The sequence below is a fragment of the Mycolicibacterium vinylchloridicum genome, from assembly GCF_013404075.1.
In the GTDB taxonomy this organism is placed as follows: Bacteria; Actinomycetota; Actinomycetes; order Mycobacteriales; family Mycobacteriaceae; genus Mycobacterium; species Mycobacterium vinylchloridicum.
In genome coordinates, this window is record NZ_JACBJQ010000016.1 from 1 (window position 1) to 115,343 (window position 115,343).

The following is a 115,343-nucleotide window of genomic DNA, read 5'->3' on the forward strand; positions in this document are numbered from 1 at the left end:
CGTGTCGTCGCCAGGATCAGATCTGCAACCGGCGCCCACCCAGCCCGCCGTCGCCAAGGGCAAGTGGCGTTCCCAGGCGGGCAAGGACCTCCTGGCACCGGTCACATCGCAGTTGATCGTCGCGGGCGTGCTGCAGGCGCTGCTGACTCTGCTTCAGCTGGCCCCGTTCGTGGTGCTGGTCGAGTTGGCACAGCTGTTGCTCAGCGGTGCCGATGACGCCCGGGTGTGGAACACGGTGACGGTGTTCGTGGTGCTGCTCACCACCGGGACCACGCTGGGCGCGGTCCTCGTGCTGTGGCTGCACGTGGTGGACATGCGCTTCAGCGCCGAGATACGACGACGCCTGTTGGACAAACTCGCCCGAATGCCGTTGGGCTGGTTCACCGATCGCGGTTCCGGCTCGGTCAAGAAACTCATCCAGGACGACACCCTGTCACTGCACTACCTGGTCACCCACGCGGTGTGCGATGCGGTCGCCGCCGTGATCGCCCCGGTCGCTGTGCTGGTGTACCTGTTCGCCGTCGACTGGCGCATGGCGCTGATCCTGTTCCTGCCGATCCTCGTCTACATCGGCACCACCGCGACGATGGTGTACCAGAGCGGGCCGAAGATCGCCGAGGCGTCGAAGTGGGCCGAACGGATGAACGGCGAATCGGCCGCGTTTCTGGAGGGTCAGCCCGTGATCCGGGTCTTCGGCGGTGCCGCGGCCTCTTCGTTCCGCCGGCGCCTGGACGACTACATCGCCTTCCTCAACGAGTGGCAGCGCCCGTTCATCGGCAAGAAGACCTTCATGGATCTGGTCACCCGGCCGAGCACATTCCTGTGGCTGATCGCGACGGCGGGCACCGGGTTCGTCGTCGCGGGCTGGATGGCACCGGCGACGTTGCTGCCATTCCTGGTGCTGGGCACCACCTTTGGCAGCCGCCTGCTGGGCATCGCGTACGGGTTGGGTGGTATCAAGGAGGGCACCCAGGCCGCGCGGCGCATCGCCGTGACGCTCGACGAGACCGAGCTGAGCACGCACGATGCTGCGCCGTACCCGACGGCTGCCGGTGTCGTGTTCGACGGGGTGAGTTTCGGCTATCGCCCCGGAGTCCGGGTGATCCACGACGTCACGCTGGCGTTGAGCCCCGGGACCGTCACCGCGCTGGTGGGTCCGTCCGGTTCGGGCAAGTCAACCCTGGCAGCGCTGCTGGCGCGGTTCCACGACATCGACACCGGTGCGATCCGCATCGACGGCCGCGACATCCGGTCCATGACGCCCGACGAGCTCTACGGACGCGTCGGATTCGTCTTTCAGGATGTGCAGCTCGTGGCGGGCACCGTCGGTGACAACATCGCGCTGGCCCGCCCGGATGCCAGCACCGCGGAGATCGAGGCCGCAGCGCGCAGTGCGCAGATCCACGAGCGAATCCTGCGGCTGCCAGACAGATACGACACCGTCCTCGGGGCCGGCAGCCAGCTGTCCGGCGGGGAAAAGCAACGTCTCACGATCGCCCGCGCGCTGCTCGCCGACACCCCGATCCTCATCCTCGACGAGGCCACGGCGTTCGCCGACCCGGAATCGGAATACCTTGTGCAACAGGCTCTGAGTTCACTGATCCAGCACCGCACCGTGCTGGTGATCGCACACCGGCTGCACACCATCACCGGCGCCGACCAGATCGCCGTCCTCGACCACGGGCGGATCGCCGAAATCGGCACCCACACCGACCTGATTGCCGCCGAGGGCCGCTACCGTCGCCTGTGGGACAGCCGCCTGGCCGGCGCCTCGGCCCCCAGCGAGGCCGCCCGATGATCCGCACCCTGGTCCGCTTGATCCCCGCCCAGGCCAGGGGACAGCTCACCATCTACGTTGTGCTGTCACTCATTTCAGTGATGCTGCGAGCGGCAAGCGGCCTACTGCTCGTGCCGCTGCTGGTCGCTCTGTTCGGCCCGCACCCGGCCGACGCCTGGCCGTGGGTCGGCGCTCTCACCGCCGTGACCGTCGGTGGGTGGGTCATCGACATGACCCTGGCGCGGATCGGTTTCGGTATCGGCTTCACGCTCGCCGACACCACCCAGCACGAAATGGCCAACCGGCTCACCGAGACTCCGCTTCGCTGGTTCACCGCTGACAACACCGCGATCGCCCGCCAGGCCATCGCGGCCAGCGCTCCGGATCTCGTCGGCTTCGTCGCCAACCTGCTCAGCCCGTTCATCGGGGCGCTGCTGCTGCCCGCCGCGATCACGATCGGCCTGTTCTTCGTCTCCTGGCCGGTGGGAGTGGCCGCCGCGATCGCGCTTCCGTTCCTGCTCGGCGCACTGGCCGCGAGCCAACGACTGGTACGTAAGGCCGATGCCGCCGACGCGGCCGCGCACAGCGCACTCACCGAACGCCTCGTCGAGTTCGCGCGCACCCAGCAGGCGCTGCGGGCCAGCCGCCGGGTCACCGCGGCACGCAGCCAGACCGGTGAGGCGATCGGCGCCGTGCGTGGGGCGACATTGCGGCTGCTGCTGTTCGCAATCCCGGGCCAGCTGCTGTTCAGCGTGGCCAGCCAGATCGCTCTCATCCTGCTGGCGGGCACGATCACGACGCTTGCGCTGCAGGGTCACCTCGGCGCCCCGGCCGCGGTGGCGCTGGCGATCGTGATGGTCCGGTTCCTCGAACCTTTCACCGTGCTGGCCGATCTATCCGGCGCGATGGAGTCGTCTCGCGGACTGCTGGAGCGGCTGAACACCGTCACCACCGCACCGCTGGAGAACTCGCCCCAGGGCAGCCCGCTGCCGTCGGGCGAATCCCGTGCGCCCAGAATCGAATTCCGTTCGGTGGGCTTCGGCTACCAGGGCACCGAGGTGCTCAAGGACGTCAGCTTCACCCTCGAACCGGCCACCACCACCGCGGTTGTGGGCCCGTCCGGCTCCGGCAAGAGCACGATCCTGTCGCTGATCGCCGGGCTGCACACACCCGAGCGTGGGCAGATCCTCGTCGACGGCACCGACGTCGGCGAGATCGACCCCGACGCACGGCGAGCGCTGGTCAGTGTGGTGTTCCAGCATCCGTACCTGTTCGACGGAACGATCGCCGACAACATCCGGGTCGGCCATCCCGAGGCCGGCGACGAGGCCGTCCGCAGCGCGATGGCGCTGGCCCGCGTCGACGACATCATCGAGCACCTGCCCGACGGTGCGCAGAGCTTGGTCGGTGAGGCAGGCACCGCTCTGTCCGGTGGTGAACGCCAACGCGTCAGCATCGCCAGGGCTCTGGTGAAGCCGGCCGGTGTGCTGCTGATCGACGAGGCGACCAGCGCGCTGGACACCGAGAACGAGGCATCGATCACCCAGGCGATCGGCAACGATCCGCATCAACGCACCCGGGTCATCATCGCGCACCGGCTCGACGCCATTCGCAATGCCGACCAGGTGCTGTTCGTCGACGACGGTGTGATTGTCGAGCGCGGCAGCATCGACGAACTCACCGCGCGCGGTGGACGATTCGCCGAGTTCTGGCGACAGCAAGAGACGACCGCCGGCTGGCAGATCGCCGCGGACGCATCCGGTCGGGTATGAGAGTTCTTTCCGCCGCCAGGCGGGCGTGGATTCCGCTGGTGCTCGTAGTGGTTCTCGCCGCCGGCGCCTTCGCGGTGTCGCGGGTGCGCGGCATCTTCGGCTCCCATCAGCTGCCGACCTACGCCGGCAGCATGTCCGATGAGAAGCGGAAGTCGGATCCCAAACGCGTTGTCTACCAGGTCTTCGGCCCGCCCGGGGCGGTCGCCGACATCAACTATCTCGATGACAGCGGAACCCCGCACCAGGTCAACGGGGCAACGCTGCCGTGGTCGGTGGAGATCGTCACCAACGCACCAGCGATGGCGGGAAATGTTCTGGCGCAGGGCAACAGCGATTCGATCGGGTGCCGCATCACCGCCGATGGAGAGGTCAAGATGGAACGGACCGCTGACGCGGTGAGTGCCTACATTTATTGCTTTGTGAAGTCGGCATGACACCGCCGCCATCGCCAAGGGATCCCCGGCCGCTGGCCCGCTGGATTCGGCGACTGGCCATCCCGATCATCCTCGGCTGGCTGGGCGTCGTCGTCGTGTCCAGCATCGCCATACCGCCGCTGGAAACCGTGGCGAAGATGCGGGCAGTGCCGATGAGCGCACCGGATGCGCCGTCGGTGCAGGCGATGGCGCAGATGGGCCGGGCCTTCGGCGAGTCCGAGTCGGACAGCGTCGCGATGATCGTGCTGGAAGGCGATCAACCGCTGGGGCCCGATGCGCACCGCTACTACGACGGCATCATTGCGAAGCTTCGGGCCGATCCCTCTCACGTCACGAACGTCCAGGACTTCTGGGGCGACCCCCTCACCGAGGCTGCGGCGCAGAGTGCCGACGGCAAGGCGGTGTACGTTCAGCTGAACCTGGCCGGCAACATGGGTACGACCCAGTCCAATGAGTCCGTGGCCGCGGTGCGTAAGGCAGTGAGCGAGACGCCGGCGCCGGCCGGGGTCAAGGCCTATGTGACCGGACCTGCCGCGCTGCAGTCGGATATCGAGGCTGCCGGCGGACACAGCATGGCCAAGATCGCGCTGGTCAGCTTCGCCGTGATCATCGCGATCCTGCTGTTCTTCTACCGGTCGATCGTGACCGTGGTGTTGCTGATCGCGGCGGTGTTGGTCCAGGTCGCGGCGGCGCGCGGCATCGTGTCCGCACTGGCCTATTACAACGTCATCGGATTGTCGACGTTCGCCGTCAATCTACTTGTCTCACTGGCGATCGCGGCCGGCACCGACTACGCGATCTTCCTCGTCGGCCGCTATCAGGAAGCGCGCCAGGCCGGCGCGGACCGCGAAGCGGCGTACTACGAAATGTTCAACGGCACCGCTCCCGTCGTGCTGGGATCCGGCCTCACCATTGCCGGTGCGTCGTTCTGCCTGAGCTTCACCCGCCTGCCCTTCTTCCAGTCACTGGGTCCCCCGTGCGCTGCCGGCATCGTGGCCGGTGTGGCGGTCGCCCTCACACTGGGTCCGGCCATCGTCACCGTCGGCAGCCGGTTCGGGTTGTTGGAGCCCAAGCGCACCATGCGCATTCGCATGTGGCGCAGGATCGGTGCCGCGGTGGTTCGGTGGCCGGGGCCGATCCTCACCGCCTCGCTGGCCATTGTCCTACTCGGCCTGGCCGCGTTGCCCGGATACCGCACCAGCTACAACGACACTCGATACATCCCGAAGGACATCCCGGCCAACGAAGGGTTTCAGGCCGCCGACCGCCACTTCAGCCAGGCTCGGATGAACCCCGAGATCCTGCTGGTCCAGGCCGACCACGATCTGCGCAACCCGGCCGATTTCCTGGTCATCGACAAGATCGCCAAGTCAGTCTTCCGGGTTCCCGGTATCGCGCGGGTGCAGACGATCACCCGCCCCGACGGCATGCCGATCGCCCACACGTCCATTCCCTTCCTGGTCAGCATGCAGAACGTCGGCATGGTCCAGAACATGAAGCTGATGAAGGACCGGATGGCCGACATGAAGCATCAGGCCGACGAGATGGGCACCACCGTCGCAACGATGCAGCGCATGTACGACCTGATGTCACAAATGACCGGCGTGACGCACGATATGGTCGCCCAGACCATCGAACTGCAGGAGACTGTCCACGAATTACGGGACCGGATAGCCGATTTCGACGATTTCTACCGTCCGATTCGCAACTACCTGTATTGGGAACCGCACTGTTACAACATCCCACTGTGTTGGTCGACGCGGTCGATATTCGACACGATGGACGGCGTCGATGAGATGACCGGCACGATGGACAAGGTCATCGCCAACATGGGCAACTTGGACCGGCTGTTGCCGGAGATGCTCACCACGATGCCGCCGATGATCACCACCATGCAGAACATGCAGCAGATGATGCTGACCACGTACAGCACCATGTCGGGCATGTGGAATCAGCTCGATGAGCTGAGCCAGAACTCGACGGCCATGGGCAAGGCCTTCGACGACGCCAAGAACGACGACTCGTTCTATCTTCCGCCGGATGTGTTCGACAACCCGGAGTTCCAACGCGGGATGAAGAGTTTCGTATCGCCGGACGGTAAGTCAGTGCGGTTCATCATCTCTCATCGCGGCGATGCCGCCTCGCCCGAAGGCCTGACGCACGTCGAACCGATCAAGATCGCGGCGATCGAAGCCGTCAAGGCCACCCCGCTGGAGGATGCCACGATCTCGCTCGCGGGTACGGCGGCCACCTTCAAAGACATGGCAGACGGTTCGAAATACGATCTGCTGATTGCCGGAATCGCAGCGCTGTGCCTGATTTTCATGATCATGGTGGTGATGACGCGCAGTCTGGTCGCGGCGCTGGTGATCGTCGGAACGGTCCTGGTGTCGTTGGGCGCGGCCTTCGGGTTGTCAATCATCCTCTGGCAGTACATCTTCGGCATCGAGCTACATTGGCTGGTGCAAGCGATGGTGGTGATCGCTCTGCTCGCAGTCGGCTCGGACTACAACCTTCTCTTGGTCGCCCGCTTCAAGGAGGAACTGCCCGGAGGTATCAAGACCGGCATCATCCGCGCCATGGGCGGCACCGGCAGCGTCGTCACGGTAGCCGGCTTGGTGTTCGCCGCCACGATGTCGTCGATGGTGGTCAGCGATCTGCGCATCATCGGCCAGATCGGCACCACGATCGGCCTCGGGCTGTTGCTCGACACTATTGTGGTGCGGTCGTTCATGACACCGTCGATCGCCGCGCTGCTGGGCCGGTGGTTCTGGTGGCCGATCAACGTGATCCGACCCCGGCCGGCGCGTTCGGCGACAGTCGCGCCCGAGACTTCGGTTCCAGCGCACACCTGAGTTAGATTGCGGGCGTGACCCGCGAGGCGCCGGGCGCGGGCCGGTTCGCCCCCAGTCCGTCAGCCGACCTGCACATCGGCAACCTGCGCACGGCTGTGCTGGCGTGGCTGTTCGCGCGCTCGACCGGGCGACGCTTCCTGATGCGCGTCGAAGATCTCGACGACCGCACCCACGACGATGTGGCGCAGCAGCAGTTGGCTGATCTGGCCGCGATCGGCATCACGTGGGACGACGAGCCGCAGTGGCAGTCGCGGCAACGGGAGCGCTACGACGCGGTCATCACCGAGCTGGCGGCCCGGGGGCTTTCCTACGAATGTTATTGCAGCAGAAAGGATATTCTCGGCGCTCCGCGCGCACCGCACGCCCCGGAAGGGGCCTACCCCGGCACCTGTCGCGACGTGACCGAAGCCGAACGGGCCGCCAAGCGCGAGACCGGCCGCCCGCCCGCACTGCGGCTGCGCGCCGACACCGGCCAATACACGGTCACCGATCTGGTGCACGGCGACTACACCGGTGTGGTGGACGATTTCGTGCTGCGCCGCGGCGACGGTGTGCCGGCCTACAACCTGGCCGTCGTCGTCGACGACGCACTCTCCGGCATCGACCAGGTGGTCCGCGGTGACGACCTGCTGGCGTCCTCGCCCCGGCAGGCCTACCTGGCCGGCCTGCTGGGCTATCCGCAGCCGGTCTACGCCCATGTGCCGCTGGTGCTCAACGGCGAGGGTAAGCGGCTGGCCAAGCGTGACGGCGCGGTGACACTGGCCGAGCTCGGCGTCTCGACGGCCTTCGGATTGATCACCGAATCGTTGGGCTGGCCGGCCTCGAACATGGGCGAACTGCTGGCGCGCTTCGACCCGGCCGACCTCCCCCGTGAACCGTGGATCTATCAACCGGTTTGAGCGCAACAGCACCCGACGCTGTGCCACAGTGTCCATCATGCCGAAGCAGGAGATCGACGCGGACGTCGTCATCGTCGGCGCGGGGCTCTCGGGAATGATCGCCGCGCGCAAGGTTCTGGAGGCCGGACTGACGCCGGTGGTGCTGGAGGCCGACGAACGCGTCGGCGGCCGCATCCTCACCGAGGAGGTCCTGCCAGGGCTGCCCGTCGAACTCGGCGCCCAGTGGATCGGCGACACCCACGAGCGGATGTTCGCGCTGGCGGCCGAGCTCGGGGTCGAGACCTATCCGCAGTTCGAAGACGGGGAGACGTCCTACGACCTCGTCGGCTCCGGTGTGCTGCGGGAGACGGAGTTTCACGCGAGGTTCGCCGGGGAACTGGCCGAACTCGAGCGCGTGCTGCGTCGCCTCGACGAGTTGGCCACCGAAGTTCCGGTGGAGGCGCCCTGGCTGGCACCCCTGGCTGCGGACTGGGACTCCGTCACCGCCGGTGCGTGGTACGACGCCCAGGGCTTGACGCCGGTTGCCCGCACCCTGCTCGAGATCTGCACCGTCGGGATCCTGGCGGTGCCCACCGCCGAGGTGTCCTTCCTGCATCTGCTGTTCACCATCCAGACCTGCGGGGTGACCTCGGAGCTGTTCGCCGAATCGGAGGGCGGCGCGCAAACCACCCGGTTCGTGGGCGGCACCAGTGAGATCCCGCGCCGACTCGCCGCGCTCATCGCCGACCACATCATGCTCAACGTCCCCGTTCAACTCATCGAGCACACCGCCTCCCATGTGACCGTGACGTGTCGCGGTGGGCTGGTCGCCCGTGGCCGCCGGGTCATCGTCGCCATCTCGCCGACGCTGGCCGGCCGAATCATGTACGACCCACCGCTTTCCGGGGTTCGCGATCAACTCACTCAGCGGCTGCCTAACGGTTCGTCGATGAAGGCGTTCTTCGTCTACGACGAACCCTTCTGGCGCGCAGACGGTTTCAATGGTCAGCTCATCTCCGACGTCGGCCCGGCTCGGATGTCCAACGACACCTGCCTGCCCGGCGATGACCATGGTGTGATCCTGATGTTCCTGGAAGGCGAGCAGGCCCGTACCTTCGGACGCCTTCCCGAAGGTGAGCGCCGCGCGGCGCTGACCGCGGAGCTGGTCCGGCACTATGGCAGCAAGGCCGCGAAGCCGGAGTTCTACGTGGACGGCGAGTGGTCGGATCGGCAGTGGACACGCGGCTGCTACAACGCCAATCTCGGACCCCACGTGTGGACCGCGTATGGCCCTGCCCTGAGCGCGCCGATCGGCGTGATCCACTGGGCGTCGACGGATACCGCGACCTATTGGAGTGCCTACATGGAAGGTGCCGTCGACGCCGGCGAGCGGGCCGCTCAGGCGGTGATCGCCGAGCTGGTCGGGTGAGGAGTCAATTCCCATGCGGATCAGCCGCATTCAACGTCGCCACCACCTGGTCGTAATCGCCGCGGGCTTCTCCGTACCGCAAGAATTTCACTCGTTCGACCAGGATCTCGTGTGCGTCGGGTCGGCTTTCCAGCAGCGCCATGACCTCGCTGACGAAATCCTCGAGCGGCATCGCGAAGTCGCTGTCCTCCTGCCCGGGCAGTAGCCCGGTCCGCACCGCCGGCGGAACCAGTTCCAGGATCTTGACACTGGTGTCGGCCAGCTGCAGTCGCACCGACTCGCTGAGCATGTGGATCGCCGCCTTGGCGGCGTTGTAACTGGGCGTGACCCGCAGGGGTGCGAACGCCAGCCCCGATGAGACCGTGACGATCGTCGAATCCGGTTGCCGTTGGAGGTGTTCGACGAATGCCGCGATCAACCGGATCGGCCCGAGCACGTTGGTGGTGATGATCGCCTCGGCGGAGTCGAGGAAGGCGCTCGGACGATGCCAGTCCTCGATCTTCATGATGCCGGCCATCGCGATCACCACGTTGAGCGCAGGATAGTCGGAGAGCAGCCGGTCGGCCGCCTCGTTGATGCTGGCCGGGTCGGTGATGTCGATGCGCACGGCGCCCAATTCCGGGTGCTCGGCGGTGATGGCGTCCAGCTGCTCGGCGCGGCGACCGCCCACGATGACGGTGTTCCCCTTGGCCGCCAGGGCGGTGGCCAAGGCCAGTCCGATACCGCTGGTCGAGCCGGGGATGAAGATGGTGTTGCCCGAGATTTGCATTGCCGATCTCCTTCGCTCAACGAAATGCCATGCCTAGAGTTACCTTTGCGGGGCGGCATGGAATTGTCGTCAGCGCTGACCGCCATGTCCACTACCGGCTAGCGGTAATACCGGCAGGAGGATAGATGTCTGGCACACGCGTGGTCGTGGCCGATGACGATGTGCTGTTGAGGGAGGGACTGGCCAGCCTGCTCAGCCGATCGGGCCTCGAGGTGGTCGGGCAGGCCGGCGATGGCACCGAATTGCTGGACCTGGTTCGCGCCGAACACCCCGATCTGGCGATCGTCGACATCCGGATGCCGCCCACTCACAGCACCGAAGGCCTCGACGCTGCCCGACTGATTCGCGAAGAAGCGCCGAACACCGCGATCCTGGTGTTGTCGGCCCACGTCGACGTCGACCATGCCCTGGAGCTGTTGTCCGGTGGCCAGGCCATCGGCTACCTGCTGAAAAGCCGGGTGACAGACGTCAACGACTTTCTCGATACGCTGAGCCGCATCGTCGGCGGCGCCTCGGTGATCGACCCGGCGTTGGTGACCGAGCTGGTTTCGGCAAGCAGGCGCAACGATCCGCTGGCCGCACTGAGCAGCCGGGAACGCGAAGTGCTGGCACTGATGGCCGAAGGGCTGTCCAACGGCGGGATCGGCCGGCGGATCTTCGTCACCGAAGGCACGGTGGAAAAACACGTCCGCAGCATCTTGACCAAGCTGGACCTGCCGGAGACCACCGACGATCATCGCCGGGTGCGTGCGGTGATCCTGTACCTCGAATCACTGTGAGCGACAATCGATCAGAGTGCGCCGACCAGGTCCCGCACCGCTTTGGTGGAGAACGCGAACTTTGGCAGGAACCCTGATACCGGGCTGATCGCGATCAGGTCGGTGAAGTCGGATTCGGCGTGTGTGGAGATCAGGATCAGCCCTGAGGCCGGCGCCCCGACCTCGTGAAGGGCCTGTACGACGTCGAATCCACTCTCGGCCCCGAGGTCGACGTCGACCAGGGTCACGTCGGGCCGCAATTCCTGATAGCTGCGCACCGCATCGGCGGCGGTCGACACCATACCGACGACGGCTATCCCACCCCGCTGCAGAATCGTGCTGGCCGTCGTGCGGAACTGAGCGCTGTCGTCGACGATCAAGCAACGCATCACGCACCTCCGAGGCCGAACATGTGTTCAGCATGGCAGAACGGGCCGAAGCTTCGCATTACTGCTACCGGTAAAGCTCGCTGTGCACTTACCTGATCCCCCGGCTGCCCTTTACGATCGACTCCACACCATGACACAAGCGCGTGATCGCCTGCTGGCGTTGCTGATACGCCCCACACCACCTCGGCTGTTGTGGGGCGTGCTGACCGCGATCTCGTTCATCGCGGTCGAGATCGCGATCGTCCACCTCCTCAAGCGCGTTGCCCCCGACAATGCCTTCGGTGCGATTTTCCTGCTCGGTGTCCTGGTGGTCTCGGCAGGCTGGGGTGTCGGCCTCGCGGTCGCTACGTCGCTGGCCAGCGCCATGGCCTACGTGTGGTTCCACGTCATGGAAGGCACCGGCAGTGTGGTGCCCGCGGTGGTGGTCTTCTTGACGTTGGCGCTCTTGACCAATGCGCTCGTGGGCCAAGCCCGGCTGCGCGCCGCCGAAGCCATGCAGATGAGTGCCGAGTTGCGAGCGTCCCGTGCCCGCATCGTCACCGCCGCCGATCAGGCCCGCCGCGGATTCGAGCGCGACCTGCACGATGGCGCCCAACAGCGCATCGTGTCCTTGGGCCTGGAGTTGCGGGCGTTGGAGGCCTCGGTGCCCGAAGACCTGACGGACGTCCGCACGCAGCTCACCGGAATCATCGACGGCCTGTCCCATTTGCATACCGACCTGCAGGAACTGTCCCGCGGCATCCACCCCGCGATCCTGTCCAGGGGCGGGTTGGGGCCGGCGATCAAGACGCTGGCGCGGCGCTCCGCCGTCCCGGTCAGCCTCGACCTCGACGTCGACCGGCGGCTGCCCGAAACAGTGGAGGTGGCCGCCTACTACGTGGTCGCCGAGGCCCTCACCAACGCCGCCAAGCACGCGCGGGCCGGCGAGGTCACCGTGTCGGCCCGGCTGACCGACACCGAGCTGAACCTCCGCATCGCCGATGACGGTATCGGCGGGGCCGGTGCGGGCGGCGGGTCGGGGTTGATCGGGCTCAAGGACCGCGTCGAGGCATTGTCCGGACGCCTCGGCATCGTCAGCGAGCCCGGCGCCGGGACGACGCTCAGCGTGACGATCCCGTTGCCCACTGGGGGCTAGCGCTACCACCGAGTGTCCGGCTAGCGCTCTGGTCTGTGCCGTCCCGGTCGAGCACACTTCAACCATGACTTCGCCTGACGTGCAGAACGGTCCACTGACCGACGGGTTTCACCTCGTGGTCGACGCGCTCAAACTCAACGATGTCGCCACCATCTACGGCGTGGTCGGTATCCCGATCACCGACCTCGCCCGGCTGGCTCAGGCCTCCGGTATCCGCTACATCGGGTTTCGCCACGAATCCGCTGCCGGTCACGCCGCTGCCGCCGCGGGGTTTTTGACCGGTAAACCCGGTGTGTGCCTGACCGTTTCGGGTCCGGGCTTCCTCAACGGCCTGGTGGCGCTGGCCAATGCGACGGTGAATTGCTTCCCGATGGTCCACATCGCCGGCTCCAGCACCCGGGCAATCGTCGACCTGCAGCGCGGCGATTACGAAGAGCTCGACCAGATGGCGATCGCCAAATCCCTTGCCAAGGCCAGCTATCGCGTCGACCGGGTGGAGGACATCGGCCGCGGCATCGCCAGGGCGTTCCGCACCGCGGTGTCCGGCCGGCCCGGCGGGGTGTATCTCGACATCCCCGGCGATGTCCTGGCCCAGACCATCGACGCCTCCGCCGGTGCGGCGACGTTGTGGAAGGTCACCAACCCCGCGCCCAGCCAAACCCCTTCCCACGAGGCGGTTTTGCGGGCATTGGAGTTGCTGGCCGGGGCGCAGCGCCCGCTGATCGTACTGGGCAAAGGTGCCGCGTACGCCCAGGCCGACAGGCGGATCCGCTCCTTCGTCGAGACCACCGGGATCCCGTTCCTGCCGATGTCGATGGCCAAGGGCGTGATCCCCGACGACCACCAGCTCTCGGCCGCCGCCGCACGATCGCTGGCCATGGCGCGCGCCGATGTCGTTCTGCTGGTCGGTGCGCGGCTGAACTGGTTGCTACAGCACGGCGAGACACCGCACTGGGCCGGCGACGTCAAGTTCATCCAGATCGACATCGATCCGACCGAGTTCGACAGCAACCAACCGACGGCCGTCCCGCTGGCCGGTGACGTCGAATCGGTCATCCACGCCCTCGCCGCCGGTCTGCAACGGCATCCGGTCATGTGTGCGGACGAGTGGCTGGCCGAGCTGGCCGAGAAGCGCGAACACAACGCCGCGGGCATGGCCCGGCGGCTGGCCGAAGACCCACAGCCGATGCGCTTCTTCAACGCCGTGCGCCCGATCCGGGACTTCATCCGCGACCACCCCGAGGTGTATCTGGTCAACGAGGGAGCCAACACCCTCGACATCACCCGCAACGTCGTCGACATGCGGGTACCGCGGCACCGTCTGGACTGCGGCACCTGGGGTGTGATGGGCATCGGCATGGGTTATGCGATCGCCGCGGCCGTTGAGAGCGGCGAGCCCGTCATCGCCGTCGAAGGCGACAGTGCCTTCGGGTTCAGCGGTATGGAGATCGAAACCATCTGCCGCTACGGCCTTCCCATCACGGTCGTCATCCTCAACAACGGCGGCGTGTATCGGGGCGACGGAGTCGACCCGTATGGGACCGATCCCGAGCCGACCGTGCTGGCGCCGCGTGCGCATCACGAGCGGCTGATCGAAGCGTTCGGCGGGACCGGCTATCACGTCGACACCCCCGATGCACTGACCGCCGCACTGGCCGCCGCCGTCGCCTCCCGACGGCCCGCACTCATCGACTGCGAACTGGATCCCTCGGCCGGCACCGAGAGCGGCCACCTCACCAACCTCAACCCCCGCAGCGCACTGCAGCACAGCCCGGCCTGAGTGGAAGGAAGACCGATGAGTACACAAGCCCCACAGCCGCTTTCCGGTATCAAAGTGATCGACTTCACCGGCGTCCAGGCCGGGCCGGCCTGTACGCAGATGATGGCGTGGTTCGGCGCCGACGTCCTCAAGGTCGAGCGACTCGACGGCGGGGACGTCACCCGCCACCAATTGCGCGATATCCCCGGTCACGACGCCCTGTACTTCACGATGCTCAACAGCAACAAGCGTTCACTGGCCATCAACACCAAAACCCCTGAGGGTCTTGAGGTCATGGAGAAACTGATCCGTGATGCCGACGTGCTGGTGGAGAACTTCGCTCCGGGCGCTCTCGACCGAATGGGCTTGTCCTGGGAGCACATCCACGAATTGAACCCGCGGCTGATCTTCGGTTCGGTGAAGGGCTTCAACGATCAGTCGCCGTGGAAAGACCTCAAGGTCTACGAGAACGTCGCGCAGGCCGCGGGTGGTGCACTGTCGACCACCGGGTTCTGGGACGGGCCACCGACCGTGAGCTCCGCGGCGCTCGGTGACAGCAACACCGGCATGCATCTGCTGATCGGAATCCTGACAGCGCTGCTGGCCCGCGAGAAGACCGGTGTCGGACAGAAGGTTTCGGTGTCCATGCAGGATGCGGTGCTCAACCTGTGCCGGGTGAAGTTGCGCGACCAGGAACGCCTGGAGGCTCTCGGCTACCTCGAGGAATACCCCCAGTACCCCGACACCCCGTTCGGTGACGCGGTACCTCGCGGGGGTAACGCCGGTGGCGGCGGCCAGCCCGGTTGGGTGCTCAAATGCAAAGGCTGGGAGGACGATCCGAACGCCTATATCTACTTCACCATCCAGGAACAGAATTGGGCGAAGACCTGCGAGGCCGTCGGCAAACCGGAATGGGTGGACGATCCGGCCTACCGCACCGCGCAGGCCCGTCAGCCGCACATCTTCGACATCTTCGCCGATGTCGAGAAGTGGCTGGCCGACAAGACGAAGTACGAGGCCGTCGACATTCTGCGCACCTACGACGTGCCGTGCGCGCCGGTGTTGAGCATGAAGGAGATCGCCTACGACCCGGCGTTGCGGGCCAGCGGCACCGTCGTCGAGGTCGAGCAGGAGGAACGCGGCACGTACCTGACGGTCGGCAGCCCGGTGAAGTTCTCGGATTTCACCCCGACAATCACCGGCGCTCCCCTGCTGGGAGAGCACACAATCGATGTGCTCAGCGACCTCGGGTACACCGCTGACCAGATCGAGGACCTGAAGACCGCACACGTCATCTGACCGGAGGCCATCATGTTGCTGGGCGAGTTGGTCGCACATCATGCCGCGACCCACCCCGCGGCGGTTGCGCTGGTCGTCACCGCCGAGAACCGTTCCATCAGCTACCCCATGCTGGCCGATCTCATCGAGCAGGCGGCCACGGCACTGGCCGGCACCGGACTGAACGGCGGTGACGTGGTCGGGCTGCGGGCGCCCAACACCGCCGCATACATCGTGGGACTGCTCGGCGCCGCGCGAGCTGGGCTGGTGGTGGCTCCGCTGGATCCGGCACTGCCCGTCGCCGAGCAGCGGGACCGCATGCACCGGCTGGGTGCGCGAGCGGTCCTGACCGACGCGCCTGCTGCGGCATTGGACGGCGCACCCGAGATCATCGTCGGCATCGACGGATCGCAGTGCACGGTCAGCGGTACCTCCGCCGAGGGCGGCGACCCCTCGGCGATCGGCCTCACCACCGACGATGCCATGGTGATGTTCACCTCGGGGACGACCGGCAGGCCGAAAATGGTTCCGTGGACCCATGATGCGCTTACGGCGGCGATGCACAACGTCGTCTCCGCCTACGGGCTGCGGCCGGAAGACGCCACCGTCGCGGTGATGCCGATGTTCCACGGGCACGGTTTGGTGGCCGGGCTGCTGGCGACACTGTCCGGCGGTGGCACGCTGGGATTGCCTGCGAAGTCTCGTTTTTCGGCTCATACATTCTTCGACGAACTGGCCGCGACGCGGGCCACGTGGGTCACGGCGGTGCCGACGATCTATCAGGTGCTGTTGGACGTCGCGCCGGCCGGCGCCCCGGCCGCAGCGCGGTTGCGGTTCCTGCGCAGCTGCAGTGCGCCGTTGCCGCCCACCGTGGCGGGCCGTCTGGAAGAGGCGTTCGGGGCGCCGGTGCTGCCGGCGTACGGGATGACCGAGGCGACACACCAGGCCTGTGCGGTGACCGCTACCGCCGACACCGGGACCCGCTTGCAGACGGTCGGGGCGCCGGTCGGAGCCGAACTGCGGATCGCCGATACCGGTGAAGTGTGGCTGCGCGGCCCCGCCGTTGCCCGCGGTTACCTCAATGACGCGGCCGCCACCGCCGCCACATTCGGCGATGGGTGGTTGCACACCGGCGACCTCGGATCGGTGAATTCTGCTGGCGTGCTGACACTTCGGGGCCGGATCAAGAACATCATCAACCGGGGTGGGGAGAAGATCTCACCGGAACGGGTCGAGGACGTGCTGCTGGCGCACCCCGACGTGGTGCAGGCGGCGGTGTTTGCGGTGCCCGACGACAAGTACGGCGAGCAGGTCGCCGCGGTGGTCGTCCTGCGAGCCGGCACTTCCTTCGACGATGCAGCGCTGCGCGCGTTCTGCGCATCCCGGCTTGCCAAGTTCGAAGTACCGGAACGAATTTCCCCGGTGGCGGAACTACCGGTGACCGCGAAGGGTTCGGTCGACCGTAACCGGCTGGCCGAGACGTACGGGCACAACACCTGCTGAATGAGGGCATGATCGGTGGCTGTCAGCGGTGTGCCGGGTGGTCCGGCGTGCCGGAGAGGAGTGCTCGTGGGTCGGGAATCGATTCTCAAGGCCGCTTCGGTCATCACGATGAACCCTGCCCAGCCCCGGGCAGAAGCTGTCGCGGTCGACGCAGGGACCATCACCGCGGTGGGTTCACTGGCTGAATGTCGGGCGGCGGCACCGGGCGCCCCGATCGAGGATCTCGGCCCGGCCGTCTTGATGCCCGGGTTCATCCAGGCACACGACCACCCGGTTCCCGCTGCGGTCCTGTGCCAGCAGCCTGCGCATTGGATCGCCCCGTTCGTCGGCTTCCCCACCTGGCCCGAGCTGGAGGAGCTCTTCGACCGGCTGCGCAAACAGACCCCGGCCGGCCAACCTCTGCTGTTCAACGGCCTCGACCGGCTGCTGTTGTCGATCCCGATGCCGGACCGCACAAGCCTCGACCGGTACTTCCCGGACCACCCGGTGCTGATTTTCGACATCACCGGCCATGCTTTGTATTTCAACTCCCGTGCCACCCAACTGTTCGGCTGGAAGAACGCGACACCCCCGGCGGACACCCCGGATGCGCGGTGGACACGCCGGTCCGATGGAACCGCGGGGGGAGTCGGGTTCGAAACCCAGGCGACGTTGATGGCGCTCAGCGCCTTCCTGCCCGGCATCGTCCCGTCGCCTCTGTTCAATCTCGGCGCGTGGTACGCCACGCTGGCGCGCAACGGTTTCACCGCGGTCGGCGATCTGGGATTCATGAGCAGGCTTCGAGCGCCGATGGAGGCGCTGGCGGCACTACCCGGCTGCCCCGTCCGGTACTCGCTGTATCAGACCACCTACGACCCAGCAGCCCACTCGGACATGGACTTCGGTGAGCTGTCCGGGATGATCCGCCGCGTCGGCTACAAGATCTGGATGGACGGCAGCCCGTCCATCGGAACGGCCGCCATCAGTGTGCCCTACCTGGACTCCACCCGCGCCCGCATCGCCGACGTTCCGGTGGGCACCGTTCCCGGCTTGTCCGTACTGAACTACTCCCTGGATCAGTTCCTCGCGCTGGTAGGCCAGTTCGGCGACAAGGACTTTCAGATCGCGACCCACATCAACGGCGACGCGGGCATCGATGTCGTACTCGACGGATATGAACAGGCGCTGCGCCAGCTCGGACTCACCGGCCTCGACCATCGTTGGCGCGTCGAGCATTTCGCCACTCCCAGCAGGGAGCAATGCGCACGGGCCGGCGAGCTGGGTGTCACCGCGTCAATGTCGCCATTCCAGGCGCTCTATTGGGGCGATCTTTATGACGGGGTGATCTTCGAGCCGTCCTACGGAGCCCGCTGGCAGCCCTATCGGGACGCCTACGACGGTGGGGTTCGGCCCACGTTCCACAACGACGGGTACCTGTCGCCGCCGTTGCCCTGGCTCAACATCCAGAACGCCGTCACCCGGCGCAGTGCGTCCGGGACGGTTCACGCACCAGAGCAGTCGCTGACTCTCGACGAGGCGCTCCAGGCGCACACGATCAACGCGGCCTGGCAGCAGAAGCGCGATCACGAGATCGGCTCGATCGAAACCGGCAAGCTTGCCGACTTCGTGCTGCTCAACACGGACCCCTACACCGTCGAGCCGGAGCGGCTCCAGGACACCATCCAGACTCTGGGCACCTGGATTTCCGGGCGTCGCGTCGACCTGGACGCATTCATGGAGTCGGTCAGGGGAATCGCGCCGCGCTACGACCAGGCGCTGATCACAGGAGCGCCACCCCACCAGTGTTGAGCGCTCACACCGTGACGTCGAGGCGGGCCATGCCCCGCAGGGTGACGTGCGGCTTGTAGACCGGTTCGCCGGCCAGCCGGGCATTCGGGAAGCGTTTCGTCACCGCCGACAGAGCCACCGCGGCCTCCATCCGCGCCAGCGGAGCGCCCAGGCAGAAGTGCGGGCCGTGCCCGAACGCGAGGTGCCGGATCGTGCCGCGGGTCGGGTCGAACTCGTCGGGGCGCTCCACGGCGGCGGGATCGCGGTGGGCAGCGGCGAGCAGAATCATGATGATGTCGCCCTTGGGGACTTCGATAATCCCCCGGTCGCTTCGCTCCTGCCCGCCGGCGATGATCCCCCGGTCGCTTCGCTCCTGCCCGCCGGAGCTGGTGCCGATCGTCATGTCGGCGCCGGCGACCCGGCTGGCCAGCTGCACCGGCGGGTCGAAGCGCAACGTCTCCTCGATGATGGCCGGGGCCCGGCCGGGGTCGGCACCCAGCGCCGTCCAGTACTCGCGGTTGCGCAGCATCGCCAGCACCGCGTTGGCGATCAGGTTCACCGTCGTCTCGTGCCCGGCGATCAGGAGCAGGTTGCACGTGGCGACGATTTCTTCCTCGGTGAGCTGGTCGCCTGATTCCTCGACAGAGATCAGGGCCGACATCAGGTCGTCCGCCGGTTTCGAGCGCCGCTGCTCGAGCAGTTCGCGCAGATAGCCCCGCAGCCACAGTCCGGCTTGCAACCGCTCCTCGAGCCCCTGCGTCTCACCGGAGAACGTGACGAACGGATCCAGTCCCTGCGCCAGAAGCGTTGACGCTGAGCTGAATTGGGGTTCGTCCTCGATCGGCACGCCCAGCAGCCGGCAGATCACGGCCACCGGCAGCGGATGGGCCAGGCTCTCGATGACGTCGAACTGGCCGGTGTCGTCCACCTTGCCCAAGAGGCCGTCGACCAAGCCGTTGATGTCGGGTTCCAGCGACTTGACCACTTTGGGCGAGAACGCCTTGCTGACCAGTTTGCGCAGCCGGGTGTGGTCGGGCGGGTCGAGGAAGAGAAATCCGGGGGTGCCGAACGGCCGCGGCTGTTCGCCGGCTTCGATGGCGCGCTGCGCGGCGGTGGACTTCAACCGGTCACTGCACGAGTCGGGGTGGCGCAGTACCTCGTCGCAGTCGGCGAAGCTGGACAGCACGTGCAGCGTGGACTCGGGCATGTGCATGGGCCCGGCGTCGAGGATCTGCCGGTACACCGGGTACGGGTTGGCCCTGATCGCGGGGTCGAGCAGTTTCAGCAGGAGGGCTTGCGGCTCGGCGGGAGCAGTCATCTACCTATTGTGCACGCGTCGAATGGCCGTAGTACTGACCGAGAACGTGATCGCGCAATTCGTCGAACTCGCCGGCAACGATCGAAGCCCGAATCTGGTCGACGAGCCGGATGACGAACCGCTCGTTGTGGATCGTGCACAGGGTCGCCGAGAGGATTTCCTTGGCCTTGAACAGGTGGTGCAGGTAGGCCCGGGTGTAGTTGGCGCAGGTGTAGCAGTCGCAATCGGCGTCGATCGGGGTGAAATCGCGGCGGTAGCGCGCGCCGGTGATGTTGAACCGCCCGGTCGGCGCGTACACCGCCGCGTTGCGCGCCACCCGGGAGGGCGACACACAGTCGAAGGTGTCGGCACCGGCGGCGACCGCCGCAAACAGGTCGTCGGGCTCGCTGATCCCGAGCAGGTGCCGCGGCTTGTCGTCGGGCAGCTCGTCGGTACACCACCCGACGATCGTGGCCAGGTTCTGCTTCTCCAGCGCTCCCCCGATGCCGTACCCGTCGAAGCCGCGCCCCTCCGCGTCGACGATGCCCGCCAAGTCGCGGGAAGCCTGGCGGCGAAGGTCCTCGTACTGCGCGCCCTGCACGACACCGAACAGCGCCTGACTCGGCCGCTCGGGGCGCGCCGCGGTGAGCCGTCGGTGCTCGGTCAGACAGCGCACCGCCCACGCCTGGGTGCGCGCCACCGACTCCTCTTGATAGCCACGGGTATTCACCAACGTCGTCAGCTCGTCGAAGGCGAAGATGATGTCGGCGCCGATCTTGTGCTGAATCTGCATCGACACCTCGGGGGTGAACCGGTGCGTCGACCCGTCGAGGTGCGAGATGAACGTCACCCCGTCGTCGTCGACGTGGGCGAGCCGCTGCTTGCCTTCGGCGATGACGTCGTCGGCCTGAACCCGGTTGGCGTCCATCGACAGCACCTTGCGGAACCCGGCGCCGAGCGAGAGCACCTGGAAGCCGCCGCTGTCGGTGAACGTCGGCCCCGGCCAGTTCATGAACGCACCAAGACCGCCCGCTTCGTCGACGATGTCGGGCCCGGGCTGCAGATAGAGGTGGTAGGCATTGGCGAGCACGGCCTGCGCGCCGAGCTCGCGCATGGTCTCGGGCAGCACCGCCTTGACCGACGCCTTGGTGCCCACCGCGATGAAGGCCGGCGTGTGGATATCGCCGTGTGGGGTGTGGATCACCCCGGTGCGCCCACGGCGACCGGGCAGCTCGGCGTCGACGGTGAAGAACGGCACTCCAGGTATCTAACCAGCGCCATGGATGGCCGGGACGATCGCTCCGGTGCTGGGATCGTCCTGGACAACCAGGAGGGTTCGCCATGTAACAGCGGCACCGGTTCGGCGTCTTCGAGTCCGTCGCCGATCCACGGCACCCGGACGCGACCGCATTCAGGCCCGCCGAGCGTCGAATAGCGTGGTGCATAACGGCAATTCGGGCTTTCAGCACATCACTCGTCAGGTGTTCGCAACGTCTGCAGAGCGGTGAAGACACCGACTTTCCCTGCGCCGTCCGCGATTTGCCCGATACCACGCTTCATTTCCGCGAGTTGGCTGCCAGGCAAATTTTTCTTCCATTCCTGCCACCAGCGGGAATTCGCAAACCATACTTTCCCTCGATGATCCGTCAATGGCGACGGATCACGCCTACATAAGGAGACATCGGTGAAGCGTGGATTGGTGGTGACCGTCGCCGGCGCCGCAGTCTTGGTGGCGGGGCTGTCCGGTTGTTCCAAGGACGAGAAGAAAACTGAGTCGACGACGAGCGCGACGGCGACGACTTCGGCAGCGGCAACAACGAGCGCGGCGGCAGGGGCCCCCAGCGCGACCGCGGGTGCCGGCAGTGCCAAGGTGACGATCGACGGCCAGCCGCAAAACGTCCAGGGTCAGGTTGTCTGCGCCACGGCGGGCGGCAACATGAACATCGCGATCGGCGAGGCGATGACCGGTATCGCGGCAGTCCTGTCCGCGGACGGCTCTACCGTGCAGTCCGTCGGGCTCGGCAACGTCAACGGTGTGACGCTCGGCTACACGCAGGGCGTGCCCGGTGGGGCCAATGCCACCGCGACCAAGGACGGCAACACGTACAAGATCAGCGGAACTGCGACGGGTGTGGACATGGCCAACCCGATGCAGCCGGTGACCAAGCCGTTCGAAATCGAGGTCACCTGCCCGTAGCGGGGGCCAAAACGGAGCGGCGGCGCCCTGAGGGGTCGCCGCCGCTTCTTTGGGTCAGACCCCGACCGCCTTTTCCAGCGCGGCCAGCGAGTCTTCGAGCTGCCCGAGTAGCCGCTGTAGATGCGGGATGCTGCGCCGGCAGCCGACCAGCCCGAAGTCGAGGTTGTCGGCGTTGTTGGACAGCGTGATGTTGAGGGCTTGGCCGTCCAGCGCGATCGACAGCGGGTAGTTGCCGTCGAGCCGCGCGCCGCGCCAGTACAGCGGCTCGCGGGCGCCGGGCACATTGGAGATCACGATGTTGAACGGCGGCGAGGCGGCGGCCGCCAGCGCCGGGATCAGCGTGAGGGCCAGCGGTGCGACGTTGAACGCCGACAGTGCCAGTTGCTGAAGCCTGGGGAGCTGTTGGAAGACTTCCTTGTTCCCGCTGATCGAGTCGCGGATGATCTCGAGCCGCTGGGCGGGATCACTGACGTCGGTGGCCAGGCTGCACAGGATGCTGCCGACTTGGTTGCCGCCGCTGGAGTGATCGTCTTCGGAGCGAAGGTTGACCGGCACCATGGCGATCAGCGGCCGGTCGGGCAGCGCGTCCTGTTCGATCAGGTAGGCGCGCAGGGCGCCCGCGCACATCGCCAGGATGACGTCGTTGACGGTGACGCCGGCCGCGTCCTTGATGGCGACGATGCGTTTGATCGGCCAAGACTGCGCCGCCACCCGGCGGGCCCCGCCGATCGACACGTTGAACATCGTCTTGGGCGCTCCGAACGGCAACGTCAGCTGCTGTTCGAGCAGGCCGGCGCGGGCCACGGTCAACGCCGAGGGGCCGAGGCCGACGATCGATCCGGCCAGTCGCTTCAGCTCACCCACCGGTGTCACGCTGCGCTTTTCCTTGGTGCGTTGACGTGGCGGGAGGCTGTACGGCGCCCGCACCTGGGTATCTTGCGGATCAGTGGACAGCGAGCGACGCATGAGCTTTACCGCAGAGACGCCGTCGAGCAGCGAGTGGTGGACCTTGGTGTAGACGGCGACCCGACCATCGTTGAGCCCTTCGACCAGGTGGGTCTCCCACAGCGGCCGGTGCCGGTCGAGCAGGCTGCCGTGCAGCCGCGAGGTGAGCTCGAGCAGTTCGCGGACCCGTCCGGGCGAGGGGAGTGCCGAGCGGCGCAGGTGGTATTCGAGGTCGATGTCGCGGTCGAAGGACCAGGTGAGGTTGGCGATACCGCCAAGCAGTTCACCAGGGTGCTTGCGGAACGTGGGCTGGACGTCGTTGTCGGCGAGCATCTCGGCGTAGATGTCGGCCAGGAATTCCGGTCCGGCACCTTCGGGGAGCTCGAACAGTTGTAGGCCGCCGACGTGCATCGGATGTTCCCGCGACTCGGCCAGCAGGAACATCGAATCGGTCGGCGACATCAGCTCCATAGAGGACCTCCGCGTTGGTTCTACCCCGTGTGCCCATTACACCGGTTTGTCACACGGCGCGAGCAGTCCTCGTCGGATCAGCGGTGGCCGCCGCCCCCGCCACCGCCGCCGCCACCGGGATGGGCGTTGAAGCCCGGCTCGGCCACCTCGGCTTCGGTGAGTTGATCGCTGGTGTCGGGGATGATGGTCGGGGCGCAGTCCAACGAGAAGCTGTCCTCGGTGTCGGTGTCCTGACACTGGGCGGCCAGGCGCGGCGCGGGCGCAGCGACGCCGGCGAACACCGCGACCGCCGGGGCGGCCGCGATCACCAATCCTATTGCGGCATAAAGCAACCGGCGAGTGCCGATTGAAGCGGTCGTCATGATCACATACCCCCTGGCCTACAGCGTTGCGTCTCCAACCCGCCAGGGTAGGCGAGGTTCCTGGGAATCACGGTGCGTCAGATCCGATTCACAGCAGTCACGCAGGACGCGGGTCCTCCGGCTGCACTCTCATCGCTTCGTCCACCACGCCGAGCGTGGGGAATGAAAAAGCCCTGAGCCCAGATGGGTTCAGGGACTTATGGCGGTGGCGGAGGGATTTGAACCCTCGGACGGGGGTTACCCGTCACACGCTTTCGAGGCGTGCTCCTTAGGCCGCTCGGACACGCCACCGTCGAAGAGCTTACGGGGCGCAGCCGGGCTAACCCAAATCGCGCTGACGGGCGAAAAACCCCTCCATCAGCGCGGCGCACTCGTGCGCCAGCACTCCCCCGCGCACTTCCGGCCGGTGCGTCAGCCGCCGGTCGCGCACCACGTCCCACAGTGAGCCTGCCGCACCGGTTTTGGGCTCCCATGCCCCGAACACCACCCGCGCCACCCGCGCCATCACCAGCGCGCCCGCGCACATCGTGCACGGCTCGACGGTCACCGCCAGCGTCGTCCCCGCCAGCCGCCAGCCGTCGCCGTACACCCGGGCCGCCGCGCGCAACGCCAGGATCTCCGCGTGCGCAGTCGGGTCGCCCAGCTGTTCGCGGGCATTGGCCGCGCGGGCCAGCTCGGTTCCGTCGGGGCCGAACACCACCGCGCCGATCGGCACGTCGTCGTCGCCCGCCAATTCCGCAGCCGAGATCGCCGCGCGAATCAAGGCTTCGTCAGGCCCCGCCCGATGGCGCCGCTCCTCCTCCTTGGCTCCGCCTGCGGCATCGTCGCCGGCGCGACTCACCGCTCGAGGCGGTCGAGCACAGCTGCCAGCTCGTCGGCAAAACCCATCTCCCGCGCGATCCGGCCGAGCTGTTCGTCGGCATAGAGATCGGTTTCGTCCAGGATCACGCTCAGCACCGGTTCCGGCAGCCCGATATCGGCCAGCACGCCCAGATCACCCTCTTCGAAAGGGTCGGCATCCTCGAGGTCTTCGGGCGAGATATCGGCGTCCAACGTCTCCAGCGCCTCGGCCGCAATGTCGTAATCCAGCGCCGCCGTCGCGTCCGACAGCAGCAGCCGAGTGCCCGCCGGTGCGGGTCGCACGATCAAGAAGAACTCGTCGTCGATGTCCAACAGCCCGAACACCGCACCGGCACTGCGCAATTCTCGCAACTCCGTCTCGGCTGCGCTCAAGCTGGTCAGCACCTTCGTGCTCATTGCCGAGCAACGCCACTTGCCGTCCTCGCGAACCACAGCAACCGCAAAGCCATCCGGGGTGTCCGACCCCGGGCTGTTCTGCGCTCGCTGTGCTGCCATGGGCGCATACGCTAGTCGCTGATCAGGCGTTTTGACCAGGTACCCATCGGTTGTGGCGCGTTGATATGCCAACCTGGAGACGTGACGAAGACACCCGTGTGCGTCCTCGGGCTTGGACTGATCGGCGGGTCGCTGTTGCGCGCGGCAGTCGCCGCCGGACGTGAAGCGTTCGGATACAACCGGTCCGTCGAGGGCGCCCAAGGTGCCCGATTCGACGGTTTCGCCGCGACCACCGACCTCACCGAGGCCCTGCAGTGGGCCGCCGATCGCGACGCGCTGATCGTCCTGGCGGTCCCCATGCCCGCGGTGTCCTTGCTACTGGGCCACGTCAAAGACGTCGCCGCCGAATGTCCGCTGACCGACGTCATCAGCGTCAAAGGCGCCGTCCTCGAGCAGGTGCGTCAGGCCGGGCTGCTCGACCGCTACGTCGGCGGTCACCCGATGGCCGGCACCGCACACTCAGGCTGGACCGCGGGCGATGCCAGGCTGTTCGCCGGTGCGCCGTGGGTCCTCAGCGTCGACGAACACGTCGACGCAACGGTATGGGCGCAGGTGATGGACCTGGCCCTGGACTGCCGTGCCGTCGTCGTCCCCGCCAAGTCCGACGAGCACGACGCTGCCGCGGCGAGCATCTCCCACCTGCCGCACCTGTTGGCCGAGGCGCTGGCCGTGACCGCCGCCGAGGTGCCGCTGTCGTTCGCCCTGGCGGCGGGCTCGTTCCGGGACGGCACCCGGGTCGCGGCCACCGCCCCCGACCTCGTCCGCGCGATGTGCGAGGCCAATGCCGACCAGCTGTTGCCGGCCCTGGACCGAGCGCTGGAGCTGTTGAAGCAGTCCCGTGATTCGTTGGCACAGAAGGGCTCGGTGGCCGAGCTGGTCGAGGACGGCCATGCCGCCCGCACCCGCTACGACAGCTTCTCGCGCCCGCAGATCGTGACGATCGCCATCGGCGAAGAGAATTGGCGGGACGAGCTGGCTGCCGCCGGTCGCGCCGGCGGGGTGATCAGATCCGCTCTGCCAATCCTGGGTAGTCGGTGATGAATCCGTCGGTGTCGACGGTGATCGTGGTCTGGGCCACCGGCGAGTGCAGTTTGATGCCGTCGCGGCCGTCCGGGCCGACGCTGCTGTAGCTGATCGTCGCCTGACTGACGGTCAGGTCGGGCAAACTCACGTACACCACCGGCAAGCTCACCGAATCGGCCCGTCGGTACAGGCCGGTGCGGCGGATCGGCAGTGCGTTGAAGAACGGGCTGAAGACGACGTCGACGTCGAGCGCGCCCTCGTAGGAGGCCCTGGTCTGGCCCTGGTGGTCAGTGATGAGCCACATGTTCTCTTCGTCACGGGCGATCGACAGTTGCCGGTCCCGCTCGGCGAGGGTGACGCTCATGGACAACCGCTTGGTGGCCCCCGTCTCGTCGGTCACCAGGTCGTAGGACGCGCTGAAGGCGGGGTTCGTCGCGGCGGCCGCGGCGACGATGCGGCCGTACGCCTTGATCCGGCTGCCCGATAGCTGAACCCGGGCCGATTCCATCCGCGAATCATCATGTGCGCGCCAGGTCAGGATGGCCGGCCAGGCGCTTTCTGTCGCGTCGTTGGCTGCACTCACCCGTCTACCGTATGCGACGGACCACCCAGTTCGTAACCAGGTGGCGAACTGCGGCCCTTCCGTGACGTGGGTGCTTGCGCATCGAAACTCACCTCGTCGTCGAGCAGTGGTTGCGGCATCCGCCGGATTCGCCCGGTGCCCGGCACCGACGCCCACACCGCCAACGCCAGCAGCCCGTCGAGCACCAGGGCCAACACCGTCACCAACAATGCCCCCACCAGGGCGAGGTAGAACTGGCGGACCTTGATGCCGTCGATCAGGTAGCGACCCAGTCCGCCCAGGCTGGCGTACGCGGCCACCGTCGCGGTCGCGACGACCTGCAGCGTGGCGGTGCGCAGCCCACCCAAGATCAACGGCAGTGCGTTGGGCACTTCGACGCGCAGCAAAACCCGCATCTCGGTCATGCCCATCGAGCGGGCGGCATCCTTCACTGCGGGGTCGACGTTGGCGATCCCGGCGTAGGTGCCGGCCAGTAGCGGCGGGATGCCCAGCAACATGAGCGCGACGGTCGGCGGCAGCAGTCCCAGCCCCCACAGCAGCACGCCGAGCAGCAGCACGCCGAGAGTGGGCAGCGCGCGCAGCGCGTTGACCCCGGTGACGACCAGGAACGTGCCGCGCCCGGTGTGCCCGATCGCCATCCCGATCGGGATGGCGATCAGGGCAGAGAAGACGACGGCGACCGCGGTGTATTGCAGGTGCTCGAGGATGCGCATCCCCAGGCCGGCCTTCCCCTCCCAGTTGGCGGCGGTGAAGATGTAGGCAAGCGCCTGATGCAGGAAGTTCATGACGTCGCCTTCACCCGGGCCCAGGGCGTGATCAGCCGGCCGGCCAGCAGGATCAGCACGTCGATGATGATCGCCAGCAGGAAGATCGCGATGATGCCCGCGACGATCTGGTCACTCTTGTCCGCCTGATAACCCTCGGTGAACCAGGTTCCCAGCCCGCCGATCCCGATGACCGAGCCCACCGACACCATCGAGATGTTGGTCACCGCGACCACCCGCAGCCCGGCGATGAGCACCGGAATCGACAGCGGCAGTTCGACTTTGACCATCCTGGATAACCTGGTGTAGCCGACTGCGGTGGCGGCGTCACGCACCTGGGCGGGCACCGCGTCGAGCGCCTCGGGCACGGCCCGCACCAGCAGCGCGGTGGTGTAGAGGGTGAGGGCGACGATGACGTTGGTTTCGTCGAGGATGCGGGTCGGGATGATCAGCGGAAGCACCACGAACAGCGCCAGCGACGGGATGGTGAAGATGATGCTTGCCGTCACGGTGGTCAGGCGCCGCAGTGCGGTGGTCCGCCAGATGTAGGCGCCGAGCGGCACCGCGATGACCAGACCCAAGGCCACCGGAACCAGCGAGAGCCGAAGGTGGATCACCGTCAGCACCCACGCTTTGTCGAGATGGGTGAGCAGATAATTCATACTCAGCCGGTCCGCCGTTGGACTTCCAGCGCCTTCAGAACGTCGTCGGCTTTCACCCCGCCGATCACCTGGCCGTCGTCGTCGACGGCCACCCCCAGCCCGGCGGGCGAGGACAGCGCCGCATCCAGGGCCAGCCGAAGCGTGCCGTCCGGCCCGAACAACGATCCGCCCGCAATGGTGCTGTCGTACAACGAACTTCCACCGCGGTGCAGCTGCACACCTTCAGCGTTGAGCCACGCATACGGCTGGCCGTCGTCCTTGGTCACCAGCCGCCATTGCCCCGGCTGCAAGGAGAGCGCGTCGATCTCGGCCTCTTTGACCGTCTGAATGTCATGCATCGGCAACCCGGCCGCCTGCCGGAACTGCAGGCCCCGGTAGCCGCGGTCAGTGCCGATGAAGCCGGAGACGAATTCGTTTGCGGGATTGGACAACAGCCGCGCCGGGGCATCGTACTGCTGCAGGGTGCCGCCGGGCCCGAACACCGCGACCCGGTCACCGAGCTTGATCGCCTCGTCGATGTCGTGCGTGACGAAAACGATGGTCTTCTGCAATTCGCCCTGCAGGCGCAGGATTTCGGCCTGCAGTTCGTCGCGCACCACCGGATCGACTGCCGAGAACGGTTCGTCCATCAACAACACCGGCGGATCGGCGGCCAAGGCGCGGGCGACGCCGACCCGCTGCTGCTGGCCGCCGGACAACTGCGCCGGATACCGGTCCCCCAGCTTGGGATCCAGACCCACCCGCTCCAACACCTCGTAGGCGGCCTTGCGCGCCGTACGCCGTGACTCACCCTTGAGCACCGGCACCGTCGCGACGTTGTCGATCACCCGCTGGTGCGGCATCAGCCCACCGCTTTGAATGACATAGCCGATGCCGAGTCGCAGCTTCACCGGATTGACGGTGGCGATGTCGCGCCCGGCCACGGTGATCGTGCCGGAGGTGGGGTCGATCATCCGGTTGATCATCCGCATCGAGGTGGTCTTGCCGCAGCCCGACGGGCCGACGAAGACCGTCAGTGTGCCGGTCGGCACCTCCATGCTCAGCTCGTCGACGGCGACGGTGCCATCCGGGTACGTCTTGGTGACCGCTTCGAAGGTGATCATCTACTTCCCGATCGGCTTGTCGAAACCGTTGTCGCGGATCCATTTTCGCGCCGCCTCGTCGGGATCGACCCCGGAGTTCCCGGACACCGCGGTATTGAGTTCGATGAGGCCCTCGGTGCTCAGCTTGGCCGACACCGCATCGAGCACCTGCTTGAGTTCGTCGGATTTCTTCTGCGAACTCACCAGCGGCACAACGTTGGCGGCCAGGAAGTTGTTCTTTGGGTCCTCGAGCACCACCAGCTTGTTCTCCGGGATGGCCGGCGAGGTGCTGAAAATGTCGGCGGCAGTGACGGTGCCGTCCACCAGTGCACGCACCGTCGCGGGACCACCACCATCACTGATCGCGACGAAGTTGTCCGGCTTGATGTCCAGGCCGTACTTGGCTTTCAGCCCGGGCAGCCCCTCGGTGCGGTTGAGGAATTCCGAGGGCGCACCGAACTTGACCTCCGCGGAATGCGCCGCCAAATCCCCGATTGTCTTGAGATTCCACTTCTGCGCGGTGGATTCGGAAACCGCGACAGTGTCGGTGTCGTTGGCCGGCGAGGGGGTCAGGATCGACAGATCGCCGGGAAGCGCCCGGACCAACGCCAGCTCCACCTGGTCGGGTGTGGTCACCGTGGTCTTGGGATCGAAGTACTGCAACAGGTTTCCGGTGTACTCCGGCACCAGGTCGATCGAGTGATCGCGGACGGCGGGGATGTAGGTCTCTCGGCTGCCGATGCCAAATTGCCGCCCCACTGTGAAACCGTTCGCTTCTAAGGCCTGCGCATAGATCTCGGCGATGATCTTCGATTCCGGGAAGTCCGCAGATCCCACGACGAGCGTCTTGAGATCACCCGATGCCGATCCCCCGCCGAGCGGATTAGCACTCCCGCACCCCGCGACTACCAGCATGAACAGCGTCGCTACCAACCACAATCGCTTGCCGCCCCGCGACGCCTTCATGTGCGTCCTTTCACCCGGCCCGTTTCACCGACAGTAACGGCAGTGACCGCCACCCGCCCAGGTTTAAACCCCGGTTGTTTGCTTATCGCCCCGAAGGGGCAAAGATGACGTGATGAGCAGTGAATTGCCGGGACCGCCCAACGAGCCGATGCCACCGGTTGCGCCTGCGCCGACGCCGCCGGAACCGCCGACGCCCGGCCCGGTCGCAAACGTGTCGGAGGTCAAGTTCACCCGGGCTGCGGCATTGTGGTCGTCGGTGATCGCCGGGTTCTTGGTCCTGACGGTCCTGCTGATCTTCATCGCACAGAACACCGAATCGGCATCGTTCGCGTTCTTCGGCTGGCGCTGGTCGCTTCCGTTGGGAGTGGCGATCCTGATGGCGGCGGTGGCCGGCGGCCTGGTGACCGTCCTGGCCGGCGCCGCGCGGATCTTCCAGCTCCGCCGTGCGGCGAAGAAGAACCTCAAAGCCGCCAGAAGGAACTAGGCGAGTGTCTGTAGGCCGCGCGCGATCAGGACGGCGACGGCCTGCCCCGCGCGGTCGTCGTTGTCCGGAGTGTCTGCAGCCATCCGCCTGCGGAAGTCAATGCCGGCCGCGATGATGGCCAGCTTGAAGTATCCCAGCGCCATCTGAAATTCCCAGTGTGCCAGTTCATTTCCCGACATCACCGAATAGCGGTGGGCCAGCTCGTCCGCAGACGGCATCTGCGGTGCGGTCCAGGCCGTCTCCTCGTTGAGGATCAGGTTCAACGCCGGATCGCGGTGCACGCACATCAGCGCCGCATCCGAGAGCGGGTCGCCGAGCGTGGACATCTCCCAATCGAGCACGGCCCGAACAACAGTCGGGTCACCGGAGTCCAGGATCGTGTTGTCGATGCGGTAGTCGCCGTGCACGATCGAGGTGCGGCTCTGCTCGGGCACCGCATCCGCCAGCTCCGCGTGTAGTCGTTCGACATCGCCGTCGCGCGGATCGTCGGCCAGCCGGACGTGTTGCCACTGCGAACCCCACCGCCGCACTTGGCGTTCGAGGTAACCGCTCGGCTTACCGAAATCGCTCAAGCCCACCGCGCTCGGGTCGACCTCGTGCAGGTCGACGAGCACCCGGATCAGACTGTCGACGCACGCGCTGACCACCTCGGGGCCACCGAGGGCGTCCAGCTCGGCACGGCTGCGAACCACATTGCCCGCGACGTATTCGACCATCTGGAACGGCGCACCCAGCACCGAGTCGTCGTCGCGCATCGTGACCGCGCGAGCGACGGGCACAGGGCTGTCGGCCAAAGCGGCCACCACACGGTATTCGCGGCCCATGTCGTGGGCCGACGGGGTGAGGCCGTGCAGCGGCGGGCGGCGCAGCACCCACTTGGAGGCGTCGTCGAACACCAGGAAGGTCAGGTTGGACCGACCGCCGGAGATGAACTCGCCCCGTAGCTCACCGGTGCGCGGGATGCCCGCTGCTCGCAGATGCCGGTCCAGTGCCGCCAGGTCGAGACCGTCCAGTGAAGTCATCAGCTATGTATAGCTAATAGCGCTGGTTGCGCGGCAAGAGGTCCCAAACGTGCTCGGTGGTGTTCACCGCGGCCACGGTGGCGAACCCGTTGCGGGCATAGAGCAGGCGGGTGATCGACACGTAGTCGATCGGGAACGACAGCAGCCGCTTGGTGCCCAACAGCTCGTGCAGGATCACGTTGATCACCCCGCCGTGGCTGAATACGGCCACCGTGTCGTCGTGCCCGGCGGCCTCGACGATGTCGGACAACGCCGCGGCGATCCGGCCGCGGAACTCACCCTCGTCCACACTGCTGGGCAGCCGGCCTTCGGCCATCCGCGCCCACTCCTCGGGCTTCTCCTTGCGCACCTGTTCGATCGGCACGTAGTGAGACAGCCCGCGGTCGTATTCAGCGAGCCGATCGTCGATGTCGAGGGTCAGGTCAAGGGCCTTCGCGACGGGCTCACCAGTCTGGATCGCCCGGCGTTGCGGACTACTGACCAGTCGCGTGATCGGAAATCGGGCCAGCGCCTCAGGCAGCCGGTCGGCCTGCCGCCACCCGTCCTCGGACAGTTCAGGATCGGCCCCTTCGCCCGCCTCGGTCCGGTGCGGCAACGCATGTCTGACGAGCAACAGCTGCATGCGTGCAACGATAAAGCCCATGCGCGCCTTCGTCTGTCCGGTGTGCCACAACTTCGTTCCGTTCGAGGGCAGCACCTGTCAGTCGTGCGGCACCGAGGTGGGCCTGCACCTGGCAAGCAGGTCGATGATCGCTCTGACCCACGGGGCCGCGACGGTCGACGATGTCCGGTGGACGCGCTGCACCCAGTCCGGGCCGCTGGCGTGCAATTGGCTGGCGTCGGAGTCCACCGACATCGCGGCCCGCGGACGGTGCCTCGCTCACTCGCTGATCCGGCGCGAACCCGATCCGGACGACACGATCGCCAGGGAAAAGTTGCCGACGGCCACGCTGGCATTGCGCCGGCTGGTCTACCAGCTCGACGACCTCGGCCTTCCGGTCGACCCGTACTGGCGCCGCGAGGGCGGCCTCGCTTTCGATCTGCTGTCCAGCTTCAGCACCGGCGAGCGGATCACGATCGGCCACGCCGACGGCGTGATCACCATCGATCTGGTGGAATCCCTTGACGCATACCGGGAATCGCTGCGGGTACAACTCGGCGAGCCGTACCGCACGATGCTGGGCCACTTCCGCCACGAAGCCGGTCACTACTACCAGAACGTCCTCGTCGAGACCGGTGCGGGTGCCGCGCGCTACCTCGAGCGCTGCCGCGAACTGTTCGGCGACGAACGGGCCAGCTACACCGAGGCTTTGGCCCGCCACTACGAGCACGGTGCACCGGCCGGCTGGCAGGCGTCGTTCATCTCGGAGTACGCCACCATGCATCCCTGGGAAGATTTCGCCGAGTGCTTCGCGCATTACCTGCACATCACCGACACGATCGACACCAGCCGGGAGGCGGGCATGGTGCTGCACGCGGACCGGGTGCGCTTCGCCGCGCCGCGTGACGTCACGCCGCTGGAGTCCTATGCCGAAGCGCCCATCGAGCAGCTGCTCGACGACTGGAGCTGGATTTCGCTGTTCTTCAACCGGGTCAACACCGCGATGGGCAAGGGCCCGCTCTACCCGTTCCAGATCACCGGGCCGGTTGCCGACAAGCTGGGGTTCGTGCACACCGTGGTGCGGGCTACCGTTTGACCGGCGGCGCGTAGGCGGGCCGGCCGAGGCCGAGGATCTGCTGGGCGATCATATTGCGGAAGATCTCCAGCGTGCCGCCGTAAATGCCTACCGGAGAGGCCAATCGGAAGATGTATTCGGCACCCCCGTCGTCGGCGGCACCCTTGGTCTCGACCGGCAGGCTGGCGGCAGCGCCGAGAATGTCCATCAGGTCGGGTGCGATGTCGCGCATGGTCTGGGCGATCAACACCCGACCTGACATCGCCGGAGCGCTCAAGGCGGCCTCCAGGCGGGCGGCGGCTCGGCCCAGTCGGTAGGCGACAGCATCGTCGTCGACCCGTGCCACGGCGGCGACCCCGTCCACTGCCTCGGCTGTCAGCAAGATGTGCTCGGTCATCGTCGCCAGCTTGTCCAGCCCTTCGGCGTTGCGGTCGACCGTGCCGTGTTCGGAGTTGAGAGCATCCCGCAAGACAGCCCAGCCGCCGTTGACCTCACCGATGCGGTACTTGTCGTCGACGCGGACGTCGCTGTAGTAGGTGATGTTGGTGCGGTCGCCGTCGACAGTGCGGATGCCCTGCACCTCCACCCCCGGCGAGTCCATCGGGACCAGGAACATCGTCAGGTTCTTGTGCTTGGGCGCGTCTGGATCGGAGTTGGTGATCAGGAAGACGTACTGGGCGTTGTGCGCGTTCGAGGTGAACATCTTGGCGCCATTGACAATCCACGCGTCGCCGTCGCGTACTGCCTTGGTCTTGACCGTCGCGACATCCGATCCGCCCTCGGGCTCGGTATAACCCAGGCACAGCCGGGTGCGGCCGGCGAGCACCTCCGGCAGGAGCTCGGCAAGCAGGTCGGGGTGGGCGAACTTGACCAGTGTCCTGGCGACCATCATGGTGGTCGGCCAGTGGAACCACGGAGCGTGCGCACGCCCGATCTCCAGCTCGAAGATCCTGCGCTGCACGGCGCTGAAGCCGCCGTCGGCCTCGGTGTTGAAGTCCCTGGCCAGGTAGCCCAGCTCGGCGAGCGCCAGGTGCAGGCCCTCATGGAAGTTCTCGCCGGTCTCCCGGTCGTGACGATGGACGTCCTCGGTCACCAGGCGGTCGAGATCAGCGCGCAGCTCACGCTGGAACGCCTCGTCTTCCTCAGACAACACGACTTGGGAGAAGTCCACGCCGTTACACTACTCAGCGCTGTTGTAACTCCGCCAGAATCTCCTCGGTGTGCTCGCCGAGCTTCGGGGCCGCCGACCGGGGCGCCCACGGGGTGCCGTGGAAATCCGCAGGTGTGGCAACCATCGGAAGCGAACCGCCCTCGTCGGGCACGTCGACGAGACCGCCCGCGGCGTGGAACTGCTCGTCGCCGAGGACATCCTCCATCGAATTCACCGGGGACCAGAACAGGTCCGGCTCGGCATCGAACGCCTCGGCCCATTCGGCGAGTGTCTTGGTTGCGAAGATCCCGTCGAGCGTGGCGATGAGCTCACGGGAGTTGATGGCGCGGTCGCGGGCAGTGGTAAACCTGCTGTCGCTCAACCACTCCGGATGCCCCACTGCCCGGCAGAGCGACGGCCAGTGCCGGTCGGCTTCCAGCCCGACTATCCAGAACCGCCGTCCATCAGCGGCAAGATAATTGTTCATGCACGGGTTGAACATCGACTCGCGCTGACCGATCGCGATAGGCCGCCCGCTCAGCAGGAACGTGTTGAGGTCGAAGCTGACGGTGTAGGTGCCCTGGCGGTACAGCGACGTGGTGACCAGCTGCCCCTCGCCGGTGCGGGCGCGTGCGACGAGCGCGGCGTTGATGGCCGCAGCGAGCGTCATCCCGGTCATGTGGTCGCCCATCCCGCCGCGCTGGAAGGGCGGGCTGTCGCCGGGGCGGGTGAGCAGGTCGGCCACCCCGGAGCGCGCCCAGAACGCCGCGACGTCATATGCCGGACGGTTCGCTTCGGGCCCCTTCTCGCCGTAGCCGGTGATCAGCCCGTACACCAGAGCTGGATTGAGCGCAGCCACGTTCGGATAATCGAGGTCGAGCCGGCTCAGCGCGTCGGGCCGCACGTTCGTGATGAAAACATCTGCGCCGGAGAGCAATTGGCGTGCAGTCGCCAACCCACCGTCGGTGGTCAGATCGAGCACGATGCTGCGCTTGGACCGGTTGTCCATTTCGAACGGCGGGTTGCCGCCATCGTCGAGGCCGAGCATCCGGCCGAACATGCGGGCCGGGTCACCGGTGGGCGGTTCGATCTTGACGACGTCGGCGCCCCAATCCGCAAGGATTCCCCCGGCAGCCGGACCGGCGACCCACACGCCAAGCTCGACAACCCTGATGCCTTCCAACGGACCGGCCATCGTTGCCCCTTTCGTCTGCGCCCAAAGGCTAGTGGTTCAGCGCGCGGAGAATGCTATTCTCCACAAGGAGAGTGAGGAGTTCCATGACGAGAACGGAAAGTTCCGCAGACCTGGACACCGCGACCCTCGGCCGGTGGCTCGACACCCAGGACGCCCCCGGTGCGGGCGAAGAGCCCGCTGTCGACGTCCTCAAGGGCGGATCGCAGAACATGCTCTTTCGGGTCAATCGCGGCGGTCAGGGCATGGTGCTGCGGATGCCCGGTCCCCGCGCCGACGAACGCCGATTGAACGAACTACTCCGCGAGATCCGGCTGGAGCGGGCGCTGAAGGGCACCGACGTGCCGCACGCCGAACTGATCGCCGCCGACGAGACCGGCGAGGTGCTGGGCAAGCCCTTCTACCTGATGAAGGAGGTCGACGGCTGGAGCCCGATGGAGGGCGGCTGGGAGGCCCCGTTCGACACCGACCTCGGCGCCCGCCGCGATCTGGCCTTCCAGCTGATCGAAGGCGCGGCGAAGCTCGGCCGCGTCGATTGGAAGGGCCAGGGCCTGGAGGGCTTCGGCAAGCCCGACGGTTTCCACGACCGTCAGGTCGACCGCTGGCTGGCCTTCCTGGCGGCCTTCCAGGTCCGCGAACTGCCCGGCCTCGACACCGCGTCGCAGTGGCTGCGCGACAACCGGCCCGCGCATTACACCCCCGGGATCATGCACGGCGACTACCAGTTCGCCAACGTGATGTTCGCCCACGGCGCGCCGGGCCGGCTGGCCGCGATCGTCGATTGGGAGATGACCACCATCGGCGATCCGTTGCTCGATGTCGCCTGGGCGCTGCTCGGCTACGACGGTGAGGAGCCCAAAGACGGCGGTTTCTACCTGCCGATGGAGGGCATGCCGACCCGTAGCGAGCTGCTGGCGCACTACGAGAAGGTCAGCGGACTGTCCACCGAGAACATCCACTATTACCTGGTGCTGGCCAACTGGAAGCTGGGCATCGTTCTGGAGAAGACCTACGCCGCAGCGGTCAACGGTGGCAAAGCCGATCCGCAGGTGGTCGAGGCGTTCGGCGCGATGGTGCCTGGCCTGATCGCCACCGCAGCGGAGCTGGCACAGGCGGGTGGGGATTAATGGGTTACGCCGACGACCTTTTCGACCTGACCGGACGCGTAGTGCTGGTCACCGGCGGCAGCCGCGGCCTGGGCCGCGAGATGGCGATGGCCGCCGCGCGCTGCGGTGCCGATGTGATCATCGCCAGCCGCAAGTTCGACTCGTGTGCGGCCACCGCCAAGGAGATCGAGGACCAAACCGGCCGCACCGCAATGCCGTACGCCGTTCATGTGGGGCGCTGGGATGAGCTAGACGGGTTGGTGCGGGCCGTCTATGACCGATTCGGCAAGCTCGACGTGCTGGTGAACAACGCCGGCATGTCGCCGACCTACGACAAGCTCACCAACGTCAGCGAAAAGCTGTTCGACGCGGTGGTCAACCTGAATCTCAAAGGCCCGTTCCGGCTTTCAGCGCTGGTCGGTGAGCGGATGCTCGACGACGGTGGCGGGGTGATCATCAACGTCAGCACGCACGGATCGTTGCGGCCACACCCGTCGTTCATTCCGTACGCCGCCTCCAAGGCCGGGTTGAACGCGATGACCGAAGGCCTGGCCGCCGCGTTCGGGCCGACCGTGCGGGTCAACACCCTGATGCCCGGTCCGTTCCTCACCGATATCAGCAAGGCGTGGGACTTCGGCGAAGGCAATCCGTTCAAGGCACATGTCCTGCAGCGGGCGGGCAACCCGCACGAAATCGTCGGCGCCGCACTGTTCTTGATGTCGGACGCATCCAGCTTCACCACCGGATCGATCCTTCGGGTCGACGGCGGCATCCCCTAAAGGAGTCAGACATGGCATGGGATTTTTCCACCGAACCGGAGTTCGAGGAGAAACTCGAGTGGATCCGGACCTTCGTCCGCGACGAGGTCGAGCCGCTCGAGGTGATTTTCCCCAGTTGCGAGTTCCTGCCGCTCGATGAGGAGCGCCGCCGGATCATCGACCCGCTGAAGCAGAAGGTCCGCGATCAGGGCCTGTGGGCGCCGCATCTGGGACCCGAGCTCGGCGGGCAGGGCTTCGGCGCGGTCAAGCTCACACTGATCAACGAAATCCTCGGCCGCGCAACGTGGTCGTCGATCATCTTCGGCACCCAGGCACCCGATACCGGTAACGCCGAGATCCTCGCCCGGTTCGGCACGAGTGAACAGAAGGACCGCTACCTGACCGGGCTGCTGTCCGGGGAAATCTTCTCCACGTTCTCGATGACCGAACCGCAGGGCGGCTCTGATCCGCGGGTGTTCACCACCCGCGCCATGCGCGACGGCGACGACTGGGTGATCAACGGCCGCAAGTACTGGTCGTCGAATGCATCAGTGGCGTCATTCTTCATCGTCGTGGCGATCACCGATCCCGACGTGCCGGTCCACAACGGGGCGTCGACGTTCCTGATCCCGGCCGACACCCCCGGGGTTAACATCGAAGCGACCCACCACCTGGTCGGCTCGTATTCCCACGACCCCGGCCATTCGCTGGTGCACTACGACAACGTCCGGGTGCCCGCCTCGGCGATGCTCGGCGAGGAGGGACAGGGCTTCCGCGTGGCACAGTCCCGGCTGGCGGGCGGCCGTCTGCACCACGCGATGCGCTCCATCGGGGTGGCCCAGCGCGCCATCGACGCGATGGCCCGGCGAGCGAAAAGCCGCTTCACCCAAGGCAGTCTGCTCGCCGACAAGCAGCTCATCCAGGAGATGGTCGCTGACTCCTTCGTCGAGCTGACCCAATTCCGGTTGATGGTCCTGTACGCCGCCTGGCTGGTCGACACCGGTGGCGAGCGGGCCGCCCGCGAGGCGATCGCGGCCTGCAAGATCCAGACCGCGAACGTGCTGAAGTCCATCGGCCTGCGCGCCATACAGGTGCACGGGGGCCTCGGGCTCACCGACCAGATGCCCTTGACCAGCGTGCTGATGGGCGGGATCACGCTGGGGCTGGCCGACGGACCCACCGAGGCACACAAGGTCAACCTGGCCCGCCAGATCCTCAAAGGGTACGAGCCGGACGACCCGGTGTGGCCCAGCGAGTTCCTTCCCAATCGCATCGAGCGGGCCCGCGAAAAGTACGGCCACCTGATCGATCGCATTCCCGCGCTGCCTGTTTCGCGGTGACCGATCGCGCCGCGGCCGCCGTGGTGCGGGCCCTCGACGACCGGCAGCGGGAGGCCACCGCGGAGGTGGAGCGCATCCTGGCCGCCGCCATCACGGTGATGCAGCGAGTCTCCCCCGACGCGCCGAGGGTCAGCGACATCGTCGCCGAGGCCGGGGTGTCCAACAAGGCGTTCTACCGCTATTTCGCGGGCAAGGACGACCTGATGCTGGCAGTCATGGAACGCGGTGTGCGCCTGGTGGTCTCGTATCTCGAGCACCAGATGGCCAAGGAGAGCACGCCGGTGGGCAAGATCACCCGGTGGATCAGCGGATCGCTGGCCCAGGTGGCCGATCCGGAGCTGATCGGTATGAGCCGGGCGCTGGTCGGGCAGATGTCCGCCTCGGACAAGCGGCGGATGGGCGAGGAAGAGACCATGGCTGCCATGCGCGACCTGCTGGTCGGTCCGATACGCGATCTGGGCAGCGCCGATCCCCGGCGTGATGCCGACGCGGTGTTCGTGTGTACCGTCGGCACGATGCGCCGCTACGTGGACTCCACCGACCAACCCGGTCGCAAGGACATCAGCCACCTCGTCGGGTTCTGCCTGCGCGGGCTCGGCGTGGAAGAAGGAGAACGCTGATGCGCGCGATCGTCTGCCGCGAGTACGGCACCCCCGAGGATCTGGTCCTCGACACCCTGCCCGACCCCACACCGGGTCCCGGACAAGCCGTGGTCAGGGTGCGGGCCGCCGCGGTCAACTACCCCGACGTGCTGATGATCGCAGGCAAGTACCAGATCAAGGTACCGCCGCCGTTCAGCCCGGGCAGCGAGATGGCGGGTGACGTTCTGGCCGTCGGTGACGGCGTCGACTACCAGCCCGGCGATCGGGTATCGGCCACCACCTTCGTCGGGTCTTTCGCTGAGCAGGCCCTGGTCGATGCCCGCGGTCTGACGCGCATTCCCGACGGTGTGGACTATGCCGATGCCGCGGCGTTCGGGGTGACCAACCGGACGGCGTACTACACCCTGCGCACCGTCGCCCCGGTGCAGCCCGGCGACTGGGTGGTGGTGCTCGGCGCCGGTGGCGGAGTCGGCCTGGCCGCCGTCGACATCGCGGTCCTGATGGGCGCCAAGGTGATTGCGGCAGCATCGGGCCCGGAGAAGCTCGAAGTGTGCCGCCAACGCGGTGCGCAGGCCTGCATCGATTACGACACCGAGGATCTGAAGGCCCGGCTCAAGGAGATCACCGGCGAGGGCGGCGCCCAAATCGTGGTCGATCCGGTCGGTGGTCGCTACTCCGAGCCGGCACTGCGCGGGCTGGGGCGTGGCGGCAAGTTCGTCACGCTGGGTTACGCCGCCGGCGAGATTCCCAGGATTCCGCTGAACCTCGTGCTGCTGAAGGGAATCACCGTGCAGGGCATGGAGATCCGCACCTTTATGATCGACTACCCCGAGCAGATGGCCCGCGACGACGCCGAGTTGGCTCAGCTGTTCGCCGAGGGTCGGCTGCGCCCCTACCTGGGTGCGCGGTTCCCGCTGGAGCAGGCGGCGACCGCGCTGCGCTACGTTGCAGACCGCAAGGCGATCGGCAAGGTCGTCATCGACGTCACCTAACCGCGCGAGCAGACGCGAACTCCCACATTTTGACCACATTTCGGGGGAGTTCGCGTCTGCTCGCGGGAAAAAGCCTAGGGCGTGATGATGTTGAAGCTGGGATCGGGCTGATCCAGGGCACCGAGCAGCGTCTGCAATGCCTGGCCGTCACCGCTGACCTCCAGGCCGGGCGAGGTGAAATCGCCTGCTGCGGCTGCCAATAGCCGCAACTTACTCAGTAATCTGACCGTGGCGGTCGCCGTCGACTCGTCGGCCGCGCACTGGCGGTAGACCAGCACACCGTTGCGCAGGGTGAGCCGGTAATTGGTGCCGAGATCATCGAAGGTGATATCGAGGGCGATGTCGAGATCCCATGCCCGCGGCCCGTTCACGCTGATCGCCAGCACATCGAACATCTGCTCGGGGGTGAGCTGAGCCAGCAGCGTCGTCGACGACGACTGGGTGGGCGTGCCGAAGTTCCCATTCCGCAGCTCGGTGGCACCGGATAGGAAGAAGTTGCGCCACGTCGCACACTCCGCGCCGTAAGCCATCTGTTCCAGCGTGTCCGCATAGAGTTCGCGGGCGCCCGTGTGATTCTCGTCGGTGAAGATCACATGATCGAGAAGTGTTACAGCCCAACGGTAATCACCGGATTCGGCAGCGGCGCGCGCGAGCTCGACCACCCGGTCGACGCCACCCATCGCCTCGACGTAACGCGGTCCGGCCGCCTCCGGCGGATGCGCCCACAGCCGTCCGGGGTTGCCGTCGAACCAGCCCATGTACCGCTGATAGACGGCCTTGACGTTGTGGCTGACCGAGCCGTAGTAACCGTGGGCATGCCAGGCTTTGTGCAGCGCCGGCGGCATCTGAAAAGACTCGGCGATCTCGATGCCGGTGAAGCCCTGGTTGAGCTGCCTCAGCGTCTGGTCATGCAGATAGGCGTACAGATCACGTTGCAGGGACAGGAATTCGACGATGTTGTCCTTCCCCCAGGTCGGCCAGTGATGGGATGCGAACACCACGTCGGCACGGTCGGTGAAGGTGTCGATGGCCTCGGTCAGATATCCGGCCCACCCGTGCGGGTCGCGGACCAGGGCGCCGCGAAGCGTCAGCAGGTTGTGCAGATTGTGGGTGGCGTTCTCCGCCATGCACAGCGCGCGGAATTTCGGAAAGTAGAAGTGCATTTCGGCGGGCGCCTCGGTGCCCGGAGCCATTTGGAACTCGATCTCGACACCGTCGATGGTGTGTTCCTCACCGGTGGTGGTGATGTCGATCGTGGGCACGATGATCGCGACCTCACCGGTTGACGGTGTCTGGCCCAGCCCGCAGCCGACCTGACCCTGCGGGCCACGATCGAGCACGGCCCCGTACATGTAGCCGGCACGACGGGCCATCGCGGTACCCGCGTACACGTTCTCCTGGACCGCGTGCTCGGTGAACCCCTCCGGCGCCAAGACAGCGACCTTGCCCGCATCGACGTCGGCCTGCGTGGTCACGCCGAGAACACCGCCGAAGTGGTCGACGTGGGAGTGGGTGTAAATCACCGCGACGACGGGCCGGTCGCCGCGGTGCGCGCGGTAGAGCGCCAGTGCGGCCGCCGCGGTTTCGGTGGAGACCAGCGGATCGATGACGATGATGCCGGTGTCGCCCTCGATGAAACTGATATTGGACAGGTCCAGCCCGCGCACCTGGTAGATGCCTTCGACGACCTCGTAGAGACCCTGCTTCGCGGCCAACGTGCTCTGTCGCCACAGACTCGGATGCACCGACGTCGGCGCATCACCGGAGAGGAACCCGTAGGCGTCGTTGTCCCACACCACGCGGCCATCGGCGGCCGTGACGACGCACGGTGTCAGCGCGCCGATGAAGCCGCGGTCGGCGTCGGCGAAATCGGCGGTGTCCTCGAACGGCAGGGACTTCAAATGCTCGGCGTGGGCGGCTTCGATGACGGCAGACGGCGGCTTGGGAGTCATACCCGTCAATCCTTCCGCATCCTCCAGGCCAAGTCGATGACCAAGTTCGGGTCGGGCCTCCGGCCGCCGTGGACTACCGAGGGCTCATTAGCTATGCAGGTGCCGAACTCGACGAGCCGCGCAGTGTGGGATCTCCAGGGTTGACACTCGCCACGATCGCGGATTCGATGCCGAATCAAGGGCTAGATCCGCAATACGAATCTAGCTCACGCCATCTATGTCGAATAGAACAAATTACCCGAATGAAAATCCGCATTACGAATCTTCGCTGATACGCGGCCTGCGTCGCCCAGCACACCGGAAATGTGGGTTGCGGTAGCACCCCACCTGGGGTCATCATGACGCACAGAAATTCGCTGAGGAGGGGCCATGTTCCTGCGGTCGGAGCTTGCGCACGTGGTGGCGGTGGCGGCTCTAGGTGAACTGACAGCTGCGGTGACGCTCGGCGTCGATCACCCCCGGCCCATTCCAGAGTTGAGCGCGGTCTCGACGCCGTGGACGCCAGGATCGCGCGCGACCGCAGGCCCGGCTGGAGCCGTCCGGCTGCCTTCCGGCGCGGTGGTGCACTGGACAGCACCGCCGGGAACCGACAGCGCCACCGCCGAGGCGGTGTCGAACCTGGCGAACGACGTGGCGGCGCGCGTGAGCGCCGGAAGGGACCAACTCAGCGACGCGGTCGCCTCAGCGGCCGCGACCGCCACCTCCCGGGCAGGTCGTTCCGGCGGCGCTCACCGAGATTCGGTACCCGCGCTGATCACCGTCACGAGCGGCCCGTCGACGGTCACATCACTGTTCCGCATCGCCGTCGCCAACAGCAACGTCGAGGTCATCGCCGGCGGCGTGCTGCTCATCGGTAACGCCACCGAACCGGGGCAGGATGGTGGCCTGCTGTGGGGCAACGGCGCCGACGGCGCGGCCGGTCAGAACGGCGGCGACGGTGGAATCTTCGGCGGTAACGGCGGGAATGGCGGCACCGCAACCGATTCCGGTGCCGACGGCGGAAACGGCGGTCGAGCGGGGCTGTTCTTCGGCAACGGTGGAAACGGTGGAAACGGTGCCGACGCCACCGAGCCCGGCCAGACTGGCGGTAACGGTGGAAATGGCGGCGCAGCAGGACTTTTCGGAAACGGTGGCAGCGGTGGAAACGGTGGCGCGGGGGCGGCAGGCGCCGATGGCGCCAATCCGAACCCGGCACCCGCTCCGGCCAGCAACGGCACCGCGGGAGCTGACGTGACCACCGGCGCGGCCGGCAACGGCACCGACGGGGCCGACGGCACGTCGCCTGGCCAAGCCGGTGGGGCGGGTGGCGCCGGTGGCTCCGTCACCGGGGGAAGCGGCAAGGCGGGCTCGGGCGGTAATGGTGGCGACGGCGCGGTTGGCGGTGGCGCCGGCGGTGACGGCGGCGCGGCTGGCTACGGAATCCAGGGTGGCGGATCAACCTGGAACAACGGCGGCAACGGCGGCATCGGCGGCGCGGGCGCCGACGGGCAGGGCGGCGGGACCGGCGGCAACGGTGGCGCCGGTGGCAGCGGCGGTCTGCTGGTCGGCAACGGCGGCACGGGCGGACACGGCGGCAGCGGGGGCACCGGCGGCGACGGGGACAACGGCGGAACCGGCGGCAATGGCGGGACTGCACATCTGATCACCATCGGGGCCACCACGCCGGTCGGTGGCAGCGGCGGCGCCGGAGGTCAGGGCGGCGCGGGTGGATCCGGCGGAACCGGAGGAAACGCCGGCGCGGGTGGGCGCAGCGGGCTGACCGGCGGCCAGACCGGCGCCAACGGCACCGGTGGCAGCGGCGGCGCCGGTGGCAACGGCGGCGCGGGTGGAGCCGGCGGCAACGGCGGCTCGGGCAGCACCAATGGCAACGGCGGCGACGGTGGCAACGGCGGTGTCAGCGGTGCCGGCGGCCAGGGCGGTGTTGGCGGCGGGCAGAGCGGTGCACAGGGCCAGGGCGGAGCAGGAGGCCAAGGCGGCATCCGCGGTACCGGAAAGAACGACAACGGGTCGAACGGCAGCGCGGGCAAGCCCAACGGCGGTCAGGGCAACTGAGGAAAAGCCGTTCTGGTCACGTCCAGAATCCGTTGAGCGGTTCGGCGTACTTGTCGTTGTTGGTCATCGTCGGCACTCCGAGCGCATCCTCGATCGTGCGCAGCGTGCTGTAGTGGTCGTAATGATCGGTGACGACGAAGGCGCCGCCCTTCATTCCGCCCGCGCTGACCGCCAGCGGCGATGGGATCACCACGGTGACGACGTGGTTGCCCTCGTTACCGAAACCTAGCGTGATGTTGTTGTTGTCCTCGTCGAACGTGACGATCAGCACCGACTTCGTGTTGTTCCACTCATCGGAGTTGATGATCGTCGTGACGTTCTCCTGCAAGAACTCGTCGAGCGCGGCGACGTTGTACTGGTGGCGCGGATCTATCTGCGACAGCGCAAAGTGTGCCACACCGGCCAGGGTGTCGACGGGGCCTTCGCCGTTGGAGTCCTCGTCGGCAGCGAACCACACGAAATCTGCTGTCTTTCCAGGGGTGTTGAGATCGTCGGCCAGTTGCGTCAACGGGAACATGTGCGCGGCGGCGTAGGCCTGATTGTCGCCGATTCCGGCGAACGCCGGCCAGGGCGTCTGGTCGGTCGAATAGTCCGCCGTGGACTGTAACGGCTGGCCGGGCGTCATGCCCTGTGCATAGGCGGCCCATGTAACACCGGCGTTGTCCATGGTGAAGGCAAGGTTGTTCGGGTCGTTGATGCACACCGACTTGCAGTTGTAGGTCTTGCCGTAGACCTGTCCGCCGACGATCGCGTAGTAGTTCGGCAGGCTGGGATGGGTCACCGCGTAGTAGTTGTTGGCCAGCCCGTAGGCGTTCATCAGACTGTTCAGGTACGGCGCGTTGGGGCTTCCGACGATGTCGTCGTAGCCCTTGTTCTCCATGTAGACCAGGAACACGTGGTCGAGCGGCTGGACCTCAGATACCGGTGGCGTTGGCGCAGGTGGCGCGGATTGGGCGGTGCCGATACTGAAGGACAGGTTGTCGGCGTAGGCGTTGTTGAACCTCGCGGTGAAGCCGATCACGACCGGATTCAGATCGTGCATGGTCAGCGTCACGACCGCGCTACGAGTTCCCACCGGGACCGTACCGGTAGTGGTCCGCTGGCGGAATCCTGTCTGTCCCAATCGATCCAGGTTCGAGACCGGCCCGATCGTCGAACTGCCGAGATAAAGCTGATTCTGGTCCAGGAAGGTCACTTTGACCGTAGCGAAGGACGGGTCGAGCAGGTATCCGCCCAGGTAGCCGTTGAGGTTGAATGGCACTGTACCGCTGTCGATCTCAGCGCTCGAGGCGCTGAGGTCCACCGTCTGCGCGAGCGCCGACGTGGCGACGTCGCCGCCACTGAAGAATTGATTGCCGCCACCGGGCGGCGCGGCGTTGACGCCTGGAAACGACACGATGGCAGGAAGATTCGGCCACGCGAAACTCAGGCCCACCGGCCATGCATTGCGGAGCTCACCATACTTGACCACTGTCGGAGTACCCGTCGCCGTCCACCCGGGAACGCTGACTGCGCTGTTTCCGTACCCGGCGCTATCTCCTAGTTCGGCGCCCGGATTCGTCAGCAGATTGGGACCCGTGACGGGGACTGCGGCGGTCGTGACCGCACCCGCCTTGCCGATACCCGTAATGCGACGCAACTCGTTGCCCACGTAGGCCAGCATCGACGAGATCGTCGCCGGCGAAGGCGGCGCGCCACCTCCGACGAGCGAATGCAGGCGAATGCTGGCAAGTGGCTGTGAAGACGAAAGTTGCTGAGGCTTACCTAATTTCGACGACGACGGCCCTTTCGCCAAGCTGGGCGTCACACGGTGCGTCTTGCCCACTGCCACCGGTTTTGGTTTGGCTGCCGTGCTATCCGAAGCAGAAGACGCGTTCGACGGCTGGGCATCCGCGACACACGGTGTGCTCGCCAACCAGGAACCGATTCCGAGGGCGACCGCGAGTGCCCCCACCCTGCCGATGTGTGCTGCATTGCCCATGACCCGTACTCCCGCCATCAGATAACTCAGATGGTACGAAGTGCGGGCCCTCCCCGGCTGGGAATTGACGGGGTCCGTTGGGGCGCTCAGTCCGTACACCTCGCCGGGAGCGGAGTCACCACCCGGGGCCACCGCCATGCCCGCTGGCGACGTAAGCCTGGAACTGATCCAAACTAGGCGAGTTGTCGGCACCGTTGAACCCACCGATCGACATGATCAGCGTGCCCGAGCTCAGCTCCAGACTGCCGGTGTGCGGCGCGATAGTGGCTGCAGCCCAACCATCATCGTCTTCAAGCGGACGACCGCTTGGGCGTCATGCCGCGAATCCTTCCGTAAACCGCCGCCGCTGAGGGTACGTTGTGCCGACGGTGAGGTCTCGTCCGGGAATCAGCGCGGGCTGATCCGGCTCGCGGACAACTCCTGGAGATAGACCTCCAGGTCGGTGTACCCCAACTCCGACAGGTCGGTGGCGTTGGTGTTCGACGAGTTGGGATCCAATCCTTTGGCGATCTCCCAGGCGTCGGGCATGCCGTCAGCGTCGGTGTCCAGCGGCGCGGCGGGAGCGGCACCGGAGTAGGCCGGCAGTAGAGCGTCATTGGCCGGGTTGGTGTTGGGCGGCGCGATTGAGATGGTGTCTTGGGCCACGGATTGGAGCAGCCTGGTATCCATGGGGTCGCGGGGCCACGCGCCGGCGCTGTCCAGCAGGACTGCGCGCAACATATCCGTCGGGGTGTAGGTGATGGCCGGGAAGGGATGCCGCGAGCTGCGCGCTTGTGCTTGGCCGGATGCGCCGTCGGGCTGGGCCACCGACGGATAGTCGTTGCAGCAGTAGAAGAGTTCGTAATCCGACCTCGACGGGTACCCGCTCATTTCGTTGCCGCTCACGTACAACTGGTTACCTGCGACGCGCAGAATCTGGTCGTCGAACATTCCGTACTGGAACTGAGGACCGGTCTTGAAGTAGTTGTTGACGGCGTTGATGTTCCAATAGATCGGGTACGGGTTGCCTCGGGAGTCGGTGACGACATTCGTGCTCACACCGAGGACGATGAAGAAGCGTGGATCCCAGTACAGGTTGTTGGACAACTCCAGGTTCATGGTCGAATTGGCGGCGGCCAGGGACTCGCGGCTTCCTTCCGGCAACCTGCCTTCGATCCGATTGAAGATGTTGTGATGAAGTGAGACGTTGTTCAACTCGAAGCCGTTGGCCGGGTTCGAGTAGTTCATCAGCACACCGCCGTAGAAAGAATGGCCCCCAAGGGTTTCGGCGAGTACGGAGTTCTGAACGGTGATGTTGTTCGAGTAGGAGATTTCCACGGCTTCGTCGGTGGCGTTGCCGATCGAGACATGGTCGATGATCGCATTGCGGGTGTAACGCAGACGCAATCCGTCATCGCTCGGCCCACTCACGCCCGGGCGAATTCGCACGTGCTGCAGAATCCAGTTCTCGGCGAAGTCGGCTGGGGCGCGGACCGTTTGATCCTGATATGGGGTTTCATCGGTCACGAATCCCCGAATAGTGATGCCGCCCGGGGAGGTTTGGCCGGCAATCGTCACATCGCCGTTCGTCAGATGAATCTGGGCGTCGATCACCCCGCTGACTTTGAAGAGAATGTATTTCGGGCCGGGCTGGTCAATAGCCCATTGCAGCGAGCCCGGGCCGGAAGCCGCGGTGTTGGTGACGTAGATGACGCTGCCGCCCCGTCCGCCGGTGGCGAAGCTGCCGAACCCTTCCGCCCCGGGGAAGGCCGGCAGTGGCCCCGGCGGCGGGGGTGGTGTCGGCACCGGCACCAGCGACACTGTCACCGGGATGGCAGCTGTGCCGCCGAAGCCGTCCGCGATGGTGACGGTGAAGGTGTCGGCTCTGTCGGCGGGGGTGGCGGTGGGTGCCGCGGCGTTGTCCCGTGCGCTGGGGGTCGGGGTGTAGCTGAACACGCCGGCGGGAGTGACGATCACCGCGCCTTTCGTCGTGGTGGCGGACCCGCTGTAAGTCAAGGCGTCGCCGTCCGCGTCGCTGCCGATTACGGCGCCGGTCACCACCCCTGTGGTCGGATCGGGGCTGCTGACCACGGGGGTGCCGGCAGGGGCTGTGTTGGCTGCGGTGAACGGGCCTACCGTGACAGCCACGGTGCCAGCGGTGGTGTGGCCGCTGTCGCCGACCAGACCGAAGGTGAGCAGGTTGATCAACCCCGACAAGCCGTGGAGGTGGAATCCGCTTGCTGCGTCACTGACACTGACCCCGAACGAGTCGGTGGCACCGGTTGCAGCCACCGCCCGGTCTGGGGTGTAGGTGTAACTGCCGTCGGGGTGGACCATCGCGACGCCGCGGGCGGCATTCTCGGTGACAGTGAAGGTGAGCGTGTCGCCGTCCCGGTCACCGGCGTTGAGGACGCCGCTGACTACACCGTTGCCTGTCTGGCCGCTCTGAGTGGGGTTCAGTGTCGGGCGCCGATTGCCGAAAGTCGCTGCCAAACCAGTGAAGAACGCACCGACCGGGTCGAAGCCAATTCGCTGCGAGTTGAACGGTCGAGCGCTCAGCAAGGGGGCGGCAACCACCGCCTGCGTCGGCGAGGGAGTCAGGGCTGGTGTCGAATCGGGCGCTCGTACGGGTCGGGAAGTGCTGGGCCGGGCGGTTCTGGCCAACGCCGAAGGCCTGCGCGTTGTCGCGGTGTTGTTTGCGTAGCCCCCCGCCCTGATCCTCACGCGGAGCGCAGGTGAGCGCTCGGCGCTGGAGCTGCGCTGCGCTCGTCCGGCGTCAACACCCGCTGACGACGAAGTGGAGGACGAGGAGGAGGAGGAGGACGACTCCGCAGCGGCGACTCCCGCGCCACCTACCGCGATCGCAGCACCCACGCCCAGCATCGCAGCAAGTGGACCGAGCCGTCCCGCGAACGTTGCGGTGCTCATCGCTTCCCCCCGATGTGCGTGGGAAACCCACGCGACCCTCTCAGGCCAGCACGCCACAACGGGACTTGTCAACACCCCCGGACTGCGATGGTTGAAAGGTTCAACATCCGATCAGTTCGGCATGCTCAGGTCGTAGACCTCGGTCCCGCCCACATCGCTCGCGGTGAAGTGCTGCTGGACCCACTCGGTGATCTGAATGCCCGCACCCGAGTCGCCGCCGGGACCGCCGTGGTGTCTGTCTCCCGCGATGAAGTAGCGCACCTGGCCCGAGGCCACGTAGGACTGGAACTGCTCCAGTGTGGGTGAGTTGTCACCGCCGCTGAACCCACCGATCGACATGATCGATGTGCCCGTACTCAGTTCCAGACTGCCCGCGGTGTGTGACCCGACAGTCGCTGCGGCCCAACGATTGTCAGCATCGGTGAGCATGTCCTTCAGCTCGGCGTTGTCCGATGCCTGTTGCTCGCCCGGGCCGCCGGGGCCACCGAATCCGAAACCCCCGCCCGTGCGGGCCGGACCGGAGGTCGGGATGCCACCGCCGTGGTCACCGGCGATCGTCTCCACGGTGTAGGCCGCGCTGGCGCCCAACCCGAACAGCAGGCCGGCAGCGGCGAACACCACCGTCCAGCGTCCGAGGCGATGCGCCCCGGCCAGCAGCACAGCCGAGGCCAGGATGGAGCCGATCAACACCACCCAGCGCAGCCATGGCAGCCAGTCGGGGGTGCGGTCGAGCAGGATGAAATTCCACACCCCGGTCACGACGAGCATGGCCGCCAGCGCGATCCGGGGCCCCACAAACTCCTTGCCGCGCCATAGTTCTCGCACGCTGATGCCGAGCACCGCACCGATCGCCGGCGCCAGAGCAACCGTGTAGTAGGGGTGCATGATCCCCTTCATGAAGCTGAACACCACGACGGTGACCACCAGCCAGCCGCCCCACAGCAGCAGCGATGCGCGGGTCCGGTCGGTGCGCGGGGTCCGTCGGGTGAACCACAAGCCGGCGACCAGCCCGATCAGCGCGGCGGGAAGCAGCCAGGAGATCTCGGTGCCCATCGATTCGCCGAACATCCGGGTGATGCCGGTCGAGCCGCCGAACATCGGTGAGCCACCCATGCCGCCTGGGCCGCCACCGGAATCCGAGCTGCCGCCAGGGTTGCCGTCGCCGCCGAACACCCGGCCCAAGCCGTTGTAGCCAAGGGCCAGCTGAAGCAGGCTGTTGTCGGTGGACCCGCCGATGTAGGGCCGAGAATCGCTGGGCCACAGGCTGACCAGCGCGAGATACCAGCCCGCCGAGACCACCATCGTGACCAGGCCGACCGCCAGGTCGCGAAGGCGCTGCCAGACATTGCCCGGCACCGCGACCAGAACCACCAGGGCCAGGGCCGGGGTGACCAGCAGGGCTTGCAACAGTTTGGCCAGGAATGCGAAGCCGATGGCGACACCGGCCAGGGCGATCCAGCGGGTGGATTTGCCGTCCAGCGCCCGGATCAGGCAGTAGCCGGCGACGACCATCAGCAGGACCAGCAGCGCGTCGGGGTTGTTGAAGCGGAACATCAACGCCGCCACGGGAGTCAGCGCCAGCACCGTACCGGCCAGCAGGCCGGCCCCGTAACCGCTGACCCGGCGCACCGCGCCGTAGACCAGCGCGACTGAGGCCACTCCCATCAGAGCCTGGGGCACCAGCATCGACAGCGTGCCGAATCCGAAGATCCGTCCGGACAAGGCCATCACCCACAGCGCGGCGGGCGGCTTGTCGACGGTAATCGCATTGCCGGCATCGATTGACCCGAACAGCAAGGCTTTCCAGCTTTGCGTACCGGCCTGCACAGCAGCGGCGTAGTACTCATTGGCCCACCCGGCGGCACTCAGGCCCCACAGGTAGAGCACGGCAGTCACCACGAGCAGAAGCCCCAGTGCCGGCCATACCCACCGCGGTCGCGCCAACTCCGGCGCCTCCTTCGGATCCACCACTCCAGGCCTCTCAGCGAGCACAGTCATCACTTGCTCCCGACAGTCTGGCCGGTGCGACGAGGGTGGAACACCCAGCCGCGCAGCAGGACGAAGCGGACGACGGTGGCCATCAGGTTGGCCGCGATCAGCACCAACAGTTCGACGATTCGGGGAGGCTCCCCGAGGGTGTGCAACAGAGCCAGCGCACCGCTGGTCAGGGCCAGCCCGATACCGAAGACGACGAACCCCTCGAATTGATGGCGCGCGACGCCGGGGCCGCGTACCCCGAACGTGTACCGCCGGTTGGCCGCGGTGTTGGCGATCGCGGTCACCAGCAGGGCCACCAGGTTGGCGCCCTGGGCGCCGATCGGCCGCAGCAGCAGGAACAGCAGCAGGTAGGCCAGCGTGCACGCGATGCCGATGGCGGCGAACCGCACGCCCTGGTTCAGCAATGATCTCGGGGCGCCGGCCTGGTTGCCGAACTGGGCGCCGATTGCCTGGACCGGAATCTGTCCGGACCCGAAACCCTTGAGCAAGCGCGCGATTCCCTTCAGGTCGGCGACAGCGGTGGACACGATGTCGACCCGGCTGTCCGGATCGTCGATCCAGTCGACGGGCACCTCGTGGATGCGCAGGCCGCTGCGCTCGGCCAGCACCAGAAGCTCGGTGTCGAAGAACCACCCGGTGTCCTCGACGTAGGGCAGCAGTTCGGCGGCGACATCGGCGCGGATCGCCTTGAAGCCGCATTGGGCGTCGCTGAACTTGGCGGCCAGCGTGGAGCGCAGGATCAGGTTGTAGCAGCGCGAAATGATCTCCCGCTTGGCCCCACGCACTACCCGGGAGCCGCGACCCAGCCGGGTGCCGATGGCGAGGTCGGAATGCCCGGACACCAGCGGCGCCACCAGCGGCGACAGCGCGGCGAGGTCGGTCGACAGGTCCACGTCCATGTAGGCCAGCACCGGCGCATCCGACCTCGACCACACCGCATGCAGGGCGCGGCCCCGGCCCTTCTGCTCGAGACGGACCGTGCGCACCTCCGGGATTTCGGCAGCGAGCTCGGCGGCGACCTCGGGGGTGGCGTCGACGCTCGCGTTGTCGGCGATGGTGATGCGGAACGAGAACGGAAAGTCCTCCCGCAGATGGCGGTACAGCCGGTGGATCGAGTCGGCCAGCGCGGCCTGCTCGTTGTACACCGGGACGACGACATCGAGCACGGGCACGCCGCGGTCGGAAGCGATCAGGGCTGCATTGCGTCGGCGTGCCACGCGGATGTCGGTGATGGTCATGAATTCATCGTTACGGGCACCGGTGAGGGGCGAATTTGCGCTCGCTATGCGGCAGCTGTGAATCCTCGCGAGAGGTCGTAGACGGTGACACCGTCGATCACGCGGGAGGTGAAATTGGCACTCACCCAGCGCTGAATCTGTTCAGCGGCATCGCTGCCCGACCGGTTGCCGAACATGAATCCGGGCATCTCGCTGCGAACGAACCAGTGGATGCGCCGCTGCGCGACATAGGACTGGAATTGCTCCAACGTGGGGGCCGGATCGGTGCCGTTGAAGCCACCGACGGCCATCACCGGCAGCCCGGTGGCGAGTTGATATCCGGCGGCGTTACTCGAGCCGACGGCGGCTGCGGCCCAGGTGTATTGGTCGCCGGCCTGGCTCAATGCCGCCGTCAACTCGGCACCGGGTCTGGGGGCGTCGAACAATCCACCGGGCGGGCCGCCGCGACCGTTCGAGGGGCCGACGGACGGGATGGCTCCGCTATGCGGTGCGGCAACGGTGGCCAAGGAGAAGGCGAGCGGTCCGGCCAGGGCGGCGGCCAGGGCCAGCACCCCCACCACGACACCGACCTGCCCGGGCAGGCGACCGATGACGAGGAGCAGGAGTGCGCAGGCGATCGCGAGCACCGCGATCGAGATCCGAAGCCAGGGCAGCCACTGCGAATCTCGTTGCAGCAGAATATAAGCCAGCACCGCGGTGATCGCGATCATCCCCGACAGCGTGGTGGCGGCCCGGATGTCCGCGCGGTGCCGCCACAGCAGCGTGGTGCCGATCGCCAGGCCTGCACCGACCGCCGGCGCGAGAGCCACGCTGTAGTAGGCGTGCAGGATGCCGTTGGCGAAGCTGAACACCACCGCGGTGACCGCCAGCCATCCGCCCCACAGCAGCAGCGCCGCCCGGGTGAGGTCGGTGCGCGGCGCCCGCCGGGTGATCACCAGCCCGGCGATGATCGCGATGACCGCGGCAGGGATCAGCCACGCAATGTAGGTGCCCATCTCCCCACCGAACAACCGCGCCCAGCCGGCCTCCTGATTGAGGTTGCCCAGCCCGCCCGTCTCGTCGCCGGTGAGCCGGCCTAAACCGTTGTAGCCCAATGCCAATTCGACGATCGAATTGTGCTGCGAACCACCGATATAGGGCCGTGCATCGGCCGGCCACAGCGCGACGAGCAGCAAGTACCAGCCGGCCGAGACCACCAGTGCCCCGACCGCCGCGCTCAGCCGAACGATCCGGGCGCGCAGCGGAGCGTCGGCGGCGATCAGGAACACCACCGCCAGTGCCGGCAGCACCAGAAAGGCCTGCAGCATCTTGGCCAGAAACCCGACGCCGACGGCGACCCCGGCCAGCGGCAGCCACCACCACGCCGCGTCGCGGTCGAGCGATCGCTGGGTGAGGTAGGCGGCGACAACCAGCGAAAGCACCAGCAGCGCATCGGGATTGTTGAACCGGAACATCAGTGCGGCCGCCGGCGTCAGTGCCAGAACCGCGCCGGCGAACAGCCCCGCCCACGGTCCGCTGACCCGTCGCACCGCGACGTACAGGACCGCGACCGCCGCCACCCCGGCCACCGCCTGCGGCAGCAGGATGCTCCACGGATTCACCCCGAACAGCCGCGCCGAAAGCCCGGTCACCCACAGTGCGGCGGGTGTCTTGTCGACGGTGATCGCGTTGGCCGCGTCGCTGGAGCCGAACAGCAACGCCGTCCAGCTCTGCGAACCGGCTTGGGCTGCAGCAGAATAGAACGCATTGGCCCATCCGCTGGCACCCAGGTTCCAGACGTACAGCAGAGCCGTCGCGAGCAAGAGCACCACCAGCCCGCCATGATGCCGGGCGCGGATCATGATTCGGCCGCGCGGGGCAACCGCACCGTGAACTCGGTCCGGCCGGGCACGCTGCACAGTTCGATGCTCCCGCTGTGCGCGCGCACCACAGCCGAGGCGATCGCCAGGCCCAGGCCCGTCGACCCGCCCTTACGAGATCGCGACGTGTCACCCCGGGCGAAGCGCTCGAAAACCTCGGACTGCAGGTCGGCAGGAATGCCCGGTCCGTCGTCGGTCACCCGGAGCACCGCCTCGGTCGGCTCGGCATGCAGCGACAGCGTCACCGAAGTTCCGGGTGGAGTGTGAGTGCGGACATTGGCCAGCAGATTGGCCACCACCTGGTGAAGCCGCGCATCGTCACCGGTGACGTAGATCGGGTCTGAGGGTACGTCGAGGTTCCACTGGTACTCGGGCCCGGCGATGTGGGCATCACTGGCGACGTCGGCCGACAGTCGCGACAGGTCGACCGGTTCTCTTTCCAGCGGGCGGCCCGAATCCAGCCGCGCCAACAGCAGGAGGTCCTCGACGAGCTGCGTCATCCGCTCGGCCTCGGACTCCACCCGGCTCATCGCGTGCGCGACGTCGGCGGGCACTTCATCCCGGTTCCGTTGCGCCAGTTCGGTATAGCCGCGGATAGCAGCCAACGGCGTGCGCAGCTCGTGGCTGGCGTCAGCGACGAACTGTCGTACCCGACTCTCACTTGCCTGCCGCGTCGACAGCGCGGTCGCGATGTGGTCGAGCATCCGGTTCAGCGCGAGACCCAACCGGCCCACCTCGGTGTGCGGATTGGCATCCGGTTCGGGAACCCGCACGGGCAGCTCCACTTCGCCACGATCCAGCGGCAGGTTGGCCACCTCACCCGCGGTCGCCACGACCCGGGTCAGCGGCGCCAGCGCACGGCGATTGATGAGGATGCCCGCGGTGGTGCCCACCGCCAGCGCGATGACTGTCACCACGCCGAAGATCAACGCCACCCGCAGCAGCGTCGCCTCGACATTTTCCATGGTCAGCCCGATGACCAAGGTCTCGCCGGTCAGCCTGCTCGTTACCGCGGTAACCCGATAGGACCCGAGACCGTCGAGGTCACGGGTGACCGTGTGAAGCGGCCCGACGTTCTGGGTCAGCTGCGCCACCGTGGTGGGCGGCACTGCCGCCCGCACCCCGCCGGGGCCGAGCACGCCCGCGTCTGTCACGGTTCCATTGGTGATGACGGCGGCGATCATCCCGACCGGCTGGCCGGGGGCGTCGAGAAATTCCGGCCCGGGCCCAGGCCGCGGCCACGGTGGCCGGTCGCCCCGCCATGTCGGCGGCAGCGGCGGGGGCGGCGGTTGGCCGTAGATGATGGCCGACCGGTGCGCCGTCTCATGCAGCTGATTGTCGACTTCGCCGACCAGATACTGGTGCAGGGCCAGAATCGTCACCGCCCCGATGCCGAGGCACACCACCAGAAGTAGGCAGAGCTGACCGATGAGCAGCCGGGCGCTGAGCGACCAGGTGCTAGCTCGCAGGCTTGAGAACATAGCCCGCGCCGCGCAGTGTGTGGATCATCGGATCGCGTCCACTGTCGATTTTCTTGCGCAGGTAGGAGATGTAGAGCTCGACGATGTTGGAGCGACCACCGAAGTCATAGCTCCAAACCCGGTCCAGGATCTGGGCTTTCGACAACACTCGCTTGGGGTTGCGCATGAGGAAGCGAAGTAGCTCGAATTCGGTCGAGGTGAGCGCGATCAGTTCGCCGCCGCGGGTCACCTCGTGGCTGTCTTCGTCGAGCACCAGGTCGCCGACGACGATCTGGGCACCACTGTCCTCGGTGGTGACTCCGGTGCGGCGCAGCAGCGCCCGCAGCCGCAGCACGACTTCCTCGATGGAGAACGGTTTGGTGACGTAGTCGTCGCCGCCTGCCGTCAGGCCGGCGATGCGGTCCTCGAGGGCGTCCTTGGCGGTCAGCAGGAGCACCGGCAGCTGCGGGTTCTGCTCACGCAGCTTGCGCAGGACGTCCAGCCCGCTCATATCGGGCAGCATCACGTCGAGCACCACCGCGTCCGGGCGCGCCCCGCGCGCCGCCGTGATCGCCGATGCGCCGTCGGCTGCGGTGGCGATGTTCCAGCCTTCGTAGCGCAGCGCCATCGACACCATCTCCGCGAGCACGGTTTCATCGTCGACGACGAGCACCGTGATGGGGTTTCCGTCGGCTCGCCGCATCACTACGCGTTCGGCCGCTGAAGAGGTCATGTCCTCCAGTATGGGAGCCCCGATGAGCTGTCCCTATGGCATTGCTATGCGTGAGCTGTGAAACCTCGCGCACAGACCCGGCTGATCGCATACACAGCGAGCACCCAGGTTGGCTGCCCACGGTGGTGGCATGAGCGTCCAACCGCAGCCCGTGTGGGGTTCTCCCACCGACCACCCGAAGAGCTGGTCAACCCGTACGACCGCGGCTGCCGTCGGCATTGCCGCCGCGCTCGCCGCAGTCGGCGGCGTGGTGGTCTATGCCGCCACCGGCGGCGGCGAAGGCCAGGGCCATGCGGGCGGTCCACCGGGCTGGGGTGGTCCCGGCGGTCCGGGTGGCTTCGAGCGGACGCTGCACGGTCAGAGCGTCGTCTCCGACGGCGAAGGCGGGTTCAGCACCGAGCTGACCCAGACCGGCAACGTCACCGCCACCTCCGACACCTCGGTCACCGTGCACAGCCAGGACGGCTTCAGCCAGACCTACCGCCTCGATGCCGACACCCGAAAGCCGCCGCAGCCATTGCAGACCGGTGAGCAGGTTTCGGTGCGCGCGACCCAACAGGGCGGCGTGGCAACGGCCACGACGGTGATGCCCGCCAGATAATTTTCGGGTGAACTTCTTCGAGGCCATCGAGACGGTCGGCAAGGCGATCGACGCGGTCGGCGTCGCCGTGATCGCGCTCGGCGCGCTGATTTCGGCGGCCGGCGTGATTCCGCGACTCAAAACCGGGAAGGCCTACCGGACGTTCCGGGAGCAACTCGGCCGCTCGATCCTTCTCGGGCTGGAATTCCTGGTGGCCGCGGACATCATTCGCACCGTGGCCGTGACTCCCGATGCCCGCAGTGTGGCGGTGCTCGCCGGGATCGTGTTGATCCGGACCTTCCTGAGCTTCTCGCTCGAACTGGAAATCACCGGTTATTGGCCTTGGCAGAAAGGCCGCCAGAAGCCGGCCTCCCCTGACCCCGCCGCGCCGACGCCCGTGCGCTGACCAGTGGACGATAAGCGACGGGCCCGGCGTACACGAATCTTCGACGCGATCCGCAAGACGCCGCCGGAACCACTGGGCCCGCCCGACACTCACGACCAGACCGAGGTTGCGGCGATGCTCCGGGAAATCGGCATTGCCCTGCTCGAGGTGGAGCAGCCGACCCAGCTGGTATCGGCGCGGCTGACCGAGATCGCCGCGCAATACACCACCCAACCCGTACGCATCGTCGTGCTGCCGACCGTGTTGATGATCCAGGTGGGCACCGTCGGCTACGAAGTCGACACGTCGACAACCTATTCGTTGCAGCTCGATATGGCCGGGCGCATCGACGACATCGCCAGCCTGGCATCCGTCGGCGGGATCACCCCCGCGGACGCGATCGGGGCGATCACCCGGGCCCGCAATCTGCGCCCTCGGTTCGGACCGGTCGCGACGACGCTCGGATATGCCGTCACGACAATCGGTTTCGGCATGGTGATCAACCCGACGTGGGCGTCGCTGCCGGGATATCTGTTCCTCGGCTTGGTGGTCGGGGCGATAGCCCAACTGGGCCGGCCGTTCCCCTCCCTCAACCCGGTACTACCCACTGCCGCGGCGATGGTGACGACGATGCTGGCAACCTGGTTCGTCGCCGACACCGCCAACGACGGGCTGTTGCGGGTGATCGCCCCCGCGCTCGTGGCGATGCTGCCCGGGATGGCGCTGACCATCGGTGCCATGGAGCTGGCCAGTAACCAACTGATCGGCGGAAGCAGTCGGCTGGTCTACGGGGTCGCCCAGCTGGCGCTGCTGGTGTTCGGGGTGGCTTTGGGCGTTCACGTCGCCGGACAGGTCAAACCGCAGACGCCGTCGGCGCAGATGGGTTCTTGGTCGTTGTACGTGGCGATCGTCGTGGTGGCGATCGGACTGTACGTCTACCTGTCCGCGCCACGCGGATCGCTGGTTTGGCTGGCCGCCGCGATCGGGGTCGCGTTGATCGGCCAGGCGGTCGCCGGAAAGTTCGTGGCCGCAGCCTATTCCGGGTTCATCGGCGCGTTCCTCACCGTCCCGTTCGCGATGCTCGCGGCGCGGATCAAGACCTCTCCCCCGGCGATCGTGATGATGCTGGCCGCCTTCTGGGCGCTGGTCCCGGGTGCACTGAGCTTCGAATCGGCCAGTGTGGCCGCCACCGGAACCGACGTCGGGCCGCACAGCCTCGGGGCCACCGGGGCCGCGGTCTTGTCGATCGCGTTGGGCACGGTGATCGGGTGGAGCGTGTTCCACACGATCGACAGCCGGTTGCCGTGGCCGAAGGGATTGGCTCAACCAACCGTACGGTAGGTTCACCGGGGTGGACGACCTGAGCGCAGTGAGCGCATGGATGTCGGAGCAGGGCCTCGGCGACGGCCCGCTGGAGAACGTCTCCGAGATCACTGGTGGCACCCAGAACATCATGCTCCGTTTCACCAGGTCAGACCGCGAGTACGTGTTCCGGCGCGGACCCCGCCACCTACGGCCGGTCAGCAACAAGGTGATCCTGCGGGAGACCCGAGTGCTGCATGCGCTGGCCGGAACCGACGTCCCGCATCCCCGGCTGATCGCGGTGTGCGAGGACACCGCGGTGCTCGGTGACGCCGTCTTCTATCTGATGGAGCCGGTCGACGGCTTCAACGCCGGATCCATGTTGCCCGCGCTGCACGCCGGGGATGCCGCGATCCGCCACGGGATGGGCCTCTCGATGGCCGAGGCTGCGGCCAAGCTCGGCGCCGTCGACCATGTCGCGGTCGGCCTGGCCGACTTCGGCAAGCCCGACGGCTTCCTCGAACGCCAAGTGCCGCGGTGGCTTTCCGAGCTGGAGTCCTACCGCGGGTTCGACAACTACCCGGGGCCTGACATCGGCGACGTCGACGCCGTCGCCACCTGGCTGCAGAAGAACCAGCCCGCCGAGTGGCAGCCGGGCATCATGCACGGGGACTACCACGCCGCCAACGTGATGTTCTCGCCGACCGGCCCCGAGGTGGTGGCGATCGTCGACTGGGAGATGTGCACCATCGGCGATCCGCTGCTGGACCTCGCCTGGATGCTGGCCACCTGGTACGCGCCGGGCCGCGACTCGGTGCTGGGCAATGCCCTGATGGGTGCCGGCGATCTGGCCACCCCGGACGAGCTGATCGAGCGGTACGCCCAGAACACCACCCGCGACCTGTCCAATATCGACTGGTACACGGTGCTGGCCTGCTTCAAGCTTGGCATCATCCTGGAGGGTTCGAATGCCCGAGCCGCTGCAGGCTTGGCACCCAAGGAGATTGGTGACCACCTACACACCGCGACGGTGCGCTTGTTCGAGCGGGCTGTGGCACTGATGGAGGGACAACGATGATCGATTTCGAGATTCCCAGCGACACCGCGGCGTTGCGCGACGAGATTCACGCGTTCGTCGTCGACAAAATCGTTCCCTATGAACGAGATCCGCGCATCACCAGGCACGGACCCAACGAGGAGCTGCGCACCGAACTCGTCGGGCTGGCCCGGGACGCCGGCCTGCTGACTTTCCAGGCGCCGCACCGATTCGGCGGCCGGGAGCCGTCCCACCGCGAGCAGGCCGTGCTCTTCGAGGCCGCCGGTTGGTCCACCCTCGGCCCGGTCGCACTGAACTGCGCGGCACCCGACGAGGGCAACATGTTCGTGCTGTCCAAGATCGCAACCGAAGAGCAGGCCGAGAAGTTCCTGGTCCCGGTGATTGACGGCAGGCAGCGGTCGGTTTTCGCGATGACCGAGCCCGGCGGGGCCGGCTCGGACCCGAATCAACTTGCCACCGAAGCAATTTTTGACGGCACCGACTACGTGATCAACGGCCGCAAGTGGCTGATCACCGGAGCCAACAAGGCACGCACGTGGATCATCATGGCGAGGGTGGCGCCGAATTCTCATGGCGCGGATGGCCCGACGTTGTTCCTGTGCGATGGACAGACTCCGGGCATCGAGCTCGAGCGCGTGATGGACACGATGGACCGAAACTACGTCGAGGGCCACGGCGTAATCGGTTTCAACAACCTGCGGCTGCCCGCATCAGCGGTGCTGGGCGAGGTCGGCCAGGCCTTGCGCTACGCCCAATTACGTTTGACACCAGCACGATTGACGCACTGCATGCGCTGGCTCGGTGCCGCGTCGCGGGCACAGTCGATCGCGATCGAACATGCCCGGACCCGCACCGGGTTCGGAAAGCCGCTCGGTGAGCACCAGGGTGTGAGCTTCATGCTGGCCGACAACGAGATCGCGCTGCAGCAGTGCCGGCTGGCGATCTGGTGGGCCTGCTGGGCGCTGGACACCGGGGCCAAGGGCCGCCACGAGAGTTCGATGGTAAAGGCCTACGTGTCCGAAGAACTGTTTAAGGTCGCCGACCGTTGTGTGCAAATCCTTGGCGGCATGGGCATTTCCGACGAGACGCCGGTCGGCATGATCTTCTCGGACATGCGGGCCTTCCGCATCTACGACGGACCGACCGAAGTGCACAAGTACGCGATCGCCCGCCAGATCCTGAGGAACCCGTCATGAGCATCCTTGATTTGTTCCGTCTCGACGACAAGGTCGTCATCGTCACCGGCGCGTCCTCGGGGCTGGGCGTCTCGTTCGCGCATGCCTTCGCCGAAGCCGGTGCCGACCTGGTGCTCGGCGCACGGCGGGTGGAGCAGATGGCAGACACGGCGGCCCTCGTCGAGCAGGCCGGCCGCAAGGTGTACACCCAGAAGACCGATGTCGCAGACCCCGAACAATGCCAGCAACTGGTCGACGCGGCGATCAAGGAGTTCGGCCGCGTTGACGTACTGGTCAACAACGCCGGCGTCGGTACCGCCGTCCCGGCCACCCGCGAAACTCCGGAAGAATTCCGCAAAGTCATCGACGTCAACCTCAACGGCTCGTACTGGATGGCCCAATCCTGCGGACGGGTGATGCCGGCTGGAAGCTCAATCATCAACATTGCCAGCATTCTTGGCATCACCACCGGCGGCCTGCCGCAGGCCGCATACAGCGCGTCGAAGGCCGCAGTGCTGGGCCTGACCCGCGATTTGGCCCAACAATGGGGCTCCCGCAAGGGAATTCGCGTCAATGCGCTGGCGCCGGGCTTCTTCAAGAGCGAGATGACAGATGAATACCAGCCCGGCTACCTGGAGAAGCAGCTACCGCGGATCGTGGTGGGCAGACTGGGCGACCCGGCCGAATTAGCCGCTACCGCAGTATGGCTGGCGTCCGCCGCAGCGGGTTATGTAACGGGACAGACAATTGTGGTCGATGGCGGCCTGACCATCACGTAGTGATAACGGTCACGCATCGACTTGGCGCCTCTCAGCGCTCTCACACGATTGCGACATCTCCTTTTAAGAAGTGTCTGGGACTCTCGTGTCATGTGGGTCGATGTGTATGTGGTGACGGCGGTCATCGTCGCAGTCGCCGTGTGGCTGCTCAGCCCGCACGTGCAGTCCACTGACCCACCCGGCGACATCACCCGCGGCGTCTGGTCGGCGGTTGCCGGTGCACTGTGGCCGCTCACTCTGGTGGGAGTCGGTCAGATTTATCTCGTCCGACTCATCGCGCGGCGGATTCGCCCCACACTCACCGAAGATCTGGAATTGGCTCCGCCGGTTGCACTACCCGAAGCGAGCTTGCGCTTCTGAGTTTCACCCGCTGTTCACCTCCTCGCCAACTGCAGCAGAAACCCTGAGCTGCGACGCGAAATCGACGAGATTGTCGCCTGACGAGGAGGAGATCCGTTCGTGATGGTGCGCGCAAGACTGGCGTCGGTGGGCCTGGCAGCCCTGGCGATCGCCGCGACCACGCTCTCGGCCGCCGCGACGGCCTCTGCTGACGACTCGGGTAGCGGCCTGCTGTGGCCGGACCCCACTGAGCCCTACTACTGGGACGCCAACGAGAATCCCGGCAGCACCGGCCCGGCGCCGCTGCCGACCGACGACCTGTACTGGAAAGAGGGCCAGGACGCCGGCGGGACGGGCAATGCTCCGCAACCGGGCGGGCCCGAGTACACCGATCAAGGTGAGGACGCCGGGGCCGTCTAGCCGCTCCCGTCGATGCTCGCAACGTGGATTGTTGCGTTGCCGCCGTTACGTTTTGCATCGAACATCGCCTGGTCGGCGCGCTCCACGATTGCATCGAGCAAGGCGATGAGGTCGACCCCCTCGGCGGCGAAACTGGCAATGGTGACGCTGGCGACTCCGACGCTGGCGGTGATCGGGGGATCGGCAGGCGCCGCGATCGCATGCCTGACGGAGTCCGCGCGCTGCCGCGCGTGGCCGGCACCCGCGAGATCGACGACCACGAACTCCTCGCCGCCGATCCGGGCCACCAAGGCGCCGTTACGAACGGCCGACGCTATCCGGCGAGCGCAGCGGATCAAGACCGCGTCGCCGGTCGTGTGGCCGAAGGTGTCGTTGATCGCCTTGAAGCGGTCCAGGTCGACGACCGTCGCGGCCACTTCACTATCCATCGGTGTGGCCTCGCGCAACAGCTCACCGATGTGAAGATGCAGGCCGCGCCGGTTCAGCAGGCCGGTCAGCGGATCGGTGACCGATTCGTTGGCATCGTTACGCAGCGCCCAGATTCCGAGCTGAATCCCCAGCGGAGTCATCACCACCGGTGTCACCAGCACGAGCGCCTTTGCGGTGACGGCCAGCGGATCCATATCCGCGGCGATGCTCACTTCAGCGGCAAACGCCGCCGTCACGAGCAGTATCCACACGATATGCCCGGTAAGGACTTTCGGGCCGTCGAAGAACATCAGCAGCACCGAGAGCATCGCGAAGGCATTGAACGCGAACAAGCCCAACAGCCAGTTGGTGTCCAGCACCGCCACGGCGGCGATCGCGATGTCGGCCGAGCCGACGAACGCAAGGGATACCTGCCGTGACGGCCAGGGCCGATAACACCACACCCAGCCCCAGAAGAGCTGCAGCACCGCAAATACCGCGACCGCGATCTGCGACGCGGGGGTGCGCGCCGACGGCAGCAGAATCAGCAGCGAGAGCACGCCGTTGAACCCGGTGCCCATACCGATGAGCACCTGAATCGGTCCCGACTTCGACCGCTTGGTGAAGTACTGCACCTGCGCGACGTAGTCGACCGGCTCACTCCACCAGTCGCGCAGGTGGCTGCTGAACCCGGCGAAACTTTTCAGAGATGCCTGCAAGGTGGTGCTCTCAAGTCAAACGGCGCGGTGAGATATTTGAATCGACAATAACGCGTTCGACTTAGCCAGCGATACCTGTCGGCGGGATTTTTACAGGCCGATGGGGGATTCTTGCTGGTGGCTTGCGGTTGCTGTGAGTGCGCCCGAAGGGATTCGAACCCCTAACCTTCTGATCCGTAGTCAGATGCTCTATCCGTTGAGCTACGGGCGCCGTCTGTATTCAGTTGTTCGTGGCTGACGAATCAGCCGCGGCGGAGGCGAGAGGATTTGAACCTCCGGTCCCCTGTAAGGGGGACAACTCATTAGCAGTGAGTCCCATTCGGCCGCTCTGGCACGCCTCCTGAACTACCTGAGCGTACCGGAGCCCACGTGCTGCCCCGAACCGCCGAGGGATGAGAGTACACAGCCCCCTTAGACTTGGACAAATGACTGCCCGCCTGCGCCCCGAACTGGCTGATCTCCCGGCCTACACCCCGGGTAAGACGGTGCCGGGCGCCATCAAACTGGCCAGCAACGAGACTGTGCACGGGCCGCTACCGAGTGTGCGCGCAGCCATCGCCGCCTCCGCCGAGACCATCAATCGCTACCCCGACAACGGCTACGTGGAGCTCAAAGAGCATCTGGCCAAGCACGTCGATTTCGCCCCCGAACACATCGCGGTGGGCTGCGGGTCGGTGAGTCTGTGCCAGCAGCTCATCCAGATCACCTCATCGGTGGGCGACGAGGTGATCTTCGGCTGGCGCAGCTTCGAGATCTACCCCCTACAGGTGCGGGTGGCCGGCGCCACCGCGGTTCAGGTGCCGCTGCGCGACTACGCCTTCGACCTGGACGCCATGCTGGCCGCGATCACCGACCGCACCCGGCTGATTTTCGTCTGCAACCCGAACAACCCGACCTCCACTGTGGTTGACCCAGACGAGTTGGCCCGCTTCGTCGCCGCCGTGCCGTCGGACATCCTCATCGCCATCGACGAGGCCTACGTCGAGTACATCCGCGACGGCATGCTGCCCGACAGCCTCGGCCTGGCCCGCAGCCATCCCAATGTCGTTGTGCTGCGCACCTTCTCGAAGGCCTACGGCCTGGCCGGCCTGCGCATTGGCTACGCCGTCGGCGACCCTGACATCATCACCGCGCTGGGCAAGGTCTATGTGCCCTTCACCGCCACCACCGTCTCCCAGGCCGCCGCGATCGCCTCGATACACGCCGCCGACGAGCTGCTGGCCCGCACCGACGCGGTGGTCGACGAACGCCGCCGGGTCTGCGCAGCGCTCACCGAGCTGGGCTATACGTTCCCGCCGTCGCAGGCCAACTTCGTCTGGCTGCCGCTGTCCCCCGAGCAGACCCCCGATTTCGTGGAGCAGGCCGCGGACGCCCGCGTGCTGGTGCGGCCCTACGGCACCGACGGTGTACGGGTGACCATCGGCGCGCCCGAGGAGAACGACGCCTTCCTGACGTTCGCCCAAAAGTGGAGCGCTACCCGCTGACGGGCACCCGGCCGGTGAACGCAGCGAGCCGGTCCAGTTTGGAGACATGCGCGGCGACGTCGACCGGATCGTCGAAGCCGGCCCTGGCCCGCCCCTCCGGGGTGATGATGCGCTGCGCCAGGGCCGCCACGTAGTCGGTCAGCGAGTCCGGAGCATCGATCGGGCGGTTGATCGCCGAGGCGTAATCCCAGGCATGGACCAGGAATTCGAGCGACAGGATGGCGGCCATGAATTGCGCCGGCGCCTGGTTGTCGCCGAACGGAACCGTGCCGTCCAGCCCGCGTCGATGCCAGGCATCCAGCGCCGGACGGGCGGCCGCGATGATCTGCTGCTCGACCGAGTCGTCGTGGTTGCGCTCCGGCAACTGCGCGCCGGCAGCGCCGCCCAGCAGGGTGATCGAATTCAGCAGATGATCGGTCAGCGCCGCGACGTCGAACTCGCGGCACGGGGTCTGCCTTTTCAGATCATCGGAAGCAATACCGTGCATTACCTGTTGAAGAATCTTGAGCGACGCTTCGGCGCTCGCCAGCTCGTCGGTGGGCGGAGCGTCCGGGCCCGGGATCAGTTCGTCAGCCATGCCCCAACCGTACGACCAGCTGCCGACAGAATAGTGTTCGTTGGAGTGCACGAGAAGGGACGCGCAGCATGGGCAAGATCTATGACAACGTCACCGAGCTGATCGGCCGTACGCCGCTGGTCCGACTCAACCGTTTGACCGACGGCATGGACGCCGAGGTCGCGGTCAAGCTCGAGTTCTACAACCCGGCCAACAGCGTCAAGGACCGGATCGGCGTCGCGATCATCGACGCGGCCGAGGCGTCCGGCGAGCTGCAGCCCGGCGGCACGATCGTCGAGGCCACCAGCGGCAACACCGGCATCGCGCTGGCGATGGTCGGCGCGGCGCGCGGCTACAAGGTGATCCTGACCATGCCCGAGACGATGTCCACCGAGCGCCGGGTGATGCTGCGCGCCTATGGAGCCGAGATCGTCCTGACTCCCGGCTCCGAGGGCATGGCCGGCGCGGTGGAACGGGCGAAGCAGATCATCGCCGAAACCGACAACGCGGTCTCGGCGAACCAGTTCGCGAATCCCGCCAATCCCGCGATCCACGAGAAGACCACCGCCGAAGAGGTGTGGGCGGATACCGACGGCAAAGTCGACATCTTCGTGGCCGGTATCGGTACCGGCGGCACGCTCACCGGGGTGGGGCATGTCCTCAAGGCGCGCAAGCCCGGGGTTCAGATCGTCGGGGTCGAGCCGAAGGACTCCCCCTTACTGACCGAGGGTGTCGCCGGACCGCACAAAATCCAGGGCATGGGCGCCAACTTCGTTCCCGAGGTGCTCGATCGCGACGTCTACGACGAGATCATCGACGTCGAACTCGACGACGCCGTTCGGGTGGCCAGGGATCTGGGCACCGCCGAAGGCATCCTGGGTGGGATCTCGTCGGGCGCGATCGTTTGGGCCGCATTAGAACTCGCCAAGCGTCCGGAGAACGCGGGCAAGCTCATCGTGGCGGTGGTGTGCGACTTCGGCGAGCGCTACATCTCCACCGTGCTCTACGAACACATCCGGGACTGAATTCATGGGCCTGCTGTCGACAGTTCGCGAAGACCTGAGCAATGCCCGCGGCCATGACCCGGCTGCCCGCGGCGATCTGGAGAACGCCCTGGTCTACTCGGGCCTGCACGCCATCTGGTCCTACCGGCTCGCGCACCGGCTCTGGGCCAGGCCGTCAATGCGCGGTCCGGCGCGGGTGCTGTCGCAGGTGACCCGTTTCCTCACCGGCATCGAAATCCATCCCGGCGCCACCATCGGCCGCCGCTTCTTCATCGACCACGGCATGGGCGTCGTGATCGGGGAGACGACCGAGATAGGTGACGACGTGATGCTCTATCACGGCGTGACTCTCGGCGGGCGCTCGTTGGAACACGGCAAGCGGCATCCCACACTCGGCAACCGAGTCGTTGTCGGCGCCGGAGCAAAAATACTGGGCCCCTTGGTTATTGGAGACGACAGCGCGATCGGCGCCAATGCTGTCGTCACTCACGACGTGCCGGCGGATTCGATCGCAACCGGCATTCCAGCCGTTGTCCGCCATCGCACCGAGAAGCAGCGCGAGCAGTTGGTGGATCCGACGACTTACGTCGACCCCGCGATGTACATCTGATACCCCATCGAATCCAGCTGATCCGAACTGTCTGATTCAGCCCGTCACGGGATTAGCGTCTGCAGGCGCGAACCCGCTGAACGGGCTTGAAAGGGCATCATGTCGAACCACATTCAGGAATCCGGCAGCGCTCCCGTTGCCGTGGCGACGACCGACGGCCGGCCACACCGCAAGCTTCGGGGGACGCTCGGAGTCTGGGGCATCGTCTTCGTGGTGGTGGCCGCCGCGTCACCGCTCGGCGTCATGGGCGGCCCGGTGCCATTGGGCATCGCCAGTGGCAACGGGATCGGCTTCCCGGCGATCTTCGTCGTCAGCACACTGATCATCTTGCTGTTCGCAGTCGGATTCACCGCTCTGACGCTGTATGTCCCCGACGCGGGCGCCTTCTACTCCTACATCGGCAAGGGCCTCGGCCGGGTGCCCGGCTTCGGGTTCGCGCTCGTCGCGCTGATCTCCTACCTGACGCTCGAGATCGCGGTCTATGGGCTGATCGGACAAGGCGCCCAGGCGCTGTTCGCGTCGTATGGTGTTCCGAATATCCATTGGGGCATCTGGGCTTTCGTCGCGTTCACTGTCGTGACGGCGCTGGGTCACTTCAACATCGACCTGTCCCGCAACGTGCTTGGTGTTCTCCTGATCGGCGAGGTGTTGATCGTCCTGGCGCTCGACGCCGCCGTCATCTTCAGCGGTGGCCACGAAGGTCTGTCCACCGGCATCGTCACTCCGTCCGAAATCGTCTCCGGGGCACCGGGTATCGCACTACTGTTCGCGATCCTGAGCTTCATCGGCTTCGAGGCCACCGCGGTGTTCCGAGACGAAGCCCGCGATCCACTGCGCACCATCCCCAAGGCCACCTATCTGGCCGTCATCCTCATCGGGGTGTTCTACACCGTCTCGACCTGGGCACTGATCTCGGCGGTCGGCGACAGCACGGCCGTCGAGCAGGCCCAGGCCGATCCCTCCGCACTGCTGCCCGACGCCACCGAGCAGTACCTCGGCACCGCCGGCCTGCACATCGTCCAGGTGCTGTTCGTCACCAGCCTGTTCGCCTGCATCCTGTCGTTCCACAACATCGTTGCCCGCTATGTCTTCACGCTGTCCAACCGCAAGGTGTTCCCCGGCCAACTCGGCGAGGCACACGCCGCCCACGGTTCGCCACACATCGCCTCCGGGGTGGACGCTGTCGTCGTGGCCGTGGCCATCGTGGTGGCGATCGGATTCCAGCTCGACCCGGTGACGCAGTTCTATACCTGGCTGGCCGGCATCTCCACGGTCGGCATCACCATCCTGCTGATCGCGACCACCCTCGCCGTGCTCGTCTTCTTCACCAAGCGCAGGCGGGCGGGCCGGCTGGAGGTGTCGACCTGGCGGGCGTTCATCGCGCCGGGCCTGGGCCTGCTCGGCCTGCTGACCGCCTTCGCCCTGATCCTGCAGAATCTGCCCACCCTGGTGGGCGGCTCGACACCCATCGCGATCGGCGTCGTGGGCCTGCTGGTCGCGTTCTTCGCGATCGGTGCCGGCATCGCGGCGCGGCGGCCGGACGTGACCCTCGAGTGACGCCGGCCGCGGCGCGCCGTAGCCTTCATGGTCATGAGCGCGCCGTATGAATCCCTCACTGTCGAGGTCAAGGACCACATCGCCCAGGTCACGCTGATCGGTCCGGGCAAAGGCAACGCGATGGGCCCGCAGTTCTGGGCCGAAATGCCGGTGGTCTTCGCCGACCTCGATGCCGACCCGGACGTCCGGGCGATCGTGCTGACCGGCTCGGGCCGCAACTTCAGCTACGGCCTGGACCTGGTCGCCATGGGCGGCACATTGTCTGCGCTCATGACGGGTGAGGTGTCGGCTCGGCCTCGAGCCGACTTCCACTCCCACCTGAAGCAATTGCAGCAGTCGATCACCGCGGTGGCCGATTGCCGCACACCCACCATCGCGGCGGTGCACGGCTGGTGCATCGGCGGTGGGGTCGACCTGATCAGCGCGGTCGACATCCGCTACGCCAGCGCCGACGCGAAGTTCTCGGTGCGAGAGGTCAAATTGTCGATCGTCGCCGATGTCGGCAGCCTGGCCCGCTTGCCCTACATCCTCTCCGACGGGCACCTGCGCGAACTGGCGTTGACCGGTAAGGACATTGACGCGGCCCGTGCCGAGAAGATCGGTCTGGTCAACGACGTCTATCCCGACGCCGAGGCCACGTTGGCCGCCGCGCATGAGACGGCCGCCGAGATCGCCGCGAATTCACCACTGGTGACCCACGGCATCAAGGACGTCCTCGACGAACAGCGCACCGCCGACGTGGCAGCCAGCCTGCGTTACGTGGCGGCGTGGAACTCGGCGTTTCTGCCGTCCAAGGACTTAACCGAGGGCATCTCGGCGATGTTCGGTAAGCGGAAGCCGGAATTCACCGGCGAATAGCCGCTAGCTGCCGGCCTTGATCGCGGGCACCGCTTTGGTAACCGCCAGAGCCGTCGGCTCGTCGGCGGGCTGGGTGGTCGTGGTCGCACCCATGTTCATCGCCCCAACGGCCGGCGAGGAGTAGGCCGGGAACTTGGTCTCATCACCGGAATCGGCGGTGTGGGTCAGGGACACCGGAGCCGGATGGGTCAGCCCGAACAGCCCGAGCACCGCGATCGCCCCACCACCCACGACAGTACCCAGCAACCTTTTATTGAAAGCCAAGCGTTTCTGAAGCTTCAGCGGAGATGACATGTTGACCTGCACCTTTCGGACATCTGAGGGCGGCATCGACCCGTCGGACCGCCCATAGGTGAACGGCCCGAGCTACTTTTGGAACGCCTTCCATCCTTTGTATGCCCGCGCACCACCAAAAAGCACGTGCCCCAAGGTGATCCACAGAAGTCCCGATACCGCCGCACAGTTGAATATCAGTGCACATTGCGCCGGGCGACGTGCCTCACATGGAGTCGAGTTGTGGTCCTGCGGTCAATCCTGCGATGCGGACCTGGTCGCGTCCCGCCGATTTCGCGGCGTAGAGGGCGGCGTCCGCCATGTCGAGAGCCTGCTCGACCCGGTGGCCGGGGATGAGTTCGGCGACCCCGATGCTGACGGTCACGCTGGCCCGGCCCTGCGCTGCCTCGACGTGATCCGCCGCAATCAAGCCGCGAAGTCGCTCTGCCATGTGAGCGGCGTCATCGATGCCGGTGTCGACCAGAATGAGTGCGAACTCCTCCCCGCCGAGCCGGCCGGCTCGCTCACTTCCGCCTGCGATTGCGGCACAGTGGCGGCCGACCATGACGATGACAGCATCCCCTACGGCGTGGCCGAATCGATCATTGATCACCTTGAAGTCGTCGATATCGACGACCAGTACGGAGGCGGGATCCCCTGTCCGCCAAGACCTGTCGGCAGCGGACCGGAATACCTCCAGAAAATGCCGCCGGTTGGCAACGGGGGCCAGCGGGTCACGCGAGGCCAGCACGGTGAGCTTGTCGATGAGCTCACGCCGTTCGCTCAGGACCGCCGCCACCACCAGTGCGACCAATGATCCGCTCGCAATGAAGAAGCTGACGTAAGCGATGCGATCCGGCACGCTGGCATCGGCCAGAAAGCCCTCACCGGATCCGGCCCAAATCACCGGCGGCGCCAACAGGAGGTTCGCCATGACCGCTGGTCGGGTTCCACCGCGCATGCCCACCCACACCAGTAACGGATAGGTCACGGCCAGCAGCACGAGCGGAGGGACCGAGGTCCGACCGACCGCTCCAACCGTAACGGCCGCGATGCCGGCGACACAGACGGCGATCTCATACGGTCGCAGGCGCCGCCGCTCAGCCGGTTGACGAACCGACCACACCAGCAGCACCGGGGCAACCAGCAGCTGACCCATGATATTGGCGATCCACCAGTGCAACCAGGCCGTGCTGACCTCGCTCAGCGACGTCAGCGAGGCGGGCTGAGCTCCCTGGACCCACCACGCCCACGTCTCGGGAATGAGATCTGCCGGGATCCCGCCGGTGATCAGTAGCGCGGAGACACCGCCGGTGGCACTGATCGGTGCAAGGATGCAGCACACCAGGACCACGAATCGCGCCACGTCGCGGGGATGATCGAGGGATCGGCGCAAGGCCCAGCGCTCGAAAAGGTAAGCACCCAAGACACTTTCGAGCATGTTGACCGTGCCGATCAAAGCACCGGCCAGCACCGACGGTCCGGCCCAGACCGAAAGCAGAATCTCACCGAGGAGGATCCCCGGCGCCACCCGGCGGCCGAACAGGATGACGAAGGCGAGCGCGAGGCCCTCGGGCACGAACACCACGCTGGTGACGGTGCCGTGCTGCACCGAGACCGCGAACGCCAGCCTGCCGAGCACGACGTAGCTGACGGCGAGGATGACGATCAGCAATGCCGTCCGAACCGCCACGTTCCACCGGACCAACATCCGATGAGACTAAGTCCGGCCGGGGAATTCTGCCCTGCTATCGTGCCGCCAACTCAGCGGTGGCGGAGGGATTTGAACCCCCGGACGGTGTTAGCCGTCTCTCGCTTTCAAGGCGAGTGCATTAGGCCGCTCTGCCACGCCACCGCCGATAAGCGTAGCGGTTCAGACGCGGCCGACCTTGGCCGAGTTCCCGCCGCCCTTCAACGACGCGCTGATGCGGCGACAGTTCTCCCCCATCGCCGCCATCTGCGGACGCGACAGCGGGCCCAGGAACGTCTCCCGAACTCCCGTTGCGTACGTCAGCATCGCGTCCTCGACGACCTCGCGGCCCCGGTCGGTGATCCCGGCCAGAACTCCGCGGCCGTCGTCGGGACTGGCTTCGCGGTGCACCAGCCCCGCTGCCTCCAGCCGACGGATCTGGCGGGTCACCCGGCTCGGCAGCGACATGAGCTGCTCGGCCAAGTCCCCCATCCGAGCTGCACCGGTTTCCGAGTTGTCCAATATTTCCAACAGACGGACGTCGACCAAACTCAACTTGTGCTTCTCGACGAGTCCGCGATTCAGTGTTCCGTACAGCCGCAGTGCTGCGTCGAGGAAGTTCTGCCAAGCTCTCTGCTCGGCTATATCCAACCCCGGCATCTCACTAGCGGTCCGCCCCGCAATCATCCCTCCCATAGCGCAATCGTAAGCGACACAGCGCGGTACGACTCCGAAATGACTCGGGAGTAACCTAACCGGATGCTGGCCATCGTCGCTGAATCCACCGACCGTCTGTTCTGGCACGAGGTGCCGGATGTTTCGCCAGGCCACGGCGAGGTGTTGATCAAGGTCGGCACCGCCGGCGTCAATCGCGCCGACCTGCTGCAGGCCGCCGGGCACTACCCGCCGCCGCCCGGAGCCAGCGACATCCTCGGCCTCGAGGTCTCCGGCGCCATCGCAGCAGTCGGCGACGGGGTATCGGAATGGGTTGTCGGACAAGAGGTCTGCGCACTTCTGGCCGGTGGTGGCTACGCTCAGTACGTGGCCGTTCCGGCTCCACAGGTGATGCCCATTCCGCCTGGGGTCAGCGTGGCAGATGCCGCCGCACTGCCGGAGGTCGCCTGCACAGTGTGGTCGAACCTCGTCATGACGGCGCACCTCTCGCGCGGTGAATTGATGCTCATCCACGGCGGCGCCAGCGGAATCGGCACGCATGCGATCCAAGTAGCCAAGGCACTCGGCAACCGAGTGGCCGTGACCGCGGGCTCGAAGGCCAAGCTCGACCTGTGCGCTGAACTGGGCGCTGACACGCAAATCTCCTACCGCGACGAGGATTTCGTCGCGTGCGTCAATAATGCCACCGATGGTCGGGGTGCGGACGTCATCTTCGACATCATGGGCGCGGCGTATCTGGATCGGAATCTCGACGCGCTCGCACCCGACGGCCGGCTCGTCATCATCGGCATGCAGGGCGGGATCAAAGCCGAACTGAACATTGCCAAAATGGTCGCCAAGCGGTTGAGCGTGATCGCTACGTCGTTGCGGGGTCGGCCCGTCGACGGCGCGAACGGCAAGGGCGCCATCGTCGATGCCGTCGTGGATTCGGTGTGGCCGATGATCGGTGACGGCCGGGTCCGTCCCATCATCGGCGCGCGGTTCCCCATCACCGAAGCCGCCGAAGCGCACCGAGTCCTCGCTTCGGGTGAGACGTTCGGAAAGATCCTGCTGACGGTTGGAGACTGAGTCTCAGCCCAGCGACGCGAGCGCCCGCACGAGCTGATCCACCTCGGCCATGGTCGAGTAATGGGCCAACCCGACGGTGACGGCGCCGCCGATGTCGTTGACGCCGATCAGGTCCAGAACACGTGAATTGGCGTTGCAAACGGCCAGAATTCCGTTGTCGGCCAAGCGCTGGACCACCCGCTCGGCGGGCACCCCGGTGACCGCGAAGCTGACCACCGGGATGTGCGCCTCGGGCCGGCCGATCACCATCACCAGGGGCAGCGACCGAAGCGACCCCATCAGGTAGTCGAACAGCCCGCTGAGATACGAACTCGCGGATTGCGTTGACAGCGCGAGCCTTTCGCGCCGCGTGCCACGCGCCGACTCGTCAAGCGCGGCCAAGTATTCGATGCTGGCGACCACGCCGGCGAGCAGTCCGTACTGATGTCCGCCCAACTCCAGCCGCTCCGGACCGCTCGCATGCGGGTTCATCGACACCGACCCGAAGCTGTCGATGAGCGACGGATTGCGGAACGCCAGGGCACCGATCGGCGGGCCGCCCCACGCCGGTGCGTTGAGTGCGACGACGTCGGCTTCGATCTCCTCGATGTCCAACAGCGAATACGGCGCCGCGGCCGAATGGTCCACCACGACCAGCCCGCCGACGTCGTGGACGAGTTTGGTGACGGCTCCGACATCGGTGATCGTGCCCAGCGTCGACGACGCCGACGTCATCGCCACCAGCTTGGTGGGCGGCGTGATCAGGCTCTCCCACTGCCACGGCGGAAGCTCGCCGGTTTCGATGTCGACCTCGGCCCATTTCACCTTGGCCCCGTACCGGTTGGCCGCGCGCAACCACGGCGCGATGTTTGCCTCGTCGTCGAGCCGGCTGACCACCACTTCGTAGCCGATCCCCGCCCGCGACGACGACGCGTCGGCCAGCGATGTCAGCAGCACCGAGCGGTCCGCGCCGAGCACCACTCCGGCCGGGTCACCGTTGACCAGGTCGGCCACCGCCTGACGAGCGGCCTCCAGCACAGCGACGCTGCGCCGCGCGGAAGGGTGGGGACTGGCCGTGTTGGGTACCGAACCGCGGAACGCGGTGGACACCGTCGTGGCAACCGACTCGGGGATCAACATCCCGGCTTGAGCGTCGAAGCGCATCCACCCGTCGCCCAGCGCTGGGTGCAGACCACGCACCCGGGCGACGTCGTAAGCCATGGAGCCCACCTTAAAGCCTTGGCGATTCCGCGATCGAGACAGCAATGGCGCCTGCGGTCCCCCCAAGGACAGGATCACCTGGGCAGCCATACTAGTCCAGTGAGCTTCGCGTTCGGACTGATGATCGCGGTGTTGTTGCTGATCCTGCCGGGCGCGGTGGTGGCGCTCGCCGCGCGACTTCGGTGGTTCGTCGCGCTCGGGCTCGGCCCGGTATTGACGTACGGCGTTGTGGGCCTGGCCATCATCCCCTTCGGTGCGATCGGGATCCGCTGGAACACCTGGACCGCACTGCTTGCCCTGGTCATCGTGGCGGCGGTGGTATTCGGTTTGCGGGTTCTGCTCGCCCGCTATCGGTCCGCCGATTCGGCCGCCGGAGCGCCCGCACTGGGGCCGGCACTGGTGGTGGCGGCGGGGGTGACCCTAGGCGCCCTGTTCATTGCCGTCGCGGCCGCCAAGGGCATGCCCTATTGGCAATCCATCCCCAGCAACTGGGACTCCGTCTGGCACGCCAACACCATCCGCTGGATCCTCGACACCGGACAGGCGTCATCGACGCACATGGGCGAGCTTCGCAACGTCGAAACCCACGACGCCCTCTATTACCCCTCGGTGTTTCACGCGCTTGCCGCGGTACTCGCCCAGCTGATCGGCGCGGCGCCGACCACCGCCTACACGCTGAGCTCCCTGGCGGCGGCGGTGTGGCTGTTCCCGCTCAGCGGGGCGCTGCTGACCTGGCAGCTGATCCGCCCGCACACATCGCAATGGCGCACCGCGGGAGCGGCGGCCACCGCGGCCGCTCTGTCGGCGTCGTTCACCGCGGTGCCCTACGTCGAATTCGACACCGCCTCGATGCCCAACATGGTCGCCTACGGGCTCGCCGTGCCGGCGTTCGTGCTGATCACGTCATCGCTGCGGCACCGCGATCGGGTCCCGCTGGCGGTGGTGTCGCTGGTCGGGGTGTTCTCGGTGCACATCACCGGCGGCGTCGTCGTGGTGACGTTCGTCGTGGCGTGGTGGCTGCTCGACCCGATGGTGCGGCCGGTGCTGGGCCGGCTACGGGACTTCATCACCCTGGTCGCGATCGCGGCGCCCACCCTGGCGGTGCTGCTACCGCAGTTCCTGGGCGTCCTGCAGCAGGCCGAGGTTATCGCCGGGCATGCCTTCGTCACTCATCTGGGCCGCAAGCGGACCTTGTTCAATGCCGTCGTTCAGCACACCCGCCACCTCAACGACTTTCCGATCCAGAACATCCTGATCGGGCTGGCTGGTGTGGGTTTCGTGCTGTTGCTGACCAAACGAGTCTGGTGGCCGGCCGCGGTGTGGCTGCTGATGATCGTGTCGATCGTTCATTCCGGGGCGCCGTTCGGCGGCCCGGTCGGGGCGATCATCGGCAAGTACAGCGACCTGTTCTACAGCGACCCGCGCCGGCTGTCAGCGGTGGTGACGCTCTTGCTCGTACCGATGGCCGGAATCGCTGCGTATTCCGCTGCGCTGCTGGTCGTGGCCGGCGCACGCCGGTTGACTCGGCACTGGGCCGCCGACCGGGACCCCGACCGCGGATTCTGGATCGGCGCCACCGCGGTGCTGCTGGTCGCCCTCACCGTCGGGTTGGCGTGGCACTACTTCCCCCGGCACCGCTACCTGATGGGCGAGAAGTACGACCGGGTGATGATCGACGGGAAGGACCTCGAGGCGATGGCCTATCTGGCCACCCTGCCGGGGGCCCGCGACACGCTGATCGGCGACGCCAACGTCGACGGCACTGCCTGGATGTATGCGATTGCCGGCCTGCACCCGCTGTGGACGCACTATGACTACCCCGTCCAGCAGGGCCCGGGCTACCACCGCTTCATCTTCTGGGCCTATGCCGACGACGCCGATCACGATCCGCGAATCGCCGAGGCCGTGAAGGCACTGAACATCCGCTATGTATTGACCAGTACGCCGGTGGTCCGCGGGTTCGTCATGCCCGACGGACTAGTGTCACTAGACAAGTCCAAGTCGTGGGCGAAGATCTACGACAACGGCGAAGCTCGCATCTACGAATGGCGCGGATCTTCACCGCCGGACAGCCAATGACAATGGGACACCAGGGAACGCTCACTTCCATGACTACGAATACAGACGACGACAACATCGAGATCATCACCGAGCCGGACGGCGGCGTGGAGGACGATCAACGGTCCGTGACCGAGCTGGTGGAACAGCCGGCCAAGGTGATGCGGATCGGCACCATGATCAAGCAGCTGCTCGAAGAAGTCCGGGCCGCACCGCTGGACGACGCGAGCCGCAGCCGGTTGCGCGAGATCCACCAGACGTCCATTCGCGAGCTCGAAGACGGCCTGGCCCCCGAACTGCGCGAAGAACTCGAGCGCCTCGCACTGCCGTTCTCCGAAGACACGATTCCGTCGGATTCCGAATTGCGCATCGCTCAGGCGCAGCTGGTCGGCTGGCTGGAGGGTCTGTTCCACGGGATCCAGACCGCGCTGTTCGCCCAGCAGATGGCAGCGCGGGCGCAGCTGGAACACATGCGCCAGGGCGCGCTGCCACCCGGCATGGGACAACCTGGTCCGCCCGGAGTTCCCGGTCACGGCACCGGGCAGTACCTGTAACAAGAGATTCACGGTGACTGCCGACGATCCGTTCATCGAAACCCGGGACGCCTGGGTCGAGTTTCCGATCTTCGATGCGAAGACCCGCTCGCTGAAGAAGGCGTTCCTGGGGAAGGCGGGCGGCGCGATCGGCCGCAATACCGACAACGTCGTCGTCATCGAGGCGCTGCGGGACATCACGCTGTCGCTGAAGATGGGCGATCGGGTGGGCCTCGTCGGCCATAACGGCGCGGGCAAGTCGACGCTGCTGCGACTACTGTCCGGCATTTACGAGCCGACCCGCGGTTCGGCCACCGTGCGCGGGCGGGTGGCGCCGGTGTTCGACCTCGGCGTGGGGATGGATCCGGAGATCTCCGGCTACGAGAACATCATCATCCGCGGCCTTTTCCTGGGACAGACGCGAAAGCAGATGCTGGCCAAGGTCGACGAGATCGCCGAGTTCACCGAGCTCGGCGAGTACCTGTCGATGCCGCTGCGGACGTACTCCACCGGTATGCGGGTCCGCCTGGCGATGGGCGTGGTCACCAGTATCGACCCGGAGATCCTGCTGCTCGACGAGGGCATCGGGGCGGTGGATGCCGAGTTCCTGAAGAAGGCGCAGACACGTCTTCAGAGCCTGGTCGAGCGGTCCGGAATCCTGGTGTTCGCCAGCCATTCCAACGAGTTCCTGGCGCGGTTGTGCAAGAACGCGATGTGGATCGACCACGGCACCATCAAGATGACCGGCGGGATCGAAGAAGTGGTACGGGCCTACGAAGGCGAGGATGCCGCGCGGCATGTGCGGGAAGTGTTGGAAGAGCACAGGTCTGATTGGTCGGACGGGGTCGCCACCCCGTGACCGACATGGTGTGCGCCGTCGTCGTCACGCATCGCCGTCCCGATGAACTGGCCAAGTCCCTCGATGTGCTGAGCACACAGACCCGAATGCTCGACCACCTGATCGTCGTCGACAACGATTCCGACGAACGGGTGCGCGACCTGGTCGAAGGGCAGCCGGTGCCGTCGACGTATCTCGGCTCCCGCCGAAACCTGGGCGGTGCAGGGGGATTCGCGTTGGGAATGTTGCATGCGCTGACGCTTGGCGCGGACTGGGTCTGGCTGGCCGACGACGATGGGCGACCCAAGGACGCTTCGGTCCTGGCGACGCTGCTGGCGTGCGCGTCGCGCCATCAGCTGGCCGAGGTCTCCCCGATGGTGTGTGATATCGACGACCCCGACCGGCTGGCCTTCCCGCTTCGCCGTGGCCTGGTGTGGCGGCGGCGGGTGTCGGAACTGCTTGCGGAATCAGAACTTCCCGATCTGATGCCCGGCATCTCGCATCTGTTCAATGGCGCCCTGTTTCGCGCATCGACCATCGAAGCGGTGGGGGTGCCGGACCTACGGCTGTTCTTCCGAGGCGACGAGACCGAGATCCACCGGCGCCTGCTGCGCAGCGGATTACAGTTCGGGACCTGCTTGAATGCTGTCTATCTGCACCCGCAAGGCAGCGACGAGTTCAAGCCGATCCTCGGCGGTCGCATGCACACTCAATACCCCGACAATCCGACCAAGCGATACTTCACCTATCGCAATCGCGGCTACCTACAATCCCAGCCCGGTATGCGCAAGCTGGTGCCGCAAGAGTGGCTGCGATTCGGATGGTTCTTCTTGGTACAGCGCCGCGATCCCGCCGGCTTCGCCGAATGGATTCGATTGCGGCGCTTGGGCAGGCGGGAAAGGTTCAACCGATGACATTCACCGATGCCGCCGCTCAGTCGAAGACGTTCACCCGGGCGTGGGGCGACCTGCGCGACGGGTATCACAAGCGCGAACTGTGGCTGCACCTGGGCTGGCAGGACATCAAGCAGAAGTACCGCCGCTCGGTGCTCGGCCCGTTCTGGATCACCATCGCCACCGGGACCACCGCCGTCGCGATGGGTGGGCTGTACTCGCAGCTGTTCCACCTCCAGCTGTCCGAGCATCTGCCGTATGTGACGCTGGGGCTGATCATCTGGAACATGATCAACGCCGCGATTCTCGAGGGTGCCGATGTGTTCATCGCGAACGAGGGCTTGATCAAACAGCTTCCGACGCCGCTGAGCGTGCATGTCTACCGGTTGGTGTGGCGGCAGATGATTCTGTTCGGGCACAACATCGTGATCTACGTGATCATCGCGATCATCTTCCCGAAACCGTGGTCGTGGGCGGACTTGGCGGCCATCCCGGCGTTGTTGCTGATCATGCTCAACTGCGTGTGGGTGTCGTTCTGCTTCGGCATCCTGGCCACCCGCTACCGCGACATCGGACCGCTGCTGTTCTCGATCGTGCAGCTGCTGTTCTTCATGACGCCGATCATCTGGAACGACGACACGTTGCGACAGCAGGGTGCCGGCCAATGGGCGACGATCATCGAATTGAACCCGCTGCTGCACTATCTCGACATCCTGCGCGCTCCCCTGCTTGGCGCCGACCAGCACTGGCGGCATTGGGCGGTCGTGATCGGGCTGACGGTGATCGGTTGGCTGGTGGCCGCATTCGCGCTGCGGCAGTACCGAGCGCGCGTGCCGTACTGGGTCTAGGGTCTAGCCGGGTGACCGACCACGCACTGGAGTGGGCCCTGGAGCATGCCGACACCGGGCGGCACGGTCGATACACCGCGTGACCAGGGGTGACGCGTCCTGTCGGGGGGTTGATCTAGACTCGAACATATGTTCGATGAACAGATCGTGTCGCAGACCCCTGCCGAGCTGCTAGCCGCGATCGCCGAGTTCGACCGACGTGAAAAAGAAGCAGCGGCGCTGCAGTTGGTGCTGCTTGGAGAGTTGGTGCGGCGATGGTTCAACGACATATCGCTTGAGATTCAAGGCACTGCGCTGCCGGCATACTCGTCGTACGGACCGACGGCTGGACGCGATAGATGAGCGATGCAGCGGCGGTCGCGGTGGCCGCGATCGAGAGCGGTGCCCGCATGGCGGCCCAAGGTGAGGGGCGTCGGCTGGCGGGGATCGCGGACTTGGTGCGATTGCGCTGTTCTGGTGAGGAGCATGCGTGGTGGGCCTGTGATGACTGGGATGCGACGGCCGCTGAAATCTCGGCCATTCTCGGTGTGACGCACGGTCGGGCATCAGCGCACATGAATCTGGCGTTGTCGCTATGCGACCGGCTACCTCGAGTGAATGCGTTGTTGATGGCGGGATCGCTGAGTTACCGGGTGTGCGAGGCGATCGTGAGTCGCACCGACCTCATCGGTGACCTGGAGACATTGGCGTTGGTTGATGCTGCGATCGCCGAGCACGCAGTCTCCTGGGGTCCGATGTCGGCTCTGAAACTGCAGCGCGCCATTGATTTTTGGGTCGATCGCTATGACCCGGGTGCGCTGCGACAGGCCCAGTCCCGAGCCCGGGATCGTGAGATCGGCATCGGCAGCCCGGTGGGCGGAGTGGCCGAGATTTGGGGCCGGTTGCAGGCCGCTGATGCCGCGGTGCTGGACCGAAAGCTCACCCAGATGGCGCATTCGGTGTGTGAGGACGATCCGCGCACGATCGGGCAACGCCGCTCCGACGCCATGGGAGCCATCGCCGCTGGCTCGGATCATCTGGCATGCCTCTGCGGGAACTCTGAATGCCCCGCCGTCGGCGAGGACGCGCGGGCAGCCAATGTAGTCGTCCATGTGGTCGCTGACGCCGATATTCTCGACGCTGCAACGAATCCGGCGATGCACGGAGAGAAGCCCGACCCGCAACCGCAACCCGAGACGGAGCCAAAGAAGCCTGTCGCCGGTGGGGTGTTGACCGGCCACCGGGGCATCGTGCCGGCACCGTTGCTGGCCGAACTCATTCGCGCGGGCGCGAGGGTGCGGCCGCTCCGCCGCCCGGGTGCGGAGCCTGAACCGCAGTATCGGCCCTCGACGGCGTTGGATGAGTTCGTCCGGCTGCGCGATATGACGTGCCGGTTCCCGAACTGCGATATGCCGGCCGAGTATTGCGATGTGGACCATACGATCCCGTGGCCCTGGGGTCCCACCCATGCCTCGAACCTGGCTTGCAAATGTCGAAAGCACCACCTGCTCAAGACCTTCTGGGCCGGCTGGGGCGATGAACAGCATCCTGACGGCACCATCACCTGGACGTCGCCAACGGGTAGAACCTATCGCACTCAGCCCGGCAGCCGATTCTTCCTGCCGCAGTGGAATGTCACCACCGCCACCCTGCCCGCACCGGTCGGGCAACCTCCACCGACCATCGGCATCATGATGCCGACTCGGCGAAAAATCCGGGCCGCCCAACGCGCCTACCGCATCGCGGCAGAACGCAAACTCAACGACGCCCGCGTCGCCGAACGCAACAAACCGCCACCATTCTGATATGCGGCGGCGTCTGGAGTTGCCGCGTCGTCCTGCTTCTGCGAGCCTCGAAGGAGCATCGACGACAGCGGCGCCGTCCCGACCGTCCTGAAGAAGGCACCGCCATGACGTCGACACTGAACGCCCCCACTCATCCACGGTCGGATGCGTTGCTGCAGCGCGCACAACAAGTGATCCCCAATGGGATGTACGGTCACCAGAACGCGCGCGGATTATGGCCGGGTGCACCACAATTCGTCTCGCGAACGGCGGGGTCGCGGATCTGGGATGCCGACGGGCACGAGTACATCGACCTGCTCTGCTCGTGGGGACCGATCATTCACGGCTACCAACATCCGCGTATCGAAGAAGCCGTCAGCAGGCAGCGCCTGATCTGCGACACCGCCAACGGCCCTTCCGAACACTTCGTGGCCCTGGCCGAGAAACTCGTCGACGTGGTCGAGCATGCCGACTGGGCGATGTTCGCCAAGAACGGCTCCGACGTCACGACGCTGTGCCTGACGATCGCCCGGGCACATACCGGACGGTCGGTGATCCTGGTCGAGGAAGGTACCTATCACGGCGCCCTGCCGTGGTGTAACCCCGACAAGACGGGGGTGCTCCCGTCGGACCGCGCCGGCCTGGCGTACTACACCTACAACGACCTGGCCGGCGTCGAGAAACTGGTCGCCGAGCACGCTGGCAACGTGGCCGGCATCATCGTCGCACCGTTCCGACACGACCCGGCCGGCTCGGATCTGGAGATGGTGGATCCTGCGTTCGCGCAAGGCCTGCGACGAATCTGCGACGAACACGGCGCTGCCCTCATCCTCGACGAGGTCCGCACCGGATTCCGGATGTCGTTCGGTGGCAGCTGGGAACAGTACGGCGTGCGTCCCGACCTTTCCTCGTGGAGCAAGGCGATCGGCAACGGCTACCCGATCGCCGCGGTGCTGGGCTCCGAACCATTCCGGGAAGCGGCCGGATCCTTCTTTGTCACCGGCACTTTCTGGTTCTCGGCGGTGCCGATGGTGGCCGCGCTCACCTCGATCGAGCTACTCGAGGGACTCGAGGGAATCACCCACATGTTCGCGCGTGGCACCCAACTCGTGTCGGGCCTACGCGAGCAGGCCGCCTCCTACTCGCTCCCGGTGAACATCACCGGGCCGGTCACCATGCCTTACCTGTCGTTCGCCGGCGAGACCGACCATCAGCTCACGCTGGCCTGGGCAGCCGAGTGCGCTGCCCGCGGGGTCTTCGTGCATCCCAAGCACAACTGGTTCATGTCGACGGCCTTGACTCCCGCCGACATCGACACCGTGCTGATCGCCACTGAGGCCGCATTCAGCGAAGTAGCGAGGCAGTACTTCTAGCCGGGGTATGACCCGTGGTCAGGCTCCGGCCCGAAGACAAATCGCCTGCCGGACAGTTCATTTGGAGTTATGCGCACAAAGCGCAACTTCTCGGTGGCGACCCACGGCAACAGTTGCGCACGTTCGGCTTCGTGGATGTCATCGGACGCCGTCAACACCTGGGCGGTGCCGCGGATGATGACACTCCAACCCCCGACGACGTTATGGTCGTCGACTTCGAAGAGCACCTTGTCGTTCATCACCGTACCGAAGAGCTTGGTGCCCTCCGCCGTTCGGAAGAGGACCGTATGAGACTGTGTCACGAAGTTGACCGGGAAGATCTCGGGCTCACCGCCAACGTTCGTCACCAGCCGGCCCAGCGCGACACTCTTCAACAAATCCCAGCACTCGTTATCACTGAGGACCGTGATCGGCTCCTGTTCGCCTGTCATAGGCAGATCTTCCCTCGGCAAGAACTCGCGCGCATAGGGTCCAACGGCCCACGAGACGGGGCCGTTCAGTCAGTCAGCGTTGCCAGCTCGGCGCGTAGATTGCCCTGAGCGGGCGCTTCCCACTGGCGGCGGGCGTACGCGGTGCGGAACACTCCTGGCCCACCCAGCAGAGCGACCAACACCTGCACACGCCCGCGGCGGAACACCTCATCCGGCACGTGGCCGTACTCGGCGCGGATCGCGGCGGTATTGCGCTCGTAGTGCTCCCTCGACACAGCCAGCGCCGCCAGGTCCGCGTCGGAGAGAACCTCCCCGTTGTGGTCGCCCGGCGCGGGATCATGCGTGATCGTCATCCGTACCAACCGAGCCACCTCGTCGACCAGTTGCGGCTCGATCTCCAACCGCGACAGGTCCTGCTCGGCGCGGCGGGCACTGCGTTCCTCGTCGTCGGGAAGGCCGTGATACACCGCGTCGTGATACCAGGCCGCCAGGCGGACGGCGTCCGCGTCGTCGGCGAATTCGGCCAGCTCCTCGACGTGGTGGAGGATGCCGCGCAGATGCTCGACCGAGTGATAGCGGCGGTGCGGTTCAGACCAGGACGCGACCAGGTCGCGGCCGACCGCGGCCACCGCCGGGTTGTCGGTGTGCCGGGACATCAACGTCGCCCAGGCGTCAACCAGATCCTGCACATGACCATGGTGCACCGCGGTCTGACAGGTAGGCGAGCCGGGCTGATAAGTAAGCTTCCGGCGTGGCCGAATTAGCCCCGTCGAGTCCCCTGAGCCTCAAGACCCAGGTGGTGCGCTTCATCGTCACCGGCGGGCTGTCGGCGATCGTCGACTTCGGCCTCTATGTGCTGCTCTACAAGGTGGGCGGCGTCCAGGTCGACATCGCCAAGGCCATCAGCTTCGTCGTCGGCACCATCACCGCCTACCTGATCAACCGACGCTGGACGTTCCAGGCCCCGCCCAGCCGGTCCCGCTTCCTGGCCGTGATGGCGCTCTACGCGCTGACCTTCGCCGTACAGGTGGGGCTGAACCACTTCAGCCTCCACCTGATGCACTACCGCCCGTGGGCAGTGCCGGTCGCATTCGTCATTGCTCAGGGCACGGCGACGGTGATCAACTTCATCGTGCAGCGGGTGTGGATCTTTCGGCTGCGCTGATGGGGGTGAGGTCATGTACATCGCCGACTGGGAAGACGTGAAGGAAGGCCTCATCCTCGAGGGCCTGATGGATTTGATCTCCCTCGGTTGGGTGCATGGTGAGTTCTTCGGCCCGGACAGCACCCAAGCTCCGCCACCTGCGCACATTCAGAAGATGACCCTACGAATGATCCGGGAGTTGGTCAGCGAGGGTCTCTTCGTACTAGGCATCCCCAACCCCACCAAAGCCGATCCGGCCGGGTTCGATGAATGGGATGTGCCGCTCGACGAGGCGATGGCCAAGATCGATAAGACCTATGTCGACAACTACGACGACCGGCACAGTTGGGACTCGATGGTGTGGTTGACCCACACCGCAAAGGGCGAAAAGCTAGCGCTGGAAATCTACCGTCAGGACTATCCAGAAGGGCCAACCTGGCCGGGTTGGAAGCCACGATTTAACTGACTAAATGCGACCGCCACGGAGTGGCTGAGTTCTCTTATATCGGAACGTAGTTGGGCGCGTCGCTGAGTGACCGTGAACACGCTGTGCTCGATCAGCCGACCACAGCCAGCTTCCTGCGAACCAGCAACATACGTGCTGAACTGTGCCCACATCCGCAACCCAACAGCAGTGACGTATCCGGTGCTACGCACGGCCCATGCCTCCGGCTGTTCCGAGACGGTGAGGTTTCGGATCGTGATCCCGGAAGCACCCAAAGCGTTCAACGTGCAGGACGCATTCGCGGTCCCAAGCTCGCGAGGGACGATCCCGGTAAAGCCGAACGCAGCCAACGTGTCACAGCCTTGCCAGCCACCACGCGAGCGATGACCAGTGACCAGTACTCGCACCGGTTGAGCCACATTGACACCGGCAGATGCAATGAGCCAACCCGTCGGAACGGTCAGTGATTCGGCGCTAGCGGAAAGCACGTCGTGGACGGCGAGCGGCCGATAATCGGCCACCGCGCCGGCGATGATATCGCCGAGAGACATTGCAGCGGTTAGATGTTGGCGTTCATATAGCGACTGTTTCATGATCATCGCGCAATCTGTCCGCTTGGCGTCACGCCGCCCGCGATCAAGCCGCCAATGATTGCGATCCCTCCGAGTACGATGGCGCCACCGGTTTTGCCCGCTTCGGCGAGGTCATGTCCCAGCTCGGGGAGCAACGCTGGACCGGGTGAAGCGGGAGCGGGCGCCGGAACGTCCGGAACAGCGACGCCGGGCATGATGGCCGGGGGCTGGACTGGCGTGTAAAAGCCTGGCGTGGACGGGTTTTGCAGCCAGGGCGGCAAGCCGTTGGGTTCGAATATCCCGGTCGGCGGAAGCCCCACGGGTGCGTGGTTGGTCTGTGTTGGCGGAAGTGGCAGCGGTGCCGGATGCCCGGTCGGCGGAAGCTCGGGCGGGACTCCAATTGAGGGGAAGTAGGGCTTGTACGGCGTGTGGACCTTCTTGTACTCACCGTCCGGATACCAGACGTCGATGGTGTCGCCCCACCCTTTGCCGCTTTGGTGCCAGCCGATCTTGGTTCCATCAGGAAGCCTCCGAACGGGACCTTCGAAGGTGGAACTCCCTTGCGTATCGGTGGCGTTGCGGGTTAGGTATTCCCACAGCTGTCGCATCGATCCCTCGTCCCAGACTTCCTTAACTTCTGGGTTGGTGCCAACCCCGTTCGGCCCCCGCTTGCCACCGTTCTGTAGCGGGTCAAGAGCCCGTTTGACATCGTCGGCATTGTTGACGGGCGGCATGGGTCCGGGCGGCGGGTCTGGTGGCGGCGGTTGGGGTGGCGCCTCCTTGATGGTGTGGTAATCGACGGCTTGAATTGTTGGTTTGCCCTCGGCGCCATCACTTTCGGGGAAACGAACGGCGTCCACGCCCGCCGCCGCGGTGGTGATCTTGGCGGCAATCTGCTGGTCGGTGGCGATCAACTCTGCCACTCGGGCACGAATGTCGGCTGCCAATGACTGCGCCTGCGCTTGCCGGGTGGCCATCATCGCAGCGCTAACCCGCTGACGGTCGGTGACCGAAAAGTCTTCTCCGACAGAGAATCCCGCATTTTCCGCGGCGCTGACGGCAGCGAGCGCATTCCGCTTGGCGGCTTGAATCTCGGTTGCGCCCTTGCAGGCAATCGCCGAAGCTTGGTGGAGCTGGTCGGCCACACCAATGACTATGAGCCGATCGGAATATGCCCGGTGCTGGGCGGCCTCTGCGGCTTCCCCTTCCCACAGCGACCCCCCGGGCAAGACATCTGGGTGCCGACATGAGTGAACGCGTCCTCCCACACCGTGGCGGTGTTCGTCCATTGGGTGGCCGCCGTCGTCAGGTGCTCGCTGTCCCAGGCCTGCACCTGCGACAAGGTTGGAGCTGACAGGACGGCGGGCACTTACACCTCCGTGGCCAGTCCGCGTAGCTGCGTCGCAGAGTTCGCTTCATGCACCGCGTATTCGGCGCTCGCCGCCGTCAGCTTCGCAGCCGTCGACTGCATGCGAGCTATCAGGGTCTGGGCCGCCACGCTCACGCCGGCGTACACAACACCGACTGCCGCCGCTGAGGGTTGTCCCGACGCACCCGACGGGGGCGGTACCGCTGTCGCTGCGACCTCAGCGGCCCGCGACTGGCAAGCAGCCGCGAGTGCCCGCAAACCAGCGGTGTTAACGTCCAGCAAACCCACATCGGCAGTCTAGGACCTTTCCGCATTCCGCGTATTCGGGTGACTTGCTCCACTGCTACGGCCGAGTAGTCTCGCGATATTGACCATAGAGCGGGGCGACTGCATGGACGATTCCGACTACGACGATGTACGGGAGAGGCTCGTCATCGAGGGGCTGATGGACGCTATTTCCGTCGGGGAAATACACTCCGCGTTCTTGTTCGACAACCATGAGCCCAAGCGATCGGTGTCGGAAGCGCAGCAACTGACGTTGCGCATGATTCGGGACCTGGTCGGCGAGGGCCTGTTCGTCTTGGGGGTGCCCACCCGCCATGGATCCTTCAACGCCTGGGATGTCCCCTTGGACGAGGCCATGGCCCAGATCGAAGCGGCTTACATCGACAACTTCGACGACCGGTGGGGTTGGGTCTGCGCCGCCTGGCTAGACCAGACCGACAAAGGAAAAGAGCTGGCACTGCAGCTGTACTACGCCGACGAACCCGACGACACCGACACCCAGGCCAACCCAGGCTGATCTGAGGGCCTGCCCGCATTCAACTGGCCCGACGCCACCGCACGGTAACCTTTGGCACTGACATGGCTACCGAACTCCCCCTGACCCCGCGTTCCCTGACCGGGTTCGGCCGCACCGCGCCGAGCGTGGCGCAGGTGCTGTCGACTCCCGATGTCGAGGTGATCGCCGCCGCCGTCCGGCAGGTGGCCGACGCGGACGCGAACAGTCCCTCATACCTGCGCCGGGGCATCCTGGCCCGCGGATTGGGGCGCTCCTATGGGGATCAGGCCGGCAACGGCGGCGGCATCGTCGTCGACATGACGCGCCTGCACCGCATCCACTCGATATCGGCCGAAACTGCCATCGCCTACGTCGACGCCGGCGTGAGCCTCGATCAATTGATGAAGGCGGCGCTGCCGTTCGGCCTGTGGGTCCCCGTCCTGCCCGGCACCAGGCAGGTCACCGTCGGCGGTGCCATCGGATCGGACATCCACGGCAAGAACCACCACAGCGCCGGCAGCTTCGGCAACCATGTGCTATCGCTCGACCTGCTGATGGCCGACGGCGAAGTCCGCACGCTGACCCCCGATGGACCCGAGAGCGAACTGTTCTGGGCGACCGTCGGTGGAAACGGCTTGACCGGCATCGTGATCCGCGCCCGCATCGCGATGACCCGCACCGAGACCGCGTATTTCATCGCCGACGGCATCGCCACCGCCGACCTGGACGAGACCGTCGCTGTCCACCAGGACGGCAGCGAGGACAACTACACCTACAGCAGCGCCTGGTTCGACCTGATCAACCCGCCGCCGAAGTTGGGTCGCGCGGCGGTCAGTCGCGGCAGCCTGGCAAAACTGGACCAACTGCCGCCCAAGCTGGCGAAAGACCCCCTGCAGTTCAGCGCGCCCAAGCTGCCCGCAGTGCCAAACCTGTTCCCCGTCAGCGTCATGAACAAGCTGTCACTGAGTCTCGTCGGCGAGGCGTTCTACCGAGTCAGCGGCAACTACCAGAACAAGATCGTCAACCTGACGCAGTTCTACCACATGCTCGATATCACGACTGGCTGGCAATATGCCTACGGCCCAACCGGTTTCGCGCAGCACCAGTTCCTCGTACCACCCGATGCCCTGGACGAATTCAAAGACATCATTCGGTGGATCCAGACCCAGGGTCACTATTCGGCGCTGAACGTTTTCAAGCTGTTCGGCCCGGGAAACCCTGCCCCACTGAGCTTCCCGATGGCCGGTTGGAACGTCGCGATGGACTTCCCCAACAACGCCGGCGTCAACGAGTTCCTCAACGAACTCGACGACCGCGTCATGAAATTCGGTGGGCGGGTCTACACCGCCAAGGACTCTCGGGTGAGCGCCGAGAAGTTCCACAGAATGTATCCGCGGGTCGATGAGTGGATTGCTGTGCGCCGCAAGGCCGATCCCAACGGTGTGTTTGCCTCCGACATGGCCCGCCGACTCGAACTGCTGTAGAAAGGCATCCCCACACACATGATCGACGCCACGGGTAACCCACAGACCATCCTGCTGCTGGGCGGAACCTCTGAGATCGGCCTGGCCATCGTGGCGCGCTATCTGCGCAACGCCAAGGCCCGCGTCATTCTGGCCGATCTGCCGAACGCACCCAAGCGTGACGCTGCCATCGCCCAGCTGGAGGCCGCAGGCGCGAAGTCGGTGGAATACCTCGACTTCGACGCCCTCGATACCGCAAGCCACCCCGGCGTCATCGAAAAAGCCTGGGCCAATGGCGATGTCGACGTAGCGATCGTCGCATTCGGCATCCTCGGCGATGCCGAGGAACTGTGGCAGAACCAGGCCAAGGCCGTGTTGAGCGCCCAGATCAACTACACCGCCGCCGTTTCGGTGGGCGTGCTGATCGGCGAGAAGATGCGCGCGCAGGGATTCGGCCAGATCATCGCCATGTCGTCGGTGGCCGGTGAACGGGTGCGCCGCAACAACTTCGTCTACGGCTCCACCAAGGCCGGCCTGGACGGCTTCTACCTGGGCCTCGGAGAGGCCCTGCGCGAGTATGGAGTTCATGTGCTGGTCATCCGGCCCGGCCAGGTACGCACCACCACCACGCTGGAGCACTGGAAGGCGACCGGCGCGAAGGAAGCCCCCTTCACCGTGAACGCCGAAGACGTCGCCGAGCTGGCCGTCACGTCCGCGGCCAAGGGCAAGGACCTCGTGTGGGCGCCCGGGCAGGTACGCGTGCTGATGTCGGTGCTGCGGCACATCCCGCGGCCCATCTTCCGCAAGCTGCCGATCTAAACGCCTCATGGTCAAGGGCGCGCTGGCCACTGCGGGTCAGATGATCGCGGCAGTCGCTGTGGCCGTTGTGGTTTCGGTCATCGCGCTGATCGCGATATCTCGGGTCCAATGGCCGGCGTTCCCGTCGTCCAACCAGCTGCACGCATTGACCACCGTCGGTCAGGTCGGCTGCCTGGTCTTGTTGCTGGGAACCGGATTCCTCTGGCGCAAGGGATACCAATGGGCAGCGCGCATTGCCGCCGCGGTGTTCCTGTCGGCGTTCACGGTGGTCACCCTCGGGATGCCGCTGGGCGCGAGCCGGCTCTACCTCTTCGGCATTTCGGTCGATCAGCAATTCCGCACCGAATACCTCACCCGCTTGGCCCAGAGCCCGGCCCTGCACGACATGACCTACATCGGTCTGCCGCCGTTCTACCCCGCCGGCTGGTTCTGGATCGGCGGGCGGGCCGCCGCGCTCACCGGAACACCCGCGTGGGAGATGTTCAAGCCCTGGGCCATAACCTCCATCGCGGTCGCCGTCGTGCTGGCAATGGTGCTGTGGTCGGCGCTCATCAGGTTCGAGTACGCCCTGATCGTCACTGTCGCCACCACCGCGGTCACCCTCGCGTACAGCTCGCCGGAGCCCTACGCCGCCACCATCACCGTCCTCATCCCGCCCGTCTTCGTGCTGGCGTGGTCGGGACTGCGCGGCAAGACCAGGGGTGGCGGCTGGGCGGCCGTCGCCGGCGTCGGGCTCTTCCTCGGCGTCTCCGCCACCTTCTACACCCTGCTGTTCGGCTACGCGGCCTTCACCGTCGGCGTGATGGGCATCATCGTCGCGATCGCGCGGCGCAGCGTCGAACCGCTCCTGCGCCTGGTGGTCGCCGCCGTCATCACGGCGGCCATCGGGTTGATCACCTGGCTGCCGTTCCTGCGCCACGCCGCCCGTCACCCGATGAGCGACACCGGCAGCGCCCAGCACTACCTGCCCGCGGACGGCGCGGTCCTGACGTTCCCGATGCTGCAGTTCTCGTTGCTCGGCGCGCTGTGCATGCTGGGCACGCTGTGGCTGGTGTGGCGGGCAAGCACGTCCACACGCGCCGCCGCGCTCGGCATCGGCGTGCTGACCGTCTACGCCTGGTCGGCGCTGTCCATGCTGACCACCCTGCTCGGCACCACACTTCTGTCCTTCCGGCTACAGCCCACGCTGACCGTGCTGCTGTCGGCGGCCGGGGTGTTCGGGTTCATCGAGGTGACACTCGCGATCGCGGCACGCGCCAACCGCAAGGTCATTCCAGTTGGCGCCGCGATCGGACTGATCGGCGCCATCGGCTTCAGCCAGGACATCCCCGACGTGCTGCGGCCCGACCTGACCGTCGCCTACACCGACACCGACGGCTACGGCCAGCGTGGCGACCGCCGGCCGCCGGGGGCCGAGAAGTACTACCCCGAGGTCGACGCCGCGATCCAGACGGCCACCGGCCGTCCCCGTGAAGACACCGTCGTGCTGACCGCCGACTACAGCTTCCTGTCGTATTACCCGTACTACGGTTTCCAGGGCCTGACCTCCCATTACGCGAACCCGCTCGCCGAGTTCGACAAGCGCGCCGCCGCCATCGAATCCTGGGCCGGGCTGAAGAACGCCGACCAGCTGGTCCATGCGCTGGACTCGCTGCCCTGGCCGGCGCCGACCGTCTTCCTCATGCGTCGCGGCGCCAATGACACCTACACCCTGCGCCTGGCCCAGGACGTCTACCCCAACCAGCCCAACGTGCGCCGCTACACCGTCGACTTCGACGGCAAGCTGTTCAGCGGACCGCACTTCACAGTCAAGACGATCGGGCCGTTCGTGCTTGCCATCCGGAATCCGTAGCGATGAACCGCCCGAGTGGCCAATTAGCATCTAGCTCCGTGGAGAAGACGCGGGTGGATTATCGGACCGCCCGTCTCGTCGCCGTCGTGGCCGGCCTGCTCGGCGCCGCGCTGGCGATCCTGACGCCGTTGCTGCCGGTCAAGCAGACCACTGCCGAGCTCAACTGGCCGCAGAACGGCGTGCTCGACAGCGTCACGGCGCCCCTGATCAGTTACGTGGCGACCGACCTGACCATCGAAGTGCCCTGTAGCGCGGCCGCGGGTCTGGACCGGCCCGGCAAGACCGTCCTGCTGTCGACGGTCCCCAAGCAGGCGCCCAAAGCCGTCGACCGCGGTCTGCTGATCCAGCGCGCCAACGACGACCTCGTCGTCGTCGTCCGCAACACCCCTGTCGTCGTCGCACCGCTGAAACAAGTACTCAGCCCGGCCTGCCAGAAGCTGACGTTCACCGCCCATGCCGATCGGGTGACCGCCGAGTTCGTCGGCCTCACCCAGGGCCCCGACAGTGAGCAGCCCGGGTCCCCGCTCGAGGGCGAACGCAGCGGCTACGACTTCCGGCCCCAGATCGTCGGCGTCTTCACCGACCTGACCGGCCCGGCGCCGCCCGGCCTGCGCCTGTCCGCCACGATCGACACCCGCTACAGCAGCGCACCGACCGCACTGAAGATGGCCGCGATGGTGCTCGGCGTCGCGATGACGGTGATTGCGCTGATCGCCCTGCACCTGATGGATTGCGCAGACGGTGTGCGGCAACGACGCTTCCTGCCGGCCCGATGGTGGTCATTGAGCGGGCTGGACGGCGTGGTGTTCGCGGTCCTGGTGTGGTGGCACTTCGTCGGCGCCAACACCTCCGACGACGGCTACATCCTCACCATGGCCCGGGTGTCCGAGCACGCCGGCTACATGGCCAACTACTACCGCTGGTTCGGCACGCCCGAGGCGCCGTTCGGCTGGTACTACGACCTGCTCGCCATGTGGGCACACGTCTCCACGACCAGCGTCTGGATGCGGCTGCCGACCCTGGCCATGGCGCTGGTGTGCTGGTGGCTGATCAGCCGCGAGGTGATCCCCCGGCTCGGCCACGCCGTCAAGACCAGCCGCGCCGCCGCCTGGACTGCTGCAGGCATGTTCCTGGTGTTCTGGCTGCCGCTGGACAACGGCCTGCGGCCCGAACCGATCATCGCGCTGGGCATCCTGCTCACCTGGTGCTCGGTCGAACGCGGTGTGGCCACCAGCCGCCTGCTGCCGGTCGCATTTGCCTGCATCGTCGGCGCACTGACGTTGTTCTCGGGCCCAACCGGTATTGCCTCGATCGGCGCGCTGCTGGTGGCCATCGGCCCGCTGCGCACGATCCTGCACCGCCGATCCCGCCAGTTCGGCCTGCTGCCGCTGCTCGCCCCGATCCTGGCCGCGTGCACCGTGACGATCATCCTGATCTTCCGCGACCAGACCCTGGCCGGCGAGGTGCAGGCCAACATGCTGAAGTCCGCGGTCGGGCCGAGCCTCGCGTGGTTCGACGAGCACATCCGCTACGAGCGGTTGTTCATGGCCAGTCCCGACGGATCGATATCCCGCCGGTTCGCGGTGCTGGCCCTGCTCGTCGCGCTGCTCATGTCGGTGGCGATGATCCTGCGTCGAGGCCACATCCCGGGGACCGCGGCAGGCCCGAGCCGGCGCATCATCGGCATCACGATCATCTCGTTCATCGCCATGATGTTCACGCCGACGAAGTGGACACATCACTTCGGGGTGTTCGCCGGGCTGGCCGGTTCGCTGGGTGCGCTGGCCGCGGTCGCGGTCGGCGCGCACGTGCTGAGGTCCCGACGAAACAGGGCGATCTTCGCCGCCGCAGTCTTCTTCATCACGGGTTTGTCGTTCGCCAGCGTCAACGGCTGGTGGTACGTGTCCAACTTCGGCGTGCCGTGGTCAAACCAGCTCCCCGAGTGGCACTTTGGCTTCACCACGATCCTGCTCGCGTTGACGGTGATCAGCTTGCTGGTGGCCGCGTGGTTCCACTTCTCCGGCCGCGACAACGGCAGCAGCGGACGTACGAGCTGGTGGCGGCGGATCGTGGGTTCACCGTTGGCGGTGGTGGCCTGGCTGTTGGTGGTCTTCGAGGTGGCATCTCTGACCTTGGGAATGACCGAACAGTGGCCGGCCTGGTCGGTGGGCCGCTCGAACTTGCAGGCGCTCGCTGGAAAGACGTGCGGGCTGGCCGACGACGTGCTCGTGGAAGAGGACCCGAATGCCGGCATCCTCACCCCGATCACCGGGGTGTCGCTGGGCGACGCGCTCGGCGCGACCACGGCCGAAGGGTTCACCCCCGGCGGCATTCCCGCCGACGTCTCCGCCGACCCCGTGATGGAGCCGCCCGGCGGTGGCAACTTCGCCGACACCGACGGCGTGGTCACCAGCAGCGAGGCCGGTACCGAAGGCGGGACCGACGCCGTCGGCGGGGTCAACGGTTCGCGCGCACGGCTGCCCTACAACCTGGACCCGGCCCGCACACCGGTCATGGGCAGCTGGCGTCCCGGCGTGCAACAGCCCGCGATGCTGCGCTCGGCCTGGTACCGGCTGCCCGCCGACTGGACGTCATCCCCGCTGCTGGTGGTCGCGGCGGCGGGCCGCTTCGACCCCGACGAGGTCCAGGTCCAGTGGGCGACCGAACAGCAGGCGGCCGACGGAAAGCCCGGCGGCTCAATCATTTTCGGCGACATCGGCGCTGCGCCCGCATGGCGCAACCTGCGCGCCCCCTTGGCCGCGATCCCCCGTGAGGCCGCCATGGTCCGGCTGGTCGCCGACGATGACGACCTGTCACCTCAGCACTGGATCGCCCTGACCCCGCCCCGCATCCCGAAGCTGCGCACCCTGCAGGACGTCGTCGGGTCGCAGGATCCGGTACTGCTGGACTGGCTTGTCGGCCTGGCCTTCCCGTGCCAGCGGCCGTTCGGCCATCAGTACGGCGTCATCGAGCCACCGAAGTGGCGGATCCTGCCGGACCGCTTCGGCGCCGAGGCCAACTCGCCGGTGATGGACAACATCGGCGGCGGCCCGCTCGGTATCAGCGAATTGCTCTACCGCGCGTCGACCGTGCCGAGTTACCTCCGTGACGACTGGTTCCGGGACTGGGGCGCGCTGCAGCGGCTCAACCCGTTCTATCCCGCCGCGCAGCCCGCCCGCCTGGATCTGGGCACCGCGACCCGCACCGGATTGTGGAGCCCGGCTCCGCTGCGGCCGACATAGCGATCCAGTCTCGAATCGCCGGAGCCCCCGCAGGCCTTCGGAACTGACACAACTTCGTCGCCTACCATCGAGCCTCGTGCCAGCCGACAGAGCCGACGCCCCCCGGATCGCCCGGCTCGTCGCCGTTGTCGCAGGAATCCTCGGTGTTCTGCTGTGCGGTATCACGCCATTGCTGCCGGTCACCCAGACCACGGCCACGATCGCCTGGCCGCAGGCACCCGGACCGGACGGCATGGTGAGCGACATCACCGCACCGCTGGTCTCCGGCGCGCCGCAGTCACTCGACGTCACGATTCCGTGCCGGGCCATCGCGACGATGCCCGCCGAGGGTGGCCTGGTGTTCTCGACAATCCCCCCGGCCGGCATCGACGCAAGCCGCAACGGGCTGTTCGTGCGGGCCAACGCCGCCACCGTCGTCGTCGCATTCCGCGACACCGTGGCTGCGGTCGCCCCCCGCCCGGCAGTGGCCGCGGGCGCATGCAGCGACCTGCACATCTGGGCTGGGCCCGGTGGAGTCGGCGCCGATTTCGTCGGCATCCCCGGCGCCGCCGGCACGCTGGCTCCTGAGAAGAAGCCCGCAGTCGACGGGATCTTCACCGATATGAAGGTCCCCGCCGCAGGCCTGTCCGCGCGTATCGACATCGACACCCGGTTCATCACCAGCCCAGGCGCGCTCAAGATCGCGGTGATGGCGCTGGGCGTGGTCTGTGTACTGGCCTCGATCATCGCGCTGGGGGTGCTGGACCGGCGCTCGGGCCGCCGCGTGCCCGGAGCCTGGCGGCGTTTTTTCCGGGTCGGAGCATCCACCTGGCTGGTCGATATCGGGGTGATCGGCGGCCTGCTGCTCTGGCACGTGATCGGCGCCATCTCCTCTGACGACGGCTACAACCTCACGATCGCGCGGGTGTCCGAATCCGCCGGCTACAACGCCAACTACTTCCGCTACTTCGGGGCCACCGAGGCACCGTTCGACTGGTACCAGTCGGTGCTCGCCCATCTGGCCGCGATCAGCACCGCCGGGGTGTGGATGCGGCTGCCGGCCACCGCCGCCGGCATCGGCACCTGGCTGATCCTGAGCCGCTGGGTGCTGCCGCGACTCGGTCGACGCCTGTCCCTCAACAAGGTCACGGTGTGGACCGCCGGTGCGGTGTTCCTGGCCGCCTGGCTGCCGTTCAACAACGGGTTGCGGCCCGAACCACTGATCGCGTTCGGCGTACTGGCGGCGTGGATCCTGGTCGAGAACGCGATCGCCTCCCGCCGTCTCGTCCCGGCCGCCATCGCGATCGTCGTCGCGATGTTCAGCGTGACGCTCGCCCCGCAGGGTCTGATCGCGATCGCCCCGCTGCTGGTCGGCTCCCGCGCGATCGCCCGGGTGATCAAGGCCCGCCGCACCTCCGACGGACTGCCGGCACCGCTGGCCGCGCTGGCCGCCTCGTTGTCGGTCGTCTTCGTCATCGTCTTCCGCGATCAGACACTGGCCGCGGTCGCCGAATCCGCCCGCATCAAGTACGTCGTCGGGCCGACGATCGCCTGGTACCAGGACTTCCTGCGGTACTACTTCCTCACGGTCGAAGACAACGTGGAGAGCTCGCTGACCCGTCGCTTCGCCGTCCTGGTGATGATGCTGTGCCTGTTCGGCATGCTGGCCGTCCTGCTGCGCCGCGGCCACGTGCCCGGTGTCGCGGGAGGACCGGTGTGGCGCCTGATCGGCACCACCGCGATCGGCCTGCTGCTGCTCACCTTCACCCCGACCAAGTGGGCCGTCCAGTTCGGCGCGTTCGCCGGACTGGCCGGGGCACTCGGCGCCGTCACCGCATTCACCTTCGCGCGGGTCGGCCTGCACAATCGACGCAACCTGGCCCTCTACGTCACCGCGCTGCTCTTCGTGCTGGCGTGGGCGACCTCGGGTACCAACGGCTGGTTCTACGTCGGCAGCTACGGGGTGCCGTGGTTCGACCGCCAGCCCGTCATCGCCCACCAGCCCGTGACGACGATGTTCCTCGGGCTGGCCATCGTCACCGGCCTGCTGGCCGGCTGGCTGCATTTCCGGATGGACTACAGCGGTCACACCGAGGTGAAGAACACCGGCCGCAACCGGGCGCTGGCGTCGACCCCACTGCTGGTGGTCGCACTGATCATGGTGCTGCTCGAGATCGGTTCGATGACCAAGGCCTTCGCGCAGCGCTACCCGGTCTACACCACCGCGGCAGCCAACCTGTCCGCGCTGAAGTCGGGCCTGTCCCCGGCGAGCTGTGCGATGGCCGATGCGGTCCTGGTCGAGCCGGACCCCAATGCCGGTATGTTGCAACCGGTTCCGGGCCAGAAGTGGGGCCAGTACGGTCCCCTCGGTGGCGACAACCCGATCGGCTTCACCCCCAACGGGATCAGCGACACCCTCGAGCCGGCCGAACCGTTCGTGGCCAACCCCGGCACCGTCAACTCCGACGGCTCCCCGAACAAACCCAACGCCGGGATCGCGTTCGCGGCAGGCACCGGTGGCGGCTACGGGCCGGTCGGCGTCAACGGCTCGCGGGTGTTCCTGCCGTTCGGACTGGATCCCAAGACCACACCGGTGATGGGCAGCTACAACGAGAACACCGTTGCGGCCAAAGCGACTTCGGCCTGGTACCAGCTGCCGCCGCGCACCCCGGACCGCCCCCTGGTGACCGTCGCTGCCGCGGGCGCCATCTGGTTCTACGACGAGGAGGGCCAGTTCAACTACGGGCAGTCGCTGAAACTTCAGTGGGGTGTGCAACGTCCCGACGGCAGCTTCCAGGCGCTGAACTCGGTGCAGCCCATCGATGTGATCGCCCAAAAGGCTTGGCGTAACCTGCGATTCCCGATGGCGTGGGCGCCGCCGGAGGCCAATGTCGCGCGCATCGTCGCCGACGACCCGAACCTGAGCACCGACCAATGGTTCGGCTTCACCCCGCCGCGGGTGCCGGTACTGGAGACCGCCCAGCAATTCCTGGGCTCCAAAACTCCGGTGATGATGGACATCGCCACGGCGGCCAACTTCCCGTGCCAGCGGCCGTTCTCCGAACACCTCGGCGTCGCCGAGCTCCCGGAGTACCGGATCCTGCCCAACCTCAAGCAGGTGGTGGTGTCGAGCAATATGTGGTTTTCCGCCCGCGCCGGTGGACCTTTCCTGTTCATCCAGGGCCTGCTGACCACCTCAACCGTCCCGACCTATCTGCGCGACGACTGGTACCGCGACTGGGGCGCGATCGAGCGCTATATCCGTCTGGTCCCGCCGGCCCAGGCGCCCGACGCATTGATCGATCAGGGCACCAAGACGGTATTCGGTTGGAGCCGTAGCGGACCCATCAGGGCGTTGCCATGACCCGGGACGTCAACATCACCCGTTGGGTGGCCACGATCGCCGGCCTGGTGGGCTTCGTACTTTCGGTGCTGACCCCGCTGCTGCCGGTGGAGCAGACCACCGCGACGCTGAACTGGCCGCAGGCCGGTCAACTGAGCAACGTGACAGCGCCGCTGATCTCCCAGGCGCCGGTGTCACTGACAGCGACAGTGCCCTGCGACGTGATCCGGTCCATGCCGCCGTCGGGCGGCATGGTGCTGGGGCTGGCGCCGCAGAAAGGCAAAGAGGCGGCGCTGAATTCGCTGTTCGTCAACGTCACCGCCCAGCGCGTCGACATCACCGACCGCAACGTCGTCGTCGCCAGCGTCCCGCGGAACAAGCTCGCCGGCTGCTCGCGCATCGAGATCACCTCCTCCACCGATGGCACCTTCGCCACCTTCGTCGGATTGACCGATCCGACCACCGGCAAGGAGATGCGCAGCGGGTTCGCCGATCCCAACCTGCGGCCCGCGATCGTCGGGGTGTTCACCGACCTGACCGGTCCGGCGCCACCCGGCCTGAGCTTGTCGGCGACGATCGACACCCGGTTCTCTACCGCCCCAACGGTTTTAAAGCTTGCGGCGATGCTGCTGGCGATGACATCCACCGTGATCGCTCTGGTGGCGCTGTGGCGGCTGGACCGCCTCGACGGGCGCCACATGCACAAGTGGATCCCGCAGCGCTGGCGGACGTTCACCGCCGTCGACGTGACGGTAGTGGCCGGCTTCGTGGTGTGGCACGTGATCGGGGCCAACTCCTCCGACGACGGCTACATCCTGCAGATGGCCCGGGTCGCCGACCACGCCGGCTACATGTCGAACTACTTCCGCTGGTTCGGCAGTCCCGAAGACCCGTTCGGCTGGTTCTACAACGTGCTCGCGCTGATGACCCACGTCAGCGACGCCAGCATCTGGATGCGGTTGCCCGACTTGATCTGCGCGCTGGTCTGCTGGTTGCTGCTGTCCCGCGAGGTACTGCCCCGACTGGGCCCGGCCGTGATCGCCAGCAGGCCCGCGCTGTGGGCGGCCGGGTTGGTGCTGATGGCGGCGTGGATGCCGTTCAACAACGGCCTGCGCCCCGAAGGACAGATCGCCACCGGCGCGCTGATCACTTACGTGCTCATCGAGCGCGCCGTCATCTCGGGCCGGCTGACCCCGGCCGCGCTGGCCATCGTCAGCGCCGCCTTCACCCTCGGCATCCAGCCGACCGGCCTGATCGCGGTCGCCGCACTGATCGCCGGCGGTCGGCCGATCCTGCGAATCCTGGTGCGCCGGCGCGCCATTGTCGGCACCTGGCCGCTGGTGCTGCCGCTACTGGCCGCGGGCACCATCATCCTGACCGTCGTCTTCGCCGACCAGACCCTGGCAACGGTGTTGGAAGCGACCAGGATTCGCACCGACATCGGGCCCAGCCAGGCCTGGTACACCGAGAACCTGCGCTACTACTACCTGATCCTGCCGACCGTTGACGGCTCGCTGTCACGGCGCTTCGGGTTCCTGATCACCGCGCTGTCGCTGTTCGTCTCGATGTTCATCATGCTGCGCCGCAAGCGTGTTCCCGGGGTGGCTCGCGGTCCGGCGTGGCGGCTGATGGGTGTCATCTTCGCGACGGTGTTCTTCCTGATGTTCACGCCCACCAAGTGGGTGCACCACTTCGGCCTCTTCGCCGCGGTCGGCGCGGCCATGGCGGCGCTGGCCACCGTGCTCGCCTCGCCGGCGGTGCTGAGATGGTCGCGCAACCGGATGACCGTCGTCACCGCGGTGTTCTTCCTGCTCGCCCTGTGCTTCGCTACCACCAACGGCTGGTGGTATGTGTCGAGCTACGGTGTGCCGTTCAACAACGCGATGCCGAAGATCGGCGGAATCACCGTCAGCACAATCTTCTTCGCGCTGTTCGCGGTCTCGGCGATCTACACGGTCTGGCTGCACTTCAACGCCCGCGACCGTGGCGAGGGCCGCCTGGCGCGGGCGATCACCACCGCGCCGATCCCGCTGGCGGCCGGGTTCATGGTGCTGGTGTTCGTCGGCTCGATGATCGCGGGCGTGGTCCGCCAATACCCGACCTACTCCAACGCGTGGGCCAATCTGCGCTCGTTCTCCGGTGGCTGCGGGCTGGCCGACGACGTACTGGTGGAGCCCGACACCAATGCCGGGTTCCTGACCCCACTACCCGGTGATTACGGGCCGCTGGGGCCGCTGGGCGGAACCAACCCTGTCGGCTTCACCCCGAGCGGCGTACCGGAACACATTGTCGCCGAAGCCATTCGGATGACGAATCCACAACCGGGTACCGATTACGACTGGGATCAGCCGATCAAGCTCACCACCCCGGGCATCAACGGGTCGACGGTGCCGCTGCCCTACGGCCTTGATCCGGCGCAGGTCCCCATGGCCGGCAGCTATGTCGCCGGCCCGCAGCAGCAGGCCACCCTGAACTCGGCGTGGTACCAGCTGCCGCCCGACGACAGCGGCCACCCGCTCGTCGTCGTCACCGCCGCGGGCACCATCGCCGGCCGCAGCGTCCTCAACGGGTTCACCGACGGCCAGACCGTGGAACTGGAGTACGGCAAGCCCGGACCCGACGGCGCCCCGGTGCCCGCCGGCCGGGTGAGCCCCTACGATCTCGGCCCGGCGCCGTCGTGGCGCAACCTGCGGTTCGCCCGCTCCGAGATCCCCACCGACGCCACCACCGTCCGGATCGTCGCGCAGGACCGGTCGCTGACCCCCGGCGACTGGCTCGCGGTAACCCCGCCGCGGGTGCCCGAACTGCGCTCGGTGCAGGAGTTCGTCGGCTCCACCCAGCCGGTGCTGATGGACTGGGCGGTGGGCCTGGCCTTCCCGTGCCAGCAGCCCATGCTGCACGCCAACGGTGTCACCGAAGTGCCCAAGTTCCGGATCACGCCGGATTACACGGCCAAGAAGCAGGACACCGACACCTGGGAGGACGGCCGCAACGGCGGTCTGCTCGGCATCTCGGACCTGTTGCTGCGCGCCCACGTGATGGCGACCTACCTGTCGCACGACTGGGGTCGCGACTGGGGCTCGCTGCGCCAGTTCGAGACGGTCGTCGACGCCCAGCCGGCGCAGATCGACCTGGGTACGGCCACCCGCAGCGGTTTGTGGAAACCGGGGCGCATCCGAATCAAGCCGTAGTCGGGTCAAGTGCAGTAGTCCGCTACTGACGCAACAACCGCCGATTGGCCCCACGTTGGGACGATGGAACACGACTCTCACTACGGGCCGTTGACCCGCATAGTGGCGGTTGTCGCTGCGGGCGCTATCGTGCTGGCCACGCCCTCGTTGGCGCCCCCGCACCCGCCCGCGCAGCTGACGAGCTCCCGAGTCTCCACCCAGGCTGTCACGCTGGTTGCCCAACCCGAAGTGCTTGCGCCGGTTGCACGCGTTGCGGCCGCGGCATCTCCCGACGAGATCATCTCCACGGTCTTCCAGGCCACGATCGGCCGTGTGATCGCCGGCGCCGGCTCTGGATTTCTTGTCGGATTCTTCGGTGGCGGCGCTTTGGCACTTCAGGTGTTCGGTCGGATTCCGGTGCTGGGCACCCCGATCGTCCAAGCCATCGCCATCACCGCCGGAATCGTGGGAATACCGATCGGCGTGGTTTTCGGTGCGATTTCGGCCATCTCGAGTTGGGCGTCCGGCATTCGGTCGCAGCCGGCGCCTGCCGCGGGGGCGCTGAACCCCCAGACTTCCCAACGCCCCGCCGCGTCGTCGACCCAACAGGACAACATCGGTGATGCTCTCAAAAGCATCCCCGAAACGGTTGGCCGCGAGGTGGTCGGGGCGCTCGGTCAGGTGATAGCCGGAGCCGGCGGCTTTGCTTTTGCCGGGTTCCTGGGCGGCGGGTTCGTTGCCTCCGGCCTGATGGCGATTCCGGTCGTGGGACTGGCGCTCGCGCCGCTCGTCCCGGTCGCCGCCATCGCCGGCGCAATTGTGGGTGCACCAGTCGGCGCAGTCGTGGGGGCATTGTCCGTGGTCAAGAAGTGGGTATCCAACGCCTTCCCCGATGTGAGGCCGCCCATACCGGTCCGACCGTCTGCCGCCGAACGACTGGCCGCTGCTCCACGCCGCTCGACTCAGCCCGACTCGCGCTCCAACCGCAATGCAACGAAGCCAACCACCACGGTGCGCAAAGCCGCAGCGCCGCAACAGCGTTCGGAGGCCGCCAAGGCCGGTAGCGGTCGCGACCGTGATGCGGCGGCCAAGCGAGCCGGACGGCACTGACCCAGCTTTTGCCGTACCGGCGCCCAATCGACGTTTGCGGTGACACAATCCCGCACATGGCTGAAGACGCAGCGATCGTCGACCCTTTGATGCACGGCCTGCGATCCAAGGGGCTCAAAAAGGGATCGGTTTCCCTCGTCGGTGCGGTGGCGATCGGATTGGCCGCCACCGCACCTGCGTACTCGTTGACTGGTGCGCTCGGGCACGGCGCGGAGGAATCGGGCTATCAGCTGCCGATCGTCTTCATCATCGCGGTCATCCCGATGTACTTCGTCGCGCTGGCCTACAAGCACCTCACCGACGCCGCACCGGACGCCGGCACCGTGTTCACCTGGGGATCCAAGGCGATTGCGCCGCACATCGGCTGGATGGGCGGCTTTGCGCTGATGCTGTCGTCCATCCTGGCCGGCGTCGGCGCCGCGGGCATCCTGACCAACGCCACCGCCGTCTGGCTCGGGATGGACGAGTCGCCGGTGTGGTTCGACATCGTGGTGGCAGGAATCTTCATCCTGTTGACGACATGGCTGGTCGCCCGCGGCGCCGAGGAGTCGTCCCGCACCACGCTGATCCTCACGATCCTCCAGTACGGGGGGCTGCTCCTGTTCGCGATCATCATGGGAGTCGCGGTGTTCCGCGGCCAGCAGAGCCCGGATGCCGCGTCGTTCTCGTGGGAATGGTTCAACCCCTTCGCAATCCACGATTTCAGCAGCCTGCTCGGCGGATTCCTGGTGGCCATCTTCATCTTCTGGGGGTTCGACGCCTCCCTGGCCATGTCCGAGGAGACCTCTGGCACGTCGGCAGATGCCGGCCGCAGCGGCGTCACGGCAATCCTGATCACCGTTGCCACCTACGTGATCTTCAGCGTGGCGGCACTGGCATTCGCGGGCATTGATCCGGAGAGTCCGACGAGCCTGACGCACGAGGGCAATGTCGACGACGTCTTCACCACCCTGGCCACCCAGTCCATCGGCGAACGCGGTGCGATGATCGCGGCGCTGGTGGTCGGTTTGTCCGCGTTCTCGGCGACGATGTCCACCGTCATGCCGACCGCCCGCGGATTGTTGTCGATGGCGACGTACAAGGCGTTGCCGAATCGGTTCGCGTCGGTCAGCGAGGTGAGTTCGACGCCCAAGTACGCCACCTGGGTGATCGGCCTGACCAGCCTGGTGATCTATTGCGTACTCGATGTGATCAGCGACAGCGTCGTGTCGGACTCGGTCTACAGCGTGGGGATCGCGATCATGACCTACTACTCCGTGGTGGCGATCTCGTCGGTGGTGTACTTCTGGCGCACCGCTTTTCGGTCGTGGCGCACGGCGATGGGGCAGGTGATCCTGCCCGGCATCGGTGCGCTGATCCTCATCCCGGTAGGCATCGTCGAGGCATATTTGATGGCGGACCCGAGTACTGGCTCGGGCGGCTCCATCCTGGGTATCGGCACCGCGTTCGTCGTCGGCGTGCTGAGTCTGGCATTCGGCGTCGTGCTGATGATCGCGTGGAACCTGAAGGCCCCGGCCTTCTTCCGCGGTGAGACCCTGCCGAAGGAACGGACCTAGTTACCGTTGCGATTGCCGAAACCATTGGGCCCGAACTGGTGATTCGGCGCGACGGTGACGGTCTGCGTTGACGTTTCGGTATTGGTGACGGTCTGGGGATCCTGGGTCTGCACGACGGTCTGCGGCTGCTGATGATGGGCCACCCCGGCGGTGCTCGTGGTAGTGGTCGGCGTCGAGGTGACCGTGACGGTCGTCGGACCCGTCGCGGCTTTGGAGCCGCATGCTAGTGCGCGTGTTCACATCCATGATGGTCGGTTATTGACGCGCGGAAAGCCGCTGCACCACAACGGCAGCGGCGCGTGGAGTCCGCTGTCAATAGACTCCACAACCACTGGAAGTCGAGTAAATCGGTTGAGATACAATCGTTTACGATCCGTTATGACTTCCTCAGGCCGCGCCCACACGCCGCACAGCCCACACAAAGCCAGGCTCCATAACGTCGCTACCGGAAGAAGAACCAAGCAACGAAACGGAGATGACGATGAACCTGAAACGCATGGTGGTCACCTCGACCGCGGCGGTGGGTATCGGCGCCGCCGGGCTGCTGGGGCTGGGAGTCGGCACGGCGAGCGCTGATCCCGGCCAGCCTTGCGGAGGTCCGAATCCGCAAGCGTGCCAACAGGGACCGAACAACGGACCCAATAATGGGCCGAACAACGGACCGAACAACGGACCCGGCGATTGGCAACAGCGTGGCATGAACCAGGGGCGCCAGGACCACCAGCCGTTCAGCTACAACGGTCAGTGGGTGCAGCCGATGCCGGCAGGCAACGGTGCCGGCTGGGGCTTCTGGTTCCTGGGCCAGTGGATCCCGCTGTAAGCCGGATTGGCGAAGGCACGCCCGTATCGCAGCACCGCGGTACGGGCGTGTTCGTTGTCTAGCCCGATCCGGACTCGACCACCAGCTTCTCCGGCTGCAGCGACCACACGGTGGTTTCGGCCCCTGCGGTGGCGTGCGCGCAATACGCCGGCGCACCCTTCTCGCTGACCGCCGCCGCGCCCAGCACCGCGCAGTTCGCACCGATGACCACGACGGGCAGGTCCATCCGACCCGAGACGGCAGGCGGCGGCGATGACGTCCGCGGCGGCTGCGTGGTCGCGGTGGTGTTCACGCCGCGGTGGCCGAACAGCAGCGATAGCCCCGCCGCCGCGCCCGCGACGATCACGACGGCACCGAGGATCGCCGGGATCTTCAGCCGACGGCGCGACGCCGGCGCTTCCGGTTTGGCATGCCGGGCCCGTCCCTGCGCCTTCGGAGACCCAGACGCGAGAGCCGAGCTCGTCACGTCGGTCGCGTGGAAGTCCCGTTCGGCGGTGCCGAGGCCCTGGCGCAATGCCCGCGCGAAGTCGGTGCAGTGCTTGTAGCGCTGGCCCGGATCCTTGGCCAGCGCTTTGGCGAAAACAGGGCTCAGACAAGCTAATTCGGGTCGCTTGGCGCCGATCGCGGGAGGCTCGGAACTCAGGCACTGGCTGATCACGATCGCCGGATTGGTGTGTGTGAACGGCGGCATACCGGTCAGCAGGTGATAGGCGGTGGCGGCCAGCGCGTACTGATCGGCGTGTCCGTCGATGTCCTCACCCTTGAGCTGCTCCGGCGCGGAATAGGCGACCGTGCCGACCGTCATGTTCGTGCCGGTGAGCTGACTCGCCTGGCCCATCCAGCGGGCGATGCCGAAGTCGGCCAGCATGACTCGCCGATCGCCGCTGCCGGGCACACCCAGCAGGATGTTCGCCGGCTTGACGTCGCGGTGCAGCAGTCCGTGGCTGTGCGCGTAATCGAGCGCCTCGGCGATCCCGGTGATGATGCGCACGACCTCGTCGGGCGGCATTCCGTAGGGATAGCGCTCGGCGAGCAGGCGGGAGGCGTCGGTGCCGTCGACGTACTCCATCGCGATCCACAGTTTGTCCTCGAACTCACCGCGGTCGTAGATCGTCACGATGTGCGGGTTCGACAGCGTGGCCACCATGTCGGCCTCGAGGATGAACCGCTGCCGGTACTCCTCGTCAGAGCTAACCGACGATCCCAACACCTTGAGCGCGTCATAGCGGGGCAGCCGGGGATGCTGGGCGAGGTAAACCTCACCCATACCTCCGGCCCCCAGTGTCCGCAGGATGGTGTAACCAGCAACAACCTGGCCGTCAGCTAACGGCATTGGGGCATCTTAAGCGGCAAGTGTGACGATCACCGAACCGGAACGTTCGCGCCTGGACCGTCGTAAATCACCCGGCTGCCCAGCAGAATGTCCTGTACCGACCGTCGCTGCGGGTCGACCGCTACCCACAGCAGCCCGACGGGGAACAACACACAGGCCACGGCCCGCAGCGCCGCGATCGGAATCCGCAGCGATTTCCCCCGCTTGTCCACCACCCGCACCCCCAGCAGAACGGTGCCCACCGTCCGTCCGGAAACGGTCCAGCATCCGGTCAGATACAGCACCGAAACGGCCAGCGTCACAGTGGTCGAGAAGATCAGGTTCGGCGCGGGGAAGCGAAACGCCGCCGGATTGACGATCAGGGTGGTCAGCACCAGGCCCAGATAGATCGCCCCCATCGTGACGACCACGACCAGCATGTCGACGAGTGCGGCCAAGCCCCTCGACACGATGCCCGCGTGGGTCACGGGGATTCCCGGGTTCCCGGCTCCCGCCCCAACATCCGGTCGACGAACCCGGAGACCATGTCGTCGGCGCGTGCGGTCTGGGTGCGAACGTCAGTCATCACCTCGGCGGTGACCCCCTCGGTGGACTCGCGGATGATCGCGGGCAAGTCGACCCCGTCGATGATCTGGTCGGCCAGCCCGATCAGGTCGATGCGCGCGATGATGGCCTCGATGTCGACGTCGGTCACGATCGCGTCGATGTCGAGCTGTTCGCGAATCAATGCCGTCAGATCGATCTGCTCGACGACGAGTTCGGCGACCCGGGTGATTGCCGCGATGCCGATCCGGGTGGCCTCCTCCCGGGTGGCGCGCAGCGGCCCGCCGATCAGCGGAAGGCGTTCCCAGAACACGGATGGAATCGTAGTCAGCTGCCGACGGGCGGCGGCGCGCTCGCCTTCAACGAATCCAGGGCCGCCACACTCAGGCGGGCCAGTTCGTCGGCCTCGGCGGGCGTCAGCGCCGATTCGAAGATCTGCGCCATCCGCCGGTTGGTGACGGCTTCGACGTCGTCGTACAGACCCGCTTTGCCCGCTGCGTCGTCGAACGGTGGCTGCCACCCCATGAACGCGGCGTAATCCGTTCCGTGATTGAGGATGTGCGCCTCGACGGGACTGAGTCCCGAAATCGTGAGGGCGTTGAAGTGCACGGCCGCGCGTAGTTCGCGCAGCACCATCATCACTTGAAGTGCCCGCGCCGGGCCGTCGTCGGCCAGCGGCATAGCCCGCCAGCCCGCGTAGAGCGGCAGGCCGGGCTCGGGTGCCGCGGCGATGACCTTCTCGCCCAGCGCGGCAAGACGGTCCAGCCCCTCGGCACCGGTCAGGTACTTGCGCCCGAAGTTCGCGATCTGTTCCCAGTAGAGCCGGCAGCTCTCCGATGCACCGTGCACGGCGGTGCCGTTCTCCCAGCACGACCGGGCCAGGTTCGGTTCGAAGACGGCGAACACCGCATTCAGGGTGGTACCGGTGACGTCTCCGAGCACCCCGCCGCGGCCCGCGAAATACGCGGCGAACGGGTCCGGGTAGCCGGCCGCCAGGCTTTTCTCGAAGGTGTCCGGGTTCAGCATGAACACGCTGATGGCCTCGCCGATGGCCGCTCCGGCGGCGCGGATCGATTCGACGTCGATATCGCTCATGCGCGGAGTGTACGAAACACCGGGGCGACGATCACCGGAATGCCGTTCAATGCACCGTTGCCCGAGGGCTCGTCGAGGAATGTCGGCGGCGAGAGGATATTGGTGTTGACGCCGGGCGAGCTGTTGGCCACCGACATCCGGGTGCCGGGCTTGCCATGCCCCCAGCCGTGCGGCATCGACACCACCCCGGGTTTGATCGCCTCGGTCATCTCCACCGGCACTTCGATGTGGCCGGCCGAGGACCGCACGGTGACGGTGTCGCCATCTGCCACCCCGCGGCTGGCCGCGTCCTGCGGATGCATGAGCAGCGTGCACCGGTCGCGGCCCTTCATCAGCGCCGAAACGTTGTGCAGCCACGAATTATTCGACCTCAGGTGACGCCGGCTGACCAGCACCAGCTCGTCGGGCTCACGGTCCAGCCGGCGGGCCAGCCGCGGCAGGTCGTCGAGCAGGTACTCGGGCGCCAGCCGGATCTTCTTGTCGGTGGTGTTCAGGATCTCCGGCACCTGGGCGACCATCGGCCCGAAGTCAATGCCGTTGGGCTGCTCTTTGAGTTTCGCGAGACTCAGCCCGCCGGGGTTCTCGCCGTACCGATCGCCGAATGGCCCGGTGCGCAACGTCAGATCCAGGATTCGTTCCGGGCCGCCACTGGTGTAATGGCCTCTAACGGTCGCGCCGTCCAAGCCCTGGGTGAAACACAAGTAGTCGAAGAAGCCGTCGTCGATGGCGGCGACATCGACATCCTCGGCGGGCATCCCCGCGCACAACCCCGTGAGCCGGACCAGGATCTCCCATTCCTCGGGCCGATCCGGATCCGGCGGGCTGAACACCGGTTTCGAGTAGTTGGCGATGCTCCTGATCGCGAACATCAGGATCAGATCGTCGTGGTGCGGCTGCTCCAGCGGCGAGAGCCCGGGCAGGATCACGTCGGCGTGCCGCGTTGTTTCGTTGAGCCACAAGTCAACTGAGATCATCGCGTCGAGCCCTGGCAGCAGCTCGTCGAGGCGGTGTCCCTGCGGGGTGGACAGCACCGGATTGCCCGCCACCGTGATCAAGGCTCGGATCTGCCCTTCCCCCGGGGTCTCGATCTCCTCGGCCAGGCACGACACCGGCACCTGGCCGAGCACCTCCTTGGCGCCGCGCACCCGGGTCTGCCAGCGGCCGAACTCGGGCAACCCGCCCTCCAGCCCGGGTTGCGGCTGGGCGGTGACCGTCCACGCCGCCGGGCGGGGGAACATCGCGCCGCCCTCGTTGTCGAAGTGGCCGGTGAGGATGTTGACGACGTCGACCAGCCAGCTGGCCAGGCTGCCGAACTCCTGATTGCACAACCCGATTCGGCCGTAGACCACGGCTCTATCAGTGTTCGCGAGTTGACGGGCAAGTTGTTTGATGCGGTCGGCGCCGATACCGGTGACCGGCGCGACCCGCTCGGGTGGCCAGTCCCGCGCAACTTCCCGCAGCGTCTCGACACCATCGATGTGCTCGGCCAGTCGGCCCAGCCGAACCAGGTCCTCGTCGAACAGCGTGTGTACGACCGCCAGCAGCAGGGCGGCGTCGGTGCCCGGAGTGATCGGCAGCCACTCGTCGGCCTTGGCGGCGGTGGCGGTGCGCACCGGGTCGATGACGATCACCTTGTCGATGCGCCCGATGATGCCCATCACGTCCGGGGCCGCCAACAGCGAGCCTTGCGAGGCCGCCGGGTTGGCGCCCATCACCACGAGCAGGTCGGTGCGCTCGATGTCGGGTACCGGGAAGCCCCACCAGTTGCCGTACATCAGGTGCGAGGAGAGGTTCTTGGGCCACTGATCGACGGTGCCGGGCGAGTAGCTGACCGGGATACCCGACATGCCCAGCAGCACGCCGGTGTAGCGGCCCAGTGAGAACGAGTGGGCCAACGGGTTGCCGGTGTAGCAGGTGACCGCACTGATGCCGTGCTCGGCGATCACCGGCGCCAGCAGTTCGGTGCAGCGCCGGAACGCGGCGTCCCAGCTGACCTCCTGCCACTGCCCGTCGACCTTGATCATCGGCACCCGCACCCGGTCGGGATCGGAGTGGATCGCACCCAGCGATGTGCCCTTCGGGCACAGGTGCCCACGGCTCCAGACGTCGTCGGGGTTTCCCCGGATGCCGGCAACACGGCCATCGGAGACCTGAATCTCCAAGCCGCACATGGCCTCACACAGTGGACAGGTGTAGACGTGGCGGCCGTCTTGGCCGGTGGCGGCCAGCTCGATGGGTGTCACCGCCCCACGGTAATTCGGCGAAGGTGTCAGCGGCCCACGTTTCGTCAACTTTGACAAAAGTGCGACCGCGAGCTGAATTACACAGGTGTGAGTAAACCCTGGGGATAACCCGCCGGCGGCCTAGATCGGGATCAAGCCATGCTTGCGCTGCACCCGGCTGATCTGCTTGTCCCGCAGAATCCGCATGGCGCTGCGCAGCTTCAACCGGGTCTCGTGAGGTTCGATGACCGCATCGACGTAGCCGCGCTCGGCGGCCACGTACGGGGTCGCCATGTCGCGGTTGTAGCCCTCGATGAACTGCCGACGGATCTCCTGCACCTCCGGCGCGGTGGGATCGGGGAACCGCTTCACGATCAACTGCGCGGCACCTTCGGCGCCGATGACGGCGATCCGGGCGGTCGGCCACAAGAAGTTGAAGTCAGAGGTCAGCTGCTTGGAGCCCATCACCGCGTACGCGCCGCCGTAGGACTTGCGGATCGTGATGGTCACCTTCGGCACATCGGCCTCGACGACGGAATAGAGGAACCGGCCGCCGCGCTTGATGATGCCGTTCTTCTCCTGCTCCACGCCGGGCAGGAAGCCCGGGGTGTCGACGACGAAGACCAGCGGCGTGTTGAACGAGTCGCAGAACCGGACGAACCGGGCGGCCTTGTCGGATGCCTCGTTGTCGATGGCGCCCGACATGTGCATCGGCTGATTGGCGATCACACCGACCGGGTGGCCGTCGACACGGGCGAAGCCGGTGATGATGGCCTGGCCCGCCTGGGCGGCGACGTCGAGGAAATCGCCGTCGTCGAAGATGCGGAGCAGGATCTCGTGCATGTCGTAGGCGACGTTGTCGGCATCAGGGACGATGCTGTCGAGTTCCAGGTCGTGCGGGGTGATCTCGGGCTCGAGACCGGGGTTGATGATCGGCGGATCGTCAAAGGTGTTGGCGGGCAGGAACTCCAGGTAGTCCCGCACGTAGGCGAACGCGGCCTGCTCGGACTCGACGACCTGGTGGACATTGCCGTACTTGGCCTGCGCGTCGGCGCCGCCCAGCTCGTCGAGGGTGACCTCTTCACCGGTGACGTCCTTGATGACGTCCGGGCCGGTGACGAACATGTAGCCCTGGTCGCGCACAGCCACGATGAGATCGGTCTGAATCGGCGAGTACACCGCACCACCTGCGCACTTGCCCAGGATGATCGAGACCTGCGGCACCAGGCCGCTCAGCAGCTCGTGCCTGCGGCCCAGCTCGGCGTACCAGGCCAGCGAGGTGGCCAGGTCCTGGATGCGGGCGCCGCCGGAGTCGTTGATACCGATGATCGGGCAGCCGACCATGGCCACCCACTCCATCAGCCGGGAAACCTTGCGGCCGAACATCTCTCCCACCGACCCGCCGAAGACGGTGTAGTCATGGCTGAACACACCGACGGGACGGCCGTTGATCGTGCCGTGCCCGGTGACCACACCGTCGCCGAACAGGGCGTTCGGGTCGCCCGGCGTGCGGGCCAGTGCGCCGATCTCCAGGAAGCTGCCCGGATCCAGCAAGGCGTTGATGCGCGCCCGAGGACTCGGGATACCGCGTTTGTCGCGCTTCGCCGCGACCGCCGCACCGCCCGGTTCCTTGGCCAGCTCCAGCTTTTCGCGGAGCTCGGCGAGCTTCTCGGCCGTCGTGACCGGGGCGTGGGTGGGAGCACTCTCAGTGGTCACTGGTCTTGCTTCTCCTCGGCGTCGATACGGTTGATCGCCTCGCTCATGTGGGCGCCAACCTTGGCGATGTACGGTTCGTCGATCGCTTGGATGTGCTCACCGCCGATCGGCACAACCTCCAGGTCGGCGACGAATTGTCCCCAGCCGCCGTCGGGTTGGCGAACGGCGTAGCGCGGCTCGAACATGATCGCGTCATCGTGGTAGCGCTCGGCCATGTACAGCACGACGTGTCCGTCATAGGGCTCGATGTTCGCGGTGTCCAGCGCCCGGTTGTCCAGATACGACGTGCGCTGGTGCTCGATGATGCCGCCCGGGATGTCGACTCCGGCCTCCTTGACCGCGTCCAGGACGAACTTGACCTGGCCTTCGTCGTCGAGCTCTTCGAGCTGCTCGTAAGGGATCTCGGGGATCTCGACGTTGAACGTGCGCGAGGCGAACAAGGCGTAGCGATCCCAGCGGGCACGGATCTCCTCCTTGGTCTGCGGCACCTCCTCGCCGGCACGCACGGTGTCGATCAGCCCGACGAAACGGACATCGCAGCCGTTGCGCTTGAGCCCGACCGCACAGGCGTACGCCAGCGCCCCGCCCAGCGACCAGCCGGTGAGGATGTAGGGGCCCGTGCCATGGATTTCCATCAGCTTCGGCACGTATTCGGCAGCGCGCTCCTCGATCGATCCCTCGACCCGCTCCAGCCCGTAGATCGGGGTGTCGGCGGGCAGGCGCTTCATCAGCGGCTCGTAGACCACCGTCGATCCGCCGGCCGGATGGAAGACGAAGACCGGGGTCTTCGTGCTGCCCTCTTGCGGAGCACGCAGAATGCGCACGAACCCGTCGACCACGCCCTCTTCGAGTTGGGCGCGAACGATGGTGGACAACTGCTCGATCGTCTTGGCGGACTTGACCTCATCGACGCTGATGACACCTTCGGCACGCTCCGACAGCCGGTCGGCCATCTTCGTGGCCGCCGCGTCGTCGAGCGCGGGCAGCTCGTTGAAGATCCCGCCCGGCGACTTGCCGGTGACGATCGCCCACGTCGCGAACGTCACGCGTTCGGCGGCGTCACGCGGCGGCACGTCGGCACCGAGTGCCTCGGCGACGGCCTCCTGGGTCAGCACCTTGGCTGCCGCGGCTGCCGCCGTGGACTTCGTCGCTTCGCTCGCCTTGGGCCCAGGTCCCGCGGGATCTGTTGGCGGCGGTGGGATCGTCGGCTCGGATTCGGTCGCGATCGGGTGGCCCGCTTCGGCGAGCTTCGCCTCGAGTTCGGCGACCGTGCTGGCCCCGCCCATCAGTTCAGCTTGTTCGGCGGCAATCTCTTCGGCCGTCTTGCCCTTCTGCGTCTCGGCAAGCTCCTCGACCTCGTCGCGATGCTCGATCGCGTACTGGATCAGCTTTTCGACGGCGTACAGATTGGCGTCGCGCACCGCGGTCAGCTGGATCGGCGGCAGGTCGAAGTCGTACTCGACGCGGTTCTTGATGCGAACCGCCATCAGCGAATCCAGGCCCAACTCGATCAGCGGCACCTCCCACGGCAGATCCTCGGGCTCATAGCCCATCGCCCCGCCGACGATCGCCGCGAGCCGGTCATGCACGGTTTCACCGGTGTCGGGTGACCACTTGGCAAACCCGGCAGCAAGGCCGGCACCCGCAGTCAGGTTGTCGGACAAGATATCTGCGTCGTCGGCCTCTTCCACGGCCGCCACCGCAGGTGCGCTTACGGCGACACCCGTCGCCACTGCGGACGGCAGCGCCGACGCCGCACCGCCGCGGGTGACGACGGCGTCGTAGACCAGCGTGAACGACTCGTCGATCCGCGCATGCACCTGCACGGAGGCACCGCCGGGATGACGGGTCAGCGTCGTCACCAGCCGGGCACCGTCGCCGACGACCGCGCGCTGTTCGGATGCCGTCAGCTTCGCGTCGGGAAGAACCTGCACCGCAGCGGATTTCACCAGTGCGGCCAGGTCGGTCTGGCCCTTGGGCGAGTACTCCCAGACGTGACGGCCGTCAGGGGTGGCCACGTGGTTACCCGGCATCATCACCGAGCTGTCACCGGTGAACTGCGCGTCCAGCCAGTGCGGCTTGCGCTTGAACCGGGTCGGCGGGATGTGAGCGAAGTCGCCGGGCTCGAAGAGGGTGCGCAGATCGAGATCGTGGCCATAGACGTAGAGCTGGGCCATGGCCGCGACCATGGACTCCACCTCGTCCTGCTTGCGGGCCAACGTGGCGATCAGCTGCCCGTCGTGCAGGCCAGCCGAGGCCGTGGTGAGCCCAACCTGCATGAGCGCCACCGGATTCGGCGCCAGTTCCAGGAAGGTGGTGTAGCCGTTGTCGACTGCATTGCGGATGCCGTGGGTGAAGTAGACGCTGTGGCGCAGTCCCTTCTTCCAGTACTCGACATCGTGGATCGGCTCGCCGCCAGGGCGGATGTAGCTGCCCTCGTGCACCGTCGAGAAGTAACCGGTGTGCAGCGGGTGCGGCTCGATGCCCTGCAACTCGGCGGCGAGCTCGCCCAGCAGCGGGTCCATCTGCTGGGTGTGGCTGGCGCCCTTGGTCTGCAACTTACGGGCGAACTTGCCCTCGGATTCGGCGCGGGCGATGATCGCGTCGACCTGCTCGGGCGGACCGCCGATGACGGTCTGGGTCGGGGCGGCGTACACGCACACCTCGAGACCCGGGAAGTCGGAGAACACGGTCTTGATCTCTTCGGCGGAGTACTCCACCAGCGCCATCAGACGGATGTACTCACCGAACAGCATCGCCTCGCCCTCACCCATGAGGTGCGCGCGGGAGCAGATGGCGCGGGTGGCGTCGGCCAGCGACAGACCCCCGGCGAAGTACGCGGCAGCCGCCTCTCCGAGTGACTGGCCAACCACGGCGGCGGGTTTCGCGCCGTGGTGCTTGAGCAGTTCACCGAGTGCGATCTGGAGGGCGAAGATCACCGTCTGGACCACTTCGATGGGGTATTCGCAGGTCTCGTTGGTGTAGTCGATCGCATCGTCGAGGATCAGCTCGACAACCGAGTAGCCGCGCTCGTCCTGGATGTGCGCGTCTACCTTGTTGATCCATTCGGCGAACACCGGATCGCGCAGGTACAGGCTCTTGCCCATCTTGCGGTGCTGCGCACCGAATCCGGCCAGCACCCACACCGGTCCGTTGGTCACCGGCCCGTCCGCGCTGTAC

General features: G+C 66.5%; 99 protein-coding genes, 4 tRNA genes and 1 pseudogene (1 of these 104 running past the window's edge). 56 read left to right on the forward strand and 48 right to left on the reverse strand.

The annotated features are described in order from the left end of the window. From HPC46_RS15125 to HPC46_RS15150, 6 genes are all read left to right on the forward strand, one after another. Positions 1–1,798: ABC transporter ATP-binding protein (locus HPC46_RS15125; RefSeq protein WP_179471192.1), on the forward strand; the 1,798-nt coding region annotated here is incomplete at its 5' end. Continuing rightward, entirely contained in the window at positions 1,795–3,549 is a 1,755-nt protein-coding gene (locus HPC46_RS15130; RefSeq protein WP_179471194.1) for an ABC transporter ATP-binding protein, read from the forward strand. The genes HPC46_RS15125 and HPC46_RS15130, both read left to right, overlap by 4 nt. Beyond that, positions 3,546–3,983: an MmpS family transport accessory protein gene (locus tag HPC46_RS15135; RefSeq protein ID WP_179471196.1), complete on the forward strand. Its 438-nt coding sequence runs from the start codon at positions 3,546–3,548 to the stop codon at positions 3,981–3,983. The genes HPC46_RS15130 and HPC46_RS15135 overlap by 4 nt, the downstream gene beginning before the upstream one ends. Further along, positions 3,980–6,838: an MMPL/RND family transporter gene (locus tag HPC46_RS15140; RefSeq protein WP_179471198.1), complete on the forward strand. Its 2,859-nt coding sequence runs from the start codon at positions 3,980–3,982 to the stop codon at positions 6,836–6,838. Before HPC46_RS15135 ends, HPC46_RS15140 begins: the two co-directional genes overlap by 4 nt. 14 nt (positions 6,839–6,852) lie before the next feature. Next, positions 6,853–7,737 carry a tRNA glutamyl-Q(34) synthetase GluQRS gene (gluQRS, locus tag HPC46_RS15145; RefSeq protein ID WP_179471200.1) on the forward strand — a complete coding sequence of 295 codons (885 nt, stop codon included), beginning with the start codon at positions 6,853–6,855 and terminating at the stop codon, positions 7,735–7,737. A 37-nt stretch (positions 7,738–7,774) separates the two neighbouring features. Then, positions 7,775–9,145, forward strand: coding sequence for a flavin monoamine oxidase family protein (locus HPC46_RS15150; protein WP_179471202.1), 1,371 nt, complete (start codon positions 7,775–7,777; stop codon positions 9,143–9,145). A 4-nt stretch (positions 9,146–9,149) separates the two neighbouring features. Here HPC46_RS15150 and HPC46_RS15155 read toward each other — a convergent pair whose 3' ends face one another. Further along, positions 9,150–9,914 carry an SDR family oxidoreductase gene (locus HPC46_RS15155; RefSeq protein ID WP_179471204.1) on the reverse strand — a complete coding sequence of 255 codons (765 nt, stop codon included), beginning with the start codon at positions 9,912–9,914 and terminating at the stop codon, positions 9,150–9,152. Between the two features lie 125 nt (positions 9,915–10,039). On the opposite strand from HPC46_RS15155, the gene HPC46_RS15160 reads away from it, so the two are divergent. Further along, positions 10,040–10,693, forward strand: coding sequence for a response regulator (locus HPC46_RS15160; RefSeq protein WP_179471206.1), 654 nt, complete (start codon positions 10,040–10,042; stop codon positions 10,691–10,693). A gap of 11 nt (positions 10,694–10,704) precedes the next feature. Here the strand turns inward: HPC46_RS15160 and HPC46_RS15165 are convergent, their stop codons facing one another. Next, the gene (locus HPC46_RS15165) at positions 10,705–11,061 is read right to left on the reverse strand and encodes a response regulator transcription factor (RefSeq protein ID WP_179471208.1); all 357 of its coding nucleotides are present in this window, start codon (positions 11,059–11,061) and stop codon (positions 10,705–10,707) included. A 130-nt stretch (positions 11,062–11,191) separates the two neighbouring features. Between HPC46_RS15165 and HPC46_RS15170 the strand changes: the two genes are divergently transcribed. The 5 genes from HPC46_RS15170 (at position 11,192) to HPC46_RS15190 (ending at position 18,524) form a co-directional block, all read left to right on the forward strand. Continuing rightward, positions 11,192–12,196: an ATP-binding protein gene (locus tag HPC46_RS15170; protein ID WP_179471210.1), complete on the forward strand. Its 1,005-nt coding sequence runs from the start codon at positions 11,192–11,194 to the stop codon at positions 12,194–12,196. 64 nt (positions 12,197–12,260) lie between these two features. After that, entirely contained in the window at positions 12,261–13,976 is a 1,716-nt protein-coding gene (gene oxc, locus HPC46_RS15175) for an oxalyl-CoA decarboxylase (protein WP_179471212.1), read from the forward strand. A gap of 15 nt (positions 13,977–13,991) precedes the next feature. After that, positions 13,992–15,254 carry a formyl-CoA transferase gene (gene frc / locus HPC46_RS15180; protein ID WP_179471214.1) on the forward strand — a complete coding sequence of 421 codons (1,263 nt, stop codon included), beginning with the start codon at positions 13,992–13,994 and terminating at the stop codon, positions 15,252–15,254. A 12-nt stretch (positions 15,255–15,266) separates the two neighbouring features. Beyond that, positions 15,267–16,736, forward strand: a complete 1,470-nt coding sequence (locus HPC46_RS15185; RefSeq protein WP_179471216.1) for a FadD7 family fatty acid--CoA ligase — start codon at positions 15,267–15,269, stop codon at positions 16,734–16,736. Between the two features lie 66 nt (positions 16,737–16,802). Continuing rightward, positions 16,803–18,524 carry an amidohydrolase gene (locus HPC46_RS15190; RefSeq protein ID WP_179471218.1) on the forward strand — a complete coding sequence of 574 codons (1,722 nt, stop codon included), beginning with the start codon at positions 16,803–16,805 and terminating at the stop codon, positions 18,522–18,524. 4 nt (positions 18,525–18,528) lie between these two features. Here the strand turns inward: HPC46_RS15190 and HPC46_RS15195 are convergent, their stop codons facing one another. Beyond that, positions 18,529–19,821, reverse strand: a complete 1,293-nt coding sequence (locus HPC46_RS15195) for a cytochrome P450 (RefSeq protein WP_179471220.1) — start codon at positions 19,819–19,821, stop codon at positions 18,529–18,531. A gap of 4 nt (positions 19,822–19,825) precedes the next feature. Then, the gene (gene tgt / locus HPC46_RS15200) at positions 19,826–21,058 is read right to left on the reverse strand and encodes a tRNA guanosine(34) transglycosylase Tgt (RefSeq protein ID WP_179471222.1); all 1,233 of its coding nucleotides are present in this window, start codon (positions 21,056–21,058) and stop codon (positions 19,826–19,828) included. Between the two features lie 426 nt (positions 21,059–21,484). Here tgt and HPC46_RS15205 point away from each other — a divergent pair, with 426 nt between their 5' ends. Next, positions 21,485–21,997, forward strand: coding sequence for a lipoprotein LpqH (locus HPC46_RS15205; RefSeq protein ID WP_179471224.1), 513 nt, complete (start codon positions 21,485–21,487; stop codon positions 21,995–21,997). 54 nt (positions 21,998–22,051) lie between these two features. On the opposite strand, the gene HPC46_RS15210 is transcribed toward HPC46_RS15205, so the two are convergent. From HPC46_RS15210 to HPC46_RS15230, 5 genes are all read right to left on the reverse strand, one after another. After that, positions 22,052–23,413, reverse strand: coding sequence for a WS/DGAT/MGAT family O-acyltransferase (locus HPC46_RS15210; protein WP_179471226.1), 1,362 nt, complete (start codon positions 23,411–23,413; stop codon positions 22,052–22,054). 77 nt (positions 23,414–23,490) lie between these two features. Then, a complete protein-coding gene (locus tag HPC46_RS15215; RefSeq protein ID WP_179471228.1) occupies positions 23,491–23,775 on the reverse strand; it encodes a hypothetical protein in 285 nt (94 codons plus the stop codon). A 200-nt stretch (positions 23,776–23,975) separates the two neighbouring features. Next, positions 23,976–24,066, reverse strand: a tRNA-Ser gene (locus HPC46_RS15220). 28 nt (positions 24,067–24,094) lie between these two features. Further along, positions 24,095–24,538 (reverse strand): nucleoside deaminase, encoded by a 444-nt coding sequence (locus HPC46_RS15225; protein WP_179471415.1) that lies wholly within the window; start codon positions 24,536–24,538, stop codon positions 24,095–24,097. Between the two features lie 74 nt (positions 24,539–24,612). Further along, positions 24,613–25,131, reverse strand: coding sequence for a tRNA adenosine deaminase-associated protein (locus tag HPC46_RS15230; RefSeq protein WP_005141856.1), 519 nt, complete (start codon positions 25,129–25,131; stop codon positions 24,613–24,615). A gap of 96 nt (positions 25,132–25,227) precedes the next feature. On the opposite strand from HPC46_RS15230, the gene HPC46_RS15235 reads away from it, so the two are divergent. After that, positions 25,228–26,169, forward strand: coding sequence for a prephenate dehydrogenase (locus tag HPC46_RS15235; protein ID WP_179471417.1), 942 nt, complete (start codon positions 25,228–25,230; stop codon positions 26,167–26,169). Here the strand turns inward: HPC46_RS15235 and HPC46_RS15240 are convergent. From HPC46_RS15240 to HPC46_RS15260, 5 genes are read right to left on the reverse strand one after another with little or no spacing between them, the layout of a single operon-like run. Then, positions 26,135–26,737 (reverse strand): putative glycolipid-binding domain-containing protein, encoded by a 603-nt coding sequence (locus HPC46_RS15240; protein ID WP_179471230.1) that lies wholly within the window; start codon positions 26,735–26,737, stop codon positions 26,135–26,137. The genes HPC46_RS15235 and HPC46_RS15240 overlap by 35 nt on opposite strands. Next, positions 26,734–27,522 carry an ABC transporter permease gene (locus HPC46_RS15245; RefSeq protein WP_179471232.1) on the reverse strand — a complete coding sequence of 263 codons (789 nt, stop codon included), beginning with the start codon at positions 27,520–27,522 and terminating at the stop codon, positions 26,734–26,736. The genes HPC46_RS15240 and HPC46_RS15245 overlap by 4 nt, the downstream gene beginning before the upstream one ends. Then, positions 27,519–28,163 (reverse strand): ABC transporter permease, encoded by a 645-nt coding sequence (locus HPC46_RS15250; RefSeq protein ID WP_179471234.1) that lies wholly within the window; start codon positions 28,161–28,163, stop codon positions 27,519–27,521. The genes HPC46_RS15245 and HPC46_RS15250 overlap by 4 nt, the downstream gene beginning before the upstream one ends. A 2-nt stretch (positions 28,164–28,165) precedes the next feature. Next, entirely contained in the window at positions 28,166–29,266 is a 1,101-nt protein-coding gene (locus HPC46_RS15255) for an ABC transporter ATP-binding protein (RefSeq protein WP_179471243.1), read from the reverse strand. After that, on the reverse strand, positions 29,267–30,160 hold the full coding sequence (locus tag HPC46_RS15260) for an ABC transporter substrate-binding protein (protein ID WP_407665508.1): 894 nt from the start codon (positions 30,158–30,160) through the stop codon (positions 29,267–29,269). 163 nt (positions 30,161–30,323) lie between these two features. Between HPC46_RS15260 and HPC46_RS15265 the strand changes: the two genes are divergently transcribed. Further along, a complete protein-coding gene (locus HPC46_RS15265; protein ID WP_179471247.1) occupies positions 30,324–30,695 on the forward strand; it encodes a LapA family protein in 372 nt (123 codons plus the stop codon). Here HPC46_RS15265 and HPC46_RS15270 read toward each other — a convergent pair. Beyond that, entirely contained in the window at positions 30,692–31,717 is a 1,026-nt protein-coding gene (locus HPC46_RS15270; RefSeq protein ID WP_179471249.1) for a phosphotransferase family protein, read from the reverse strand. The two genes, HPC46_RS15265 and HPC46_RS15270, sit on opposite strands and share 4 nt — an antisense overlap. Before the next feature lie 13 nt (positions 31,718–31,730). Next, entirely contained in the window at positions 31,731–32,339 is a 609-nt protein-coding gene (locus HPC46_RS15275; RefSeq protein WP_179471251.1) for a histidine phosphatase family protein, read from the reverse strand. A gap of 19 nt (positions 32,340–32,358) precedes the next feature. On the opposite strand from HPC46_RS15275, the gene HPC46_RS15280 reads away from it, so the two are divergent. Continuing rightward, positions 32,359–33,414: a zinc-binding metallopeptidase family protein gene (locus HPC46_RS15280; RefSeq protein WP_179471253.1), complete on the forward strand. Its 1,056-nt coding sequence runs from the start codon at positions 32,359–32,361 to the stop codon at positions 33,412–33,414. Here HPC46_RS15280 and HPC46_RS15285 read toward each other — a convergent pair. Together HPC46_RS15285 and HPC46_RS15290 are read right to left on the reverse strand one after the other, a co-directional pair. Beyond that, a complete protein-coding gene (locus HPC46_RS15285; RefSeq protein WP_179471255.1) occupies positions 33,404–34,564 on the reverse strand; it encodes an acyl-CoA dehydrogenase family protein in 1,161 nt (386 codons plus the stop codon). The two genes, HPC46_RS15280 and HPC46_RS15285, sit on opposite strands and share 11 nt — an antisense overlap. Positions 34,565–34,577: 13 nt before the next feature. Next, positions 34,578–35,738 carry a CaiB/BaiF CoA transferase family protein gene (locus tag HPC46_RS15290; RefSeq protein WP_179471257.1) on the reverse strand — a complete coding sequence of 387 codons (1,161 nt, stop codon included), beginning with the start codon at positions 35,736–35,738 and terminating at the stop codon, positions 34,578–34,580. An 83-nt stretch (positions 35,739–35,821) separates the two neighbouring features. Between HPC46_RS15290 and HPC46_RS15295 the strand changes: the two genes are divergently transcribed. Genes HPC46_RS15295 through HPC46_RS15315 form a run of 5 tightly spaced genes read left to right on the forward strand, consistent with a single transcriptional unit; the run spans position 35,822 to position 40,533 of the window. After that, positions 35,822–36,862 (forward strand): phosphotransferase family protein, encoded by a 1,041-nt coding sequence (locus tag HPC46_RS15295; protein WP_179471259.1) that lies wholly within the window; start codon positions 35,822–35,824, stop codon positions 36,860–36,862. After that, positions 36,862–37,620, forward strand: coding sequence for an SDR family NAD(P)-dependent oxidoreductase (locus HPC46_RS15300; protein ID WP_179471261.1), 759 nt, complete (start codon positions 36,862–36,864; stop codon positions 37,618–37,620). Before HPC46_RS15295 ends, HPC46_RS15300 begins: the two co-directional genes overlap by 1 nt. Before the next feature lie 11 nt (positions 37,621–37,631). Then, positions 37,632–38,939, forward strand: coding sequence for an acyl-CoA dehydrogenase family protein (locus HPC46_RS15305; protein WP_179471263.1), 1,308 nt, complete (start codon positions 37,632–37,634; stop codon positions 38,937–38,939). Further along, positions 38,936–39,559, forward strand: coding sequence for a TetR/AcrR family transcriptional regulator (locus HPC46_RS15310; protein WP_179471265.1), 624 nt, complete (start codon positions 38,936–38,938; stop codon positions 39,557–39,559). The genes HPC46_RS15305 and HPC46_RS15310 overlap by 4 nt, the downstream gene beginning before the upstream one ends. Further along, positions 39,559–40,533, forward strand: coding sequence for an NADPH:quinone oxidoreductase family protein (locus HPC46_RS15315; RefSeq protein ID WP_179471268.1), 975 nt, complete (start codon positions 39,559–39,561; stop codon positions 40,531–40,533). The genes HPC46_RS15310 and HPC46_RS15315 overlap by 1 nt, the downstream gene beginning before the upstream one ends. A 74-nt stretch (positions 40,534–40,607) precedes the next feature. On the opposite strand, the gene HPC46_RS15320 is transcribed toward HPC46_RS15315, so the two are convergent. After that, positions 40,608–42,485, reverse strand: a complete 1,878-nt coding sequence (locus HPC46_RS15320) for an alkyl/aryl-sulfatase (protein ID WP_179471270.1) — start codon at positions 42,483–42,485, stop codon at positions 40,608–40,610. A 369-nt stretch (positions 42,486–42,854) separates the two neighbouring features. Between HPC46_RS15320 and HPC46_RS35520 the strand changes: the two genes are divergently transcribed. Beyond that, on the forward strand, positions 42,855–44,537 hold the full coding sequence (locus tag HPC46_RS35520; RefSeq protein ID WP_179471272.1) for a PGRS repeat-containing protein: 1,683 nt from the start codon (positions 42,855–42,857) through the stop codon (positions 44,535–44,537). A 16-nt stretch (positions 44,538–44,553) separates the two neighbouring features. Here HPC46_RS35520 and HPC46_RS15330 read toward each other — a convergent pair whose 3' ends face one another. From HPC46_RS15330 to HPC46_RS15360, 8 genes and pseudogenes are all read right to left on the reverse strand, one after another. Next, positions 44,554–46,200: an alkaline phosphatase family protein gene (locus HPC46_RS15330; RefSeq protein ID WP_179471274.1), complete on the reverse strand. Its 1,647-nt coding sequence runs from the start codon at positions 46,198–46,200 to the stop codon at positions 44,554–44,556. A 433-nt stretch (positions 46,201–46,633) separates the two neighbouring features. Then, positions 46,634–46,786: pseudogene (locus HPC46_RS36045) on the reverse strand (mannosyltransferase YkcB-related protein); the annotation flags it as partial. A 119-nt stretch (positions 46,787–46,905) separates the two neighbouring features. After that, positions 46,906–49,059 (reverse strand): Ig-like domain-containing protein, encoded by a 2,154-nt coding sequence (locus HPC46_RS15335; protein ID WP_179471276.1) that lies wholly within the window; start codon positions 49,057–49,059, stop codon positions 46,906–46,908. A gap of 477 nt (positions 49,060–49,536) precedes the next feature. Beyond that, positions 49,537–51,423, reverse strand: a complete 1,887-nt coding sequence (locus tag HPC46_RS15340; protein WP_179471278.1) for an ArnT family glycosyltransferase — start codon at positions 51,421–51,423, stop codon at positions 49,537–49,539. Further along, complete coding sequence (locus HPC46_RS15345) at positions 51,423–52,661, reverse strand: bifunctional glycosyltransferase family 2/GtrA family protein (protein ID WP_179471280.1); 1,239 nt, start codon at positions 52,659–52,661, stop codon at positions 51,423–51,425. Before HPC46_RS15345 ends, HPC46_RS15340 begins: the two co-directional genes overlap by 1 nt. 44 nt (positions 52,662–52,705) lie before the next feature. Next, complete coding sequence (locus HPC46_RS15350; protein ID WP_179471419.1) at positions 52,706–54,502, reverse strand: glycosyltransferase family 39 protein; 1,797 nt, start codon at positions 54,500–54,502, stop codon at positions 52,706–52,708. After that, on the reverse strand, positions 54,499–56,001 hold the full coding sequence (locus HPC46_RS15355; RefSeq protein WP_218894220.1) for a sensor histidine kinase: 1,503 nt from the start codon (positions 55,999–56,001) through the stop codon (positions 54,499–54,501). The genes HPC46_RS15350 and HPC46_RS15355 overlap by 4 nt, the downstream gene beginning before the upstream one ends. Beyond that, positions 55,979–56,683 (reverse strand): response regulator transcription factor, encoded by a 705-nt coding sequence (locus tag HPC46_RS15360; protein WP_179471421.1) that lies wholly within the window; start codon positions 56,681–56,683, stop codon positions 55,979–55,981. Before HPC46_RS15360 ends, HPC46_RS15355 begins: the two co-directional genes overlap by 23 nt. A 160-nt stretch (positions 56,684–56,843) precedes the next feature. Between HPC46_RS15360 and HPC46_RS35525 the strand changes: the two genes are divergently transcribed. The 8 genes from HPC46_RS35525 to HPC46_RS15400 all read left to right on the forward strand — a co-directional run bounded on the left by HPC46_RS35525 (position 56,844) and on the right by HPC46_RS15400 (position 62,750). After that, positions 56,844–57,314 carry a DUF4249 domain-containing protein gene (locus HPC46_RS35525; protein ID WP_179471282.1) on the forward strand — a complete coding sequence of 157 codons (471 nt, stop codon included), beginning with the start codon at positions 56,844–56,846 and terminating at the stop codon, positions 57,312–57,314. A 7-nt stretch (positions 57,315–57,321) separates the two neighbouring features. Beyond that, positions 57,322–57,699, forward strand: coding sequence for a DUF1622 domain-containing protein (locus HPC46_RS15370; RefSeq protein ID WP_179471285.1), 378 nt, complete (start codon positions 57,322–57,324; stop codon positions 57,697–57,699). A 3-nt stretch (positions 57,700–57,702) separates the two neighbouring features. Further along, positions 57,703–59,019, forward strand: a complete 1,317-nt coding sequence (locus HPC46_RS15375; protein ID WP_179471287.1) for a threonine/serine exporter family protein — start codon at positions 57,703–57,705, stop codon at positions 59,017–59,019. Between the two features lie 40 nt (positions 59,020–59,059). Further along, on the forward strand, positions 59,060–60,058 hold the full coding sequence (locus HPC46_RS15380) for a phosphotransferase family protein (RefSeq protein ID WP_218894226.1): 999 nt from the start codon (positions 59,060–59,062) through the stop codon (positions 60,056–60,058). After that, complete coding sequence (locus HPC46_RS15385; RefSeq protein WP_179471291.1) at positions 60,055–61,233, forward strand: acyl-CoA dehydrogenase family protein; 1,179 nt, start codon at positions 60,055–60,057, stop codon at positions 61,231–61,233. Before HPC46_RS15380 ends, HPC46_RS15385 begins: the two co-directional genes overlap by 4 nt. Further along, on the forward strand, positions 61,230–61,991 hold the full coding sequence (locus tag HPC46_RS15390) for an SDR family NAD(P)-dependent oxidoreductase (RefSeq protein ID WP_179471293.1): 762 nt from the start codon (positions 61,230–61,232) through the stop codon (positions 61,989–61,991). Before HPC46_RS15385 ends, HPC46_RS15390 begins: the two co-directional genes overlap by 4 nt. Positions 61,992–62,081: 90 nt before the next feature. Further along, positions 62,082–62,351 carry a hypothetical protein gene (locus tag HPC46_RS15395; RefSeq protein ID WP_179471295.1) on the forward strand — a complete coding sequence of 90 codons (270 nt, stop codon included), beginning with the start codon at positions 62,082–62,084 and terminating at the stop codon, positions 62,349–62,351. A 102-nt stretch (positions 62,352–62,453) separates the two neighbouring features. Further along, on the forward strand, positions 62,454–62,750 hold the full coding sequence (locus tag HPC46_RS15400; RefSeq protein WP_179471297.1) for a hypothetical protein: 297 nt from the start codon (positions 62,454–62,456) through the stop codon (positions 62,748–62,750). Here the strand turns inward: HPC46_RS15400 and HPC46_RS15405 are convergent. The 3 genes from HPC46_RS15405 to HPC46_RS15415 all read right to left on the reverse strand — a co-directional run bounded on the left by HPC46_RS15405 (position 62,747) and on the right by HPC46_RS15415 (position 64,218). Next, positions 62,747–63,877 (reverse strand): GGDEF domain-containing protein, encoded by a 1,131-nt coding sequence (locus tag HPC46_RS15405; RefSeq protein WP_179471299.1) that lies wholly within the window; start codon positions 63,875–63,877, stop codon positions 62,747–62,749. The genes HPC46_RS15400 and HPC46_RS15405 overlap by 4 nt on opposite strands. A gap of 138 nt (positions 63,878–64,015) precedes the next feature. After that, positions 64,016–64,088: transfer RNA gene (locus HPC46_RS15410), tRNA-Arg, on the reverse strand. A gap of 41 nt (positions 64,089–64,129) precedes the next feature. Beyond that, positions 64,130–64,218: transfer RNA gene (locus HPC46_RS15415), tRNA-Ser, on the reverse strand. Between the two features lie 84 nt (positions 64,219–64,302). On the opposite strand from HPC46_RS15415, the gene hisC reads away from it, so the two are divergent. After that, a complete protein-coding gene (gene hisC, locus HPC46_RS15420) occupies positions 64,303–65,361 on the forward strand; it encodes a histidinol-phosphate transaminase (protein ID WP_179471301.1) in 1,059 nt (352 codons plus the stop codon). Here hisC and HPC46_RS15425 read toward each other — a convergent pair. Next, positions 65,351–65,938, reverse strand: a complete 588-nt coding sequence (locus HPC46_RS15425; RefSeq protein WP_179471303.1) for a TIGR03086 family metal-binding protein — start codon at positions 65,936–65,938, stop codon at positions 65,351–65,353. The genes hisC and HPC46_RS15425 overlap by 11 nt on opposite strands. A 68-nt stretch (positions 65,939–66,006) precedes the next feature. Between HPC46_RS15425 and cysK the strand changes: the two genes are divergently transcribed. The 4 genes from cysK (at position 66,007) to HPC46_RS15445 (ending at position 69,946) form a co-directional block, all read left to right on the forward strand. Continuing rightward, the gene (gene cysK / locus HPC46_RS15430) at positions 66,007–66,942 is read left to right on the forward strand and encodes a cysteine synthase A (protein ID WP_179471305.1); all 936 of its coding nucleotides are present in this window, start codon (positions 66,007–66,009) and stop codon (positions 66,940–66,942) included. A gap of 4 nt (positions 66,943–66,946) precedes the next feature. Beyond that, the gene (epsC, locus tag HPC46_RS15435; RefSeq protein WP_179471307.1) at positions 66,947–67,531 is read left to right on the forward strand and encodes a serine O-acetyltransferase EpsC; all 585 of its coding nucleotides are present in this window, start codon (positions 66,947–66,949) and stop codon (positions 67,529–67,531) included. A 99-nt stretch (positions 67,532–67,630) separates the two neighbouring features. After that, on the forward strand, positions 67,631–69,088 hold the full coding sequence (locus tag HPC46_RS15440; protein WP_179471309.1) for an APC family permease: 1,458 nt from the start codon (positions 67,631–67,633) through the stop codon (positions 69,086–69,088). Between the two features lie 33 nt (positions 69,089–69,121). Further along, on the forward strand, positions 69,122–69,946 hold the full coding sequence (locus tag HPC46_RS15445; RefSeq protein ID WP_179471311.1) for a crotonase/enoyl-CoA hydratase family protein: 825 nt from the start codon (positions 69,122–69,124) through the stop codon (positions 69,944–69,946). Between the two features lie 3 nt (positions 69,947–69,949). On the opposite strand, the gene HPC46_RS15450 is transcribed toward HPC46_RS15445, so the two are convergent. The 4 genes from HPC46_RS15450 to HPC46_RS15465 form a co-directional block, all read right to left on the reverse strand. Then, the gene (locus HPC46_RS15450; RefSeq protein WP_179471313.1) at positions 69,950–70,192 is read right to left on the reverse strand and encodes a hypothetical protein; all 243 of its coding nucleotides are present in this window, start codon (positions 70,190–70,192) and stop codon (positions 69,950–69,952) included. A gap of 253 nt (positions 70,193–70,445) precedes the next feature. Continuing rightward, complete coding sequence (locus HPC46_RS15455) at positions 70,446–71,930, reverse strand: sensor domain-containing diguanylate cyclase (RefSeq protein ID WP_179471315.1); 1,485 nt, start codon at positions 71,928–71,930, stop codon at positions 70,446–70,448. 57 nt (positions 71,931–71,987) lie between these two features. Then, a tRNA-Ser gene (locus HPC46_RS15460) sits at positions 71,988–72,074 on the reverse strand. 18 nt (positions 72,075–72,092) lie between these two features. Next, positions 72,093–72,605 carry a MarR family winged helix-turn-helix transcriptional regulator gene (locus tag HPC46_RS15465; protein ID WP_179471317.1) on the reverse strand — a complete coding sequence of 171 codons (513 nt, stop codon included), beginning with the start codon at positions 72,603–72,605 and terminating at the stop codon, positions 72,093–72,095. Positions 72,606–72,668: 63 nt separating this feature from the next. Here HPC46_RS15465 and HPC46_RS15470 point away from each other — a divergent pair, with 63 nt between their 5' ends. Continuing rightward, positions 72,669–73,652, forward strand: a complete 984-nt coding sequence (locus HPC46_RS15470) for an NAD(P)H-quinone oxidoreductase (protein ID WP_179471319.1) — start codon at positions 72,669–72,671, stop codon at positions 73,650–73,652. 3 nt (positions 73,653–73,655) lie between these two features. Here HPC46_RS15470 and HPC46_RS15475 read toward each other — a convergent pair whose 3' ends face one another. Further along, positions 73,656–74,852 (reverse strand): cysteine desulfurase-like protein, encoded by a 1,197-nt coding sequence (locus HPC46_RS15475; RefSeq protein WP_179471321.1) that lies wholly within the window; start codon positions 74,850–74,852, stop codon positions 73,656–73,658. A gap of 120 nt (positions 74,853–74,972) precedes the next feature. Between HPC46_RS15475 and HPC46_RS15480 the strand changes: the two genes are divergently transcribed. From HPC46_RS15480 to HPC46_RS15515, 8 genes are all read left to right on the forward strand, one after another. Further along, positions 74,973–76,931 carry a DUF6541 family protein gene (locus HPC46_RS15480; RefSeq protein WP_218894227.1) on the forward strand — a complete coding sequence of 653 codons (1,959 nt, stop codon included), beginning with the start codon at positions 74,973–74,975 and terminating at the stop codon, positions 76,929–76,931. A gap of 29 nt (positions 76,932–76,960) precedes the next feature. Beyond that, complete coding sequence (locus HPC46_RS15485) at positions 76,961–77,464, forward strand: bacterial proteasome activator family protein (RefSeq protein WP_036422183.1); 504 nt, start codon at positions 76,961–76,963, stop codon at positions 77,462–77,464. A 13-nt stretch (positions 77,465–77,477) separates the two neighbouring features. Beyond that, positions 77,478–78,302 carry a galactan export ABC transporter ATP-binding subunit Wzt/RfbE gene (wzt, locus tag HPC46_RS15490; protein WP_179471325.1) on the forward strand — a complete coding sequence of 275 codons (825 nt, stop codon included), beginning with the start codon at positions 77,478–77,480 and terminating at the stop codon, positions 78,300–78,302. Next, the gene (gene glfT1, locus HPC46_RS15495) at positions 78,299–79,195 is read left to right on the forward strand and encodes a galactofuranosyltransferase GlfT1 (RefSeq protein WP_179471327.1); all 897 of its coding nucleotides are present in this window, start codon (positions 78,299–78,301) and stop codon (positions 79,193–79,195) included. Before wzt ends, glfT1 begins: the two co-directional genes overlap by 4 nt. Next, complete coding sequence (gene wzm / locus HPC46_RS15500) at positions 79,192–80,022, forward strand: galactan export ABC transporter permease subunit Wzm/RfbD (RefSeq protein ID WP_179471329.1); 831 nt, start codon at positions 79,192–79,194, stop codon at positions 80,020–80,022. Before glfT1 ends, wzm begins: the two co-directional genes overlap by 4 nt. A gap of 129 nt (positions 80,023–80,151) precedes the next feature. Further along, the gene (locus tag HPC46_RS15505; RefSeq protein WP_179471331.1) at positions 80,152–80,364 is read left to right on the forward strand and encodes a hypothetical protein; all 213 of its coding nucleotides are present in this window, start codon (positions 80,152–80,154) and stop codon (positions 80,362–80,364) included. Next, positions 80,361–81,806 carry an HNH endonuclease signature motif containing protein gene (locus HPC46_RS15510; protein WP_179471333.1) on the forward strand — a complete coding sequence of 482 codons (1,446 nt, stop codon included), beginning with the start codon at positions 80,361–80,363 and terminating at the stop codon, positions 81,804–81,806. Before HPC46_RS15505 ends, HPC46_RS15510 begins: the two co-directional genes overlap by 4 nt. 104 nt (positions 81,807–81,910) lie before the next feature. Further along, positions 81,911–83,158 (forward strand): aminotransferase class III-fold pyridoxal phosphate-dependent enzyme, encoded by a 1,248-nt coding sequence (locus HPC46_RS15515; RefSeq protein WP_179471335.1) that lies wholly within the window; start codon positions 81,911–81,913, stop codon positions 83,156–83,158. Here the strand turns inward: HPC46_RS15515 and HPC46_RS15520 are convergent. Next, entirely contained in the window at positions 83,155–83,589 is a 435-nt protein-coding gene (locus HPC46_RS15520; protein WP_179471337.1) for a pyridoxamine 5'-phosphate oxidase family protein, read from the reverse strand. The two genes, HPC46_RS15515 and HPC46_RS15520, sit on opposite strands and share 4 nt — an antisense overlap. Positions 83,590–83,654: 65 nt before the next feature. Then, positions 83,655–84,278: an HD domain-containing protein gene (locus tag HPC46_RS15525; protein WP_179471339.1), complete on the reverse strand. Its 624-nt coding sequence runs from the start codon at positions 84,276–84,278 to the stop codon at positions 83,655–83,657. Between the two features lie 110 nt (positions 84,279–84,388). Here HPC46_RS15525 and HPC46_RS15530 point away from each other — a divergent pair, with 110 nt between their 5' ends. After that, positions 84,389–84,754, forward strand: a complete 366-nt coding sequence (locus tag HPC46_RS15530; protein WP_179471426.1) for a GtrA family protein — start codon at positions 84,389–84,391, stop codon at positions 84,752–84,754. Positions 84,755–84,767: 13 nt separating this feature from the next. Further along, positions 84,768–85,199 carry a hypothetical protein gene (locus HPC46_RS15535; protein ID WP_179471341.1) on the forward strand — a complete coding sequence of 144 codons (432 nt, stop codon included), beginning with the start codon at positions 84,768–84,770 and terminating at the stop codon, positions 85,197–85,199. Here the strand turns inward: HPC46_RS15535 and HPC46_RS15540 are convergent. Continuing rightward, positions 85,151–85,777: a hypothetical protein gene (locus HPC46_RS15540; RefSeq protein WP_179471343.1), complete on the reverse strand. Its 627-nt coding sequence runs from the start codon at positions 85,775–85,777 to the stop codon at positions 85,151–85,153. The genes HPC46_RS15535 and HPC46_RS15540 overlap by 49 nt on opposite strands. After that, positions 85,774–86,895: a hypothetical protein gene (locus HPC46_RS15545; RefSeq protein WP_179471345.1), complete on the reverse strand. Its 1,122-nt coding sequence runs from the start codon at positions 86,893–86,895 to the stop codon at positions 85,774–85,776. The genes HPC46_RS15540 and HPC46_RS15545 overlap by 4 nt, the downstream gene beginning before the upstream one ends. 615 nt (positions 86,896–87,510) lie before the next feature. Here HPC46_RS15545 and HPC46_RS15550 point away from each other — a divergent pair. From HPC46_RS15550 to HPC46_RS15590, 9 genes are all read left to right on the forward strand, one after another. Beyond that, positions 87,511–87,921 carry a hypothetical protein gene (locus HPC46_RS15550; RefSeq protein WP_179471347.1) on the forward strand — a complete coding sequence of 137 codons (411 nt, stop codon included), beginning with the start codon at positions 87,511–87,513 and terminating at the stop codon, positions 87,919–87,921. 62 nt (positions 87,922–87,983) lie between these two features. Then, positions 87,984–89,384, forward strand: coding sequence for a decaprenylphosphoryl-beta-D-ribose oxidase (locus HPC46_RS15555; protein ID WP_179471349.1), 1,401 nt, complete (start codon positions 87,984–87,986; stop codon positions 89,382–89,384). An 18-nt stretch (positions 89,385–89,402) separates the two neighbouring features. Then, positions 89,403–90,182 carry a decaprenylphospho-beta-D-erythro-pentofuranosid-2-ulose 2-reductase gene (locus HPC46_RS15560; protein ID WP_179471351.1) on the forward strand — a complete coding sequence of 260 codons (780 nt, stop codon included), beginning with the start codon at positions 89,403–89,405 and terminating at the stop codon, positions 90,180–90,182. Positions 90,183–90,189: 7 nt separating this feature from the next. Next, positions 90,190–92,034: a galactan 5-O-arabinofuranosyltransferase gene (locus HPC46_RS15565; RefSeq protein ID WP_179471353.1), complete on the forward strand. Its 1,845-nt coding sequence runs from the start codon at positions 90,190–90,192 to the stop codon at positions 92,032–92,034. A gap of 2 nt (positions 92,035–92,036) precedes the next feature. After that, on the forward strand, positions 92,037–95,276 hold the full coding sequence (locus HPC46_RS15570; RefSeq protein WP_179471355.1) for an arabinosyltransferase domain-containing protein: 3,240 nt from the start codon (positions 92,037–92,039) through the stop codon (positions 95,274–95,276). 76 nt (positions 95,277–95,352) lie between these two features. After that, positions 95,353–98,619, forward strand: coding sequence for an arabinosyltransferase domain-containing protein (locus HPC46_RS15575; RefSeq protein WP_179471357.1), 3,267 nt, complete (start codon positions 95,353–95,355; stop codon positions 98,617–98,619). Next, positions 98,616–101,789, forward strand: a complete 3,174-nt coding sequence (locus HPC46_RS15580; protein WP_179471359.1) for an arabinosyltransferase domain-containing protein — start codon at positions 98,616–98,618, stop codon at positions 101,787–101,789. Before HPC46_RS15575 ends, HPC46_RS15580 begins: the two co-directional genes overlap by 4 nt. Positions 101,790–101,852: 63 nt before the next feature. Continuing rightward, positions 101,853–102,878: a hypothetical protein gene (locus tag HPC46_RS15585; RefSeq protein ID WP_179471361.1), complete on the forward strand. Its 1,026-nt coding sequence runs from the start codon at positions 101,853–101,855 to the stop codon at positions 102,876–102,878. Positions 102,879–102,934: 56 nt separating this feature from the next. Then, a complete protein-coding gene (locus HPC46_RS15590; protein ID WP_179471363.1) occupies positions 102,935–104,434 on the forward strand; it encodes an APC family permease in 1,500 nt (499 codons plus the stop codon). On the opposite strand, the gene HPC46_RS15595 is transcribed toward HPC46_RS15590, so the two are convergent. Beyond that, on the reverse strand, positions 104,431–104,577 hold the full coding sequence (locus HPC46_RS15595; RefSeq protein WP_179471365.1) for a hypothetical protein: 147 nt from the start codon (positions 104,575–104,577) through the stop codon (positions 104,431–104,433). The genes HPC46_RS15590 and HPC46_RS15595 overlap by 4 nt on opposite strands. A 338-nt stretch (positions 104,578–104,915) precedes the next feature. On the opposite strand from HPC46_RS15595, the gene HPC46_RS15600 reads away from it, so the two are divergent. Further along, on the forward strand, positions 104,916–105,254 hold the full coding sequence (locus HPC46_RS15600) for a hypothetical protein (RefSeq protein ID WP_179471367.1): 339 nt from the start codon (positions 104,916–104,918) through the stop codon (positions 105,252–105,254). Between the two features lie 58 nt (positions 105,255–105,312). Here the strand turns inward: HPC46_RS15600 and HPC46_RS15605 are convergent, their stop codons facing one another. From HPC46_RS15605 to pks13, 7 genes are all read right to left on the reverse strand, one after another. After that, on the reverse strand, positions 105,313–106,587 hold the full coding sequence (locus tag HPC46_RS15605) for a serine/threonine-protein kinase (protein ID WP_179471369.1): 1,275 nt from the start codon (positions 106,585–106,587) through the stop codon (positions 105,313–105,315). A gap of 29 nt (positions 106,588–106,616) precedes the next feature. Continuing rightward, positions 106,617–107,054 carry an RDD family protein gene (locus HPC46_RS15610; protein WP_179471371.1) on the reverse strand — a complete coding sequence of 146 codons (438 nt, stop codon included), beginning with the start codon at positions 107,052–107,054 and terminating at the stop codon, positions 106,617–106,619. Further along, a complete protein-coding gene (locus tag HPC46_RS15615) occupies positions 107,051–107,443 on the reverse strand; it encodes a hypothetical protein (protein ID WP_005141938.1) in 393 nt (130 codons plus the stop codon). The genes HPC46_RS15610 and HPC46_RS15615 overlap by 4 nt, the downstream gene beginning before the upstream one ends. Positions 107,444–107,457: 14 nt before the next feature. Next, entirely contained in the window at positions 107,458–108,225 is a 768-nt protein-coding gene (locus HPC46_RS15620) for an SCO6745 family protein (RefSeq protein WP_179471373.1), read from the reverse strand. After that, entirely contained in the window at positions 108,222–110,453 is a 2,232-nt protein-coding gene (locus HPC46_RS15625) for a molybdopterin-dependent oxidoreductase (protein ID WP_267909886.1), read from the reverse strand. The genes HPC46_RS15620 and HPC46_RS15625 overlap by 4 nt, the downstream gene beginning before the upstream one ends. Positions 110,454–110,588: 135 nt before the next feature. Continuing rightward, the gene (locus HPC46_RS15630) at positions 110,589–112,163 is read right to left on the reverse strand and encodes an acyl-CoA carboxylase subunit beta (RefSeq protein WP_179471377.1); all 1,575 of its coding nucleotides are present in this window, start codon (positions 112,161–112,163) and stop codon (positions 110,589–110,591) included. Then, positions 112,160–115,343, reverse strand: the 3' portion of a protein-coding gene (gene pks13, locus HPC46_RS15635; protein ID WP_179471379.1) for a polyketide synthase Pks13. It continues 2,159 nt past the right edge of the window; only the last 3,184 of its 5,343 coding nucleotides appear in the window; its start codon lies off the right edge, out of view — the gene reads right to left on this strand; its stop codon occupies positions 112,160–112,162. The genes HPC46_RS15630 and pks13 overlap by 4 nt, the downstream gene beginning before the upstream one ends.

Coding starts and splice junctions, on each gene's coding strand:
- HPC46_RS15130 (WP_179471194.1), top strand. CDS start 1,795: ATGATCCGCACCCTGGTCCGCTTGATCCCCGCCCAGGCCAGGGGACAG.
- HPC46_RS15135 (WP_179471196.1), top strand. CDS start 3,546: ATGAGAGTTCTTTCCGCCGCCAGGCGGGCGTGGATTCCGCTGGTGCTC.
- HPC46_RS15140 (WP_179471198.1), top strand. CDS start 3,980: ATGACACCGCCGCCATCGCCAAGGGATCCCCGGCCGCTGGCCCGCTGG.
- HPC46_RS15150 (WP_179471202.1), top strand. CDS start 7,775: ATGCCGAAGCAGGAGATCGACGCGGACGTCGTCATCGTCGGCGCGGGG.
- HPC46_RS15155 (WP_179471204.1), bottom strand. CDS start 9,914: ATGCAAATCTCGGGCAACACCATCTTCATCCCCGGCTCGACCAGCGGT.
- HPC46_RS15160 (WP_179471206.1), top strand. CDS start 10,040: ATGTCTGGCACACGCGTGGTCGTGGCCGATGACGATGTGCTGTTGAGG.
- HPC46_RS15165 (WP_179471208.1), bottom strand. CDS start 11,061: ATGCGTTGCTTGATCGTCGACGACAGCGCTCAGTTCCGCACGACGGCC.
- HPC46_RS15170 (WP_179471210.1), top strand. CDS start 11,192: ATGACACAAGCGCGTGATCGCCTGCTGGCGTTGCTGATACGCCCCACA.
- oxc (WP_179471212.1), top strand. CDS start 12,261: ATGACTTCGCCTGACGTGCAGAACGGTCCACTGACCGACGGGTTTCAC.
- frc (WP_179471214.1), top strand. CDS start 13,992: ATGAGTACACAAGCCCCACAGCCGCTTTCCGGTATCAAAGTGATCGAC.
- HPC46_RS15185 (WP_179471216.1), top strand. CDS start 15,267: ATGTTGCTGGGCGAGTTGGTCGCACATCATGCCGCGACCCACCCCGCG.
- HPC46_RS15195 (WP_179471220.1), bottom strand. CDS start 19,821: ATGACTGCTCCCGCCGAGCCGCAAGCCCTCCTGCTGAAACTGCTCGAC.
- HPC46_RS15210 (WP_179471226.1), bottom strand. CDS start 23,413: ATGGAGCTGATGTCGCCGACCGATTCGATGTTCCTGCTGGCCGAGTCG.
- HPC46_RS15215 (WP_179471228.1), bottom strand. CDS start 23,775: ATGACGACCGCTTCAATCGGCACTCGCCGGTTGCTTTATGCCGCAATA.
- HPC46_RS15230 (WP_005141856.1), bottom strand. CDS start 25,131: ATGGCAGCACAGCGAGCGCAGAACAGCCCGGGGTCGGACACCCCGGAT.
- HPC46_RS15245 (WP_179471232.1), bottom strand. CDS start 27,522: ATGAACTTCCTGCATCAGGCGCTTGCCTACATCTTCACCGCCGCCAAC.
- HPC46_RS15250 (WP_179471234.1), bottom strand. CDS start 28,163: ATGAATTATCTGCTCACCCATCTCGACAAAGCGTGGGTGCTGACGGTG.
- HPC46_RS15255 (WP_179471243.1), bottom strand. CDS start 29,266: ATGATCACCTTCGAAGCGGTCACCAAGACGTACCCGGATGGCACCGTC.
- HPC46_RS15260 (WP_407665508.1), bottom strand. CDS start 30,160: ATGCTGGTAGTCGCGGGGTGCGGGAGTGCTAATCCGCTCGGCGGGGGA.
- HPC46_RS15265 (WP_179471247.1), top strand. CDS start 30,324: ATGAGCAGTGAATTGCCGGGACCGCCCAACGAGCCGATGCCACCGGTT.
- HPC46_RS15270 (WP_179471249.1), bottom strand. CDS start 31,717: ATGACTTCACTGGACGGTCTCGACCTGGCGGCACTGGACCGGCATCTG.
- HPC46_RS15275 (WP_179471251.1), bottom strand. CDS start 32,339: ATGCAGCTGTTGCTCGTCAGACATGCGTTGCCGCACCGGACCGAGGCG.
- HPC46_RS15280 (WP_179471253.1), top strand. CDS start 32,359: ATGCGCGCCTTCGTCTGTCCGGTGTGCCACAACTTCGTTCCGTTCGAG.
- HPC46_RS15290 (WP_179471257.1), bottom strand. CDS start 35,738: ATGGCCGGTCCGTTGGAAGGCATCAGGGTTGTCGAGCTTGGCGTGTGG.
- HPC46_RS15295 (WP_179471259.1), top strand. CDS start 35,822: ATGACGAGAACGGAAAGTTCCGCAGACCTGGACACCGCGACCCTCGGC.
- HPC46_RS15300 (WP_179471261.1), top strand. CDS start 36,862: ATGGGTTACGCCGACGACCTTTTCGACCTGACCGGACGCGTAGTGCTG.
- HPC46_RS15305 (WP_179471263.1), top strand. CDS start 37,632: ATGGCATGGGATTTTTCCACCGAACCGGAGTTCGAGGAGAAACTCGAG.
- HPC46_RS15315 (WP_179471268.1), top strand. CDS start 39,559: ATGCGCGCGATCGTCTGCCGCGAGTACGGCACCCCCGAGGATCTGGTC.
- HPC46_RS15320 (WP_179471270.1), bottom strand. CDS start 42,485: ATGACTCCCAAGCCGCCGTCTGCCGTCATCGAAGCCGCCCACGCCGAG.
- HPC46_RS35520 (WP_179471272.1), top strand. CDS start 42,855: ATGTTCCTGCGGTCGGAGCTTGCGCACGTGGTGGCGGTGGCGGCTCTA.
- HPC46_RS15330 (WP_179471274.1), bottom strand. CDS start 46,200: ATGCTGGCCTACGTGGGCAACGAGTTGCGTCGCATTACGGGTATCGGC.
- HPC46_RS15340 (WP_179471278.1), bottom strand. CDS start 51,423: ATGACTGTGCTCGCTGAGAGGCCTGGAGTGGTGGATCCGAAGGAGGCG.
- HPC46_RS15345 (WP_179471280.1), bottom strand. CDS start 52,661: ATGACCATCACCGACATCCGCGTGGCACGCCGACGCAATGCAGCCCTG.
- HPC46_RS15350 (WP_179471419.1), bottom strand. CDS start 54,502: ATGATCCGCGCCCGGCATCATGGCGGGCTGGTGGTGCTCTTGCTCGCG.
- HPC46_RS15355 (WP_218894220.1), bottom strand. CDS start 56,001: ATGTTCTCAAGCCTGCGAGCTAGCACCTGGTCGCTCAGCGCCCGGCTG.
- HPC46_RS15360 (WP_179471421.1), bottom strand. CDS start 56,683: ATGCGGCGAGCCGACGGAAACCCCATCACGGTGCTCGTCGTCGACGAT.
- HPC46_RS35525 (WP_179471282.1), top strand. CDS start 56,844: ATGAGCGTCCAACCGCAGCCCGTGTGGGGTTCTCCCACCGACCACCCG.
- HPC46_RS15380 (WP_218894226.1), top strand. CDS start 59,060: ATGTCGGAGCAGGGCCTCGGCGACGGCCCGCTGGAGAACGTCTCCGAG.
- HPC46_RS15385 (WP_179471291.1), top strand. CDS start 60,055: ATGATCGATTTCGAGATTCCCAGCGACACCGCGGCGTTGCGCGACGAG.
- HPC46_RS15390 (WP_179471293.1), top strand. CDS start 61,230: ATGAGCATCCTTGATTTGTTCCGTCTCGACGACAAGGTCGTCATCGTC.
- HPC46_RS15395 (WP_179471295.1), top strand. CDS start 62,082: ATGTGGGTCGATGTGTATGTGGTGACGGCGGTCATCGTCGCAGTCGCC.
- HPC46_RS15400 (WP_179471297.1), top strand. CDS start 62,454: ATGGTGCGCGCAAGACTGGCGTCGGTGGGCCTGGCAGCCCTGGCGATC.
- hisC (WP_179471301.1), top strand. CDS start 64,303: ATGACTGCCCGCCTGCGCCCCGAACTGGCTGATCTCCCGGCCTACACC.
- HPC46_RS15425 (WP_179471303.1), bottom strand. CDS start 65,938: ATGGCTGACGAACTGATCCCGGGCCCGGACGCTCCGCCCACCGACGAG.
- cysK (WP_179471305.1), top strand. CDS start 66,007: ATGGGCAAGATCTATGACAACGTCACCGAGCTGATCGGCCGTACGCCG.
- epsC (WP_179471307.1), top strand. CDS start 66,947: ATGGGCCTGCTGTCGACAGTTCGCGAAGACCTGAGCAATGCCCGCGGC.
- HPC46_RS15440 (WP_179471309.1), top strand. CDS start 67,631: ATGTCGAACCACATTCAGGAATCCGGCAGCGCTCCCGTTGCCGTGGCG.
- HPC46_RS15445 (WP_179471311.1), top strand. CDS start 69,122: ATGAGCGCGCCGTATGAATCCCTCACTGTCGAGGTCAAGGACCACATC.
- HPC46_RS15455 (WP_179471315.1), bottom strand. CDS start 71,930: ATGTTGGTCCGGTGGAACGTGGCGGTTCGGACGGCATTGCTGATCGTC.
- HPC46_RS15465 (WP_179471317.1), bottom strand. CDS start 72,605: ATGGGAGGGATGATTGCGGGGCGGACCGCTAGTGAGATGCCGGGGTTG.
- HPC46_RS15470 (WP_179471319.1), top strand. CDS start 72,669: ATGCTGGCCATCGTCGCTGAATCCACCGACCGTCTGTTCTGGCACGAG.
- HPC46_RS15475 (WP_179471321.1), bottom strand. CDS start 74,852: ATGGCTTACGACGTCGCCCGGGTGCGTGGTCTGCACCCAGCGCTGGGC.
- HPC46_RS15480 (WP_218894227.1), top strand. CDS start 74,973: ATGATCGCGGTGTTGTTGCTGATCCTGCCGGGCGCGGTGGTGGCGCTC.
- HPC46_RS15485 (WP_036422183.1), top strand. CDS start 76,961: ATGACTACGAATACAGACGACGACAACATCGAGATCATCACCGAGCCG.
- wzm (WP_179471329.1), top strand. CDS start 79,192: ATGACATTCACCGATGCCGCCGCTCAGTCGAAGACGTTCACCCGGGCG.
- HPC46_RS15505 (WP_179471331.1), top strand. CDS start 80,152: ATGTTCGATGAACAGATCGTGTCGCAGACCCCTGCCGAGCTGCTAGCC.
- HPC46_RS15510 (WP_179471333.1), top strand. CDS start 80,361: ATGAGCGATGCAGCGGCGGTCGCGGTGGCCGCGATCGAGAGCGGTGCC.
- HPC46_RS15515 (WP_179471335.1), top strand. CDS start 81,911: ATGACGTCGACACTGAACGCCCCCACTCATCCACGGTCGGATGCGTTG.
- HPC46_RS15520 (WP_179471337.1), bottom strand. CDS start 83,589: ATGACAGGCGAACAGGAGCCGATCACGGTCCTCAGTGATAACGAGTGC.
- HPC46_RS15535 (WP_179471341.1), top strand. CDS start 84,768: ATGTACATCGCCGACTGGGAAGACGTGAAGGAAGGCCTCATCCTCGAG.
- HPC46_RS15540 (WP_179471343.1), bottom strand. CDS start 85,777: ATGATCATGAAACAGTCGCTATATGAACGCCAACATCTAACCGCTGCA.
- HPC46_RS15550 (WP_179471347.1), top strand. CDS start 87,511: ATGGACGATTCCGACTACGACGATGTACGGGAGAGGCTCGTCATCGAG.
- HPC46_RS15555 (WP_179471349.1), top strand. CDS start 87,984: ATGGCTACCGAACTCCCCCTGACCCCGCGTTCCCTGACCGGGTTCGGC.
- HPC46_RS15560 (WP_179471351.1), top strand. CDS start 89,403: ATGATCGACGCCACGGGTAACCCACAGACCATCCTGCTGCTGGGCGGA.
- HPC46_RS15565 (WP_179471353.1), top strand. CDS start 90,190: ATGGTCAAGGGCGCGCTGGCCACTGCGGGTCAGATGATCGCGGCAGTC.
- HPC46_RS15570 (WP_179471355.1), top strand. CDS start 92,037: ATGAACCGCCCGAGTGGCCAATTAGCATCTAGCTCCGTGGAGAAGACG.
- HPC46_RS15580 (WP_179471359.1), top strand. CDS start 98,616: ATGACCCGGGACGTCAACATCACCCGTTGGGTGGCCACGATCGCCGGC.
- HPC46_RS15585 (WP_179471361.1), top strand. CDS start 101,853: ATGGAACACGACTCTCACTACGGGCCGTTGACCCGCATAGTGGCGGTT.
- HPC46_RS15590 (WP_179471363.1), top strand. CDS start 102,935: ATGGCTGAAGACGCAGCGATCGTCGACCCTTTGATGCACGGCCTGCGA.
- HPC46_RS15600 (WP_179471367.1), top strand. CDS start 104,916: ATGAACCTGAAACGCATGGTGGTCACCTCGACCGCGGCGGTGGGTATC.
- HPC46_RS15605 (WP_179471369.1), bottom strand. CDS start 106,587: ATGCCGTTAGCTGACGGCCAGGTTGTTGCTGGTTACACCATCCTGCGG.
- HPC46_RS15620 (WP_179471373.1), bottom strand. CDS start 108,225: ATGAGCGATATCGACGTCGAATCGATCCGCGCCGCCGGAGCGGCCATC.